General features: G+C 34.7%; 122 protein-coding genes, 3 tRNA genes and 17 pseudogenes (2 of these 142 cut by a window edge). 46 read left to right on the plus strand and 96 right to left on the minus strand.

The features are described from left to right. Window positions 1-774, minus strand: partial view of a histidine--tRNA ligase gene (hisS, locus tag ACFELZ_RS02635; RefSeq protein ID WP_375316445.1) — the 5' portion only. It extends 453 nt beyond the left edge of the window; 774 of the gene's 1227 nt are visible here — the first part of the coding sequence; it begins with the start codon at window positions 772-774; its stop codon lies off the left edge, out of view. Continuing rightward, complete coding sequence (locus ACFELZ_RS02640; protein WP_375316637.1) at window positions 771-1343, minus strand: NifU family protein; 573 nt, start codon at window positions 1341-1343, stop codon at window positions 771-773. Before ACFELZ_RS02640 ends, hisS begins: the two co-directional genes overlap by 4 nt. A gap of 171 nt (window positions 1344-1514) precedes the next feature. On the opposite strand from ACFELZ_RS02640, the gene ACFELZ_RS02645 reads away from it, so the two are divergent. The 3 genes from ACFELZ_RS02645 (at window position 1515) to ACFELZ_RS02655 (ending at window position 3836) form a co-directional block, all read left to right on the plus strand. After that, the gene (locus ACFELZ_RS02645; protein WP_320109619.1) at window positions 1515-1763 is read left to right on the plus strand and encodes a DnaJ domain-containing protein; all 249 of its coding nucleotides are present in this window, start codon (window positions 1515-1517) and stop codon (window positions 1761-1763) included. A gap of 88 nt (window positions 1764-1851) precedes the next feature. Beyond that, entirely contained in the window at window positions 1852-3075 is a 1224-nt protein-coding gene (locus ACFELZ_RS02650; RefSeq protein WP_375316446.1) for a cytochrome b, read from the plus strand. After that, on the plus strand, window positions 3075-3836 hold the full coding sequence (locus ACFELZ_RS02655; protein WP_375316447.1) for a cytochrome c1: 762 nt from the start codon (window positions 3075-3077) through the stop codon (window positions 3834-3836). Before ACFELZ_RS02650 ends, ACFELZ_RS02655 begins: the two co-directional genes overlap by 1 nt. Window positions 3837-4174: 338 nt before the next feature. On the opposite strand, the gene ACFELZ_RS02660 is transcribed toward ACFELZ_RS02655, so the two are convergent. Genes ACFELZ_RS02660 through ACFELZ_RS02670 form a run of 3 tightly spaced genes read right to left on the minus strand, consistent with a single transcriptional unit; the run spans window position 4175 to window position 4941 of the window. Next, window positions 4175-4633: a transposase gene (locus ACFELZ_RS02660; RefSeq protein WP_375316627.1), complete on the minus strand. Its 459-nt coding sequence runs from the start codon at window positions 4631-4633 to the stop codon at window positions 4175-4177. Next, complete coding sequence (locus tag ACFELZ_RS02665) at window positions 4576-4740, minus strand: hypothetical protein (protein ID WP_375315781.1); 165 nt, start codon at window positions 4738-4740, stop codon at window positions 4576-4578. Before ACFELZ_RS02665 ends, ACFELZ_RS02660 begins: the two co-directional genes overlap by 58 nt. 3 nt (window positions 4741-4743) lie before the next feature. Next, on the minus strand, window positions 4744-4941 hold the full coding sequence (locus ACFELZ_RS02670) for a transposase (RefSeq protein ID WP_375315805.1): 198 nt from the start codon (window positions 4939-4941) through the stop codon (window positions 4744-4746). Between the two features lie 58 nt (window positions 4942-4999). Here ACFELZ_RS02670 and ACFELZ_RS02675 point away from each other — a divergent pair. After that, window positions 5000-5443, plus strand: a pseudogene (locus ACFELZ_RS02675) (IS982 family transposase); the annotation flags it as partial. Between the two features lie 216 nt (window positions 5444-5659). Continuing rightward, the gene (locus ACFELZ_RS02680) at window positions 5660-5836 is read left to right on the plus strand and encodes a hypothetical protein (RefSeq protein WP_375316353.1); all 177 of its coding nucleotides are present in this window, start codon (window positions 5660-5662) and stop codon (window positions 5834-5836) included. Between the two features lie 328 nt (window positions 5837-6164). Here the strand turns inward: ACFELZ_RS02680 and ACFELZ_RS02685 are convergent, their stop codons facing one another. The 12 genes from ACFELZ_RS02685 to ACFELZ_RS02740 all read right to left on the minus strand — a co-directional run bounded on the left by ACFELZ_RS02685 (window position 6165) and on the right by ACFELZ_RS02740 (window position 17768). Further along, the gene (locus tag ACFELZ_RS02685) at window positions 6165-6734 is read right to left on the minus strand and encodes an IS630 family transposase (protein WP_375316638.1); all 570 of its coding nucleotides are present in this window, start codon (window positions 6732-6734) and stop codon (window positions 6165-6167) included. Then, complete coding sequence (locus ACFELZ_RS02690; protein WP_375315839.1) at window positions 6694-7056, minus strand: helix-turn-helix domain-containing protein; 363 nt, start codon at window positions 7054-7056, stop codon at window positions 6694-6696. Before ACFELZ_RS02690 ends, ACFELZ_RS02685 begins: the two co-directional genes overlap by 41 nt. Before the next feature lie 61 nt (window positions 7057-7117). Beyond that, entirely contained in the window at window positions 7118-7981 is an 864-nt protein-coding gene (gene ubiA / locus ACFELZ_RS02695; protein ID WP_375316448.1) for a 4-hydroxybenzoate octaprenyltransferase, read from the minus strand. Between the two features lie 3 nt (window positions 7982-7984). Further along, complete coding sequence (locus ACFELZ_RS02700) at window positions 7985-8401, minus strand: ribosome-binding factor A (protein WP_164225054.1); 417 nt, start codon at window positions 8399-8401, stop codon at window positions 7985-7987. A 9-nt stretch (window positions 8402-8410) separates the two neighbouring features. Next, on the minus strand, window positions 8411-10735 hold the full coding sequence (infB, locus tag ACFELZ_RS02705) for a translation initiation factor IF-2 (protein ID WP_375316449.1): 2325 nt from the start codon (window positions 10733-10735) through the stop codon (window positions 8411-8413). Between the two features lie 9 nt (window positions 10736-10744). Next, the gene (gene nusA / locus ACFELZ_RS02710; protein ID WP_375316450.1) at window positions 10745-12307 is read right to left on the minus strand and encodes a transcription termination factor NusA; all 1563 of its coding nucleotides are present in this window, start codon (window positions 12305-12307) and stop codon (window positions 10745-10747) included. Window positions 12308-12394: 87 nt separating this feature from the next. After that, a complete protein-coding gene (locus tag ACFELZ_RS02715; protein ID WP_375316451.1) occupies window positions 12395-15469 on the minus strand; it encodes an efflux RND transporter permease subunit in 3075 nt (1024 codons plus the stop codon). A gap of 145 nt (window positions 15470-15614) precedes the next feature. After that, window positions 15615-16073: a transposase gene (locus tag ACFELZ_RS02720; RefSeq protein ID WP_375316639.1), complete on the minus strand. Its 459-nt coding sequence runs from the start codon at window positions 16071-16073 to the stop codon at window positions 15615-15617. Beyond that, window positions 16016-16180: a hypothetical protein gene (locus ACFELZ_RS02725; RefSeq protein ID WP_375315781.1), complete on the minus strand. Its 165-nt coding sequence runs from the start codon at window positions 16178-16180 to the stop codon at window positions 16016-16018. The genes ACFELZ_RS02720 and ACFELZ_RS02725 overlap by 58 nt, the downstream gene beginning before the upstream one ends. A 3-nt stretch (window positions 16181-16183) precedes the next feature. Continuing rightward, entirely contained in the window at window positions 16184-16381 is a 198-nt protein-coding gene (locus ACFELZ_RS02730) for a transposase (RefSeq protein ID WP_375315805.1), read from the minus strand. A gap of 317 nt (window positions 16382-16698) precedes the next feature. Continuing rightward, the gene (locus ACFELZ_RS02735; RefSeq protein ID WP_006013840.1) at window positions 16699-16866 is read right to left on the minus strand and encodes a twin-arginine translocase TatA/TatE family subunit; all 168 of its coding nucleotides are present in this window, start codon (window positions 16864-16866) and stop codon (window positions 16699-16701) included. A gap of 173 nt (window positions 16867-17039) precedes the next feature. Then, complete coding sequence (locus ACFELZ_RS02740) at window positions 17040-17768, minus strand: ABC transporter ATP-binding protein (RefSeq protein ID WP_375316452.1); 729 nt, start codon at window positions 17766-17768, stop codon at window positions 17040-17042. Window positions 17769-17916: 148 nt separating this feature from the next. Here ACFELZ_RS02740 and ACFELZ_RS02745 point away from each other — a divergent pair. The 3 genes and pseudogenes from ACFELZ_RS02745 to ACFELZ_RS02755 form a co-directional block, all read left to right on the plus strand. Beyond that, window positions 17917-17993: transfer RNA gene (locus ACFELZ_RS02745), tRNA-Arg, on the plus strand. Between the two features lie 247 nt (window positions 17994-18240). Beyond that, window positions 18241-19101, plus strand: coding sequence for an IS982 family transposase (locus ACFELZ_RS02750; protein WP_375315786.1), 861 nt, complete (start codon window positions 18241-18243; stop codon window positions 19099-19101). Window positions 19102-19272: 171 nt separating this feature from the next. Then, a pseudogene (locus tag ACFELZ_RS02755) lies at window positions 19273-19476 on the plus strand (IS66 family transposase); the annotation flags it as partial. A gap of 24 nt (window positions 19477-19500) precedes the next feature. Here the strand turns inward: ACFELZ_RS02755 and virB9 are convergent. The 3 genes from virB9 to ACFELZ_RS02770 all read right to left on the minus strand — a co-directional run bounded on the left by virB9 (window position 19501) and on the right by ACFELZ_RS02770 (window position 21246). Further along, window positions 19501-20286 carry a P-type conjugative transfer protein VirB9 gene (virB9, locus tag ACFELZ_RS02760; protein ID WP_375316453.1) on the minus strand — a complete coding sequence of 262 codons (786 nt, stop codon included), beginning with the start codon at window positions 20284-20286 and terminating at the stop codon, window positions 19501-19503. 187 nt (window positions 20287-20473) lie between these two features. After that, window positions 20474-20929, minus strand: coding sequence for an outer membrane lipid asymmetry maintenance protein MlaD (gene mlaD / locus ACFELZ_RS02765; protein ID WP_375316454.1), 456 nt, complete (start codon window positions 20927-20929; stop codon window positions 20474-20476). 2 nt (window positions 20930-20931) lie between these two features. Then, window positions 20932-21246: an NADH-ubiquinone oxidoreductase subunit NDUFA12 family protein gene (locus ACFELZ_RS02770; RefSeq protein WP_375316455.1), complete on the minus strand. Its 315-nt coding sequence runs from the start codon at window positions 21244-21246 to the stop codon at window positions 20932-20934. Window positions 21247-21310: 64 nt separating this feature from the next. Between ACFELZ_RS02770 and ACFELZ_RS02775 the strand changes: the two genes are divergently transcribed. From ACFELZ_RS02775 to purF, 3 genes are read left to right on the plus strand one after another with little or no spacing between them, the layout of a single operon-like run. Then, window positions 21311-22777, plus strand: a complete 1467-nt coding sequence (locus tag ACFELZ_RS02775; protein WP_375316456.1) for a proton-conducting transporter membrane subunit — start codon at window positions 21311-21313, stop codon at window positions 22775-22777. A gap of 45 nt (window positions 22778-22822) precedes the next feature. Next, the gene (gene rodA / locus ACFELZ_RS02780; protein WP_341821286.1) at window positions 22823-23926 is read left to right on the plus strand and encodes a rod shape-determining protein RodA; all 1104 of its coding nucleotides are present in this window, start codon (window positions 22823-22825) and stop codon (window positions 23924-23926) included. Window positions 23927-23951: 25 nt separating this feature from the next. After that, window positions 23952-25337 carry an amidophosphoribosyltransferase gene (gene purF / locus ACFELZ_RS02785; protein ID WP_375316457.1) on the plus strand — a complete coding sequence of 462 codons (1386 nt, stop codon included), beginning with the start codon at window positions 23952-23954 and terminating at the stop codon, window positions 25335-25337. Window positions 25338-25356: 19 nt separating this feature from the next. Here the strand turns inward: purF and ACFELZ_RS02790 are convergent, their stop codons facing one another. The 8 genes from ACFELZ_RS02790 to smpB all read right to left on the minus strand — a co-directional run bounded on the left by ACFELZ_RS02790 (window position 25357) and on the right by smpB (window position 30746). Next, window positions 25357-25866, minus strand: coding sequence for a DNA-3-methyladenine glycosylase (locus ACFELZ_RS02790; protein WP_375316458.1), 510 nt, complete (start codon window positions 25864-25866; stop codon window positions 25357-25359). Between the two features lie 56 nt (window positions 25867-25922). Continuing rightward, window positions 25923-26411 (minus strand): hypothetical protein, encoded by a 489-nt coding sequence (locus tag ACFELZ_RS02795; RefSeq protein WP_375316459.1) that lies wholly within the window; start codon window positions 26409-26411, stop codon window positions 25923-25925. Next, entirely contained in the window at window positions 26401-26946 is a 546-nt protein-coding gene (locus tag ACFELZ_RS02800) for a hypothetical protein (protein ID WP_375316460.1), read from the minus strand. Before ACFELZ_RS02800 ends, ACFELZ_RS02795 begins: the two co-directional genes overlap by 11 nt. A gap of 90 nt (window positions 26947-27036) precedes the next feature. Then, entirely contained in the window at window positions 27037-28011 is a 975-nt protein-coding gene (ruvB, locus tag ACFELZ_RS02805) for a Holliday junction branch migration DNA helicase RuvB (protein ID WP_250296119.1), read from the minus strand. Continuing rightward, window positions 28008-28580, minus strand: a complete 573-nt coding sequence (gene ruvA / locus ACFELZ_RS02810; protein ID WP_375316640.1) for a Holliday junction branch migration protein RuvA — start codon at window positions 28578-28580, stop codon at window positions 28008-28010. Before ruvA ends, ruvB begins: the two co-directional genes overlap by 4 nt. Before the next feature lie 229 nt (window positions 28581-28809). After that, the gene (locus ACFELZ_RS02815) at window positions 28810-29091 is read right to left on the minus strand and encodes a hypothetical protein (protein ID WP_375316461.1); all 282 of its coding nucleotides are present in this window, start codon (window positions 29089-29091) and stop codon (window positions 28810-28812) included. Between the two features lie 407 nt (window positions 29092-29498). Then, entirely contained in the window at window positions 29499-30290 is a 792-nt protein-coding gene (lgt, locus tag ACFELZ_RS02820; RefSeq protein ID WP_264735383.1) for a prolipoprotein diacylglyceryl transferase, read from the minus strand. A gap of 6 nt (window positions 30291-30296) precedes the next feature. Then, complete coding sequence (gene smpB, locus ACFELZ_RS02825) at window positions 30297-30746, minus strand: SsrA-binding protein SmpB (RefSeq protein WP_253309571.1); 450 nt, start codon at window positions 30744-30746, stop codon at window positions 30297-30299. 98 nt (window positions 30747-30844) lie between these two features. Between smpB and ACFELZ_RS02830 the strand changes: the two genes are divergently transcribed. After that, window positions 30845-31366 (plus strand): Na+/H+ antiporter subunit E, encoded by a 522-nt coding sequence (locus ACFELZ_RS02830; RefSeq protein WP_253302098.1) that lies wholly within the window; start codon window positions 30845-30847, stop codon window positions 31364-31366. Here ACFELZ_RS02830 and ACFELZ_RS02835 read toward each other — a convergent pair. From ACFELZ_RS02835 to ACFELZ_RS02855, 5 genes are all read right to left on the minus strand, one after another. After that, window positions 31359-31775: a hypothetical protein gene (locus ACFELZ_RS02835; protein WP_253302099.1), complete on the minus strand. Its 417-nt coding sequence runs from the start codon at window positions 31773-31775 to the stop codon at window positions 31359-31361. The genes ACFELZ_RS02830 and ACFELZ_RS02835 overlap by 8 nt on opposite strands. Before the next feature lie 196 nt (window positions 31776-31971). Beyond that, window positions 31972-32430, minus strand: coding sequence for a transposase (locus ACFELZ_RS02840; protein WP_375316641.1), 459 nt, complete (start codon window positions 32428-32430; stop codon window positions 31972-31974). Then, the gene (locus ACFELZ_RS02845) at window positions 32373-32537 is read right to left on the minus strand and encodes a hypothetical protein (protein WP_375315781.1); all 165 of its coding nucleotides are present in this window, start codon (window positions 32535-32537) and stop codon (window positions 32373-32375) included. The genes ACFELZ_RS02840 and ACFELZ_RS02845 overlap by 58 nt, the downstream gene beginning before the upstream one ends. Window positions 32538-32540: 3 nt before the next feature. Then, window positions 32541-32738 carry a transposase gene (locus ACFELZ_RS02850; protein ID WP_375315780.1) on the minus strand — a complete coding sequence of 66 codons (198 nt, stop codon included), beginning with the start codon at window positions 32736-32738 and terminating at the stop codon, window positions 32541-32543. 118 nt (window positions 32739-32856) lie between these two features. Further along, entirely contained in the window at window positions 32857-33717 is an 861-nt protein-coding gene (locus tag ACFELZ_RS02855) for an IS982 family transposase (RefSeq protein ID WP_375315786.1), read from the minus strand. An 81-nt stretch (window positions 33718-33798) separates the two neighbouring features. Between ACFELZ_RS02855 and ACFELZ_RS02860 the strand changes: the two are divergent. Further along, a pseudogene (locus ACFELZ_RS02860) lies at window positions 33799-33978 on the plus strand (transposase); the annotation flags it as partial. A gap of 229 nt (window positions 33979-34207) precedes the next feature. Next, the gene (gene purN, locus ACFELZ_RS02865) at window positions 34208-34774 is read left to right on the plus strand and encodes a phosphoribosylglycinamide formyltransferase (RefSeq protein ID WP_064125413.1); all 567 of its coding nucleotides are present in this window, start codon (window positions 34208-34210) and stop codon (window positions 34772-34774) included. Here purN and ACFELZ_RS02870 read toward each other — a convergent pair. The 4 genes from ACFELZ_RS02870 to ribF are packed head-to-tail and all read right to left on the minus strand — an operon-like array spanning window position 34768 to window position 38849. Continuing rightward, complete coding sequence (locus ACFELZ_RS02870) at window positions 34768-36087, minus strand: M16 family metallopeptidase (protein WP_375316462.1); 1320 nt, start codon at window positions 36085-36087, stop codon at window positions 34768-34770. The genes purN and ACFELZ_RS02870 overlap by 7 nt on opposite strands. Next, window positions 36074-37414, minus strand: a complete 1341-nt coding sequence (locus tag ACFELZ_RS02875) for a M16 family metallopeptidase (RefSeq protein ID WP_375316463.1) — start codon at window positions 37412-37414, stop codon at window positions 36074-36076. Before ACFELZ_RS02875 ends, ACFELZ_RS02870 begins: the two co-directional genes overlap by 14 nt. A gap of 29 nt (window positions 37415-37443) precedes the next feature. Further along, entirely contained in the window at window positions 37444-37920 is a 477-nt protein-coding gene (gene lspA / locus ACFELZ_RS02880) for a signal peptidase II (RefSeq protein WP_096617753.1), read from the minus strand. After that, on the minus strand, window positions 37917-38849 hold the full coding sequence (gene ribF / locus ACFELZ_RS02885) for a riboflavin biosynthesis protein RibF (protein ID WP_375316464.1): 933 nt from the start codon (window positions 38847-38849) through the stop codon (window positions 37917-37919). The genes lspA and ribF overlap by 4 nt, the downstream gene beginning before the upstream one ends. 68 nt (window positions 38850-38917) lie before the next feature. Here ribF and grxC point away from each other — a divergent pair, with 68 nt between their 5' ends. From grxC to ACFELZ_RS02900, 3 genes and pseudogenes are all read left to right on the plus strand, one after another. Next, window positions 38918-39268: a glutaredoxin 3 gene (gene grxC, locus ACFELZ_RS02890; protein WP_375316465.1), complete on the plus strand. Its 351-nt coding sequence runs from the start codon at window positions 38918-38920 to the stop codon at window positions 39266-39268. A 118-nt stretch (window positions 39269-39386) separates the two neighbouring features. Then, a complete protein-coding gene (locus ACFELZ_RS02895) occupies window positions 39387-40259 on the plus strand; it encodes a hypothetical protein (RefSeq protein ID WP_375316642.1) in 873 nt (290 codons plus the stop codon). Window positions 40260-40986: 727 nt separating this feature from the next. Continuing rightward, a pseudogene (locus tag ACFELZ_RS02900) lies at window positions 40987-41785 on the plus strand (IS982 family transposase). An 89-nt stretch (window positions 41786-41874) separates the two neighbouring features. On the opposite strand, the gene ACFELZ_RS02905 reads toward ACFELZ_RS02900, so the two are convergent. The 3 genes from ACFELZ_RS02905 to rsfS all read right to left on the minus strand — a co-directional run bounded on the left by ACFELZ_RS02905 (window position 41875) and on the right by rsfS (window position 44241). Continuing rightward, on the minus strand, window positions 41875-42351 hold the full coding sequence (locus tag ACFELZ_RS02905) for an SWIM zinc finger domain-containing protein (RefSeq protein ID WP_375316466.1): 477 nt from the start codon (window positions 42349-42351) through the stop codon (window positions 41875-41877). Window positions 42352-42419: 68 nt separating this feature from the next. Next, window positions 42420-43670 (minus strand): tyrosine--tRNA ligase, encoded by a 1251-nt coding sequence (gene tyrS / locus ACFELZ_RS02910; protein ID WP_375316467.1) that lies wholly within the window; start codon window positions 43668-43670, stop codon window positions 42420-42422. A 244-nt stretch (window positions 43671-43914) separates the two neighbouring features. Continuing rightward, window positions 43915-44241 (minus strand): ribosome silencing factor, encoded by a 327-nt coding sequence (gene rsfS / locus ACFELZ_RS02920; protein WP_375316643.1) that lies wholly within the window; start codon window positions 44239-44241, stop codon window positions 43915-43917. 112 nt (window positions 44242-44353) lie between these two features. Between rsfS and ACFELZ_RS02925 the strand changes: the two genes are divergently transcribed. From ACFELZ_RS02925 to ACFELZ_RS02935, 3 genes are read left to right on the plus strand one after another with little or no spacing between them, the layout of a single operon-like run. After that, entirely contained in the window at window positions 44354-45040 is a 687-nt protein-coding gene (locus ACFELZ_RS02925; RefSeq protein ID WP_375316468.1) for a hypothetical protein, read from the plus strand. A 34-nt stretch (window positions 45041-45074) separates the two neighbouring features. Further along, entirely contained in the window at window positions 45075-45521 is a 447-nt protein-coding gene (locus tag ACFELZ_RS02930; protein ID WP_375316469.1) for an RNA pyrophosphohydrolase, read from the plus strand. Continuing rightward, complete coding sequence (locus ACFELZ_RS02935; RefSeq protein ID WP_375316470.1) at window positions 45518-46327, plus strand: TatD family hydrolase; 810 nt, start codon at window positions 45518-45520, stop codon at window positions 46325-46327. Before ACFELZ_RS02930 ends, ACFELZ_RS02935 begins: the two co-directional genes overlap by 4 nt. On the opposite strand, the gene mdh is transcribed toward ACFELZ_RS02935, so the two are convergent. Genes mdh through ACFELZ_RS02965 form a run of 6 tightly spaced genes read right to left on the minus strand, consistent with a single transcriptional unit; the run spans window position 46302 to window position 50079 of the window. Further along, window positions 46302-47264, minus strand: coding sequence for a malate dehydrogenase (gene mdh, locus ACFELZ_RS02940; protein WP_375316471.1), 963 nt, complete (start codon window positions 47262-47264; stop codon window positions 46302-46304). The two genes, ACFELZ_RS02935 and mdh, sit on opposite strands and share 26 nt — an antisense overlap. Window positions 47265-47267: 3 nt before the next feature. Further along, window positions 47268-47840, minus strand: a complete 573-nt coding sequence (locus ACFELZ_RS02945; protein ID WP_253307178.1) for an NADH-quinone oxidoreductase subunit C — start codon at window positions 47838-47840, stop codon at window positions 47268-47270. Further along, window positions 47833-48348, minus strand: coding sequence for a NuoB/complex I 20 kDa subunit family protein (locus ACFELZ_RS02950; protein ID WP_375316472.1), 516 nt, complete (start codon window positions 48346-48348; stop codon window positions 47833-47835). The genes ACFELZ_RS02945 and ACFELZ_RS02950 overlap by 8 nt, the downstream gene beginning before the upstream one ends. Window positions 48349-48351: 3 nt before the next feature. Further along, window positions 48352-48705, minus strand: coding sequence for an NADH-quinone oxidoreductase subunit A (locus ACFELZ_RS02955; RefSeq protein ID WP_006279576.1), 354 nt, complete (start codon window positions 48703-48705; stop codon window positions 48352-48354). Between the two features lie 21 nt (window positions 48706-48726). Continuing rightward, window positions 48727-49092 (minus strand): HIT domain-containing protein, encoded by a 366-nt coding sequence (locus tag ACFELZ_RS02960; protein ID WP_375316473.1) that lies wholly within the window; start codon window positions 49090-49092, stop codon window positions 48727-48729. A 3-nt stretch (window positions 49093-49095) separates the two neighbouring features. Next, entirely contained in the window at window positions 49096-50079 is a 984-nt protein-coding gene (locus tag ACFELZ_RS02965; protein ID WP_375316474.1) for a hypothetical protein, read from the minus strand. Between the two features lie 143 nt (window positions 50080-50222). Here ACFELZ_RS02965 and ACFELZ_RS02970 point away from each other — a divergent pair, with 143 nt between their 5' ends. Together ACFELZ_RS02970 and ACFELZ_RS02975 are read left to right on the plus strand one after the other, a co-directional pair. After that, window positions 50223-51599, plus strand: coding sequence for a UDP-N-acetylmuramoyl-tripeptide--D-alanyl-D-alanine ligase (locus ACFELZ_RS02970; protein ID WP_375316475.1), 1377 nt, complete (start codon window positions 50223-50225; stop codon window positions 51597-51599). 50 nt (window positions 51600-51649) lie between these two features. Beyond that, window positions 51650-52600: a complex I NDUFA9 subunit family protein gene (locus ACFELZ_RS02975; RefSeq protein ID WP_375316476.1), complete on the plus strand. Its 951-nt coding sequence runs from the start codon at window positions 51650-51652 to the stop codon at window positions 52598-52600. Window positions 52601-52608: 8 nt separating this feature from the next. Here ACFELZ_RS02975 and ACFELZ_RS02980 read toward each other — a convergent pair. From ACFELZ_RS02980 to ACFELZ_RS02990, 3 genes and pseudogenes are all read right to left on the minus strand, one after another. After that, window positions 52609-52682, minus strand: a tRNA-Arg gene (locus tag ACFELZ_RS02980). An 844-nt stretch (window positions 52683-53526) separates the two neighbouring features. After that, on the minus strand, window positions 53527-54387 hold the full coding sequence (locus ACFELZ_RS02985) for an IS982 family transposase (RefSeq protein ID WP_375315786.1): 861 nt from the start codon (window positions 54385-54387) through the stop codon (window positions 53527-53529). A 53-nt stretch (window positions 54388-54440) separates the two neighbouring features. Then, window positions 54441-54938: pseudogene (locus ACFELZ_RS02990) on the minus strand (transposase DNA-binding-containing protein); the annotation flags it as partial. A 74-nt stretch (window positions 54939-55012) separates the two neighbouring features. On the opposite strand from ACFELZ_RS02990, the gene ACFELZ_RS02995 reads away from it, so the two are divergent. Together ACFELZ_RS02995 and ACFELZ_RS03000 are read left to right on the plus strand one after the other, a co-directional pair. Beyond that, window positions 55013-55378 carry a transposase gene (locus ACFELZ_RS02995; protein WP_375315821.1) on the plus strand — a complete coding sequence of 122 codons (366 nt, stop codon included), beginning with the start codon at window positions 55013-55015 and terminating at the stop codon, window positions 55376-55378. Between the two features lie 17 nt (window positions 55379-55395). Then, on the plus strand, window positions 55396-55779 hold the full coding sequence (locus ACFELZ_RS03000; RefSeq protein ID WP_375316619.1) for a transposase: 384 nt from the start codon (window positions 55396-55398) through the stop codon (window positions 55777-55779). 415 nt (window positions 55780-56194) lie between these two features. Here the strand turns inward: ACFELZ_RS03000 and ACFELZ_RS03005 are convergent, their stop codons facing one another. The 4 genes from ACFELZ_RS03005 to ACFELZ_RS03020 are packed head-to-tail and all read right to left on the minus strand — an operon-like array spanning window position 56195 to window position 57666. Continuing rightward, window positions 56195-56848, minus strand: coding sequence for a hypothetical protein (locus tag ACFELZ_RS03005; protein ID WP_375316477.1), 654 nt, complete (start codon window positions 56846-56848; stop codon window positions 56195-56197). Between the two features lie 51 nt (window positions 56849-56899). After that, a complete protein-coding gene (locus ACFELZ_RS03010; protein WP_375316623.1) occupies window positions 56900-57358 on the minus strand; it encodes a transposase in 459 nt (152 codons plus the stop codon). Continuing rightward, entirely contained in the window at window positions 57301-57465 is a 165-nt protein-coding gene (locus tag ACFELZ_RS03015) for a hypothetical protein (RefSeq protein WP_375315781.1), read from the minus strand. Before ACFELZ_RS03015 ends, ACFELZ_RS03010 begins: the two co-directional genes overlap by 58 nt. A 3-nt stretch (window positions 57466-57468) precedes the next feature. Further along, the gene (locus ACFELZ_RS03020; RefSeq protein WP_375315797.1) at window positions 57469-57666 is read right to left on the minus strand and encodes a transposase; all 198 of its coding nucleotides are present in this window, start codon (window positions 57664-57666) and stop codon (window positions 57469-57471) included. A gap of 58 nt (window positions 57667-57724) precedes the next feature. Between ACFELZ_RS03020 and ACFELZ_RS03025 the strand changes: the two are divergent. Next, window positions 57725-57883, plus strand: a pseudogene (locus ACFELZ_RS03025) (IS982 family transposase); the annotation flags it as partial. Between the two features lie 132 nt (window positions 57884-58015). Here the strand turns inward: ACFELZ_RS03025 and ACFELZ_RS03030 are convergent. The 12 genes and pseudogenes from ACFELZ_RS03030 to pheS all read right to left on the minus strand — a co-directional run. Further along, window positions 58016-58330 (minus strand): annotated as a pseudogene (locus ACFELZ_RS03030) (hypothetical protein); the annotation flags it as partial. Further along, window positions 58299-58622 (minus strand): hypothetical protein, encoded by a 324-nt coding sequence (locus tag ACFELZ_RS03035; RefSeq protein WP_375316644.1) that lies wholly within the window; start codon window positions 58620-58622, stop codon window positions 58299-58301. The pseudogene ACFELZ_RS03030 and the gene ACFELZ_RS03035, both read right to left, overlap by 32 nt. A gap of 61 nt (window positions 58623-58683) precedes the next feature. After that, window positions 58684-58866 carry a hypothetical protein gene (locus ACFELZ_RS03040; protein ID WP_375316478.1) on the minus strand — a complete coding sequence of 61 codons (183 nt, stop codon included), beginning with the start codon at window positions 58864-58866 and terminating at the stop codon, window positions 58684-58686. Then, the gene (locus ACFELZ_RS03045; RefSeq protein ID WP_375316645.1) at window positions 58857-59432 is read right to left on the minus strand and encodes an IS630 family transposase; all 576 of its coding nucleotides are present in this window, start codon (window positions 59430-59432) and stop codon (window positions 58857-58859) included. The genes ACFELZ_RS03040 and ACFELZ_RS03045 overlap by 10 nt, the downstream gene beginning before the upstream one ends. Beyond that, window positions 59392-59754: a helix-turn-helix domain-containing protein gene (locus ACFELZ_RS03050; protein ID WP_375315839.1), complete on the minus strand. Its 363-nt coding sequence runs from the start codon at window positions 59752-59754 to the stop codon at window positions 59392-59394. The genes ACFELZ_RS03045 and ACFELZ_RS03050 overlap by 41 nt, the downstream gene beginning before the upstream one ends. Window positions 59755-60061: 307 nt before the next feature. Then, entirely contained in the window at window positions 60062-61234 is a 1173-nt protein-coding gene (gene metK / locus ACFELZ_RS03055) for a methionine adenosyltransferase (RefSeq protein WP_375316479.1), read from the minus strand. 64 nt (window positions 61235-61298) lie between these two features. Continuing rightward, window positions 61299-61375: transfer RNA gene (locus ACFELZ_RS03060), tRNA-Ile, on the minus strand. Window positions 61376-61384: 9 nt separating this feature from the next. Continuing rightward, on the minus strand, window positions 61385-61654 hold the full coding sequence (rpmA, locus tag ACFELZ_RS03065) for a 50S ribosomal protein L27 (protein ID WP_096617064.1): 270 nt from the start codon (window positions 61652-61654) through the stop codon (window positions 61385-61387). A gap of 10 nt (window positions 61655-61664) precedes the next feature. Next, window positions 61665-61967: a 50S ribosomal protein L21 gene (gene rplU, locus ACFELZ_RS03070; protein ID WP_375316480.1), complete on the minus strand. Its 303-nt coding sequence runs from the start codon at window positions 61965-61967 to the stop codon at window positions 61665-61667. A 330-nt stretch (window positions 61968-62297) separates the two neighbouring features. Next, window positions 62298-62765: a P44/Msp2 family outer membrane protein gene (locus ACFELZ_RS03075; RefSeq protein ID WP_375316481.1), complete on the minus strand. Its 468-nt coding sequence runs from the start codon at window positions 62763-62765 to the stop codon at window positions 62298-62300. A gap of 71 nt (window positions 62766-62836) precedes the next feature. Continuing rightward, window positions 62837-64129 (minus strand): bifunctional UDP-N-acetylglucosamine diphosphorylase/glucosamine-1-phosphate N-acetyltransferase GlmU, encoded by a 1293-nt coding sequence (gene glmU / locus ACFELZ_RS03080; protein WP_375316482.1) that lies wholly within the window; start codon window positions 64127-64129, stop codon window positions 62837-62839. Beyond that, window positions 64130-65173: a phenylalanine--tRNA ligase subunit alpha gene (gene pheS, locus ACFELZ_RS03085; protein WP_375316483.1), complete on the minus strand. Its 1044-nt coding sequence runs from the start codon at window positions 65171-65173 to the stop codon at window positions 64130-64132. A 144-nt stretch (window positions 65174-65317) separates the two neighbouring features. Here pheS and ACFELZ_RS03090 point away from each other — a divergent pair, with 144 nt between their 5' ends. Together ACFELZ_RS03090 and ACFELZ_RS03095 are read left to right on the plus strand one after the other, a co-directional pair. Beyond that, window positions 65318-65710, plus strand: coding sequence for a hypothetical protein (locus ACFELZ_RS03090; RefSeq protein WP_375316484.1), 393 nt, complete (start codon window positions 65318-65320; stop codon window positions 65708-65710). A 346-nt stretch (window positions 65711-66056) separates the two neighbouring features. Further along, window positions 66057-66476 (plus strand): annotated as a pseudogene (locus tag ACFELZ_RS03095) (transposase); the annotation flags it as partial. An 18-nt stretch (window positions 66477-66494) separates the two neighbouring features. On the opposite strand, the gene ACFELZ_RS03100 reads toward ACFELZ_RS03095, so the two are convergent. The 4 genes from ACFELZ_RS03100 to ACFELZ_RS03115 all read right to left on the minus strand — a co-directional run bounded on the left by ACFELZ_RS03100 (window position 66495) and on the right by ACFELZ_RS03115 (window position 67580). Then, window positions 66495-66953, minus strand: coding sequence for a transposase (locus tag ACFELZ_RS03100; protein ID WP_375316639.1), 459 nt, complete (start codon window positions 66951-66953; stop codon window positions 66495-66497). Next, on the minus strand, window positions 66896-67060 hold the full coding sequence (locus ACFELZ_RS03105) for a hypothetical protein (protein WP_375315781.1): 165 nt from the start codon (window positions 67058-67060) through the stop codon (window positions 66896-66898). The genes ACFELZ_RS03100 and ACFELZ_RS03105 overlap by 58 nt, the downstream gene beginning before the upstream one ends. A 3-nt stretch (window positions 67061-67063) precedes the next feature. After that, the gene (locus ACFELZ_RS03110) at window positions 67064-67261 is read right to left on the minus strand and encodes a transposase (RefSeq protein WP_375315805.1); all 198 of its coding nucleotides are present in this window, start codon (window positions 67259-67261) and stop codon (window positions 67064-67066) included. Window positions 67262-67328: 67 nt separating this feature from the next. Next, on the minus strand, window positions 67329-67580 hold the full coding sequence (locus ACFELZ_RS03115; protein WP_375316485.1) for a helix-turn-helix domain-containing protein: 252 nt from the start codon (window positions 67578-67580) through the stop codon (window positions 67329-67331). 360 nt (window positions 67581-67940) lie between these two features. Between ACFELZ_RS03115 and ACFELZ_RS03120 the strand changes: the two genes are divergently transcribed. From ACFELZ_RS03120 to mutL, 5 genes are all read left to right on the plus strand, one after another. Then, a complete protein-coding gene (locus tag ACFELZ_RS03120; RefSeq protein WP_375315805.1) occupies window positions 67941-68138 on the plus strand; it encodes a transposase in 198 nt (65 codons plus the stop codon). Window positions 68139-68141: 3 nt separating this feature from the next. Beyond that, window positions 68142-68306 carry a hypothetical protein gene (locus tag ACFELZ_RS03125; RefSeq protein WP_375315781.1) on the plus strand — a complete coding sequence of 55 codons (165 nt, stop codon included), beginning with the start codon at window positions 68142-68144 and terminating at the stop codon, window positions 68304-68306. Window positions 68307-68323: 17 nt separating this feature from the next. Beyond that, a complete protein-coding gene (locus tag ACFELZ_RS03130) occupies window positions 68324-68707 on the plus strand; it encodes a transposase (RefSeq protein WP_375316619.1) in 384 nt (127 codons plus the stop codon). A 154-nt stretch (window positions 68708-68861) separates the two neighbouring features. Beyond that, window positions 68862-69353: a 5-(carboxyamino)imidazole ribonucleotide mutase gene (gene purE / locus ACFELZ_RS03135; RefSeq protein WP_375316486.1), complete on the plus strand. Its 492-nt coding sequence runs from the start codon at window positions 68862-68864 to the stop codon at window positions 69351-69353. Between the two features lie 7 nt (window positions 69354-69360). Next, the gene (gene mutL / locus ACFELZ_RS03140; protein ID WP_375316487.1) at window positions 69361-71220 is read left to right on the plus strand and encodes a DNA mismatch repair endonuclease MutL; all 1860 of its coding nucleotides are present in this window, start codon (window positions 69361-69363) and stop codon (window positions 71218-71220) included. Between the two features lie 406 nt (window positions 71221-71626). Here the strand turns inward: mutL and ACFELZ_RS03145 are convergent. From ACFELZ_RS03145 to ACFELZ_RS03165, 5 genes and pseudogenes are all read right to left on the minus strand, one after another. Next, window positions 71627-72253, minus strand: a pseudogene (locus ACFELZ_RS03145) (IS4 family transposase); the annotation flags it as partial. 168 nt (window positions 72254-72421) lie between these two features. Further along, on the minus strand, window positions 72422-73282 hold the full coding sequence (locus ACFELZ_RS03150) for an IS982 family transposase (protein ID WP_375315786.1): 861 nt from the start codon (window positions 73280-73282) through the stop codon (window positions 72422-72424). An 86-nt stretch (window positions 73283-73368) separates the two neighbouring features. Then, a pseudogene (locus tag ACFELZ_RS03155) lies at window positions 73369-74070 on the minus strand (helix-turn-helix domain-containing protein); the annotation flags it as partial. 90 nt (window positions 74071-74160) lie between these two features. Beyond that, window positions 74161-74687, minus strand: a pseudogene (locus ACFELZ_RS03160) (phage portal protein); the annotation flags it as partial. A gap of 15 nt (window positions 74688-74702) precedes the next feature. Further along, window positions 74703-74954 carry a type II toxin-antitoxin system RelE family toxin gene (locus ACFELZ_RS03165; protein WP_375316646.1) on the minus strand — a complete coding sequence of 84 codons (252 nt, stop codon included), beginning with the start codon at window positions 74952-74954 and terminating at the stop codon, window positions 74703-74705. An 8-nt stretch (window positions 74955-74962) separates the two neighbouring features. On the opposite strand from ACFELZ_RS03165, the pseudogene ACFELZ_RS03170 reads away from it, so the two are divergent. Together ACFELZ_RS03170 and ACFELZ_RS03175 are read left to right on the plus strand one after the other, a co-directional pair. After that, a pseudogene (locus tag ACFELZ_RS03170) lies at window positions 74963-75154 on the plus strand (recombinase family protein); the annotation flags it as partial. A gap of 29 nt (window positions 75155-75183) precedes the next feature. Beyond that, entirely contained in the window at window positions 75184-76566 is a 1383-nt protein-coding gene (locus ACFELZ_RS03175; protein ID WP_375315988.1) for a hypothetical protein, read from the plus strand. On the opposite strand, the gene ACFELZ_RS03180 is transcribed toward ACFELZ_RS03175, so the two are convergent. Next, entirely contained in the window at window positions 76552-78747 is a 2196-nt protein-coding gene (locus ACFELZ_RS03180) for a hypothetical protein (RefSeq protein ID WP_375315987.1), read from the minus strand. The two genes, ACFELZ_RS03175 and ACFELZ_RS03180, sit on opposite strands and share 15 nt — an antisense overlap. Before the next feature lie 352 nt (window positions 78748-79099). After that, entirely contained in the window at window positions 79100-79555 is a 456-nt protein-coding gene (locus tag ACFELZ_RS03185) for an Hsp20/alpha crystallin family protein (protein ID WP_375315962.1), read from the minus strand. Between the two features lie 218 nt (window positions 79556-79773). Between ACFELZ_RS03185 and ACFELZ_RS03190 the strand changes: the two genes are divergently transcribed. The 5 genes from ACFELZ_RS03190 to ACFELZ_RS03210 all read left to right on the plus strand — a co-directional run bounded on the left by ACFELZ_RS03190 (window position 79774) and on the right by ACFELZ_RS03210 (window position 95977). Then, complete coding sequence (locus tag ACFELZ_RS03190) at window positions 79774-79857, plus strand: hypothetical protein (protein WP_353286141.1); 84 nt, start codon at window positions 79774-79776, stop codon at window positions 79855-79857. Window positions 79858-80062: 205 nt separating this feature from the next. Further along, on the plus strand, window positions 80063-82411 hold the full coding sequence (locus tag ACFELZ_RS03195) for a hypothetical protein (RefSeq protein ID WP_375316488.1): 2349 nt from the start codon (window positions 80063-80065) through the stop codon (window positions 82409-82411). Beyond that, a complete protein-coding gene (locus ACFELZ_RS03200) occupies window positions 82411-84816 on the plus strand; it encodes a hypothetical protein (protein ID WP_375316489.1) in 2406 nt (801 codons plus the stop codon). The genes ACFELZ_RS03195 and ACFELZ_RS03200 overlap by 1 nt, the downstream gene beginning before the upstream one ends. Before the next feature lie 832 nt (window positions 84817-85648). Next, entirely contained in the window at window positions 85649-93052 is a 7404-nt protein-coding gene (locus tag ACFELZ_RS03205) for an ankyrin repeat domain-containing protein (RefSeq protein WP_375316490.1), read from the plus strand. A 60-nt stretch (window positions 93053-93112) separates the two neighbouring features. Beyond that, window positions 93113-95977 carry an ankyrin repeat domain-containing protein gene (locus tag ACFELZ_RS03210; RefSeq protein ID WP_375316491.1) on the plus strand — a complete coding sequence of 955 codons (2865 nt, stop codon included), beginning with the start codon at window positions 93113-93115 and terminating at the stop codon, window positions 95975-95977. A 65-nt stretch (window positions 95978-96042) separates the two neighbouring features. Here ACFELZ_RS03210 and ACFELZ_RS03215 read toward each other — a convergent pair. Continuing rightward, window positions 96043-96587: pseudogene (locus tag ACFELZ_RS03215) on the minus strand (pyrimidine dimer DNA glycosylase/endonuclease V). Window positions 96588-96603: 16 nt separating this feature from the next. Continuing rightward, entirely contained in the window at window positions 96604-97512 is a 909-nt protein-coding gene (locus ACFELZ_RS03220; RefSeq protein ID WP_375316492.1) for an Rpn family recombination-promoting nuclease/putative transposase, read from the minus strand. 303 nt (window positions 97513-97815) lie between these two features. Between ACFELZ_RS03220 and ACFELZ_RS03225 the strand changes: the two genes are divergently transcribed. Both ACFELZ_RS03225 and ACFELZ_RS03230 read left to right on the plus strand, forming a co-directional pair. Then, window positions 97816-98148, plus strand: coding sequence for a helix-turn-helix domain-containing protein (locus ACFELZ_RS03225; RefSeq protein WP_375315982.1), 333 nt, complete (start codon window positions 97816-97818; stop codon window positions 98146-98148). Between the two features lie 259 nt (window positions 98149-98407). Next, on the plus strand, window positions 98408-98737 hold the full coding sequence (locus tag ACFELZ_RS03230; RefSeq protein WP_375316647.1) for a transposase: 330 nt from the start codon (window positions 98408-98410) through the stop codon (window positions 98735-98737). On the opposite strand, the gene ACFELZ_RS03235 is transcribed toward ACFELZ_RS03230, so the two are convergent. From ACFELZ_RS03235 to ACFELZ_RS03250, 4 genes are all read right to left on the minus strand, one after another. After that, window positions 98728-99099, minus strand: a complete 372-nt coding sequence (locus tag ACFELZ_RS03235; RefSeq protein WP_375316493.1) for a hypothetical protein — start codon at window positions 99097-99099, stop codon at window positions 98728-98730. The genes ACFELZ_RS03230 and ACFELZ_RS03235 overlap by 10 nt on opposite strands. A gap of 682 nt (window positions 99100-99781) precedes the next feature. Next, complete coding sequence (locus tag ACFELZ_RS03240; RefSeq protein WP_375315959.1) at window positions 99782-102190, minus strand: hypothetical protein; 2409 nt, start codon at window positions 102188-102190, stop codon at window positions 99782-99784. Next, window positions 102190-104538, minus strand: coding sequence for a hypothetical protein (locus ACFELZ_RS03245; RefSeq protein ID WP_375316488.1), 2349 nt, complete (start codon window positions 104536-104538; stop codon window positions 102190-102192). The genes ACFELZ_RS03240 and ACFELZ_RS03245 overlap by 1 nt, the downstream gene beginning before the upstream one ends. A 205-nt stretch (window positions 104539-104743) precedes the next feature. Beyond that, a complete protein-coding gene (locus tag ACFELZ_RS03250) occupies window positions 104744-104827 on the minus strand; it encodes a hypothetical protein (RefSeq protein WP_353286141.1) in 84 nt (27 codons plus the stop codon). 218 nt (window positions 104828-105045) lie between these two features. Here ACFELZ_RS03250 and ACFELZ_RS03255 point away from each other — a divergent pair, with 218 nt between their 5' ends. After that, entirely contained in the window at window positions 105046-105288 is a 243-nt protein-coding gene (locus ACFELZ_RS03255) for a hypothetical protein (RefSeq protein ID WP_375316494.1), read from the plus strand. On the opposite strand, the gene ACFELZ_RS03260 is transcribed toward ACFELZ_RS03255, so the two are convergent. From ACFELZ_RS03260 to ACFELZ_RS03270, 3 genes are read right to left on the minus strand one after another with little or no spacing between them, the layout of a single operon-like run. Further along, the gene (locus ACFELZ_RS03260) at window positions 105274-105732 is read right to left on the minus strand and encodes a transposase (RefSeq protein WP_375316623.1); all 459 of its coding nucleotides are present in this window, start codon (window positions 105730-105732) and stop codon (window positions 105274-105276) included. The two genes, ACFELZ_RS03255 and ACFELZ_RS03260, sit on opposite strands and share 15 nt — an antisense overlap. Next, window positions 105675-105839, minus strand: a complete 165-nt coding sequence (locus ACFELZ_RS03265; RefSeq protein WP_375315781.1) for a hypothetical protein — start codon at window positions 105837-105839, stop codon at window positions 105675-105677. Before ACFELZ_RS03265 ends, ACFELZ_RS03260 begins: the two co-directional genes overlap by 58 nt. 3 nt (window positions 105840-105842) lie before the next feature. Beyond that, complete coding sequence (locus ACFELZ_RS03270) at window positions 105843-106040, minus strand: transposase (RefSeq protein ID WP_375315805.1); 198 nt, start codon at window positions 106038-106040, stop codon at window positions 105843-105845. A gap of 46 nt (window positions 106041-106086) precedes the next feature. On the opposite strand from ACFELZ_RS03270, the gene ACFELZ_RS03275 reads away from it, so the two are divergent. Beyond that, entirely contained in the window at window positions 106087-106347 is a 261-nt protein-coding gene (locus ACFELZ_RS03275; protein WP_375316495.1) for an Hsp20/alpha crystallin family protein, read from the plus strand. Window positions 106348-106583: 236 nt separating this feature from the next. After that, window positions 106584-107870, plus strand: a complete 1287-nt coding sequence (locus tag ACFELZ_RS03280) for a Na+/H+ antiporter NhaC family protein (RefSeq protein WP_341814255.1) — start codon at window positions 106584-106586, stop codon at window positions 107868-107870. Between the two features lie 321 nt (window positions 107871-108191). Here the strand turns inward: ACFELZ_RS03280 and ACFELZ_RS03285 are convergent. Next, window positions 108192-108366: pseudogene (locus ACFELZ_RS03285) on the minus strand (IS256 family transposase); the annotation flags it as partial. Between the two features lie 71 nt (window positions 108367-108437). Between ACFELZ_RS03285 and ACFELZ_RS03290 the strand changes: the two are divergent. Then, window positions 108438-109676: pseudogene (locus tag ACFELZ_RS03290) on the plus strand (IS256 family transposase). 186 nt (window positions 109677-109862) lie between these two features. Here the strand turns inward: ACFELZ_RS03290 and ACFELZ_RS03295 are convergent. Beyond that, window positions 109863-110174, minus strand: a pseudogene (locus ACFELZ_RS03295) (IS982 family transposase); the annotation flags it as partial. A gap of 87 nt (window positions 110175-110261) precedes the next feature. Here ACFELZ_RS03295 and ACFELZ_RS03300 point away from each other — a divergent pair. Further along, a pseudogene (locus tag ACFELZ_RS03300) lies at window positions 110262-110384 on the plus strand (IS982 family transposase); the annotation flags it as partial. A gap of 33 nt (window positions 110385-110417) precedes the next feature. Here ACFELZ_RS03300 and ACFELZ_RS03305 read toward each other — a convergent pair. The 9 genes from ACFELZ_RS03305 to ACFELZ_RS03345 all read right to left on the minus strand — a co-directional run. Further along, window positions 110418-110651 carry a hypothetical protein gene (locus tag ACFELZ_RS03305; RefSeq protein ID WP_265025918.1) on the minus strand — a complete coding sequence of 78 codons (234 nt, stop codon included), beginning with the start codon at window positions 110649-110651 and terminating at the stop codon, window positions 110418-110420. Next, a complete protein-coding gene (locus ACFELZ_RS03310) occupies window positions 110614-110739 on the minus strand; it encodes a transposase DNA-binding-containing protein (RefSeq protein WP_375316496.1) in 126 nt (41 codons plus the stop codon). The genes ACFELZ_RS03305 and ACFELZ_RS03310 overlap by 38 nt, the downstream gene beginning before the upstream one ends. A gap of 114 nt (window positions 110740-110853) precedes the next feature. Then, window positions 110854-110970 (minus strand): transposase, encoded by a 117-nt coding sequence (locus ACFELZ_RS03315; protein WP_375316648.1) that lies wholly within the window; start codon window positions 110968-110970, stop codon window positions 110854-110856. Window positions 110971-111154: 184 nt separating this feature from the next. After that, window positions 111155-111391: an IS630 transposase-related protein gene (locus ACFELZ_RS03320; RefSeq protein ID WP_375316649.1), complete on the minus strand. Its 237-nt coding sequence runs from the start codon at window positions 111389-111391 to the stop codon at window positions 111155-111157. A 98-nt stretch (window positions 111392-111489) separates the two neighbouring features. Beyond that, window positions 111490-112059 carry an IS630 family transposase gene (locus ACFELZ_RS03325; protein WP_375316618.1) on the minus strand — a complete coding sequence of 190 codons (570 nt, stop codon included), beginning with the start codon at window positions 112057-112059 and terminating at the stop codon, window positions 111490-111492. Further along, window positions 112019-112381 (minus strand): helix-turn-helix domain-containing protein, encoded by a 363-nt coding sequence (locus ACFELZ_RS03330; RefSeq protein ID WP_375315839.1) that lies wholly within the window; start codon window positions 112379-112381, stop codon window positions 112019-112021. The genes ACFELZ_RS03325 and ACFELZ_RS03330 overlap by 41 nt, the downstream gene beginning before the upstream one ends. A 61-nt stretch (window positions 112382-112442) precedes the next feature. Beyond that, on the minus strand, window positions 112443-112550 hold the full coding sequence (locus ACFELZ_RS03335) for an IS630 transposase-related protein (protein WP_375316497.1): 108 nt from the start codon (window positions 112548-112550) through the stop codon (window positions 112443-112445). 198 nt (window positions 112551-112748) lie between these two features. Continuing rightward, a complete protein-coding gene (leuS, locus tag ACFELZ_RS03340; protein ID WP_375316498.1) occupies window positions 112749-115241 on the minus strand; it encodes a leucine--tRNA ligase in 2493 nt (830 codons plus the stop codon). 12 nt (window positions 115242-115253) lie between these two features. Then, window positions 115254-115343, minus strand: the end of a protein-coding gene (locus ACFELZ_RS03345; protein ID WP_375316499.1) for a murein hydrolase activator EnvC family protein. 516 nt of this gene lie beyond the right edge of the window; the window shows 90 of its 606 coding nt (coding positions 517-606); its start codon lies beyond the right edge, outside the window; the stop codon is at window positions 115254-115256.

Here is a 115343-nt window from a genome sequence, read left to right on the forward strand (position 1 = left end):
GTCTAGACCTCGAACTAATTTGCTATTTACAGTGTAAGGTATGCAAAGAGCTTGCAGTCCATTTAACACCTGGTCAAAGAAATATGAAGATTCTTTTGTATAGTGATCACTGATTTTAGGCGCATCAGAAATTATTAATCTATCTTTCTCATCCTTAGAATCCAGTATTCTGAGTGGATTTTTGATCAACCTATTTTTGCTATCTTCTGATAGATCGTTTTGATACTTTGTAAAGTATAAGATCAAAGCTTCTCTATACTTAGTTATTGTTTCACTATCACCTAAAGAGTTGATTTCCAGCTTTACATTTTTATTGATGCTAAATTCAGTTAGTAAGTGCTGAGCGAGTGATATCAATTCAACATCGGCTTTTGAATCTTCTACACCAAAAACCTCAAAATTTATCTGATGAAATTGCCTCTGTCTTCCCTTTTGCGGTCTTTCGTAACGAAATGCAGGCCCTGTTGAAAATAATTTTATCGGCGTTTGCAGTTTTTTTTCAATTAATAGCCTAACAACCGCTGCAGTGAACTCAGGACGTAAAGTTATGCTCTTTCCTCCTTTATCATTAAAGGTGTACATCTCTTTAGTGATGATGTCTGAGCTATCACCTAAAGTCTTTGTGAAAACTTCCGTATATTCAAATATCGGAGTTTGAGCAGGCAAAAAGCCATATAGACTTGAGGTTCTGCTTGTTGTCTGCTCTATGTGTTTAAACTTGTACCATTCATCAAACAGGAGATCTTTTGTTCCTCTAACCGTTTGATTAGTCATAGTGTGGTCTCTATACCTGCAACCTCTGGTATGTGGTAGCTCAGCATATTCTGCACTCCTTGCTTTAAAGTAATTGCAGCACTTGGGCATCCAGAGCAAGCTCCTTGTAACTCAACATAAACTATCCCGTCTTTATAGCCACGAAATTTGATATCGCCACCATCTTGAGCAACTGCAGGTTTGATATAACTTTCCATCAATTCTTTTATTCTATTTACAATTTCTATATCATTTTTATCAAAAAATTCTTCATCCAGTATATTATTATCATTTACTCCTTCTTTATCTAGTGCTTTTCCACCTGAAGTAAAGTGATCCATGATTGTAGTTAAAATTTCTACTTTTAATGTATCCCAATTAATTCCACCCAATTTTGTTACTGAAATAAAATCATGACCAAAAAACACTCTTACCACATGTTCTATTTGAAAAAGATTTGCTGCTAACTTGGAGTTTTTTATTTCATCTGCATTTGAAAAATCAGCCGTTTCTCCTTCGTTTAGAATTGCAAATCCAGGGAGAAATTTCAGTGTGTTTGGATTTGGTGTTTCTTCAATCTGGATGAACATGTTATTTACCATGACAATTATAATTGTTACTATTTAATCATAAAATGATAAAAAAATATACATGTCATTCATCTTTTTTCTTTTTTTAGTATTCATAGTAGTTACATTTGTTTTGCCTAGCGTTGTTGTATTTTTTCTTTTCCTGACAAAAAAAATAACATAAGTTTCATGATGAACTCTATATTAAGTAAGTTTTTGAACGAATTTAATAGCAGTAGAAGTTATACTGAAAATTACACTGGTGATAACATGTCCAAAGATGAAGCATTAAAGATACTGGGGCTGAATCCTGAGGCAAGTCAAAATGAAATTAATAAAGCATATCAAAATTTAATGAAATTAGTTCACCCAGATAAGGGAGGCTCAGAGTATTTTGCACAAAAATTAAATGCGGCACGTGATAGGTTGCTGAAGAGGTAGTAATTAATATCGCTTTAAACTTTTTATTTGTGTGTAAAGGATAAGTTGCTACAATAAAACGAGTTAAAGGTAGAGAAAGCTTTAAGTTATGCAGAAAAAAAAAACAACGATAGAAGAGGAAAAAGGCATATTAGGGTGGATAGAATATAGATTGCCTATATTTTCTTTTTTGAAACACACTGCTTCTTACCAAGTGCCAAAAAACTTAAATTATGCTTGGAACTTTGGCTCTTTGGCTGGTATAGCGCTAATTTTACAAATAATAACAGGTATATTTCTTGCTATGCACTACACTCCGCATGTTGATTATGCGTTTAATAGTGTAGAGCGCATAATGCGAGATGTGAATTACGGGTGGTTAATACGCTACACTCACGCTGTTGGAGCATCGCTCTTCTTTATGGTAGTCTATGTTCATATAATGCGTGGGTTATATTACGGATCTTACAAGAGGCCACGAGAGATGGTGTGGTTTGTTGGTATATTTATATTTTTTGCAATGATGGCAACTGCCTTTATGGGATATGTATTGCCTTGGGGACAAATGAGTTTCTGGGGTGCAACAGTTATAACCAATTTATTTTCTGCTATACCTTTAGTTGGCAATAAAATAGTTACATGGTTATGGGGTGGTTTTTCAGTGGATAACCCAACACTTAACCGTTTTTTCGCTCTGCATTATCTTCTGCCTTTTGTTATTATTGCTTTAGCTATGCTTCATGTGATAGCTCTGCATAGGTTTGGCTCTGGTAACCCAAGTGGAGTGGAGGTAAAATCAGATAAGGATACCATTCCTCTCTATCCTTATTATATAGTCAAGGATTGCATAACTTTTGGTCTGTTTTTTGTAGTTTTGTTTGCATTTGTTTTCTATGCTCCTAATTATCTTGGGCATCCAGACAATTATGTAGAAGCTGATTCTATGGTCACTCCGATACATATAGTGCCAGAGTGGTACTTTTTACCTTTTTATGCAATGCTACGTTCAATTCCAGATAAACTTACTGGTGTGCTTACCATGTTTGCGTCTATTTTAGTTTGGTTTTTGTTACCTTGGCTTGATAAATCAAAAGTTAAAAGTGGTGCTTATCGCCCAGTGTTCAAAAAATTTTTTTGGGTTTTCGCAATAAATTTTGCACTTCTTGCCTGGCTTGGAGGACAAGAGTTGAAAGAGCCTTACATCACTATGAGTAGGCTATCCACTCTTTATTATTTTGCATATTTTGTAATAATTTTACCGCTTCTTAGTAAGTATGAAAAGCCAAAAGAACCACCAAAAATCTTAAGTGATTCTGTGCCGGAGATGAAGTAATGCTGATGAGAAGTATGTTAGCTATGCTTTGCATATTGTTTTTTGCTAATTTTGTGTATGCAGAAGAATTCAAACCATTACCAAATAAAAAAATGGACTGGAAATTTGATGGAATTACCGGATCTTTCGATAGAGAGTCAATTCAACGAGGCTATAAAGTGTATAAAGAAGTCTGTGCTGCTTGTCATTCAATGAATAGGATAGCATTTCGTAATTTGCAAGATGTTGGTTTTTCTGAAGAAGATATAAAACAGATTGCAGCTTCTTATCAAGTTAAAGATGGTCCGAATGATTTGGGTGAAATGTTCGATAGACCTGGAGTACCTTCGGATTATTTTATTGCACCTTTTGATACAAAAGAAGCAGCTGCAGCAAGCAATAATGGTGCAGTTCCACCAGACTTATCGTTAATTATTAAAGCAAGGCATGATGGTGCAAATTATGTCTATTCACTGTTAACAGGCTATCAAAACGGCGAGCACGATGAAAATGATTTATACTTCAACCCTTACTTTTCAACAGGCAGGTTAGCTATGGCGCCACCACTTTCTGAAGGAATGGTGGAATATGATGGTGCAAGACAAGCCACAGTTGAAAATATGGCGTATGATGTGATAAATTTTTTACAATGGGCAGCAGAGCCAGAATTAGAGCGCCGGCATAAACTTGGATTAAAAGTAGTGGCGTATTTTATAATTTTAACAGTGTTTTTTGTATTAACTAACAATAGAATTTGGAGCAAGCTCTATAAAAAGAAGTGATAGTCAATTTTGCCTCAAATACAATGGTTGTCATCCAAGTAGCTAACACTGGTTCCTTTATGACGGCAGTGCCCAGAGGTGTCGTGCAAGTAGCTGACAACATAGAAACGAAAAACTTACTTGACAAACTCCACCAGCCCCCTTACCATAAAACTGAAGCTATTTATTTATCTTCGCAATTTCTGCAGTGGATTAATGACAAAAAAACTTAATGTATTTGGCGTAAATCATGCTTAATTTTTTGCACTATGTGCACCTCATGTCTTTATAAAACTTTAGGTTTCTACCTATAAAAGCTGAAACGCGCTTATAAAACGTTTAAGAGCCTGTCTTCAAACTCAAGAATGAGCTAATTTGTGAAGCATAATAGTGATCATATTAAAGAAGATGTTATTTTTTGAAGTGAGAGGAGAATGCTCATAATCCTTACTCATACGTCTAAAATTGGAGAGCCAAGCAAAGGTTCTCTCAACAATCCAACGTTTGGGAATAACCTGAAATCCTGTATCAACTATTTTCTTGGTAATCGTCAATAAACATCCAGTTTCCAATAAGCAGAGGTTTTGCAATTTACCTGTGTATCCTTGATCAGCAAAAAACTTATGTAATGTTGGAGCTTTGCATTTGGCTTGAACAAAAAGATTTAGTGCACCATCAAGATCCTGAATGCTTGCACTTTGTACTTCAGCAGCAATTACAAGACCTACAGTATCTACAACGATGTGGCGCTTTCTACCCTTTACTTTCTTGCCAGCATCATATCCTCTGGATCCCCTTTTTGAGTAGTTTTTACTGATTGGCTATCTATTATTCCCACTGATGGAGTTTCATTCTTACCAATTATCTCTCTTACTTTTTTAACTAGAAAATCATGAATCTCTTGCCATATTCCACTTTTTTTCAATCGCTAATTACAACTATACACTGTTTTCCATGGTGGAAAATCTTTAGGCAGTTGTCTCCATTGACATCCTGTTCTCATCATATAGCGGATTGCGTTAATAATTGTTCTAATACTATGTTTTCTTGGTCTACCGGTCTTTTTAGGTTCAAAATATAGCTCTATTATCTTCCATTCTTTGTCACTTATATCGCTTGGGTACATTTAAAATATATCTTATAACACACTTCTTAACTCCTTTCTACTTAGTTTGAAGACAGGCTCTTACGGCTGGTTTTTTGGTTTCAAATTACATATGGTAATCAATGAAAATGTTGAAATTCATGCACTTACGCTAACAAAAGGCAATGTTGATGATAGGATACCTGTGCCAAATCTGACGGAAAAATTAATCGGCCTTTTGTTTGGTGACAAAGGTTATATTGCAAAAGAGCTTTTTCAGAAGCTGTTTGACCGAGGTTTGAAACTTGTTACCAAGGTGAAAAAAGGTATGAAAAATACATTGATTTCGTTAAATGAGAAGATTTTACTGAGAAAAAGGTCTATCATTGAGACTGTTTTTGGTTACCTAAAAAATAGACTAGAAATTGAACACACTCGCCATAGATCCCCTGTTAATTTTTTGGTTCATATCTTTTCTACTCTCATTTCCTATTCCATCAAATCCACAAAGCCTTCTATTTCCTATACTTTCTTCCTTCCTTAATCCAGAATTCGCGTTCTTAGCATAGATCCCGCTAACACGTAGCGGGATGACGATTGTCAAGGTGTCATCCGAGTAGCTTGACTACTTGGATCCAGAAAACTTAACTTTAAATAAGTGGCTGCATAATAAAGACTAGATTCCAGCGTCACGCGCTGGAATGACGCCATTTTCGGTCTCTTAAATTGCTTTAGCTACAAACATTAATAAATTTACCAAGTGGAAAAAAAGGCAAAAGAAGCACCGTGGTTATTATCCGCTTTAAAATATTGGCGTTTTTTATGTTTTAAACGCTTGACAAGCGAGATTAAGCTGCTTTTAATTGCAACTAACCTACGCTGCAAATGTTTAAGAAATTTACCAAGCAGAAAAAAAGACAAAGAATCCCCGAGTTAGCTAGTCTTTTACTACCTTTGTCGAGTATTGGCATTTTTTGATGTCTTGTAACGCTTTGTAAGCGCGTTCAGCTTATTTAGATAAAAATCTAGATGTAGATGAAGTTTTGTAAAGACATACAGTATCTATATACTGCAAAAAATTGAACATAAAACGCCGATACATTAAGTAATCCTTACCTTTTAATCTGCAGATTGGCGAAAGCAAATACAATAGCTTCACTGTCATAATAAGGGGGCTGGCGGAGTTTGTCAAGCAAGTTTTTTCGTTTCTGCGAGCTACCTGAGTTTATTGACTTCATTAGAGCCAAAACTCTTGAGACCTATAGTTAACCGAAGTAAGATTTCCCCGAGAGCTGAAAGACAAAATCAATAGCCGAATTAATATTGGGCCAAAAGCTTGGCAGCACTTTTCTTATGGCATGCTTAATGGCAAACCAGAACTTCTCAATCGGATTTAAATCCGGTGAGTATGGCGGCGAGAACAAAATTTTACACCCAACATTTTCTATCAAATTTTTCGTTCTTGCAGATTTATGAAAGCTTGCATTATCGAGAACAATAGTCTGTCCAGGTTTTAATATAGGAACAAGTATATTTTCTACATAAGCATCAAAAATCTCGCTGTTGCAGTAGCCCTCAATTACCCAGGAAGCTTTAACTTTTCCCTCATTTAGTGCTCCTATTATGCTTACCTTCTTTCTTTTAAACCCTGGTTTATCGGCAAATAACCTCTTGCCTTTTTGAGACCACCCATATTCATAAAATCTGTTGTCTTCTACTCCAGAGTCATCTATGAATATCAAGTTTTCTTTTTCTATTCCTTCTATTTTTTTTATGAACTCCTTGCGTTTCTCTTCATTCCTTTCCTGATAAAGAAAAGTTTTTTTTATATGTATAGTTTACTTTTTTAAGATAATTGTAGACTGTGTCTTTGCACATGTTGCCAAATTTTTCAATTATTTTTTCAACCGTAATATCTCGGTTTTCATCCAGAAATTTGACAAAGCCATCTAAGTATTTAATTTTATGACTATGTCCCTTTTGGTAGCCTGAAGACGGTTTTATACTTCCTGTTTCTTCTCTTCTTTTCCTCCACCAGTATATAGTTTTTCTATCAATTTTGAACATCTTGCTTACTTCTTCCATAGTCATTTTTTTCTCGTCAACCACTTTTAAAACTCGTTCCCTCAGGTCCTCACTATATGGCTTTGCCATCATTCTACCTTAATTAAAGCAGTATTATACCTTTTTACACTCCTTTGAGGAAACCTTATTTCGGTTAGCTATAGGTGATAATTCTATCTAAAAGGATGCCAAAAAAGAGAAGCAACCCTACGTAGGAATTATTTTTAAATATGGACATGCATTGACTGGGATCGTCAGGATTGAAATTTTTGTATTGGCGGTGAAATATCAACCCTACAGCAAGTAGAGCAATATAAAAGATGTTATTTAATGATGATAAGATACCAGCATATAGCCACGTCATAAGAGATATTAAATAAAATCTTTTCAACCAAGATTTTGTTGTATCACCAAAATATAATGCGGTAGATTTCATTCCGAGTTTTTCATCATCTTTTTTATCTTGATGAGCGTATATGGTGTCATAGCTAAGTGTCCAAAAGAAGCATCCTATATAAAACAGCAAGGATTCTATACTGATCTGGTTTATTATTGCTGCTGAGCCCATGAGCGATCCCATATTGAAGGTAAACCCTAAGAACAATTGTGGCCACCAAACATACCGCTTTAATAAAGGGTAAGTAGCTATCGCACACATTGAGATTATTCCAAGTATGAGTGTGGTTTTATTAGTTAACAATAAAATTACCAAGGCGATAGATAGTAGCAGTGAGAGTAAAACCAAAGCCTGCTTTATGTTCAATGCACCACTTGCAAGTGGCCTATATTTTGTTCGTTCAACGTGCGCATCTATTTCCCTATCGAAAATGTCATTGATTATGCACCCTGCAGGTCTCATTAAAAATGCACCTATAGTAAATAAAACAAGGAGAAAAAGAGCCTGATACGATAGAGAAGTTGAGGCTAAAAGAATACCGCTCAAACTGGGAAATAGCACAAGCCACAAACCTGTTAAACTGTGCAGTCTCATTAATGAAAAGTAACGGTTGAAATACATTAATTAAGTGTGATTATGTAATATTTTGCTTACATTAACAAAATTATCGAACGCTAAATCAGGCTTGAAAACTAACTCAGGTATAAATCGTAAATCAACATAACACAATATAGATTTACGTATTGACCATGCAGATTGGTTCATTTCATTAACAACAGTGTTAATATCACAATTATCCTCAGAAGGATCTCCAGTGCGTGATGCTGAAATCCATGTACTTTTTTCTGAATCTGAGTAGTCAGCTACTTGGATATTCAATGAAGATAACACAATATATACATCTGCTTTTTTCAAATCTTTACTTAATTTTACGTCAGATACCGCTACATTTTTATTGAACACCTTACCTTCCATTAGGACTCTTGATATTGCTCTATGCAATACCGATGCTATTTTTAGGTTTCTAATTTCCTTTTTCATATCCATCTACTATAACACCCTTTCTTCTTGCACTAATTGATGAGCTTCCAAAATATCTCCAACTTTAATATCGATATTACCCTCTAGTGATACTCCGCATTCAAAGTTTACACCTACTTCTTTAACATCATCTTTAAACCTACGTAGTGCTTTTAACTTTCCTTCATGCACCAATTTGCCACCACGCACTACCTTAATTAAAGAATCTTTTCTTATGACTCCATCACTTACGTAACATCCAATGATATTACCAGCTTTAGATACGTTAAATATTTGCCTCACAGATGCAGAACCAACACGAACCTCTCGTGTAACAGGCTTTAACATTTTAGTTAAATACATTCTCATGTCGTCAATGAGCTCGTATATTATGTTATAAGTATGTATTTCTACACCTTTTTGTTTTGCCAAGTCCCTTATTTTTGAGTCCACTTTTACATTAAAAGCTAAAATTACTGCACTTGATGCTTCTGCAAGCAGCACATCTGAATCTGTTATCCCTCCTACTGCTTTGTGTAGGATATTTAATTTCACTTGGTCTTTACCGAGTTTATCAATTGAACTTGATATTGCTTCAATAGAACCAGTTACATCGCACTTTAAAACTACAGATAGTTCTTCTGTTTCACTGTTATTACGACTGAATATATCTAAATTATTGTCGTCTGAATCTTCTTTCTTTTTCTTGATCAACTCTAGCCTGTATTCAACAATTTTACGCGCCTGCTTTTCAGAATTTACAACAACAAATTTATCTCCAGCATTTGGCACACCATTTAGACCAGTAATTTCAATTGGAGCGGAGGGTAGTGCTGCTTTTTCTCTTTGACCAAGGTGATTAACCATACTACGTACTTTGCTGTATGTTGTACCAACTACCAATATATCACCAACCTTTAACGTTCCTTCCTCAACTATCAATGTAGCTGATATTCCTTTCGCTTTATCTATTTTGGATTCTATTACCCATCCAAGTGCTCGACAATCTTCTATTGCTTCTAGCTTCATTAATTCAGCGATTAACAAAATCGCCTCTTCTAGTTTATCTAAATTAGTTTTCTTTTTTGCTGATACTGGCACAATCATAATATCACCACCAAGCTCTTCAGAGATGAGATCATATTGAGGCAAACTATTAATTATTTTTTCTACATCACCAGGTTCAGATTTATCAATTTTATTAATAGCAACTATAATAGAAACATTTGCTGCTTTTGCATGATTTATTGCTTCAACTGTTTGTTTCATGATTCCATCGTCAGCTGCAACTACTATTACGACTATATTAGTAATATTGGCACCACGTGCACGCATCGCAGTGAACGCTTCATGTCCTGGTGTATCAATAAAAGTAATTTTTTGCTTATCTTTTGTCGTTATTTGATAAGCACCTATGTGTTGAGTTATGCCACCTGACTCTCTTTCTGCAACATTAGATTCACGAAATGCATCGAGCAATGAGGTTTTACCATGATCGACGTGTCCCATAAAAGTGACGATTGGTGGTTTAGGTTTTTTAGGCAGGCTTTCTCTGCCTTCTATAAAAAATAAATCCTTTTCTCTGTTGGTATCGCTCACTCGTTTAGCCGTATGATTAAATTTTTCCACTATTTCAGATGCTATATCTGGATCCACCAGATCATCTACTCTATAACTCTCACCGACTTCTTCTTTGAACATTTTTAGCACACTCTTGCTATCTTCTGCCATACGAACAGATAACTCCCTGATAGTTATTTTGTCTGGTATAATAACTTCTCTTGATATATTTTTACCCTTAGTAAACTTTGACTTTCTACTTCTTATACCAAATCTTTGCTTAAATACAGGGGGTTGTTCAGTTTTTTCATCTATTGCCTGTGCAATTACCAGTTTAGAATGCTTAGAATATATATCTTTGTTGACTTTAGAAGACTTTTTATCGTTGCCCTCATAGTCAATATTATCTTCTCTTAGTTCAACTAAGTGAGTATTACTTAAAACTTTCTTATTTATTTCTTTAGATAAAGTGTCCGCTTCATTTTTCTCGTCAATCTCTTTATTGCTGTCTTCTTTTGCTGTTTTCTCTTTTTCTTCTCTCTGATTTCTTTCTTTCAGCAAAGCAGCATTCTGCACAGCATTAATGCGGAAAATTTGTTCTTTCTCTGTTAAAGAACCTAATTTACTCTCGTCAAATAAATTATGTTCTTCTGCATCATGAGATTTTTTTCTTCTTTTTTTTACTATTGTAGCTCCAGTACTTGGGCTAGCTGAAGAGTTTAAATTGAGGTCTAATTTAAGCTTGCTTAAGCCTTGGAGCGTTAATTTTTTATTACTGATATCTTCATTATTCATATTATTTTATTATATTAACCCAAGCTTTTTACGTGCTTCTATGATTATTGAGTCTACTGTATCTTTTAGATTTTCTTTACTATCAGCTGAAGAAGAGAGTATGCTGCAAAACTCATAACTTGATAAATCTGCTATGTCCTCTAAAGTCTTAATATCATGTTTACTAAGAGCAATTTTATTGTCTATTGATAAAGTTAAATTGATTACATCATCTTCCATACCTAGACTTTTTAGCTCTTCTATTTTTCTATCATTTTCTGCTTTCAGGTGCTTGTTTGCTCTGTTATGAAGTTCGTTTGCAATATCCTCATTAAAGCCCTCTATTGAAGCAAGCTCTTTGATTGAAGCGTTGGATATATCTTCTACGCTTGAAAAACCTTCTGTTACCAATAGCTGACCCATAATCTCTTCTAAGTTTAAAGCTTCAGCAAATAAAGCTGAACATTGACTAAGTTCCTTACTTCGCCTTTCTGATTCTTGCTGAGTGCTTAATATCTCAATTCTCCATCCAACAAGCTCTGAAGCTAATCTTACATTCTGGCCCTTTTTTCCTATAGCTAAACTCAATTGATCTTCAGCAACTATTAACTCTATGCAATTTTCATTTTCATCAATAATAACCTTCGATACTTCTGCAGGAGTAATGGCTTTAATAACAAATTGACCCAAATCTGAGGAGTAATTTATAACGTCAATTTTTTCACCATTTAATTCGTGTATAATAGTTTTTATTCTATCTCCCTTAACTCCAACACAAGCACCTACTGGATCAATGTTCTTGTCAGGAGAGAAAACAGCAACCTTAGACCTTGAGCCGGCGTCTCTAGCTATACCTTTAATTGTTACTAACCCGTCAGCAATTTCTGGTATTTCTTGATTTAATAATGCCTCTAAAAAGCCTTCATGAGTCCTAGAAAGAATAATTTGACGTCCATCATCAGAGCGCTTAACGGTCTGTATGTAAGTTTTAACCTTATCGCCTTCACGAAATGATTCACCACCGGTCAAATTTCGCAATGGAAGATATGTCCTAGTGCCATTTATGTCTATAATAAGATCTGAATATTCTACTTGTTTAACAATACCATACCTTATTTCTCCCACCTTATCTTTAAATTCCTCATATTGCTTTTTTGACTCTTCATCTTTAATTATTTGAGCAATCTTTTGCTGGGCAATCCTTGCTGAAGCAAGATCAGTGTTAAGAGAGAGCAATTCACTAACAGTATCTCCAACTTTTGCATCTCCTTTTATTAATTTAGCTTGTGTCAGCGTAATTGATTCATACTCAGTATTCTTTTCTCCATCTGATTCGTCATCAATAACTTTTAGTTTTCTGTATGAAGTAACTTTGCCTGTATTTCTATCTATATTAACTACAATTTTACTTTTGCTACCATATTTTTGATAAGCCACTGCTTCTATAGCACTTTCTAGTGCCTTTATTACAACATTAAAATCTAAACCTTTTTGAAGTGAAAGTTCTCCTGCTGTTTTTATTACATCAAGGCTTCCAACTATGTTATTCTTGTTACTTTTCTGCTTAACACTGCTTTTACGATTAGCAATCATAATAAATAAATCCAATGTAATTAGTTATAATTATAGCTTCAACGGGCAAAGAACGCTATCTTAAATTTAAATGATTGCTAATTTAAGTCAAGTTTTTTCATCTCTTTGTATGACAAGCAACGCCGGAGTAAAGAATAAAGTTAAGACCGTTGCAGCCAATATTCCACTTGCTATGGTTGTTGAAATGTCAACCCACCACTGGCTTGATGGAGCATCATATGTGATTTGTAGCGTAAAAAAATTGATATTTAACCTGGTAATCATCGGTATTAAACCAAGAACTGTGGTTGCAACGGTAAGCAATATTGGCCTAACGCGAGAAATTGCAGCGTTTATTACACATCGCTTGATGTCATTTTTGTGTACCTTAATTTGGTGATGAAAGGCATCAAGCAATAGTATGTTATTATTCACTATAATTCCTGCCAAAGCAATTATCCCCACTCCACACATAACAACTACGAAAACTTGTTGGATAAGAAAGAAAACAAAAAACACACATGTGGTGGATAAAAACACTGCTGTCATTACGATAAATGTATGGTATACATTATTAAACTGTGTCACTAATACCAATATCATTAGTGTAATCGCTAATATAAAAGCCTTTAACAAAAATGCTCCTGATTTTTGTTGATCTTCTTTGTCGCCTTTAAAATCAATTTTTACTCCCTTGTCCCAATCCTGGGCAATAGAATTCTGAATGAACTTTACTCTTTCATTAACAAGATAGCCAGTATCCACATCAGCGGAAATTGTCACTGTACGTAATCCATCAATCCTATTTAGTTTGTTTACCTTTTTTTCGGGAGCATATTTTACTATGTTGCTCATAGGATACGGGCCATTAACTGTATTGATAAAAAGATTATCTATAGTCTTCATGTTGCGTTCCCTTCTGGGGAAACGGAGTACAATATCGATTTCTTCATCCGTGTTATTTGGTCTATATTTTCCAATCAACACTCCATTTGTAACCATCTTTATAAAATCGCCAATGGTTGCAACACTTACTCCAGAACTTGTAGCTTTACTCTTATCAACACTCATATTCCACTCTATTTCAGGTGCTGATCTGCTATCTTGAATATTTATAAACCCGGATGAAGGTTGGTCAATAATTTTTAGAATTTTCTCTGCTGCTAAATTCAGATTGGATGCACTTCCGCTGAGGTTAATTTGTATTGGCTTGTCAGCCGACGGTCCTAACTTTTCCTCTTGAACATTAATTATTATTCCTTTCATGTCTTGCACACTGCTTCTTATATCGTTTAATATGTGCTTAGCTTTGCGCCTGAAGCGCCAATCCATAAGTTCTAGTTGAATTCTGGCGATAACGTTGTCTGAAAATGCTCCTGATCTAGCATAAGAAACATGAATTTCTTTTTCAACGCTCAAAATGCGTTCTTCCACTTCTTTGAGTATCAGATCTCGTTCTTTAGCTGATAAGCTTTCTTTTGCTTTAACACTGATTAAAATATTATCTGAATCCACTTTCGGAAAAAACTTCACTCCAGGACCAAAGGTAAAGTACAGCACACTAAATGAAAACAGGACGAATACAGTAGCACATATGAATTTTTTAGGATGATCTAAAACCTTCTCTAGCATGCGTATGTAAGCTCTTATTATAGGCCCAGCATTTTTTATCTCACCACTTTCTATAGCACTCATTTTTTTTATTTCTTTTTTTGAAGTTATTGAAGGCTTACCAAATATTGCACCAAGTGTTGGTATAAAAACCAAAGCCATAATGAGCGATCCAGTCAAAGTTAGAATTATTGTAATTGGTATGTACTGCATGAATTTACCAACAGTATCAGGCCAGAATAATAGAGGAAAAAACACTGCTAATTTAGTTAACGTCGATGATAGAACCGGATAAAACATATCACGAACTGAAGTGTGAAAGGCTTCTACTTTGTCCATTCCGCAGATCATCTTTCTATCGGCATATTCGCTGATCACAATTGCATCATCAACCAGCATGCCAACAGCCATGATTAAACTGAAGAGCACAACGATATTTAAGGTTATGCCCATAAAGTAAAGAGTTATTATCCCAATGAGAAAGGAACCGGGTATCGAGAGTGCCACAAGAATAGCAATCCTTGTTCCCATAGAAAGCATCATTATGATCAATATTAACAACACAGCGAATATTATGCCGTTTTCCAAGTCATCAAGCACATCGCGGACGTTTTTTGACTGGTCATTTAAGTACACCACTTTTAAATTTTCAGGTAATTGATCTTTTGCCTTATCCATTAAGTATTTTACTTGATTTACTGTGTCTATTATGCTTTTTCCGTTACGTTTTGAAATTTCTAGCACGACACTAGGTAATCCATTAATGCGAGCAAACCCTTGGTGATCCTCAAACCTAGAGTATACTTTTGCTATATCTTTGATTCTCAAAACTGCATCGCCTTGAGATCTAATAGGAATATTCATAATATCTTCTATATCTTTTAATAACCCTGATATTTTAATCGAATATTTACCGGTATCGTTTTCCAGTGACCCAGCTCCCACTAGTCTATTATTGCTTGATATAGCTTGGAATATTTCGTTTGATTGAATGTTATATTTTGTTAGAACTGTGGGCTCAATTATAACTTCCACTGTTTCTTTACGCATACCTGCCACTTCAACTTTGAGAACATTTGGCAGAGATTCTATTTCTTTCTTTAGCTTGCGTGCTATTTCAGTTAAGGCTCTTTCTGGCAAATTACCAATTAAGCCGACATTGAGTATCGGAAATAAGCTCAAGTTTATTTCATTGATTATCGGAGATTCTGCTTCAACAGGTAACTTCGATTTTATGTTTGAAAGCTTTGAACGGACATTATCGAGCACTTCTTTATTATCATACTCTGTTCCAAATTCGAGTATCATGTGAGTACCATCATTAGTTGCAAAGGCTCTCAATTCTCTTGCACCTTCGATGGATCTTAGTTCATTTTCTATAGGAAGCACTAATAGCTTTTCACTATCTTGAGCAGAAATCCCAGGAAGTCCAACAAACACGCTGATTATAGGAATCTGTATATCAGGGTTACTTTCCCTTGGCATTTTTACATAAACGTATGAACCGAAGATAAAAATTACTATAAGTAATAATACCACCGCCCTGTTTCGCTCTATGAGTAAGCTCTGCATGTTGAATGTTAACTAAATATGTGCGTTTGTACAATATTATAGTCGAGATACGTTGCATATTAATTAATCCTTGTGTAGCTTTAAAACTTTACGTAAATAATTAAAATTTTCGCAAAGTTGCAAGTATAAGAGCCTGTCTTCAAACTCAAGAATGAGCTAATTTGTGAAGCATAATAGTGATCATATTAAAGAAGATGTTGTTTTTTGAAGTGAGAAGAGAATGCTCATAATCCTTACTCATACGTCTAAAATTGGAGAGCCAAGCAAAGGTTCTCTCAACAATCCAACGTTTGGGAATAACCTGAAATCCTGTATCAACTATTTTCTTGGTAATCGTCAATAAACATCCAGTTTCCAATAAGCAGAGGTTTTGCAATTTACCTGTGTATCCTTGATCAGCAAAAAACTTATGTAATGTTGGAGCTTTGCATTTGGCTTGAACAAAAAGATTTAGTGCACCATCAAGATCCTGAATGCTTGCACTTTGTACTTCAGCAGCAATTACAAGACCTACAGTATCTACAACGATGTGGCGCTTTCTACCCTTTACTTTCTTGCCAGCATCATATCCTCTGGATCCCCTTTTTGAGTAGTTTTTACTGATTGGCTATCTATTATTCCCACTGATGGAGTTTCATTCTTACCAATTATCTCTCTTACTTTTTTAACTAGAAAATCATGAATCTCTTGCCATATTCCACTTTTTTTCAATCGCTAATTACAACTATACACTGTTTTCCATGGTGGAAAATCTTTAGGCAGTTGTCTCCATTGACATCCTGTTCTCATCATATAGCGGATTGCGTTAATAATTGTTCTAATACTATGTTTTCTTGGTCTGCCGGTCTTTTTAGGTTCAAAATATAGCTCTATTATCTTCCATTCTTTGTCACTTATATCGCTTGGGTACATTTAAAATATATCTTATAACACACTTCTTAACTCCTTTCTACTTAGTTTGAAGACAGGCTCTTACATTATCAGTATAGTATGTATAAAAATTTATTAATAACAATGATTGTATTTTTAAATTTTCACTACAAGACTTGTTTGTATGCTATATAAAGTGACCGCGAAAATTTCTATAGAGCATTTTAACAATATTAGAAAAATTATGAATTCAGAGGAAGGTGAAGCAGACGCAACAGCTTAAGCGGAAAGATTGAAAAATAATTGATGCTTTAAGTGAGTGACACGCACCTTAGTGCGTGTCACGAAGTATGAGGACGCTAACGATCTGGTTCATTAGACGATAATTTTTCTGAGTCCTTAAGCTCCTGTTTAAGGTTTTTGATGCCTTTTCCTAAATCACCCATAACTTGCGGTAATCTGCCTGCACCAAACAGAACTAAAATTATTATTAAGACTAGAAACAATTGCCATGGTCCTAAACTCATTTTCACCTCCATTTAAAATATTGACCTTTAAATATTAAAACTTGACTGAAGTCAAGTAACACATAGATTATATCACCTTTATTTAATTATAAATCAAGGTTTTTTAATTATTTTATAACAATTCCAAATTAGATTGTTTTCTTGCAGCGAATAAGTGGAAACTTTTCACTTAACTATAGAGTAGAGGAGAGCTCACTAAAAAACTTTGCTAGCGTATCATCTTTAGGCCTATGGTATATATCGCTAGAAACTCCTGATTGAATAATTTTACCATTTTTCATTACGTAGATAAAATCTGCAACTTTCAATGCTTCTTGCGGGTCATGAGTTACCATTAGCACAGGGGTATTTTTACTTCTAAAAAGGGACAATATATGTTGTCTTATTCGGCACTTGAGCAGTATATCCAAATTAGAAAATGGTTCATCTAACAACACAACATCAGGGTTTTGTGCCATCACTCTTGCTATTGCAACTAATTGTTGCTGTCCTCCAGATAAGACGTTAGGGTACATATTTTCATATTTTTCTATATTGAGTAACTTCAAGATTTCCAATGCAATTAGGTGCTTTTCTCTCTTGGAAGAGCTGCGGATAGCAAAGGTTATATTTTCTACTACTGTTTTGTGAGGAAATAATGCAGAATGCTGAAAAATCAATCCGATATTTCTATGCTCTATAGCGACTGATGCCTTATTGCTTGCAACTAACCTATCATTTATAAAAATAGTTCCAGATTTTGGATTTTCTATCCCTGCAATTAATTTCAAAATTGTTGACTTGCCACAGCCAGAATGCCCCAATAAACATGCAACACTTCCTTTTTTTACTTTAATGTTTATATTGCTTAAAGCAAAGTCGTCTTGATTGTTATAGAAATAACCAATGTTGTTAACTAGCATTAATCTTACTTAAACCATGTTATTAAATATAATAGCATTATACTCAAGAAGTACAGAAATGTTTCTTGTCGTCATAAATTGGTTATGCAAGAAATCTAGAAAAGAGAAGGATTTTTTGCTATAACTTTACATAAATGGTAGAAAACACGGGACTATAGCTCAGCAGGATAGAGCGTTGGACTCCTAATCCGAAGGTCGTGCGTTCGAATCGCACTAGTCCCACCACATTGCTTCACAAATTTCATGGAGATTTTTTTTCACAAATACACACACCTATTCCAGTGTCAAGCACTGGAATGACAAGTTCTTGGCAACCCCTACGTCATACCGCGATTCATTCGCGGTATCTCTTAGCCGCTAACACGTAGCGGGATACTTGACTTTACAACGTGAATTCTGGATTAAAGGAGAATAGAAAAGGCAAGAAAACAGGGTAAACTCAGCAGTGATAAAAAAATAGATGAGGTTACCCATGGAAGATATAACAAAACTGTTTTGTTTGGTCGATGATTTTTGCAGAGATATAGAGAAAAATTTTGCAGATAAACTACTGCCAAATGGTAAAAACCCCACAAGAACAACGGAAATTGAGCACTCCGAAATCATGACAATAATCCTGCTATATCAACAATCTCCGTGTAAAACTTTCTATCTACATTACCTAACGTTGCTCTACAAATCAGAGTTTCCAAAGTTACCTTCATATACCAGGTTTGTTGCTCTAAAGCCTAGGGTTTTGTGGCATTTAGCAATGTTGTTGCATTGGCTTTGTGGACAGTCAGAAAACACTGGAATTTCATATATAGACACAACTCCCATTGCAGTTTGTCATGCAAAAAGAATATCCAAAAACAAAGTTTTTGCTGGAATTGCAAAATTAAGCAAGAGCACTTACGGCTGGTTTTTTGGTTTCAAATTACATATGGTAATCAATGAAAATGTTGAAATTCATGCACTTACGCTAACAAAAGGCAATGTTGATGATAGGATACCTGTGCCAAATCTGACGGAAAAATTAATCGGTCTTTTGTTTGGTGACAAAGGTTATATTGCAAAAGAGCTTTTTCAGAAGCTGTTTGACCGAGGTTTGAAACTTGTTACCAAGGTGAAAAAAGGTATGAAAAATACATTGATTTCGTTAAATGAGAAGATTTTACTGAGAAAAAGGTCTATCATTGAGACTGTTTTTGGTTACCTAAAAAATAGACTAGAAATTGAACACACTCGCCATAGATCCCCTGTTAATTTTTTGGTTCATATCTTTTCTACTCTCATTTCCTATTCCATCAAATCCACAAAACCTTCTATTTCCTATACTTTCTTCCTTCCTTAATCCAGAATTCGCGTTTATAGTTCTTTTCATCATATATTCCATTTTTAGACCATAGATCTATTTATAATAGAAAGTTGAATTAGTAAGATAGCAGCTTTTTCTCCTTTTAGATTTATGGGTAATAGTAAGGTTCTGCGAGAGGCTGGCGGGGAAGGTCCGCTGGTCTACTCTCCTTTAGATGACCCAGAAAATATTCCGCTGACAAATAACCGTGCTGAGCAACAGATACGACACTACGTTGTTTATCGCAAAAATTCATATTTTACACAATCAAAGCAGGGAAACACATTCCTTGAGCGGATAATTTCATTATACTTAACATGGAAACAAAATGGGCTAAACCCTTTCCAAAATCTCCTATCTATTGTTTCTTAAACCACTCTGCTGAACGGATACTAATCACTTACCTTTTTTGAAAGGTATGTTTTCATTAAATAGGCAAACTGTACTTGATCCATTCCTTAAGGTAAACACTGAACTCACCCTTTCGATTATCAGGTAGTCGTCAATTGTACGGAAGTTTACTAAAGACTCATACCCTGCAGAATCAACCATAAAAACTGCCGGGAAATCAGAGTTTATTTTATTGAATTGCAGGTATGTAAATTTTCCGTCATCAAAAACCTTAATTGGTATTATTGACTGACTGCCTTTAACGTGCGAGATGGAATAATTAAAATTTAAGCCCTTCTTTACAACTTCAATATCGTTTATATCAGGAATAATGGTATGACTAGCTTGTTCGAAGATATCACCGTTATTTGTTGTGTAAATCTCATCACTGCTAAATAGTGGATAAAGAAACCTTACTTCATATGCTAATCTTGGATCATCCAGTCCAGTTGCTTCTTCAGCATGAAGCTCAAAGTAATAAACTCTTTTATTGGTAATTATAGTTGCATTAGTATCGGCAATATCATCTATAGGCTTAATAAACAATCTGTTACCTTGAGGAAGGAGTTGCCAACCAGTTGAATCACCCATTGAAAGGTTTTGTATTACCTCCCCTGGTTCAAACAATATGCTGGATTGATAACCATAAAAACCCGTATACTTATGTATAGCTTGTGGGTTATAATTTATTACCTTTATGTGATTATCTCCAGCTATTGAACGTGGCTCCTGTTTTGCAAGTGCATCACTACCACAAAAAAACAACAGTACGGCAAACAGTAAACCAATCATAATATCAAAATAAATTAATCTTCATTTTATCATTGATAGACATGCACTGCAACTGTTAAGCTGTGCTATAAACCCCAATTACAGGTTAGCAAGGGGTAGAAAAGGCAAGAAATAAGGCAAACTCCTTAAATACTTTAGAACTAAAGGAGGCTTCACCTGAACGGATATACTTGGAATCCTGCCATTTTCACTTCGTAAACATACCAAGAATTCTGTCCATTATTCCACCCATATTTGCTTCAGCTTGAGTATACTCTATTTTACCACCGTGCAAGATCAGTTTAATATCTGATCCAGGTGATATATTAACAAATTTACTGCCAACAACTCCACTGCTAGTGATCAGAGCTGAACTATCAATTGGCAATTTTATGTCTCTGCTTATACACATATCGATTCGTGCTACATAGGTAGCTTTGTCAAGTGATACACCAGTTATGCTTCCAACATCTACACCAGAGATCTTGACACTATCACTAACTCCTATACCGTTAGCGTTAGTAAAAAGACCATATATTTTATAGCAATCCTTGTAGTTTTTCTTTATGTAAGATAGCTTATCAATAGCAAAGAAAACCAGAAAAATAGTGAAAATTAATACAAATAATCCAGCGGTTATTTCAAGTATATTTGACCTTCGCATCTTTAGTTATCAGGACTCCAGCTTTTATAGTAATTTTTGATTTTTTGGTTTGGATAGTATGCATCTTTTGTACCCGTTAAATTAGGAGTATGTTTTACTTTTCTTTTTTTATTATTAACTGGTACTACATTATCAGTATAGTGAAGCCATATATGCCATTCCGGAGGCACTGTTGTAGGCTCAGAAACACTGCTATACATAATCCACCTTTTCCCTTTACTTGATTCATAGTAAGAATTTCCATTTTCATCTCTTCCTACAAATTTATCTTCTCTTCGTAATAGGCGTTTTATTGCGTTACAAATTTTAGATAACATAAGAGTATTAAAACAAAAAGTATTATATATACTAATACTTTAACGATATATTAACAACAATTTAATGCAATTACCAATTTTACAAGTTATTATACCAATAATTGCATCAATGTTTTGCTTTCTTACCAAGAAACACAAGGTATCTTGGTTTATTTCTTTTATTGCAACAACAATCACTCTTATCATTTCATCAATACTACTCATAAAAACATATAGAGGCGAGATTATAACTTATCACCTTGGAAATTGGGCTCCTCCGCATGGAATAGAGTTAAGAATCGACGTGTTAAACTCCTTGATTCTAACTTTGATGAATTTTATAGCGCTGATTAGCGTGCTTTATAGCTTTTATATTAACGAAAAAGAAATTAGCAAAAACAAAATCACTGGTTTTTACTCTCTATTTCTACTGTGCTTAAGCGGACTGCTCGGGATTCTAGTAACAAACGACATATTCAATCTTTATGTTTTTTTGGAAATTTCATCTCTTTCTTCTTATGTATTAGTTTCAATGGGAAGGGATAAAAAAGCCTTGGTTGCAGCATTTGAATATCTAATTAGTGGCACTATAGGGGCAACGTTTTACTTGTTTGGTGTTGGGCTTTTGTACTCCATGACAGGAACGCTCAATATGTCTGACATGGCTGAAAGAATAGTTCCATTATACGATAACAACATCATAAAACTTGGCACATTGTTCATTTTTGTTGGTCTCTCAATTAAAATGGCACTGTTTCCATTAAGCAGGTGGCTGATTAATGCATATAGTGAGGCGCCAAGTTTCATTAGCATATTCTTTTCAGGCACAGTGACAAAAGTGATGATATATGTTTTCATTAGGATCTTCTATACTGTTTTCCATCAGAATTTCTTCTTATTTAAACCATCACTAAGCAACGTGATAATTATCCTCGCACTTTGCGCTGTTATATTTGGGTCAATATCTGCAATAACTGCAAAAGATATAAGAAGACTGCTTGCTAATTCTAGTGTCAGCCAAATTGGTTATATAATTTTAGCACTGAGTTTTAACTCAAAAACAGGTGTATTTGCAGCAATTTTTCACATAGTAAACCACAGCATAATAAAAACATCTTTATTCATGGCTGCAGGATGTATTTCTTACAAATTTGATACAACAAAAATAGAGAATTTATCGGGACTCAAGAAATCAATGCCTTATACAGCACTTGCGTTTACTCTACTTAGTTTAGCATTAGTCGGTGTGCCGCTAACAAATGGCTTTGTAAGCAAATGGTATATAATGAAAGCAGTTATAGAATCTCGCGCGTGGATTTCCCTGATAGCTTTTGCTGCCGGTTCTTTTCTTGCACTAATATACATGTGGAAGATGGTAGAGAAAATGTATTTTGAAAATAGTGCAGCATCAAGCGCTGGAATGACACCGGACAAAATTAATGATGTGCCATTTCCTATGCTTTTCTGTCTATTGTTTATAGCAGCTTTAACAATAGTAACTGGAATATATAGCACTCCAATTCGGTTAGTAGTTGAGAAGTTGGTTTTTTGATTTTTATCTTTGTTTCATATTTTACTATACTTTAAGGTTATAAGTGTGGATAGGCTGAAGAAGATTCATTGGTTATTAGTCATTAACGTGATAGTGCTGTTTTGCGTTGGCATTGCTGTTCAATACTCTTCTGCTGGAGGAAAGTGGGTACCATTTGCAATTCACCAAATAGTCATATTTTCCTTCTTTTTCCTACTCGCTATAGCTATGTCATTCATAGAGCTAGATTTTTATTTGAAGCACGCCTACTTTTTTTATATAGCAGCAGCGATTTCGCTATTAGCAGTAAATTTTTTTGGCTCGCACATAATGGGTGCGACGAGGTGGATAAGAATTGGGTCAATTAGTTTGCAACCATCAGAATTTGCAAAAGTAGGCTTAATACTTGCGCTTGCTCGTTATTTTGATAAGCAAAGTGTGTATAAAATGATGGAATTTAAAAGATTGCTTAAGGCGGTAATAATTATTTTCTTGCCTGTATTCTTGGTGTTAAAGCAACCTAATTTAGGCACAGCTGTGATAATGTTGTTTATAGGAGCATCAATTATATTCACAGCAGTAATAAAAAGAGCTCATTTAGTAATTTGTGGGACGCTTGGCATTTTTGCAGTACCGGCTATTTGGCCTTTTTTACGTCCTTATCACAAGCAAAGGATATTGTCGTTTTTGGATTCATCAGTGGATCCACTTGGAATAGGTTATAATGCGCAGCAATCTCAGATAGCTATTGGTTCAGGAGGTTTGCTTGGTAAGGGCTTTGTTAACGGAAGTCAAACTCAACTTGGATTTTTGCCGGAGAAACGTACGGATTTTGCTTTTGCAGTGCTGAGTGAGGAGTGGGGCTTTTTAGGTAGCATGGCTTTAATTTTGCTTTATACCTCATTACTTGGCATAATTTTCTCTATCGCTTATAGGTCGAAAAATTATTTTTCTAAGTTAGTATCTATCGGGATTTTTGCTTTTTTTGGCGCTCATTTTTTTATAAACATTGGAATGTCAATAGGCCTCTTGCCTGTGATAGGCGATCCACTGCCATTTCTTTCCTATGGAGGAAGTACAACTGCTGCAAGCTTGATATGCATAGGATTATTGCTGGCAATAAAAGCAGATGAACAACAAAATGCTTGTATTTTACCTATGCTAAAGTAAAATTAAACTTTACTTAATAGTTTTTATGCTAGATGAAATGCGTGAGGAGTGTGGGGTATTTGGCATAAGTTGCAACCAAAGTGCTGCTTTTAACTCTATACTTGCTCTCCACGCTTTGCAGCATAGAGGTCAAGAGTCTTTTGGCGTAGTAACCAGTAACAACGATAAGCTGCACTCTTATCACTTTCAAGGTCAAGTGAGCAGCGTATTTGATGATATAGATGAAATAAAGAAATCCTTACCTGGAGATTGTGCAATAGGTCATGTTCGATACTCAACAAGTGGTAGTAAATTTGGAGTGCAGCCCATGTTTGGCAAAAGTGGCAAATTTGGGGATTTTGCCATAGCACATAATGGTAATTTAATTAATATTTCTCCGATACGCGAACAATTAATTAAACAAGAGTGCGTTTTTCAGTCAGATATTGATACAGAAGTAGTAGTGCATCTGACAGCAAGCGGTGAAAAAGATAGCTTTTTAGGGAGTTTTATATATGCATTAAAGCAAATACAAGGTACTTATTCTTTTGTGGCAATCAATCAAGAAGTAGTTATTGGAGTACGTGATCCATCTGGAATCAGGCCTCTTGTTTTAGGAAAGTTAAACGGTTCTTACGTTCTTGCATCTGAAACTTGTGCTCTTGATATAATAAATGCAGAGTTTGTTAGAGAAATAGAACCAGGCGAATTAGTTACCATCAGTTCGGATAGCAAGCTAGCCTCAATGTTTCCTTTCCCACAGCAAAAATCAAGTTTTTGTATTTTTGAATACGTTTACTTTTCGAGACCAGACAGCATAATGGAGAATAGGTCCATATATGATATAAGAAAAGAAATAGGAAGAATACTTGCAGAAGAGAGCCCACCAAAAAACAATGTAAATATGGTTGTACCAATACCTGATTCTGGAATACCTGCAGCTATTGGATATGCAAAGCATTCAGGATTACCTATGGAACTGGGGATAATTCGTAATCATTACATAGGAAGAACTTTTATACAACCAACCGCTGAAGTACGTAAAGTTAGAATAAAATTAAAATTCAATGCTAATAAGCACACTTTGAAAGGTAAAAACATAATTTTAATAGATGATAGTATAGTGCGTGGTAGTACGTTAACAAATATAATAGTTATGCTAAAGGATGCAGGAGTAAAAGAGATTCACCTCAAAATTTCAAGCCCACCAATTAAGCATTCTTGTTTTTATGGAATAGATACGCCAGAGTGCAAAGATTTAATTGCTGCAAATAAATCTGTAGAGGAAATTAAGGAAGTTATAGGAGTAGATAGCCTAGCCTTCTTGAGTATTGATGGACTATATCAGGCTGTTAAAGGAGAGGTGCGTAACAATGCTACACCACAATATTGCGATGCTTGTTTCACTGGTGATTATCCGATTGGCAAATAGTCTACGCAAGATCTTAAGTTTAGAAAATCTTAAACCGCCAAAATTTCTCTTGGCCTTTACTAATTCCGATTCTCGGAGTGCAAATATAATCTGGTTTGAGGTGAGATTCATAAACACAAAATTTGTGGCTTATAGTAAGGTCTTGCTTATTATGTTCTTTTGTAATGTTTAATCTTTTGCACAATATTCCTGGTCCGCCTAAGTTTGCTTCAAGCGGTTCAATGAGCTTTAATCCCCGTATTAACACTACTGCTGGGAACCCTTCTGCTTCTGTTACAATATTTAAACAGTAATACATTCCATATATAAAATACACGTATGAAAACCCCGGCATACCAAACATTACTGAGGTTTGGTTAGTATAGCCTCTTGCCGCGTGACAAGCTGGGTCATTCATTCCTATATAGGCTTCAACTTCGGTTATTATTCCACTAAAGTTAGAAAATTTGAGGACTTTTCCCAATAACTCTCCAGCTACAGTTAAGGTCGGCCGCTCGTAGAAATTTCTTGGTAGTATTATGTTGCTCATTATAAGAGTATAAGTTACTTGCAAATGCAAGCAACTTATACTGAATTTTCACTACTTTACCTATTTTGAGCAGCAGAAGCTTGATGCTTTTGTGGTGCGCCGCTCAAGTCTTCTACATTTGTTGAAGGCTGCTCCAAAAATTTTACTTCTTCAGAGCTTTGTTGTAATTGTGTTTGTGGCAATTGTGATGCTAATGCTTCATGTAAAGACTTTGGTTCACGTCTCTTGCCTACTTTTACTTCTTTGTTTGCACGTAACTGTTCTTCAGTAACACCGTTGCTTTCAAGTAGCTTTACACCATTCTTATCGTCAATATTAATTTTAATTTTACATTCTTTTCCATCAACATACCACTTTAAAGTCATTTCATATAATCCACTAATTATTTCATAAACTCTTTCCCCTTTATCATTAATATAGCAACATGCCCCTCTCTTTTTTTCCTGATTAGAATGACAAAATGTAATTGTTTTTACATTGTACTTTTTACACATATTACCACTCAGAAGTTTAGCTATATCTACTCCTTCTTTACTAACATTCAACACAACTCTCACGGAAGGGTAAACAACATTCCCTTTTGCCTTCTTTTATCATTATGGACCCTATGGTATTATTTTTCATACCTTCAGATATCTCTGATTTAATTTGGTCAACAATTTTGCCTACAATCTCTTTGGCGTGATACTGAGATTCTCCTTTCTTTGGAGAAAAAGGTTTTTGGTTTGTGGTATTGGTAGAAGGGTTGTTCTGTAATGCAAAGAACTTATTCCATTCTTCATCGCTTTCTAACTCGACATATTTACGCTTATTCTTGTCTGGTGTTGATTTAGGTATATCCTGAGTGCTCAAATCGCTAGGAAGTCCTTTTGTTTTATCAGAATTACCGCTCTCCTTTGCTTTATTACTTAGAAGGGTAAGATGCTCTTCTGGCTTTTTCTTATCCGGTTTTAAAGTTGTATCATCAGAAGGAAGTTCCTCCACCATAGGCACATGAGGACTTTTAACTTTATCCTTATTGCGAAAAACTGGAATGCTTTCCCAGAGCTTTTTCCAGAGTTCTGTAATCTTGCCTAACATATACCCTCCATTATCGTTAACACATAACGCTAGCGTACGAGCATTATATCAATTGGTCAACATATAATTACAGCAACAAAATTTTTTATATTAAAGGCTCAAATATTCCTTTGCTTGATCGGTTAGAACGCGCCCTCTTGGTGTGCGCTTTACAAAACTAATTTTGATTAAATAAGGTTCTACTGTTTCTTCAATGTTGCCAACATCTTCGGATAGCGCAATAGATATGGTGTCAATTCCAACAGGTCCTGAGGTGTTGAATAAAAATCTTAGATAATGCATATCAAGTTTATTGAGTCCCATTTTGTCTACACCCAATTTTAGCAATACAGAATCAGCGACTTCATAAGTGATTTTTTTATCATCTTTCACTTCAACAAAATCCCTTATTCTTCTGAGTAACCTCAAAGCAATTCTTGGAGTGCCACGTGCACGGCAGGCAATTTCCCGTGCTGCATTTTCTTCAATTTCAGTAGAAAGAACTCTTGCGCCTCTTTTTATAATATTAACCAGTTCTTCAAAAGAATAAAACTCAAGATGCAAAGGAATGCCAAAACGATCCCTCAGTGGCGCAGAAAGTAATCCAAGCCGTGTTGTTGCTCCAATTAGCGTAAATGGTGGTAGATCTATCCTTAAAGTGCGAGTAGATGGACCTTCACCTACTAATATGTCCAGGCAAAAATCTTCCATAGCAGTATATAAAACTTCTTCAATGCTGCGATTTAATCTATGGATTTCGTCGATAAATAGAACATCTTTTGCATTTAAAGTGGTAAGCACTGCGGCCAAGTCCCCAGCTTTGCTAAGTAAAGGACCAGAAGTTGCGCGAAAGCTGACCCTTAACTCTTTAGAGACAATTTGCGCTAAAGTTGTTTTGCCAAGTCCTGGAGGACCATACAATAAGACGTGATCTAAAGCTTCAGTTCTCGTCTGTGCAGCATTTATAAACACTTTTAAATTTTGTATTAAGTCTTTTTGCCCGACAAAATCATCAAGTTGTTCAGGTCTGATGTTGATATTGCGCACATCTTCAGTATATTCTTTATCGCACGATATTGATTTCATAATGTTTTAAGCGCCATGCGAATAATATCCTTGGTGTCCAGATTTGACGATTCGTCTTGTATTTTTTTTATCGTATCATAAGCTTTCATTTTTTCATACCCAAGATTGATCAATGCTGAAAGGGCATCTTCATTGATTGGATGAAAATTATTGTTATTTATTTCTAATTTACTCACTTTGCCACTTAATTCAGTGATGATTCGATTTATGAGTTTCAGGCTAAGTCCACTCATCTTGAGTGCTACTTTATCTTCATTCATAATTGCCAAAAACAGCTGTTCTGGAGTTAATTTACTCAAAATTGACATTGCAGTTTTATAGCTAACACCACTTACTTTAACAAGCAACCTCAAGCACTGCTGTTCTTCTTTGCTTATAAAACCATATAGCTGAGCGACATTTTCTCTGTTATTTGCATAGGTTTCGATAAGTAATTTAACTCTACTTCCGATGGAACATGCATTTAAAGTTTTGGCTGAGAGATACACCATATAGCCAACATCATTCACATTCAGGATTATGTGATCACTGCGCACTTCATCAACTATTCCGCTTAGATTTCCTATCATTTTTAGCACTGTATAGGGTTCAGTTTAAATACTCCTGGATCTTAGGTCAAGCAAACGAACATTATAACGGAGAGCCAAGTAGCTCATAGAAACGAAAAACTTCCTTGACATATTTTGCCAACATTTGCCGCTTCAAGTCTGTCTGCTATGACTTTTATATACTGATAATCATTATACTCACACCCCGGTACCACCGTTTGAAAGCACAGTTCAATGAATTTTAGAAAGTTTATTTTGTCCATGATATAATGTTGAAACCAGCGCGTGACGCTGGGATGACAAAAAAAGGAGCACTGGAATGACATCTTCCTGCCCAGTTCATGTTGCTATAAATATTAAGAAATTTACCAAATAAAAAAAAGGCAAAAGAAGCCCCGTGGTTATTATCCGCTTTAAAATATTGGCGTTTTTTATGTTTTAAACGCTTGACAAGCGAGATTAAGCTGCTTTTAATTGCAACTAACCTACGCTGCAAATGTTTAAGAAATTTACCAAGCAGAAAAAAAGACAAAGAATCCCCGAGTTAGCTAGTCCTTTACTATCTTTGTCGAGTATTGGCATTTTTTGATGTCCTGTAACGCTTTGTAAGCGCGTTCAGCTTATTTAGACAAAAATCTAGATGTAGATGAAGTTTTGTAAAGACATACAGTATCTATATACTGCAAAAATTGAACATAAGACGCCGATACATTAAGTAATCCTTACCTTTTAATCTGCAGATTGGCGAAAGCAAATACAATAGTTTCACTGTCATGATAAGGGGGCTGGCGGAGTTTGTCAAGCAAGTTTTATGGCCTAGCGTCACACGCTGGAATGACACCGGATCTCACATTCATTCTACTGCAACGCAGAAAATTCGTACAATTGTGCATGATGTAGGGTTTCTGGCTACATTTTTCTATTAAACTCACCTTTCCTCTATGTAACAGATTTCGTATTAAATTTTAAATTTAATGCGCCTAGATATACAAGCATTCCTAGCAAAACCATAGGTATAGAAAGCAACTGCCCCATAGTTAAATCAAGCCACAAATAGCCAATTTGATAGTCTGGTTCGCGAAAAAACTCAACGAAAAAACGTGCTATTCCATACCACATAACTGCAATACCAGTTAACGCACCGTGATACAGTCTTATTCTAGTCAAGAAAAACAGTGAATTTGCAACTGCAAAAAGTAGCAGTCCTTCAAAAAGTGCCTCATAAAGCTGGCTTGGATGACGCAGCAAATTATCACCACTTTCTGGAAATACCATACCCCATGGCATAGTTGTAACTCTGCCAAATAACTCTCCGTTTATAAAATTGCCTATGCGACCTAAAAATAAACCTATGGGAACTCCGCAAGAAACTAGGTCCAGTGCATAAAATATAGGAATGTTATGTCTTTTACACGAAATTATTACTGCAAGCAAAACTCCTATAGCACCACCATGAAATGACATTCCTCCTTCCCAGGTCTTCAATATCTCGATAGGGTTGCTTATATAAAGAACTGGATCATATATCAATACGTAGCCAAGTCTACCTCCAAGGATAATGCCTACAATAGTGGCTGTTAATAACGAATCGTAAAAATTCTTAGTAAATATTTTTTGGTCGTCTAGCTTGTGTAAATACCAATATGCAGACACTATACCCAAAACGTAAGCTAAGGAATACCAATATATAGAAACAGGACCGATGCTGAAAATTACTGGATTTAAAGACATATTTTGCTATAAATTATTCTTAGACAATCTACTTTTTTCACGATCCCACTCTCTCTGTTTTATGGTTGCTCTCTTATCGTAGAGTTTTTTTCCTTTTACAATGGCAATTTTAGTTTTTGCAAATCCTTTATCATTAAAATAGATCGAAAGCGGCACAACAGTTATCCCAGCGGTTTTGATTTGACCAATTAGTTTGTTTATCTCTTTTTTATGTAAAAGCAGTTTACGTTCCCTTTTTGGTTTATGATTTTTTCGGTTTGCAGCTTTATATTCTGCAATATGCATATTGTGCAGCCATATTTCGCTATTCTTTTCGATAACGTAGGCGTCGGAAATATTTACTTTTCTTTCTCTTAGCGATTTAACTTCACTGCTTAATAAGACCATACCCGCTTCAAATTCTTCTAAGATGAAATATTCAAACCTTGCTTTCCTATTTTCTGCAATAACTTCCATATCTAAAAATATCTTTAAGCTTCAATATATTACAGAGTTTTTGACTTAATTCATAATATATCTTTCCTTAAAAAATCATTTAAGTTATACTGCAAACCATGAACCTTAGGCAAAAAATCAAGTTTTTTTCTCTATCATTTGTAATTTTATTTTCTCTATGGACTGTATTGTCTGGTTATTTTGAGCCATTTTTTATTTTTTGTGGAGTGTTTTCCTCTATATTCACATTATTTATCTTTAGAAGGTTGATAAACGCTGAAAGAGCTCTTAGCCAGATTTTAAATGGTACGAGTAGACTGTCGTTTTATAAGTTAGTAAGTTATATACCATGGTTAATGTACCAAATCATTTTATCAAGTGTTTATGTAACAAAAAAGGTGCTACGACTCAAATCTAAGCTTGAGCCAATCATTATCCTAAGAAAATGCAAAGGGCATAATGATGAAAGCATTGCGTTATTTGCCAATTCGGTTACAATCACTCCTGGAACTTTAACTATCAATGTTGAAAGTAAGCAGAAAACATATTTCTCTACCATGTATCTGATAGATAAAGATCTTGAAAGCGGCATTTCTGAAATAGAAAATAAAATCTTAAAAATACTACGTTCAGTTAAGTAATTGCTTTAAATAAGTTAACAGCATCCTTATATTCCCTTACAAGACTTTCAAGCATCTCTTTTGGAAGGCTATTGTTAACAATAGAACATAAATAATTATATAAATCTTCTAACCTTAGTATGTTATTTCTCTTCTTGCTGTTGAATTTATACGGAAAAATACCTTCCATAACTTCAATAGTAGTAGCCTTGTTTAAAAATACATTTTCACTTGTCACGCTTATTCTTGCTAAAACAGTGTTAATTTCAGGTTCGTCATTTGTATAAAAATCTGATAGCTGAGTTATTCTAATAACGTATAAAGTTACTATTTTTGATAAGCAATTATCAGCATATTCACAATTTTTTATTACCTCCCACTGAGTAACCTGGGATTTACCTATTTTTGCATTGTTCGGTAATTTACTCATTCAACTTTCTCCATTTAATCCAGTAGATAGATTATACTAATACTTTGTTAAATAAATGATAACACAATCATAAAAATATATATTCATAATGGCATGTTATGTAAAATAGTACGATATCCAAACATTAAAGTTGATTTAGGCTGGTTTATATTGGGCACCTCTTATTTCTGCATTACCTAAGAGCCTGTCTTCAAACTCAAGAATGAGCTAATTTGTGAAGCATAATAGTGATCATATTAAAGAAGATGTTGTTTTTTGAAGTGAGAGGAGAATGCTCATAATCCTTACTCATACGTCTAAAATTGGAGAGCCAAGCAAAGGTTCTCTCAACAATCCAACGTTTGGGAATAACCTGAAATCCTGTATCAACTATTTTCTTGGTAATCGTCAATAAACATCCAGTTTCCAATAAGCAGCGGTTTTGCAATTTACCTGTGTATCCTTGATCAGCAAAAAACTTATGTAATGTTGGAGCTTTGCATTTGGCTTGAACAAAAAGATTTGGTGCACCATCACGATCCTGAATGCTTGCACTTTGTACTTCAGCAGCAATTACAAGACCTACAGTATCTACAACGATGTGGCGCTTTCTACCCTTTACTTTCTTGCCAGCATCATATCCTCTGGATCCCCTTTTTGAGTAGTTTTTACTGATTGGCTATCTATTATTCCCACTGATGGAGTTTCATTCTTACCAATTATCTCTCTTACTTTTTTAACTAGAAAATCATGAATCTCTTGCCATATTCCACTTTTTTTCAATCGCTAATTACAACTATACACTGTTTTCCATGGTGGAAAATCTTTAGGCAGTTGTCTCCATTGACATCCTGTTCTCATCATATAGCGGATTGCGTTAATAATTGTTCTAATACTATGTTTTCTTGGTCTACCGGTCTTTTTAGGTTCAAAATATAGCTCTATTATCTTCCATTCTTTGTTACTTATATCGCTTGGGTACATTTAAAATATATCTTATAACACACTTCTTAACTCCTTTCTACTTAGTTTGAAGACAGGCTCTAAGCAAGCTAAGCTGTAAAATGACAGTTGGACATCAGCTCATAACGCGAATTCTGGATTAAGGAAGGAAGAAAGTATAGGAAATAGAAGGCTTTGTGGATTTGATGGAATAGGAAATGAGAGTAGAAAAGATATGAACCAAAAAATTAACAGGGGATCTATGGCGAGTGTGTTCAATTTCTAGTCTATTTTTTAGGTAACCAAAAACAGTCTCAATGATAGACCTTTTTCTCAGTAAAATCTTCTCATTTAACGAAATCAATGTATTTTTCATACCTTTTTTCACCTTGGTAACAAGTTTCAAACCTCGGTCAAACAGCTTCTGAAAAAGCTCTTTTGCAATATAACCTTTGTCACCAAACAAAAGACCGATTAATTTTTCCGTCAGATTTGGCACAGGTATCCTATCATCAACATTGCCTTTTGTTAGCGTAAGTGCATGAATTTCAACATTTTCATTGATTACCATATGTAATTTGAAACCAAAAAACCAGCCGTAAGTGCTCTTGCTTAATTTTGCAATTCCAGCAAAAACTTTGTTTTTGGATATTCTTTTTGCATGACAAACTGCAATGGGAGTTGTGTCTATATATGAAATTCCAGTGTTTTCTGACTGTCCACAAAGCCAATGCAACAACATTGCTAAATGCCACAAAACCCTAGGCTTTAGAGCAACAAACCTGGTATATGAAGGTAACTTTGGAAACTCTGATTTGTAGAGCAACGTTAGGTAATGTAGATAGAAAGTTTTACACGGAGATTGTTGATATAGCAGGATTATTGTCATGATTTCGGAGTGCTCAATTTCCGTTGTTCTTGTGGGGTTTTTACCATTTGGCAGTAGTTTATCTGCAAAATTTTTCTCTATATCTCTGCAAAAATCATCGACCAAACAAAACAGTTTTGTTATATCTTCCATGGGTAACCTCATCTATTTTTTTATCACTGCTGAGTTTACCCTGTTTTCTTGCCTTTTCTATTCTCCTTTAATCCAGAATTCACGTTGAGAAAAAGGTCTATCATTGAGACTGTTTTTGGTTACCTAAAAAATAGACTAGAAATTGAACACACTCGCCATAGATCCCCTGTTAATTTTTTGGTTCATATCTTTTCTACTCTCATTTTCTATTCCATCAAATCCAAAAAGCCTTCTATTTCCTATACTTTCTTCCTTCCTTAATCCAGAATTCGCGTTCATAACAGGAGCACTCTGAAATATAGCTAACCAAAGAAAGGTTTCCCCCACGTCATACCGCCGCGGTATCTCAGCATAGATTCCGCTAACGAGTAGCGGAATGACGAATTTGTTGTTTTTCAAATCGTTGGTAAACCTAAGTCACTTTAGCTATAGATTTACTTTTTGAGTTATTTTGTTAACATTAATTATTACACCAAATCAATTGCACAAAATGAAAAAGGTGAAACTTGGGATACTAATTTCAGGCAGGGGATCAAATATGCAGGCCTTGATAGAGGCATGTCAAAATCGTAATTTTCCTGCAGAAGTTGTGTGCGCTATCACAAATAATAGCGAAGCTGCTGGCCTAAAAATAGCAGAACAAGCAGGAGTGCCAGCGTTTATTGTTAGAGATAAACCACTTGATGCTGATAAAATTCACGAAATATTTGTTCAACATAAGGTTGATTTAATTTGCCTTGCAGGGTTTATGAGAATCCTGCAAGCTAATTTTCTCAGTAAATGGAATAACAAGGTGATAAATATTCATCCCTCTCTACTTCCGTCCTTTAAGGGCCTAAATGCTCAAGAGCAAGCTCTAAAAGCAGGAGTAAAAATCGCAGGCTGTACTGTACATTACGTCACTCCTGAAATTGATGCTGGAGCCATAATTGCTCAAGTTGCTGTGCCAGTGTTACCAGCTGATGATATTCAAAGCCTCTCAGAACGCATTCTAGCTGAGGAGCATAAGTGTTATGTAGAAGCAGTAAGATCAATAGCAGAAAGTATTAATTATTGACCTTGAGTGTTTTTTCCAACTTCAACAAAAAATAAATTTTCGGGTTCCAGTAAAGAACTTGCCAGTTCGTTTACTTTCTCTGATTTAACGTCATTAATGATATTCGCATAATTATTTATATGGTTAACATCACAATCATTTATTTGCATATCATCAAGCAGCATTGCTGTATTTGTGTTATTGGACAGGAAAAGGACAAAATCATTTACCATGCCAATTTTTGCATCCTTGAACAACTGCTCATCAATTCCTTTCTTTTTTATTCTGCTCAATGTATCTTTTACCGCTGATATAGCTTTGCCAGCAGTAGAACTATCAGTACTAAGACTTCCAATTATAAAGTTCCCATGTTTATTGGGAATAATACTTGCATAAACACCATAAGTAATACCCAAGTTTTGCCTCAGTTCTTTCATTAATATTGAATTCAATCCCATGCCACCAAGTGCATTAATCAAGACACTAGCGTTATAATAATTAGGATCTTCATAAGCTATACCTTTTTGAGCAAAAAGTATCACACTCTGTGGTATATCCATAAAAATATTCTTACTTTCTGCAGAACCAAAATCATTTTTCACAGGTATTTTTCTAACTTTTGATCTTTTTGACGGCAATTTAGATAAATATTTATCTAACAACGTAATAATTTCTTCTTTTTTTGCACAACCAGCAACACTGATAACTATGTTATCTTTAGCAAAATTACGCTTTATGTATGTTAAAACATCGTCCCTAGTAATGCTCATTATAGTGTCAAGAGTACCGTACACACTTTTTGAGTAAGGGTGTTTTTTAAACAATAACGTATTCAATTCTTCTCCAGCAATAAAAAAAGGATTTTTTTCAAGATTATTAAAATCAACTTTGGCTTTCTCGAAAACTCTATTCAACCCTTCAGAGTCAACTTTAGGACGTATTATAGCGTCACTAAGTAGTGAAACACCTTCTTCTAAATTCTCAGACAGAGTGTCCAACAAAACTCCAAACGTTTCTAAACCAGCACTAAAACGTAGACTAATTCCTTTATCTTCTAGCCTTTTTGCAAAATCTTTGGCATCATTTTTTCCTGCCCCTTCTTGAATTATAAGAGAAGTAAACCAGGTAAGTCCCTGTTTTTCTGCATTCTCATACACATGACCTGCATCCTTGAACGATATATTCAGTGAAACTTTTGGTAAATCACAGTTTTCAACAAATAGAAACTTAAATCCTTTACGAGTAGTGACCTCTTCTATATTTAGGTTACCACTTGCTTGTAAATTAAAGCCTAGACAGAAAAAAAATAGAAGTACAAATTTACTTATTCTCATTATCATCTCCTTTTGGCAACAAACGACCAATTAACTTATTAGCAGAAAAAATAGCACGGATTTTATTATTTACATCCTCTAAATTGACATCATTAATCTTGCTATATGAAATATCTATTTCATCAAGTGGAATACCAAGCGCTAACTGTGAGCCGTAAAAGAATGCTATATTCTCTAAGCTAGATAAGTTATCAAACTGTGCTGCTTTATATCTATATTTTGAGCTTTGCAACTCCTCATCCGTTATTCCTTTAGACATGAAGTTATTAATAGCATTGTCTAACTCTCTTTCAACAATATCTAAATCAACTCCGCTTTTTGGAATTATTTTAATATCAATGTAGCCATCACTAAAAGTTAAACTATTGTAATAAGCAGATACTGATACTGCCACATCTTTATCTAAAACCAAATCTTTATACAGTTTGCTGGATTTGCCGCCACCTAAAATGTCAACCGCTAAATGAGCAGCAGAGGCTTCATTTATGTGCTCAAATAAGGGAACACGATAACGAAAATATAAAATTGGTTCTTTTACTTCAGTGCTCTCTAAAATCACCAATAAACCTGCATTATGAACTGGATCCTGATTTGGATAATGCCTAATTATAGGCTTAGCTTTAATTTCGCCATATTTTTCTTCTGCTAATTTCACTACTTCATCATATTCCACATCACCCACAATCAGTAATATTGCATTGCCGGGGTGATAATAGTTATCATGAAACCTCGTTATGTCATCTTGATTGTAAGTTTTAATATCGCTCTCCCAGCCGATAACAGATCTACCATAGCCAGTACGGTAAAATGCACTATCCATTTCTTCCCATAACAAGTTGTTAGGATAATTATCAAATCTCATTTTTCTTTCTTCCAGTACAATGTTTTTTTCTCTTTCTATTTTATCTTGGGTAACATTAAAATTGCCCATTCTGTCTGCTTCAACTTCCATTGCCAGTGGTAAGTCATTTTTAAGGACTAATTCGTAGTAACAGGTATATTCCTTAGTAGTAAACGCATTAAACTTGGCCCCAATGCTACTCATAGTGGCTTCTATATCTGTGAACTTCCCTGTAGTTTCAAACATTAAATGTTCAAAGTAGTGAGCCAATCCTGCTTTGCCAATTGGATCATCCATTCCCCCAACTTTGTATATTACTGCATGTAAAACGGCTGGAATCCGATGATTAGGAACAACATAGACATCTAGTTCGTTACTGAGTTTAGCATGTTTTATGTCGTGCTCTATGCTTAAAGCCTTCAAAGAAATTGGGTAAGTAAAAAAGAGTGCAGGTAGTATAAAAAAACTAAAAAACTTATGAAGCATTATTTCGACCTAATATAAAAATAATTATTTTATTCCTCATTTTGTTTAGAAATAAACATATCGTATATATACCACTTATATAACAATGTAAACATTCCACAAACTATAGATAAATCCGCTAAATTAAAAGCTGGCCAATACCAATCATCAATATGAAAATATATGAAATCATATACAGCTCCCCAATAAATCCTATCAACTACGTTTCCGATTGCTCCACCAATCATCAGAGAAAACCCAAGGTAAGTTGACTGATCATCAGACTTGTATATCAAGTATGCAAGTATACCAATTATTAGTATTGAAAATGCTGAAAAAAAGAAACCGCCATGCGGTAAAGCGCTACACATTCCAAAACTAATGCCTGAATTCCAAACTTCAACTAGCTTTATAAAGCTAGCGATCTCAATTGATTCTCCCTCATCAATCAATGAGTTTATGTACAATTTGCTCGTTTGGTCAATCAATACTATAATTAATATAACAATTAAGCATAACTTTTTCATAAATTTGCCTTTAACCTATAAACTTTAAGTATATCATAATTTATCTGTTTTGTTAACTCCTCAATACTATGGAATTTTTTTTCTGACCTTATGAATTTTAAAAGTTGTACATTGACTTTATGATTATATACGTCTTCATCAAAATCGAATATGTGCATTTCTATTATAGGCTTTTTCAGATCCTTAAATGTAGGTCTCATGCCAATATTGACTACTCCATATAACCAATTTGGGTTATTATAAGAAAACATCACTTTAGCGTAATATGTACCAAATTTTGGTTTTATCATGCAATCTTCTATAGGAATATTTATGGTTGGAAATCCTATTTCTCTACCTCTACACGCACCCTTTGTCACAACACCAGAAACTTGATAAGGTCTACCAAGTAATTTATTAGCAATGTCTATTTCACCTTTCTGTACATACTCTCTGATTGAAGAAGAAGAGCAAATTTTGCCGTCAATTATTAATGGCTCTAATTTAGTCAAAGAGTATCCATATGTTTCAGAATATTTCTCTAGAGTTAATATATCACCCAATCGTTTATGACCAAAAGTGCAATTTTCTCCGACAATTATGTGTTTAGCACCATATTTATCTATTAAAATCTCACTGATAAAGTCATCGCAGCTAACCTCAGAAAAACCTCTACTAAAATTAATAATATACAAGTAATCTATACCATAGCTGCTGATTAGTTCCTTTTTTTGTTCTTGGTCTATTAACCTAAAATTGTTTCTACCAAATAAAACAGTTGATGGGTGAGGCTCAAAAGTTAAAACTGCAGAGGGTAATCCTCTTTCTTGTGCTACCTTCTTTAGAGTGGAAATTGTAAATTCATGTCCTAAATGAATGCCATCGAAATTTCCGAAGGTTAGTGCTATATTATTTTCTATCCCTTGCTCACAATTATAAATAATTTTCATACAATTTGATGTTTTTACATGTTTCTTATATATAATAACTATATTTTAGCAAGCTACGGAGATAAATTGTGAAAAATACTAAAGGAAAAGTTATAATATATGTAAAGCATCACTGCCCATTCTGCAAAAAAGCAAAAGAGTTACTGGATAAAAAAGGTGTGAAATATGAAGAAATCGATGTGCTCAAAAACTCAGATCTATTTAACGACATAAAATCAAAGTATAACGTTAGAACAGTTCCACAGATCTTTATTAACGATAAGCACATTGGGGGGTGTGACAAATTGATGGATCTTGAAAAAGAAGGAAAATTGGATGATATGCTAAATAATAATGACAGTCACATTGATGTCACAACTTACACAAGTAGCAATGACAAATATGAAGAAGGCGTTGTACTACATGATGATTTTATATAATTTTCATCTTGCTTTCATTGTCATGTAACGCACAAGTGAAAAGCTAGTATGCTCACCTTAAACAATTCTTAATGAATTAAAAATACAATTCATTTAGTGAGTTTTTTTAGTGGGAAAAATGACAAAAAATATTTCAATTATTAGCAGAAACTTAATTAGTATCGAATTAGTTAACAAACAAGATTTAGAGAATTTCATCAAGATTTTCACAGTGCTTGATAAACATATAGCAGCTAAAACACTTTTTATGGAAGAAGTGAGAATAGAGTATAAACAGCGCGACGGCATAGAAGTTGTTGAATTGCTAAAAGATACAGGCTTTACATATCATGAGGTTGAAAATGTATTGAACCACCTGAGTAAACATGGAGTGAAGGTGCCCAGCAGTGTTATAGCACACACCCTTTTTGCTGCATACAATCACGCACTTGAATCTAAGAATGTAGCATTTTCTTTTTCTGAAGGCTCTCCACAATTTAACATCAGAGTGAGTAAGAACACCTTCATAATAACTCCTATGAGTGAAGAGAATTTGGAATTGAATTCACAAAGTAGCAAGACATTAATAGAGTCGTTACAGAGCGAAAAAAATGTTTATGATTGTATAGTAGAAGAAAATACCATTAAAGTTATAGTGCATTCTAAAATACATCAAGCTATAAATTTGATTATAAAATCACTGATGAAGTCTTGCCTTTTAGCAAAAGAGGAAGAAGGAAAATTCAAAGAGAAATTGAGACAACTTGCTTTTAAGGATCAAGCTTTTGTTGAATATTCCAGTATCAAAACCATCAGTAGGTATCCACATAATCATCCTCTGAGAAAGCATGAAAGTATTACTAAGGATATAGAAAATATTTTATGTGATTTCATAGCAAATGAGAACAGCGAATTTGCTATAGAGCGGTTAAATAGGCTGAGCTCAGCAGTTTCTCCGGATACTCCAAGAATCATCACTAAAACTATAGATAAACTTGTTAAATTTCATTAAGGTATACGAGAGCCAATAGACTTCTTGTATTACCTTCTGTCATCCAAGTAGCCAAGCTACTTGGTTCTTTTTTTGGGTTCAGCACTATGTACATAGCTGTACAAACATTGTAGACGTTATTCAAGTAGTCCGCAGAAGCGAAAAAACTTCCTTGACAAACTCCTCCAGCCCCCTTATTATGACAGTAAGGGTATTTATGACTCAAAACTTGTTTTTGACCTGCAGGCTCAATGACAAAATTCAGTAAAAAACTTAGGGTATTTTTTGGCGGATTACATAAAATTATAGCGGCTGCATGTCTTTTTTATTTTTTCTACATTCAGCTAAATCGCGCTTATTTTAAGCGTTAGCACATTATTACAGCGCCACTTACAGTAATATAGAGTCAAAGCACCACGGGGCTTCTTTTGCCTTTTTTTTCGTTTGGTAAATTTCTTAATGTTTGTAGCTAAAGCAATTTAAGAGACCGAAAATGGTGTCATTCCAGCGCGTGACGCTGGAATCTAGTCTTTATTATGCAGCCACTTATTTAAAGTTAAGTTTTCTGGATCCAAGTAGTCAAGCTACTCGGATGACACCTTGACAATCGTCATCCCGCTACTTGTTAGCGCCGCGGCGGTATGACGGTCTGCGGCAGTATGAACGTGAATTCTGGATTAAAGGAGAATAGAAAAGGCAAGAAAACAGGGTAAACTCAGCAGTGATAAAAAAATAGATGAGGTTACCCATGGAAGATATAACAAAACTGTTTTGTTTGGTCGATGATTTTTGCAGAGATATAGAGAAAAATTTTGCAGATAAACTACTGCCAAATGGTAAAAACCCCACAAGAACAACGGAAATTGAGCACTCCGAAATCATGACAATAATCCTGCTATATCAACAATCTCCGTGTAAAACTTTCTATCTACATTACCTAACGTTGCTCTACAAATCAGAGTTTCCAAAGTTACCTTCATATACCAGGTTTGTTGCTCTAAAGCCTAGGGTTTTGTGGCATTTAGCAATGTTGTTGCATTGGCTTTGTGGACAGTCAGAAAACACTGGAATTTCATATATAGACACAACTCCCATTGCAGTTTGTCATGCAAAAAGAATATCCAAAAACAAAGTTTTTGCTGGAATTGCAAAATTAAGCAAGAGCACTTACGGCTGGTTTTTTGGTTTCAAATTACATATGGTAATCAATGAAAATGTTGAAATTCATGCACTTACGCTAACAAAAGGCAATGTTGATGATAGGATACCTGTGCCAAATCTGACGGAAAAATTAATCGGTCTTTTGTTTGGTGACAAAGGTTATATTGCAAAAGAGCTTTTTCAGAAGCTGTTTGACCGAGGTTTGAAACTTGTTACCAACGTGAAAAAAGGAGACTGTTTTTGGTTACCTAAAAAATAGACTAGAAATTGAACACACTCGCCATAGATCCCCTGTTAATTTTTTGGTTCATATCTTTTCTACTCTCATTTCCTATTCCATCAAATCCACAAAGCCTTCTATTTCCTATACTTTCTTCCTTCCTTAATCCAGAATTCGCGTGTTAGCGCCGCGGCGGTATGATATCTTCCTTGGATCAGCTATAGATTACCTGATCTCACCATCTTTCCAGTTGTTTTATACATAATTCTCGGATTTTGAAAGTTCACTTTGAATAAATTGCTCATATTCTTTATCCTCTAGTTCTTCAAAAATCTCTGGATGTTGGTCACCTAGACGAACAATTATTGAAATGAGCTCTTTGTTTGTTTTTTTAAGTAAAAACCTTTCAAGGAGAGTTTGTTCATCAACATATCCCGGGCACATAGATGATCGATACTCCTTTCTGTCAAGATCAATCAAAGCAAAACCCGTTGCAGCCATATGCTTGCACGGACCATAATACACAAATGCAGGACAGGAACACTTTCCACTAAGGAATGGACCATCGTATTCTAGTTTTACCCGATATACACTTGATCCAACTACCTCTGATTTAGCGTGAGATTTGTTGATAGATACGTTTCGTACTTTTCCTTTGTTGAAATAATCTCTTCCGCTAGAGAGGTAAGATTCTTTAAGAAGATTTTTGATATCTTTATAATATAATCTCATTTTTGCCTCCTTATTTCATATATAAAGCCCTCAATTTTCTAATATATCCTTTCTTCCATAAAAATTTATTAATCCACCACAACTTTAATATGGCGCTTCTTTCCTGCAGATAATTTTATAAATGACTGACCTTTAAAGCTCTCAGAATTTATTATGTAGTTAACATTGTTTATAATATTATCATTAACTTTGCACCCATTGCCCTGTATTAAACGCTTTGCAGCGCCTTTTGAAGGTTCAAAACCGGTGTCATGCAGTAGGTTTACTAAGGATATGCCGCTTGCAACTTGTGCTTTTTTTATGATGTAATCAGGAAGTAGTGAGCTATCTTCATTCTCAAAAGCAGAGACTGCAGCAGATAGTGCAAGTTCCGCTTCTTTGTCACCATGACATATTTTTGTCACCTCTGTTGCTAAAACTTTTTTTGCTTCATTTATTTCCTGATCTTTTAAGGATTCTAACTTTTTGATCTCATCAATTGACACATCAGTGAGCAATCTAAAAAAACGTCCAACATCTTGATCATCAACGTTGCGAAAATATTGCCAGTAGTCGTAAGGCTTTAGCATATTATCATCAAGCCACACTGCTCCACTTTCAGTTTTGCCCATTTTTACCCCTTGAGCATTCAATAAAAGAGGGGCAGTAAGGCCAAACAGCTCAGGTAAATTCAACTTTTTTCCAAGCTCAATTCCGTTTACTATATTTCCCCACTGGTCTGACCCTCCAATCTGCAGACGACAGCCATGCTTTTTATTCAACTCAACAAAATCATAAGCCTGCAATAGCATGTAATTAAATTCCAGAAAGCTTAAGGTTTGCTCTCTATCCAGCCTAGTTTTCACACTATCAAAACTTAGCATACGATTTACAGAAAAATAAGCTCCTATATCACGCAAAAAATCTATGTATTTTATGTTATCCAACCAATCTGCGTTATTTACTATCATTGCACCAGTCTTGTTGTCATTAAAAGACACCATTTTCTCTAATATTCTCCTTATGCTGGATGTATTTTGATTGATGTTCTCTACGGGCAAGATGCTTCTTGCTTTATCTTTGAAGGATGGGTCACCAATTTTTGTTGTGCCACCTCCAAGTAAGACTATCGGCTTATAACCAAATTTCTGCAGGTGACGGAGCATCATAATCTGAATTAGGTGACCAGCATGAAGACTTGGTGCTGTGCAATCAAACCCAATGTATGCGACTATATAATTGCTCTGCAATAATAACTGATCTAGTCCTTCAATGTTTGTACATTGGTATAGATACCCTCTTTCTTGGATAAAATTTAAAAACTCGGACTTGTGTTTCATTTTATAAACCCCAGCCTATCCTGTCATTAATGCGAAGTAACCCTAATAGGGAAAGATGTCATCCCAGTGCCCAGACACTGGGATCCAGAAAACTTAATTATAAACAAGCACACTATACAACGTTTTCGATGAAATTGCATGAAAAACTGGATTCCAGTGTCAAGCACTGGAATGACACCACCTGTGCAGGAGTTGCCTTCAAAATTACAACGTTTGTGCAGTTGTGCACCAGCTATCCAGGCAATCAGTTCCATAACTCTTCTATTTTATAATACTCCCTTACTTCTGACCTGAATATGTGAACCATTATGCCTTGAAAATTCAAAATCACCCAATTGCCTTCATCCATACCTTCTACATCTATTTTATCATGTCGCTCGAGACTTTTTATTACGTGTTCAGCTAACGCTTTCACATGGCGACTTGAATCACCAGATGCAATAATCATATATTTTGCAATAATGGTTCTATTCTGCACATCGAGAGTAACTATATTGTGACCTTTATTTTGATCTATTATACTTACAATCATGCTTTTTATTGATTCTGTATCACTGGATACATTAGTCATCATCTTAAATTATTTAATTTACTTATAATTATACACTCAAAATCTCTAAATATGAACTATTTTCAACGCGACTGTTCGTTAAAAAGGTATTACCTGCATCTATTTTATCATCATGTTTTTAGCATGTACAATGTATATACTTTTATATATAATTGAAAATAGCTTTCTACTAGTATTCATTATGGGCAAGACTCTCATCTACTTAATCTGCTTTCCAGGTAGTGGTAAGTTTACTACTGCAAAGGAACTGTGTAAAATCATTGATGCAGTAATAGTAAGCAATAATCTACTCAATAATATTATATTTGATATTGTTAAATTGCAGGATGCTGAAGTTCCAGATGAACTATGGGAAAAAATTTTTGCAGTTAGGGAAAATGTATTAGCAATACTAGAAAAACACTACATAAAATCAAAACATTATATATTTACAAATGAATTGATAGAGGGTGACCCCTATGATCAGAGAATATACAACTCTGTGGTAAATTTAAGTAAAAAAATGGATATGGAAATTCTTCCTGTAGTGTTACATTGTAATGACGAAGAACTAGCAAGGAGTATTCACTCAAAGGAGAGATGCCGGAAAAATAAAATTACTGATTTGGATTTTGTTATGAAAAGAATTGAATGGAAAAGGCTATTTATACCGGAAGGTACACTTGAAATTGATAACTCAAACTTAAGTGCAAAGGAAGTTGCAAAGAAAATTGTTGAAGAGATGAAGGAAGAAAAAAATGGAAAATTAATTAAAACTTCTGTAACAAATCATTTAAAAACAGAGCGTACTCGTGGTTGAGCAGGAAGATAAGTATCGTCCTTGTGTTGGCATAATGCTATTTAACAGACAAGGACATGCCTTTATTGGAAAACGCTTTGATAGCGACTCTTACTGGCAGATGCCACAAGGAGGTGTTGATGATGGTGAGGAACTGGAACAAGCAGCGTTACGTGAGTTGCTAGAGGAAGTTGGTACTAATAAAGTAAAGGTTATAACTAAAAGCAAGGATTGGATATACTACAACTTGCCTGAAGAAGTTATACCAAAGTGCTGGAATGGGAAATATTCTGGTCAAAAGCAAAGGTGGTTCTTAATGAAATTTTATGGAGAGGATAAGGATATTGATATTAATTATACTGATCATCCAGAGTTCAAAGAGTGGCGTTGGCAAAGTATAGATGATTTAGTAGCCAATGCTATATCATTTAAAAAAGAAGTTTATAAGACAGTGATAGAAGAGTTTTTTCCTATAATAAAAGCCTCAACAATAAGCTCATGATAGTAGATTCTCATTGCCACTTGATTTATTTTTCCGATGATGAAATACCAAAAGTAATTTCAAGGGCAGAGCAAAATGGTGTAAAAATTTTGCATAACATATGCGTAAGCATTGATAATATCCCTAAATTACTAAAAATTTCTTCATCCTACGATCAAGTCTACTTCTCTGTTGGTATACATCCACTTGATGCTGCTATAGAAAACGGTGAGTGTATACATGCTGATGAATTAATTGAATTTACTAAGAATCAAAAGGTAATTAGTGTCGGTGAAACCGGGTTAGATTTTTATAAATCTGACAACAAAGACAATCAGAAAAAAAGTTTTGCATCACACATAGAAGCAGCAAGAATAACTGGGTTGCCCTTAGTTATTCACACTAGAAATGCTGATGATGAGATGATTGATATATTAAAATCAGAAATGAAAACTGGCACTTTTGGTGGAGTAATGCACTGCTTTGCTTCCTCTAAAGAGCTTGCTTATCAATCTATAGATTTAGGGTTATATATTTCATTTTCTGGAATCATTACTTTTAAAAATGCGAGCTTACTCAGAGGAATTGCACAAGGTGTACCACGCGAACGTGTTTTGGTTGAAACTGATGCACCGTATCTATCACCTGAGCCTTACAGAGGAAAAAAGAACGAACCAGCAATGGTAAAATATGTTGTGGATTGTTTGGCAGAGTTATGGAATGAGTCACCCGACAAAGTAGCAGAAATAACCACAAGCAACTTTTTTAGGCTGTTTACGAAACTTGAGCTACAAGGAAATTCTATAAAACCATTGATTTGCTTATGAGCCTAAATAGTTCTTTCACTGCATTCACAGATTTATCGAACATTTCTCGTTCACTATTATCCATCTTAACTTCTAGGACCTTTTCAACTCCATTTTTTCCAATAATTACAGGAACACCAATAAACAAATCTTTTACACCATATTCACCATTAAGGTAAGCAGCACATGGTAATATAAGCCTTTTATCTTTTAAATATGACTCTAACATGCATATAGCTGAAGATGCAGGAGCGTAGTATGCAGATCCAGACTTAAGCAGATCAACTATTTCTTTACCGCCATTGCGAGTGCGTTCAACTATTTCATCAATTTTTTTCTGCGTAATGAGACCCATATCGATAACTTGGGTAAGTGGAATGCCAGCGATAGAAGTGCAATTAATGAGTGGCACCATAGTGTCACCATGTCCTCCAAGCACAAAAGCAGATATATCTTCAACTGAAATATTTAATTCACTTGCAAGAAAATAACGGAAACGGGAAGAATCAAGCACTCCTGCCATTCCAACAACCATGTTAGCTGGAAGGTTTGAAAATTTATGCACCACTGAAACCATGGCATCCAAAGGGTTGGTAACCACTATTACAAACGCATTTGGAGAATACTTCTTAATATTTTCACCAATCTCCTTCATTACTTTAGCATTGGTTTGCAGGAGGTCATCCCTGCTCATTCCAGGTTTTCTAGCAATGCCTGCTGTTATGATGATTGCATCAGAATTTTCTATATCTTTGTATTGATTAGTTCCAGTTAAACCAGAATTAAATCCATCAATAGGGGATGATTCTGCTATGTCGAGTGCTTTACCTTGCGGTATTCCATCACTAATATCAAGTAAAACAACATTGCCGAGTTCCCTGAGTGCAATCATATGGGCAAGAGTTCCACCGATATTTCCTGCACCGATTAAAGATATTTTTTTTCTTTGTACTGTCATTTTCTACTCCTTTGTATTTACTTTTATGGTTTTACCTTCCCAAGGCGATAGGCTATCAAGCATACGAAAATCTTGCGATAAATCTATAGGATTATATACAACCTTTTTTGCCTCTATATCGTATCTTACTTCCTCATAACCAGTGAGAGGGAAATCTTTTAACATTGGATGACCTTTGAATCCATAGTCTGTTAGAATCCTACGCAAATCAGGGTGATCAGAGAATTCTATTCCATACATATCAAACACTTCACGCTCAAACCACGAAGCTGTGCTAAATACCTTTGCTATGCTTGGAGGCATATCGCCCTCACATAATTGAAGTTTTATGTGTACTCTAATATTATGCACAATGCTGAGTAAATTGTACACTAACTCAAAGCGCTTTTCTCGATCTGGATAGTCAACCCCAAAAATATCAACTAATAGTTCAAACCTACACTTTTCATCATCACGTAGAAAGGATAGGTGCTTTTCAATTTCATCTAAAGTTGAATATATTACAATAATGCCATCATCTTTTTGAATGCACTCACACTTGGTCTTTTTTTGTATATGCCTTGCAGTTTTATCCATGCTTTATATTCTGAGTTCGTTTTATTTTGTTTTGTAGGCATAGCATTCCATATAGCAACGCCTCAGCGGTTGGTGGGCATCCAGGGACATACACGTCAACTGGCACAATTCTATCACAGCCTCGGACTACTGAATAAGAGTAATGGTAATAACCACCACCATTTGCACAACTTCCCATAGAAATAACATACTTCGGGTCTGCCATTTGATCATAAACCTTGCGCAATGCTGCTGCCATTTTATTAGTTAGTGTGCCAGCAACAACCATCACATCTGATTGACGTGGGCTTGCACGAAACATTATGCCATATCTATCAAGATCATAACGGCTGGATGCAGTATGCATCATCTCAACTGCGCAACATGCAAGACCAAATGTCATTGGCCACAATGAACCAGACCTTGCCCAATTCATTACATAATCTATTAAATCACCAAATTTAGTAACAAGAAACCCTTCTTTTTTATAACGACCCCAGTCATCATTAGATAGAATTTGATTTGTCATAAACTACTCCCACTCTAATGCACCTTTACACCATTCATAGATAAAACCTATAGTGAGTATTGCAAGAAATACCATCATAGACCAAAATCCACCATAGCTTATCTTAGATAAAGAAACAGCCCAAGGAAAAAGAAAAGCAATTTCTAAGTCAAATATTATAAATAATATTGAAACTAGGTAAAATTTAATGTCAAAATTTTTTCTTGCACTGGATAGTGGATTGAAGCCACACTCATATGTGGAAAGTTTTTCACCATCTGGCTTACTCACTGCAAGAAACATAGGCAATATACCTAAAGCAAAAGATACTACAATTGATACGCAGATAAAGATTACTATGGTTAGATATTCGCTCATTTAACAAAACATATAACACTATTAGTTTACATGCTTTCCTAACTTTTTACCACCTAAAATATGCACGTGAAAGTGTGGTACAACCTGCTCTCCATTTTCACCGTAGTTAGTGACTAATCTATATCCTGTTTTTTCTAAATTATATTTATGTGCTATTTCTCTGACAATTTTGAAAAAACTTACTATCTCCTCTTCAGAAGCTTTTAGAATAAAATCATCGTATGAAATATATTGATTTTTTGGTATAACTAAAATGTGAACTGGTGCGTCAGGGTACTTATCACGAAAAGCTAGTAGATTTTCATTTTCATGTACCTTCTCACAAGGTAACTCACCCCTTAATATTTGAGCAAAGATGTTATTGCTATCATAAACTTCATTGCTCATATTTTAAGAGCGACCTTTCCCTCTTCCTTTATTTCTTTCTACATCAGGCGTAGATAGTGGCTTTATTACTTCACCAGAGGCATTTTCAAAATTTAAAAAAGTACTTCCCAATCCTTCTGCTTGCTTTTTGATATCTCGTTCTGATAACTGCATATTTTTTATAGGAGAAATAGCTTCTTTACTTTTACCAAAAGGAAACTCGCTAGGATTAGTAATGTTAAAAGATTTTACTAATTCATCTGTACTTGTAACAGTTTCTGAAGACTGCCCTGGTGACTTTCCAGTTTGTGCTGACCTTAGAGTTTTTGATGGTTTGTTCTGGTTATCATATTCTCGATACAATTTTTCTGCAATACCATTCAGCAATTTTAAGTCTGTATGAATTTTAAATTCTCCACCAGTAATTCCTGCCAGCTTCTTAAGGTCTTCGTCAACTTTATTAGCAATTCCTTTAAGAACAAGCTCTCTTATTTCTTTCTCGCTCTTGCCTTTATTATCAGGATTAGTTTTAATAGTGTTAGCTATTTCCTCAACGTTAATTTCAATTACAATTTTGTTTTCTTCTCTAAAAATAGTTACATTCGGTAAACCTACTTTTATTTTACCTAATTGTTCATCGTTCAAATAAGGTATATCTCCCGTCAGAGCCCTTGACGCTAAAAAAGCTACCTTTCCTTTCCCTTTCTTTTGCTCTGTTATTTGTACACCAAGATTCTCACTAGCTTGTGTGGTTTCTATAGGTGGGTCATATTCCCTTTCTTCTTTAGGTACATCTATACCAACAGCTTCCTTTAACGAAACTGTAGCATCATGTTTCATTTCACCCATTGAAGCAAACGGCTTCTTTATAGGGTAAATAAGTGTTTTAGGCACAAGAGTAAGCACACGACGTGTAGCTTCTACACCTGTTTTAACTGCTCCGCCTATCTTAGCCCAAATAGATCCTGCCATACATGCCTCCAAGGTACTTTCTATAACTAAATACATTTTAATTATAGACGAAAAAATTTAAACTTCTATATCCATTATAAGATAGAATTATAGGGATTGCAACCATTATTTATACATTGTCTAAAACATGTGGTATTTGCTACTTTATTCAATTCACTTTAAAGAGTACTCTCTAAATTATGTTTAAATGGAACACAAATAATATCATTGATGCAACTGGCGGAAGAGACGTAAATGGTTGTAATTGGACACATAGCTCAAATATTTCAACGGACACAAGAAGCATAAAAAAAGGTGATTTATTTATTGCACTCAAGGGAAAGAATTTTGATGGCCATAATTTTTTGCATGAAGCGTTTTTAAAAGGGGCTGCCGCTGCAATAGTAAGTGAGGGTAAATATAAAAATTTCCCTCTCATTATTGTACAAGATACCCTGAAAGCTTTGCACGATATGGCATCATACTATATTAGAAATATTCTTGTTGATGCTAAAGTTATTGCAATTACAGGCAGTGTCGGGAAAACCACTACAAAGGATATGCTGCACACTGTTTTATCGCAATATGGAGTGTTCCATGCAAACGAAGGTAACTTAAATAATAATATAGGATTGCCTTTGACAATTCTAAAAGCTCCAAAAAACTGCCAGTACTTAATCCTTGAAATGGGAATGAATAAAGCTGGTGAAATAAAAGAATTATCAAAGATTAGTAATCCAAATATTGCAGTTATTACCAACATCGAACCTGCACATACTGAAAATTTTTCATCACTATTTGACGTTGCACAAGCGAAGTTAGAAATTCTATATGGTATGAAAAGTAATGGTACTTTGGTCTTAAACAGAGATAATAAATATTATGATTATCTCTCATCACATGCCAATAGAAATGTAATAAGCTTCGGTAAAGATAAAAATGCTGAAGTTTGTTTGTTGGACCTAATAAGAAATGATGACGGGCTAAATTTAAAAATCAGGCTGAGTGATAATCAAACTATAAACTGTAATTTACGTGTGCAAGGTGAGCATTTTGCTTATTCGCTACTTGTTGTTGCAGCAGTTGTGCAGAGCCTTGGACTTGATTTATCAAAATTACCACTTGCACTTAAGAATTTTAGTGTAACGAAAGGTAGAGGCAATATTCATAAGGTCAAATACAATAAAAAATATATACATTTAATTGATGACTCCTATAACGCCAGCCCTGCTTCGATGAAAACTGCAATAAAAACTTTGAGTACATATTCTAATCAGAGAAAAGTAGCTTTGCTTGGTGATATGTTGGAACTTGGTGATAAAAGCATAGAATTTCATACAGATTTGGTTAAGATTATCACAGAAAATAATATAGATAAAATTTATACAGTTGGTAAATTTATGTTAGAATTGCATGAGCTTTTGCCAGATAATATAAGAGGCGCGCATTTTAATGATTCTAATCAATTGAAAAGTGATTTAGCTAACATTATTCAGAATAATGACGCAATTCTAGTTAAAAGCTCACGAAGAATGAAAATGGATCTTATTGTACGGGAATTCATAATAGAATATTAAGCAAAATCATTGTATTAATTTACAGTAACAAATTATTAGGAACTTTAATCGTGACAAAACGTGTAATCATTTTTGGTGGAACGGGGTTTATAGGGAAACACATCGTAAGACGCTTGGCAGCAGAAGGATATTTAATAAAGATATTCACTCGTAATCAGGAAAAAGCTGCTTGTTTAAAATTGTGTGGCAATTTGGGACAAATATCAATATTTAAAGGCGATTTTTTTGATGAAAAATCAGTTCTAGAGGGTATGGAAGAATGTGATGTAGCCATAAACTTAGTGGGAATATTATATGAAGCAAAAAAGCACGATTTTTACGCTGTTCACGTTAAAATAGCTGAAAGGATAGCAAAAGCTGCAAAAATGAAAAATGTACCTATGATGATACATTTTTCCGCTATGGGAATAGAAAATAGTAAGTTGTCAAAATATGCCAAAAGTAAATTGGAAGGTGAAAAAGCTGTAACTTCAGCATTTCAAGAAGCAATAATAATTAGGCCAAGCCTTGTATTTGGTAAAGAAGATAACTTCTTTAATAAATTTGCAAGATTAGCAACTGTTCTTCCTTTTTTGCCGCTAATTGGCAATGGAACGACTAAATTTCAGCCAATATGTGTAACAGACTTAGCTGAAGTGGTATATCGTATTATCAGTTTTAATAAGCAAGACAAGAAAATTTATAACATGGGTGGACCAAAGGTTTACTCTTTCAAAAGCTTATTGAAGTTTATTCTGAATGTTACTAACAGAAAGTGTTTGTTGATCAATGTATCTTTTCCAATGGCAAAGTTAATAGCTTTCTTTTTAGAAAATAAAATTATTTCTATGCTGCTAAAACCAATAACCAGAGATACGAACCCTGTGCTTACTCAAGATCAGGTGAAAGTTATGATGAATAGCTCAATCGAAAAGTCAGCTGACCTTGAAACAATGAAGGTTCGACCATTAGCAATTGAAAATGTGGTGCCAGAATACTTGAAGATTTATAGAAAGTATTGATAGAAGAGTGTGCCCGGTAGGATTCGAACCTACGACCCACAGCTTAGAAGGCTGTTGCTCTATCCAGCTGAGCTACGGGCACACAATATATATAAAATGCTTCTTAGTACAAGTGAAGTCAAGTATTTCGTGTGAATATGATGTTTGTGGTAATATCTTACAACACCTTGTCATTGCAGTTGTGTGTCACGCGCTGCCGAAATTGGATGCGAGAAGTCCATTTATTTTAGAAAATATTATATAGAAAGTTGCTTGACAAACTCCGCCAGCTCCCTTATTGTAGTATTAAGGGTATTTATGACTCAAAACTTGTTTTTGACCTGCAGGCTCAATGACAAAATTCAGTAAAAAACTTAGGGTGTTTTTTGGCGGATTACATAAAATTATAGCGGCTGCATGTCTTTTTTATTTTTTCTACATTCAGCCAAATCGCGCTTAAACTAAGCGTCAGCACATTATTACAGCGCCACTTACAGTAATATAGAGTCAAAACTCGCACCACGGGGCTTCTTTTGCCTTTTTTTCCGTTTGGTAAATTTCTTAATGTTTACAGCTAAAGCAATTTAAGAGACCGAAAATGGTGTCATTCCAGCGCGTGACGCTGGAATCTAGTCTTTATTATGCAGCCACTTATTTAAAGTTAAGTTTTCTGGATCCAAGTAGTCAAGCTACTCGGATGACACCTTGACAATCGTCATCCCGCTACGTGTTAGCGCCGCGGTGGTATGACGTAGGACTGCTGTCATTCCAGTCTGGAATCTAGTTCTTATTGTACATTTACTTGGTGTAGAGTTAAGTTTCCTGGATCCCAGTGTTGGCTACTTGGATGACATCATAGGGGCGCTGGAATGACACCCTGACAATCGTCATCCCGCTGCTTGTTAGCGCTTACTATTACCAATAAATCTAAAAACGCGAATTCTGGATTAAGGAAGGAAGAAAGTATAGGAAATAGAAGGCTTTGTGGATTTGATGGAGTAGGAAATGAGAGTAGAAAAGATATGAACCAAAAAATTAACAGGGGATCTATGGCGAGTGTGTTCAATTTCTAGTCTATTTTTTAGGTAACCAAAAACAGTCTCAATGATAGACCTTTTTCTCAGTAAAATCTTCTCATTTAGCGAAATCAATGTATTTTTCATACCTTTTTTCACCTTGGTAACAAGTTTCAAACCTCGGTCAAACAGCTTCTGAAAAAGCTCTTTTGCAATATAACCTTTGTCACCAAACAAAAGACCGATTAATTTTTCCGTCAGATTTGGCACAGGTATCCTATCATCAACATTGCCTTTTGTTAGCGTAAGTGCATGAATTTCAACATTTTCATTGATTACCATATGTAATTTGAAACCAAAAAACCAGCCGTAAGTGCTCTTGCTTAATTTTGCAATTCCAGCAAAAACTTTGTTTTTGGATATTCTTTTTGCATGACAAACTGCAATGGGAGTTGTGTCTATATATGAAATTCCAGTGTTTTCTGACTGTCCACAAAGCCAATGCAACAACATTGCTAAATGCCACAAAACCCTAGGCTTTAGAGCAACAAACCTGGTATATGAAGGTAACTTTGGAAACTCTGATTTGTAGAGCAACGTTAGGTAATGTAGATAGAAAGTTTTACACGGAGATTGTTGATATAGCAGGATTATTGTCATGATTTCGGAGTGCTCAATTTCCGTTGTTCTTGTGGGGTTTTTACCATTTGGCAGTAGTTTATCTGCAAAATTTTTCTCTATATCTCTGCAAAAATCATCGACCAAACAAAACAGTTTTGTTATATCTTCCATGGGTAACCTCATCTATTTTTTTATCACTGCTGAGTTTACCCTGTTTTCTTGCCTTTTCTATTCTCCTTTAATCCAGAATTCACGTTAGTACTAATTTTTTGATCCAATAATCCTACAGGTAGTCCTTCTGTTGTAACTGCAAACGTTGTATGCATCACTAATCCATGGGTTTTAAAATTAGTTGTTTTAGATGTTAATCTTGCTGCTATAATCCCTAATCCTTCGGTCTTTTTATGATTTTTATATGAAATATAACTCGTGTCCTGGATAGCTAAGATAGTTGAGTATTCTTTAGCTCTTTCAACATTTTTAATTATATGACTGTCTAATATCTTTCTTTCAGAAATGGCATCTTTTTGGAAAAATCTATAAGCTGCTTTACTTTGATGCCAATCTTCACAAGCTTGATTTATTGAACACTCAGGCGATTCAGCAAAACTATTAACTATTTTTAGAAGCCTTTTACTTAATCTTATATCACCAAAATTAACAATTCCAAATTCACTTTCTGCCCATTCGCCAGTTGAGGTATTTATAGTTCTTTTCATCATATATTCCATTTTTAGAGCCTGTCTTCAAACTAAGTAGAAAGGAGTTAAGAAGTGTGTTATAAGATATATTTTAAATGTACCCAAGCGATATAAGTGACAAAGAATGGAAGATAATAGAGCTATATTTTGAACCTAAAAAGACCGGTAGACCAAGAAAACATAGTATTAGAACAATTATTAACGCAATCCGCTATATGATGAGAACAGGATGTCAATGGAGACAACTGCCTAAAGATTTTCCACCATGGAAAACAGTGTATAGTTGTAATTCGCGATTGAAAAAAAGTGGAATATGGCAAGAGATTCATGATTTTCTAGTTAAAAAAGTAAGAGAGATAATTGGTAAGAATGAAACTCCATCAGTGGGAATAATAGATAGCCAATCAGTAAAAACTACTCAAAAAGGGGATCCAGAGGATATGATGCTGGCAAGAAAGTAAAGGGTAGAAAGCGCCACATCGTTGTAGATACTGTAGGTCTTGTAATTGCTGCTGAAGTACAAAGTGCAAGCATTCAGGATCGTGATGGTGCACTAAATCTTTTTGTTCAAGCCAAATGCAAAGCTCCAACATTACATAAGTTTTTTGCTGATCAAGGATACACAGGTAAATTGCAAAACCTCTGCTTATTGGAAACTGGATGTTTATTGACGATTACCAAGAAAATAGTTGATACAGGATTTCAGGTTATTCCCAAACGTTGGATTGTTGAGAGAACCTTTGCTTGGCTCTCCAATTTTAGACGTATGAGTAAGGATTATGAGCATTCTCCTCTCACTTCAAAAAACAACATCTTCTTTAATATGATCACTATTATGCTTCACAAATTAGCTCATTCTTGAGTTTGAAGACAGGCTCTTAGACCATAGATCTATTTATAATAGAAAGTTGAATTAGTAAGATAGCAGCTTTTTCTCCTTTTAGATTTATGGGTAATAGTAAGCTTTATGCCGGACGCCACCTACCCAGTAAACAAGTTTCCGATAGGTTTATCCCAAGTTAGAAATTACCCCCTGGTTTTGACGTCACCTTTGATGTTTCGACACTTCATCAGTGGTTCACTTGCGTTCGTCTCTCTATTTAACACATGACACATAATTGTGCCTTTTCCGTAACTCTCACTACCTTGACTCTTTATCAAAGCAGCTTACGGTTGTTTAAAGCCTGCTCTTGTAAACCGGCTTTGAGGGGCCCACCCTCATCTATTATGTAGCTTTTGCACTTAGTTTGCTCTTTGTCTGAGCATCCTTTATGCTTCTACGGCACACAATTTCCAACTAATTCATGGTCTAATGAATTCTTCATATTTGTTAATAGCTCATTTTGGAACACATGGCCCAGCTCATGACCTAAAACAAAGTCCATACCGGCAAATTTGTATACTACTATCGCTTTACCATCAGTTGCACCATAAGCATTATCTGCGTCAATGCCAGCTAATTCATTATATTTCTGGTAATCATTCTTGTTGTTAAAAACATTAACTCCTAAATTTAAAGTTGTTTCAGGTTTGTTTACATCAAACAATTTTTTAAAATTTTCATAAGCAACATGAATGTCCTTTTGAATTTGGAATTTCTCTTGTGATGACATGTCGTCATACCTTATGCTATATTTTATACCTTCATCTTGGAATGAAAATACTTTTGGTAATACTTCCTCTATAGTTTCTGGTGCTTTGTCAAAGATCTTTGACTCTGAAGGCTTATATATCTTATTAAAGAATTTTGGTATACATTGTTCTCTAATGCTATATATATAATCTCCATCCATATCACGAACTTCATAATTGTATACAGGATTTGAGTTATTTTTGATTAATTGAAACTTTTGTCCATTAGTGTCAATACCTATTTTACCATTATAATCTTCAGAATAGTTTTTGTATTGTTGATTGTTATTTTTACTCATTTTCGTACCTCACTATTTAAATAAATTTACTCTTAGATCCTGTCTTCAAACTCAAGAATGAGCTAATTTGTGAAGCATAATAGTGATCATATTAAAAAAGATGTTATTTTTTGAAGTGAGAGGAGAATGCTCATAATCCTTACTCATACGTCTAAAATTGGAGAGCCAAGCAAAGGTTCTCTCAACAATCCAACGTTTGGGAATAACCTGAAATCCTGTATCAACTATTTTCTTGGTAATCGTCAATAAACATCCAGTTTCCAATAAGCAGAGGTTTTGCAATTTACCTGTGTATCCTTGATCAGCAAAAAACTTATGTAATGTTGGAGCTTTGCATTTGGCTTGAACAAAAAGATTTAGTGCACCATCACGATCCTGAATGCTTGCACTTTGTACTTCAGCAGCAATTACAAGACCTACAGTATCTACAACGATGTGGCGCTTTCTACCCTTTACTTTCTTGCCAGCATCATATCCTCTGGATCCCCTTTTTGAGTAGTTTTTACTGATTGGCTATCTATTATTCCCACTGATGGAGTTTCATTCTTACCAATTATCTCTCTTACTTTTTTAACTAGAAAATCATGAATCTCTTGCCATATTCCACTTTTTTTCAATCGCTAATTACAACTATACACTGTTTTCCATGGTGGAAAATCTTTAGGCAGTTGTCTCCATTGACATCCTGTTCTCATCACATAGCGGATTGCGTTAATAATTGTTCTAATACTATGTTTTCTTGGTCTGCCGGTCTTTTTAGGTTCAAAATATAGCTCTATTATCTTCCATTCTTTGTCACTTATATCGCTTGGATACATTTAAAATATATCTTATAACACACTTCTTAACTCCTTTCTACTTAGTTTGAAGACAGGCTCTGAGACTGTTTTTGGTTACCTAAAAAATAGACTAGAAATTGAACACACTCGCCATAGATCCCCTGTTAATTTTTTGGTTCATATCTTTTCTACTCTCATTTCCTATTCCATCAAATCCACAAAGCCTTCTATTTCCTATACTTTCTTCCTTCCTTAATCCAGAATTCGCGTCATAAGTGTTGCTATATGAGGTAGACAAAAGAAAATTAGTAAAATTTAAGCACTCAAGAGATTTCTCTCCACGACTTATAGCATATATAGCAAAGTAGTGGTTATGCAAAATTCTCTCAATAGCAATTGCCCCTCGAGCCACCCTAATAAGTGAAACAACATTGTTACAGCCTTCTACCCTGGATGCAGTAATTAAGACGGTACGAATATAATCACTCAAGAGTAATGTACCTTGTTGAATATAGAATCTGAAACTTTCTATACTTAGAGTGTTATTCTCCAATTCAACATTAAAAGGATGCTTAATTATATCCTTTAAAAGATTTGATCCATAACAACTCTTAATTATACCACTGAACACTACAATACTGCCAACGTAAACAACTTGTGCTAATGCGTTTTTATTGAGGTATATTAGAGCAATATGCCTCATCCAAAAACATTATCTCTAGCTCCAGTCCTTTCCTACAAAGCTCATATATCTTTTCCTTTTCACAGTCACTAGCTCTTTTGTATAGCCTACTTGTAATATCACTAACCTCCTCAACCACCGCGTCCATTCCTTTGCTATTACAGATATCAATCCACTTTTTGTATTTGTTATTTTTAATCCCCTTAGTTGTTACCTCATTTGCCATATGGCATATAACAATTTGGTATACATTAAAGGAAGAATAAGACAACACTAAGGTCTCAGTAACAGAATTGTGATACGCAGTACTCATGAAAAGGTCAACACAGGCAGAAAAGCTCTTGACTTTTATGATTATCAGATAGATCACAATCCTAGAAATATTTTTTATATTGTTCTCGAAAATCAAATGCTCCTTTTGCTATATCAATTAACCTACTTATTGTTTCAACATCATTAACTTTAGCTGCAACAACTAAATGAGCACGAGCACAATCTACAGAACCTAGAAAATCCTGCTGAAGGTAAAATTTAAATCTTTTATAATCTATAGCCAACCGAAGTAAGATTTCCCCGAGAGCTGAAAGACAAAATCAATAGCCGAATTAATATTGGGCCAAAAGCTTGGCAGCACTTTTCTTATGGCATGCTTAATGGCAAACCAGAACTTCTCAATCGGATTTAAATCCGGTGAGTATGGCGGCAAGAACAAAATTTTACACCCAACATTTTCTATCAAATTTTTCGTTCTTGCAGATTTATGAAAGCTTGCATTATCGAGAACAATAGTCTGTCCAGGTTTTAATATAGGAACAAGTATATTTTCTACATAAGCATCAAAAATCTCGCTGTTGCAGTAGCCCTCAATTACCCAGGAAGCTTTAACTTTTCCCTCATTTAGTGCTCCTATTATGCTTACCCTCTTTCTTTTAAACCCTGGTTTATCGGCAAATAACCTCTTGCCTTTTTGAGACCACCCATATTCATAAAATCTGTTGTCTTCTACTCCAGAGTCATCTATGAATATCAAGTTTTCTTTTTCTATTCCTTCTATTTTTTTTATGAACTCCTTGCGTTTCTCTTCATTCCTTTCCTGATAAAGAAAAGTTTTTTTTATATGTATAGTTTACTTTTTTAAGATAATTGTAGACTGTGTCTTTGCACATGTTGCCAAATTTTTCAATTATTTTTTCAACCGTAATATCTCGGTTTTCATCCAGAAATTTGACAAAGCCATCTAAGTATTTAATTTTATGACTATGTCCCTTTTGGTAGCCTGAAGACGGTTTTATACTTCCTGTTTCTTCTCTTCTTTTCCTCCACCAGTATATAGTTTTTCTATCAATTTTGAACATCTTGCTTACTTCTTCCATAGTCATTTTTTTCTCGTCAACCACTTTTAAAACTCGTTCCCTCAGGTCCTCACTATATGGCTTTGCCATCATTCTACCTTAATTAAAGCAGTATTATACCTTTTTACACTCCTTTGAGGAAACCTTATTTCGGTTAGCTATAAAGTACCATTCATCAATTCAACATAAAAAGGATGTTCTTTCATCCTATCAATAAGATCGGAAAGCTCTTTTACAATTACGTTGTACAGTTCTCCTTCTATTTCGTTATACACTTTATGAGCCTCACAATAAAAACTGAATATAATAATTATCACTAATACAGTATAATGATTATGAAAAAGCAATTATACTTCAACAATAAGCTAGTATATAAATATGAGGCTGTAAATCAAAAATTTTAGCAATCTAAAGAAATTTTACTATTACCTTCTATATTGAATTCTCTACAAAGATCAGCAGACAAGTTCATGCTTTCCCAAGAAAATCCACCGTCATTTTCTGACTCTTTACCAAAATGTCCATAACAGGCTGTACGTTTATATATAGGGCGATTAAGCGATAAATGCTTGATTATGCCTTTTGTTGATAAATCTATACTATTCTCGATAAACTCTTTAATTACTCTTTCCTCCACCGCATTCGTACCAAATGTATCAATATAGAATGAAGTAGGTTTTGATACACCAATTGCATAAGAAAGCTGCACAAGACAACGTTCAGCTAAACCTGCAAAGACAATATTTTTAGCAAGGTATCTTGCCATATAAGCTGCAGATCTATCAACTTTGGTTGCATCTTTTCCGGAAAATGCCCCTCCACCGTGTGGAATATAACCTCCATAGGTATCAACCATAATTTTTCGTCCGGTTAATCCACAATCACTAACCGGTCCACCAATAACAAATCTACCAGTTGGATTGACTAAGAGATTTTCCTCAGGACATATCCACCCTTTAGGTAAAGATGAAACTATGTAAGGATAAATTATTTCTTTTACTTTTGATTGATCCAAATCCTCAGGGTGCTGTATTGAGACAATAATACTTTCAGCAAGTACCGGGAGGTTATTCTCATATGCCAAAGTGATTTGTGATTTTGCATCCGGACCAAGCTTTGCTTCTTTAACTGCGCTCATGATATTTTTCAGAATCGAGTGTGCATAAAAAATGGGTGCTGGCATAAGGTTTTCTGTCTCTGTTGTTGCATAGCCATACATTATGCCCTGATCCCCAGCACCTTGATCCAACCCTATTGCAATGTCATTTGATTGCTCATGCAGCAGTATATTTACCTTCACTTTTCTCCAGTGGAAACCATCATGCTCATAACCAATATCTTTTATTGTATTCCGTACAATACTTTCAATCCTGCTATTTTTGATGTTAGGTCCGAATACTTCCCCAGCTATAATAACGTTATCTTTGGTGACTAAAGTCTCTATTGCAGCTCGCGCAAAAGGATCAGTGAAAAGGTATTCATCAAGTATTGCATCTGAAATTTGATCTGCTACTTTATCTGGATGACCAGCCGCCACTGACTCACTGGTTACTAAATTTTTATATAAACTCATGCTTTAGGTTTCTGCTTATACAATACCAAAACCGCTATAAAAAACACAGTTAGTAATTACTAAATGGTGGGCCTGGGAAGAGTTGAACCTCCGACCTCACGCTTATCAGGCGTGCGCTCTAACCACCTGAGCTACAGACCCCTGATTTATTCAAGCTGAAGCTTTCATATTATCTGTAGGCAAGATATCAATAAAAGTCTTTTTATTTGCTGACCTTCTAAAGCTGACCCAGCCTTCTACTTTGGCAAAAATCGTATGATCTTTACCTATACCAACATTCTTCCCAGGATGGAATTTTGTGCCTCTTTGGCGCACAATTATGTTACCAGGAATAACCTTCCCATTCTTCTTTATTCCTAACCTACGACCTGCTGAATCTCTACCATTACAGGAACTACCACCTGATTTTTTAGTTGCCATATCTTACCTCTTACTTTTGAAGATTAATTTCATTGATACGAAGAACAGTTATATACTGCCTATGACCAGTCTTTCTACGGTAATTTTTTCTTCTTTTCTTCTTAAAGATTATAATTTTTTCTCCTCTACACTGCTCCAATACTTCAGCTTTAACAGTAGCATTAGATGAATAAGATAAGCCATTATTTGAAGTGCAAATCACCTTATTGATTTCTACCTCTTTTTTTTCTTCAACTTCTAACTTCTCTACTTTTATTATACTGCCTTCTTTTACTAAATATTGTTTTCCACCAGTCTCAATTACTGCAAACATGATAAATATAAATTATTGTTATTAACTTTAATCGTAAACGATGTCATATATGCTGTCAATATAAATAAAAAACATGACTTAATGCTCCTTCTGAGCTACTTAAATACTTCTATCTTTTTTCACCTTGTTATCTGCTTTTTCTCAGACAATAATTAATTCTCAAAAAATCTTGTTTTGAACAGAAGCAAAACTTGATCATTTTTAATCTCCCTCACTTTGCTTTTGCGGCAGGTCTCTAATTAAAACTCCATAATATGGCTTATTAATTATCTAGCAAAAATTCAGCTTCAATTTGAAAAAAGTACAACCTGTTGCTATTCAGCTGGGGTTTTATAAGTTATAATTTATTCCAAGCTCAAATCCATGATTATAATCTTCAAATGCTTTCAATAGACTATAACCAGCAAAAGCACTTGTCCTTGAAGAAAGCGGAAAATCAAGACCAGAGCTTATTTTATATGAGAAACCAAACTTTGACTGTCCAATAAAATCGATAGCAGCACTTATACCAACATTGACATACGGAGTGATATCCGTGTTTGTAAACTCGTAATGATAACGTAAATTTGCTAAAATTCCTCCTTGCAGTCTATATTTAAAAATATTTGCAACTGAAATCATAGGCTCAACTGAAATTTTTACGCTGTTTGTGTAGTGATAACCGATACTATGACTAAAATTGCCAGAACTGTATGACGAAGAAGTATAGATCCTATCTCTAACCCAATCAACTCCAAAACATGGTACTGACAAAGAAATAGCAGGCAATATAGTTACTAAGGTAAGTAATTTTTTCATTTTTACCTTCCAAATATTGATATATGCATGTATACAAATATAAGCATTAAAAATAATATAATTACAGCGAATTACTTTATTCTCTTAATCACCTGCTTTTCTCTTGCTATTGCAAGGCTTTTTTCTGGTACATCTTCCACTATAACACTACCTGCCGCAATTACAGAGTCATCATGAACATTAAGCGGTGCAATGAGTGAGCTATTGGCACCAATAAAGCAATTGCTTCCTATGTTCGTTTTATGTTTCTTTTTCCCATCATAATTACAAACAATAGTACCTGCTCCTATATTACTCCTCTGCCCTACTTTAGCATTTCCTATATAACTTAAGTGTTTTATTCTAGTGTTTTGACCAACTTCACTTGTTTTCACTTCCACAAAATTTCCTATTTTTGCCTTATTACCAATTGTTGTGTTTCCGCGTATTCTGGTAAATGGACCGACCTCAGCATTACTTTTAATTAAGCAGTTTTTTAAATGCGAAAATGGCAGTATTTTCGCACCAGACTCTATTTTCACTCCAGTACCGAAAAAAACATATGGGTAAATAACTGAATCTCTGGCAATTTGCGTATCAAGAGAAAAGAAAACAGTCTCTGGAGCAACAAGCGTTACTCCAGAGTTGATAAAAAATTTTCTTTTGTTTTCTTGAAAGTAAAATTCAGCTTTTATAAGGTCATTTCTGTTATTTATTCCCGTTGCCTCTTCTCCACCGGTAATAACGTAACCGACATTTAAATTACTCTTCACTGCAATGGAAACTATATCGGTCAAATAATATTCATGAGTTGAGCTATTGCACTCTATTTTCTCCACCAATTCACGTAAATTCTTTGCACATGCAACCATTATTCCAGCATTTGCAAGAAACTCTTCATGATTATTTTTATCACTCTTTGCTTCTACGATTTCTCTTAAGGAACCATTCTCAATAATTAACCTACCGTATTCTTTATTGCTTGTCCTAAAACCTAGGCAAACTAGAGCCTTGCCTTCTAAGCAACTAACCATTTTAGTTATTGTGCTGCTTTTTATGAGTGGGGTATCTCCATACTGCACAATAATTATGCTCGAATCTGGCAATTCTTTCAGGTTTCTCATCGCAGTTTTGACTGCATCTCCCGTGCCAAGTGTTAATTCTTGTGTAATTAACTGTATATCCTTAAAGCACTTTAGTCTTTCAATTAAAGGCAGATCAACTACAACAGCAATATTTTCAGGATTTAACTGTTTTGCATTGTAAATGACATGCTGGAGCATGGAAAAACTGCCTATTTTGTGTAGGACCTTAGGCAAATCTGAATTCATCCGCCTGCCATGCCCTGCAGCAAGTATAACGAACGTATGAGTTTTACTTATCACTTATCTTAAAGATGAAAGATGAAAACCGTAATGATCAAGCCAGCTGATTCTGTTGTCATAAAAGCTCCTTAAGTCGCTAATTTGATATTTTAGCATTGCAAGCCTTTCTATACCAATGCCAAACGCAAAACCGCTGTATTTAGTGTGATCTATTCCAACATTTTGGAATACATTTGGATGCGTCATACCGCATCCCAGTACTTCTATCCATTTACTACCTTTATAACTTATGTCCACTTCTGCAGAAGGCTCGGTAAAAGGGAAAAAACTATTACGAAAACGTATCTTCAGCCCTTTATCTCCAAAAAACTTATTAAGGAAGTGATGAATAGTAAATTTTAACTGGCCCATATTGACATTCTCATTGACATATAACCCCTCTATTTGATGGAACATAGGGGTGTGAGTTGCATCAAAGTCGTTTCTGTATACTCTACCAGGAGATACGATTTTAATCGGAAAAGTTTTCGCTTTTTCCATAGTTCTGATCTCCACAGATGAGGTATGAGTGCGCAGCACCATTCTTTTGTCGTTTATTTTATTCTTTAAGTAGAAGGTATCTTGCTCCTCCCGCGCAGGGTGGTGACTTGGAGTATTCAGTGCATCAAATACATGAAATTCATCTTCAATGTCAGGTCCATCAACTGCTTTAAAACCCATATGTGCAAAAATAAGCTTTACTTCATTTAGAACCTTACTGAGTGGATGGACCTTGCCCATTTTTTCTGGTCTAACGGGCAACGTGATATCAACCGCCTCGTTCTGCAATTTAAAGTTAACTTCTTCGGCTTTTAGTATATTTTCCTTATTCATTATAAGCTGATCTAGCTTATTACGTAAAACGTTGATAACCTCGCCTAAATTGCGCTTTTTTCCTGCGTCTTCTATCTCTTTTAAGTTGTCAAAATAAGCTTTAATTACACCCTTTTTTCCCAAATATGATAGCCTGACTTTTTCTAAATCTTGTAAAGAAGAAGCATTCTCAATTTCAGAGACCGCTTTATCTTCAAGTGAAGGTATTTCATTCAGTAGCTCTTTATTCATCTTAGAAACGCTGGCTTAAACTTTAATTATAGTAAAATCTTGAATAGCATCAACAATCTAAAAACTGTCCCATTTTAATTATTAATTTATTGACCAATTAGTTTTTTTATCTACCTTTGCGTTGATGAATTTGCTGTATCAACTATGCACAACAGTGATACTGAAACTGATAATAAGTACAAAATAGAGGATTTACCTAAGTTCTTTAAGGAAAGATCCAAAAACATAAGTAAAGCATTTTCTAGCAAAATAATTAAGATCAGTACCATTCGCTCGAGAAGTATTGAAAGTAATATACAAGAATTTTCATTTGAGCTAACAGCAACAGGTAAAGACACCTTTAATACAAGACCATTTCAAATAAAATCTTTAATTGATTTTTTTAAAATCTGCCTTTCTCGGGAAAAAAATTTTACAGTCAACATAAAAGTACCAAAAGAAAGCAGTGAATTATATAATAACTACTGTAAAACTAATAGTGATAAAACTGTAGAAGAATTCGTAAATAATGCTCCGCCTCAAATCCTTCTGCAATGAATAACAATCATACTACAAACAAATGTTAAAGACATTAACTTAGATAATTTGCACCAAATAGGGTCATTTTAAATGAAAAGCTAAAACATGCAGAAAAAACTGAAAATGAGGAACAGAGTCAAGTTACACTACAAGTAAAAGAAGCAGAAAATAAAGACAGACAAGAACAGAGTGAAACTAAGCAAAAAAACGCACAAAATAGACAAATTGTACCATTTACAGGCTCGTTTGGCTTTAACGTAGCAAGCAAAGTAAATTGTAACGTGAATTCTGGATTAAAGGAGAATAGAAAAGGCAAGAAAACAGGGTAAACTCAGCAGTGATAAAAAAATAGATGAGGTTACCCATGGAAGATATAACAAAACTGTTTTGTTTGGTCGATGATTTTTGCAGAGATATAGAGAAAAATTTTGCAGATAAACTACTGCCAAATGGTAAAAACCCCACAAGAACAACGGAAATTGAGCACTCCGAAATCATGACAATAATCCTGCTATATCAACAATCTCCGTGTAAAACTTTCTATCTACATTACCTAACGTTGCTCTACAAATCAGAGTTTCCAAAGTTACCTTCATATACCAGGTTTGTTGCTCTAAAGCCTAGGGTTTTGTGGCATTTAGCAATGTTGTTGCATTGGCTTTGTGGACAGTCAGAAAACACTGGAATTTCATATATAGACACAACTCCCATTGCAGTTTGTCATGCAAAAAGAATATCCAAAAACAAAGTTTTTGCTGGAATTGCAAAATTAAGCAAGAGCACTTAGAGCCTGTCTTCAAACTCAAGAATGAGCTAATTTGTGAAGCATAATAGTGATCATATTAAAGAAGATGTTGTTTTTTGAAGTGAGAAGAGAATGCTCATAATCCTTACTCATACGTCTAAAATTGGAGAGCCAAGCAAAGGTTCTCTCAACAATCCAACGTTTGGGAATAACCTGAAATCCTGTATCAACTATTTTCTTGGTAATCGTCAATAAACATCCAGTTTCCAATAAGCAGAGGTTTTGCAATTTACCTGTGTATCCTTGATCAGCAAAAAACTTATGTAATGTTGGAGCTTTGCATTTGGCTTGAACAAAAAGATTTAGTGCACCATCAAGATCCTGAATGCTTGCACTTTGTACTTCAGCAGCAATTACAAGACCTACAGTATCTACAACGATGTGGCGCTTTCTACCCTTTACTTTCTTGCCAGCATCATATCCTCTGGATCCCCTTTTTGAGTAGTTTTTACTGATTGGCTATCTATTATTCCCACTGATGGAGTTTCATTCTTACCAATTATCTCTCTTACTTTTTTAACTAGAAAATCATGAATCTCTTGCCATATTCCACTTTTTTTCAATCGCTAATTACAACTATACACTGTTTTCCATGGTGGAAAATCTTTAGGCAGTTGTCTCCATTGACATCCTGTTCTCATCATATAGCGGATTGCGTTAATAATTGTTCTAATACTATGTTTTCTTGGTCTGCCGGTCTTTTTAGGTTCAAAATATAGCTCTATTATCTTCCATTCTTTGTCACTTATATCGCTTGGGTACATTTAAAATATACCTTATAACACACTTCTTAACTCCTTTCTACTTAGTTTGAAGACAGGCTCTCAGATTTTATTCTTGGCTTTCTGTCATCGTGATTGTTATTTCATGATCAAGTTTTTTTAGAAATCCTAACAATCGCTCTAAAGAAAAACCATCTATTTTACCATTTTTAATTTGTGATACCTTTGGCTGATCAATACCAAGTTTCTCAGCTGCAAAAGCCTGAGTCCAAGCATTTTTTTCTATAATTTTATTTATTATATAAAGCAACTTTGTTTTTATTGCTGCACTGTCTAAGTTATTTAACGATATTATTTCCATAATTCTTACACTCACATATCAATTAACTTTATTAAACATTATAACATAATATTTAATATACCAAGATATTAATATCATATAACTTGTCAATAATTATATGATATCAAATTTAAAACTTTAAGTTGATTGTATATTAATATTTCAATCAAATTTCTAGTAATTTTAAATTACCACTTTACCATCAGCCTATCTGAAAAAATCATTTACAGAAAGAACAAGCTAAAATTACAAAGCTTGAAATACAAAAATAATTATTTTATAAATTTATCTTACATAAGAAGTTTATATCTCTATATCTTAGAGCCTGTCTTCAAACTAAGTAGAAAGGAGTTAAGAAGTGTGTTATAAGATATATTTTAAATGTACCCAAGCGATATAAGTGACAAAGAATGGAAGATAATAGAGCTATATTTTGAACCTAAAAAGACCGGTAGACCAAGAAAACATAGTATTAGAACAATTATTAACGCAATCCGCTATATGATGAGAACAGGATGTCAATGGAGACAACTGCCTAAAGATTTTCCACCATGGAAAACAGTGTATAGTTGTAATTAGCGATTGAAAAAAAGTGGAATATGGCAAGAGATTCATGATTTTCTAGTTAAAAAAGTAAGAGAGATAATTGGTAAGAATGAAACTCCATCAGTGGGAATAATAGATAGCCAATCAGTAAAAACTACTCAAAAAGGGGATCCAGAGGATATGATGCTGGCAAGAAAGTAAAGGGTAGAAAGCGCCACATCGTTGTAGATACTGTAGGTCTTGTAATTGCTGCTGAAGTACAAAGTGCAAGCATTCAGGATCGTGATGGTGCACTAAATCTTTTTGTTCAAGCCAAATGCAAAGCTCCAACATTACATAAGTTTTTTGCTGATCAAGGATACACAGGTAAATTGCAAAACCTCTGCTTATTGGAAACTGGATGTTTATTGACGATTACCAAGAAAATAGTTGATACAGGATTTCAGGTTATTCCCAAACGTTGGATTGTTGAGAGAACCTTTGCTTGGCTCTCCAATTTTAGACGTATGAGTAAGGATTATGAGCATTCTCCTCTCACTTCAAAAAATAACATCTTTTTTAATATGATCACTATTATGCTTCACAAATTAGCTCATTCTTGAGTTTGAAGACAGGCTCTTAACATAGATATTTATTTAAATTTTTAAAATTTCTATTTTAACGAGAATTCTATATATTATATTTATAATATAACTTAAATATTTGTTGCTTTTTAGCTGGAACACTATTTAGTTAGTAAGTAAAATTGTGTTGAATATGACAAAAATAAAAAAAGATGTTGCTGTTATTATGGGAAGTGAGTCAGATTACACCACTATGGTCCATACCGTCGATATGCTAAAAGCATTAGAAGTTTCACATGACATATTCATAATATCTGCACATAGAACACCAGAAAGGCTCTTCAATTTTGCTAAATCTGCACAAGAAGAAGGTTTTAAGGTTATTATAGCTGGTGCAGGAGGTGCAGCTCATTTACCTGGTATGGTTGCGTCATTAACTTGTTTACCAGTTATCGGCGTTCCTGTGCATAGTAAACAATTAAATGGGCTGGACAGTCTACTCTCTATAGTTCAAATGCCAAAGAGTGTTCCAGTTGCAACCATGTCTATAGGAGAAAATGGAGCATATAATGCTGCCATTACCGCCGTATCTATATTGTCAATTTCCAACAGTGAAATTGCAGGTAGGTTAAAAAAGTGGAGAGAGAGACAGACCAAAGAAGTAAAAGAAAAACCAGTTTCATAATAAATCTATGGCAATAATCCTTCTAGACACAAAAACCATAAACCGTATAGCAGCGGGGGAGGTGGTAGAAAGGCCAGCAAGTGTAGTAAAGGAATTAGTGGAAAATGCAATAGATGCTGGAAGTTTAGAAATAGAGATCAAAATAGAAAGTGGTGGGCGTAACCTTATTATTGTGACAGATGATGGTAACGGAGTAGAAAAAAACGATTTAGAACTTGCGTTTATGCGCCATGCTACTTCAAAATTGAGCGATAGTGAGTTGATAGAAATCAAGCATCTTGGCTTTAGAGGAGAAGCTCTGCCTTCAATAGCAGCAGTAAGTAGGATAAAATTATCGTCTAAAGCAAGCGGAGCAAGTGAAGCATGGTCTATAAGTTATGAGGGTGGAGAAAAGATGGGGGAGCTAACTCCTTACTCTTTATCACAAGGAACACATATTGAAGTACGAGATTTGTTTTTCGCTACCCCAAATAGACTAAAATTTCTAAAAACCGAAAGAGCAGAAACTCAAAGCATTGTTGATATTGTAAACAACCTAGCAATGATTAACTATCATATAGGGTTTACTCTCACTTCAGGTAATAAAAAGCTCTTAAAATACGCTAAGCAGACTTCGTTATTTCATAGATTGTGTGAAGTAGAAGAAGAATTTCAGGGCAATTCTTTGGAGGTCAATGAAGAAGAAGACGGCATCAAACTTACTGGACACATCTGTAAGCCAACCGTCAATCGTGGTAAGTCAACTCAGATCTATACATTTGTTAATGGAAGGCCAATTGAAGATAATTTGCTTATTGGTGCGGTTAGGTATGCATATCATGATTTTATTCCAAGCGATAGGTATCCTTTTGCAGCGTTACATTTAGAGATACCTTATGATCAAGTAGATGTAAATGTGCATCCAAATAAGTCAGAAGTAAGGTTTCAGAATAAGAAGCTCATATATGAGATAGTGACAAGAGGATTAATCAAAGCGTTGTCAAGAAGGATAGGCACCTTTGATGTCATTTCAGCTAGTAACCAGAAAACTACTAATACAATAGAGGGTTTTTTGAAAGGTTCATTATCAGATTCTTTTGATAAATCTGATGTTCAAAATGAATTTTATGAAAGAAGGCCAAGTCCTTTTGAAAATCAACTAATAAAAGAATTTGCTTCTCCAAATGAAAAAGCAAAAGGCTTATCAGAACAGTCAAAACCGTTTGATTATACCGGCATACAGAAATCCCCATCACAAGCGGAAATTATGGTTCTAGAAAAAAAGGTGTTAGAGCAAGTTGATTTGATAGAGAGCCACCCGCTCGGGTTTGCACGCTGTCAGGTCTATAATACTTACATTATTGCCGAGGTAAGAGACAAATTGATTATAGTTGATCAGCATGCAGCCCACGAGAGATTAGCATATGAATGCCTAAAACAAAAATCAAGTATAAAAAGACAAAAACTACTTCTTCCTGAAACGGTTGAAATCAAAAATCAAGCTGGAATGGAGATGATTGAAATCTATAAAGATAAGTTATTTGAAATGGGTTTTGATATTGAAATCAAATCAGAGAATAAAGTGATAGTAAAAGAAATCCCTGCAATTTTGGGAGCAATAGATGTGAAAGAGATGCTAATTAATATAGTGGGTAGATTAACGGAAATAGAAGATACATTGCCAGTAGAAGACAAAGTGAACAAGATATTGGCTACTATCGCTTGTCATGGATCAATTAGAGCAGGCAGGAAAATGAGGTTAGAGGAGATGAATGAGCTGCTGAGACAAATGGAAAAAACCCCATACTCCGGACAATGCAACCACGGAAGGCCAACTTATATAGAAATGAAATTGAGTGATATTGAAAAACTTTTTGAGCGTAGGTAATGAGGTTGCTATAAATATGTAAGTGCTCTTTCCTCGTCATCCAAGTAGCTCATAGAAACGGATTAAACGAAAAACGACTTGACAAACTCCGCCAGCGCCCTTATCATGATAGTGAAGGTGTTCAGTTATCTTCATCTGTGCAGATTAAACAGCAAGAAAACAACGTAGTTGGCGTCTTATTTTTAATTTTTTGCACTATGTGCATCCTATGTATTCACAACATTTCTAGGTTTTTGCCTATATAAGCTGAAACGCGCTTATAAGTCGTTTAAGATAGTATAGTACGCCAATTTGCAGGATTAGGGAGTGAACACTAATTACCACGGGAGTTCTTTGCCTTTTTTTCTGCTTAGTAGGAGAGTAGACCAACGGACCTTCCCCGCCAGCCGCTCGCAGAACCTTACTATTACCCACAAGTATAGAATGAATGAGCAAGTCTCCATCCTTCTGCTAAATCAAAGAGACGTTTCCATCCCTTCCACAAAGCTATAGGGCCTGGTTCTAAGTCATTTTTGCGAGCTAAAAACCCTCCTAACTTGGCCACCCACCTCACAATTTCTCTTATAGGTGGTGGAGTCTCAGGATAGTTTTTTGTCTTAAGCATTTTGGTATATAAAACCTTCCATTCGTCATCAGTCAGTATGACAGTGCAAGAAAGATTCGGATTTGTTCTAGCTACCAATGTGATAAAAAATATTCTCCATGCAATTATACTCATAATTGTAAGAAAGCGGATCAATCTATCTGCTGTTTGGAGCCTACATTCTTCAACTTTAAGACCGGATTTCAAAATTTTATGAAAAACCTCTATTCTCCATCTTAAGCAATACCATTGTATTTTTTCTACTGCTTCTTCAAAATTATTAATATTTATATTTGTTAACAAAATCCAGTTCATGGGCTCTTCGCCAAATGGGGGATATTTTTCTATAACATAGACAGCATTTAAATTTAAATTAGGAAGTTTTTGCGTTTTACGTCTAGCGTTGTTTTTTGATGCATTCATCACAAAGTTACTAAACTTTACTTCTAAGAGCCTGTCTTCAAACTAAGTAGAAAGGAGTTAAGAAGTGTGTTATAAGATATATTTTAAATGTACCCAAGCGATATAAGTGACAAAGAATGGAAGATAATAGAGCTATATTTTGAACCTAAAAAGACCGGCAGACCAAGAAAACATAGTATTAACGCGAATTCTGGATTAAGGAAGGAAGAAAGTATAGGAAATAGAAGGTTTTGTGGATTTGATGGAATAGGAAATGAGAGTAGAAAAGATATGAACCAAAAAATTAACAGGGGATCTATGGCGAGTGTGTTCAATTTCTAGTCTATTTTTTAGGTAACCAAAAACAGTCTCAATGATAGACCTTTTTCTCAGTAAAATCTTCTCATTTAACGAAATCAATGTATTTTTCATACCTTTTTTCACCTTGGTAACAAGTTTCAAACCTCGGTCAAACAGCTTCTGAAAAAGCTCTTTTGCAATATAACCTTTGTCACCAAACAAAAGACCGATTAATTTTTCCGTCAGATTTGGCACAGGTATCCTATCATCAACATTGCCTTTTGTTAGCGTAAGTGCATGAATTTCAACATTTTCATTGATTACCATATGTAATTTGAAACCAAAAAACCAGCCGTAAGTGCTCTTGCTTAATTTTGCAATTCCAGCAAAAACTTTGTTTTTGGATATTCTTTTTGCATGACAAACTGCAATGGGAGTTGTGTCTATATATGAAATTCCAGTGTTTTCTGACTGTCCACAAAGCCAATGCAACAACATTGCTAAATGCCACAAAACCCTAGGCTTTAGAGCAACAAACCTGGTATATGAAGGTAACTTTGGAAACTCTGATTTGTAGAGCAACGTTAGGTAATGTAGATAGAAAGTTTTACACGGAGATTGTTGATATAGCAGGATTATTGTCATGATTTCGGAGTGCTCAATTTCCGTTGTTCTTGTGGGGTTTTTACCATTTGGCAGTAGTTTATCTGCAAAATTTTTCTCTATATCTCTGCAAAAATCATCGACCAAACAAAACAGTTTTGTTATATCTTCCATGGGTAACCTCATCTATTTTTTTATCACTGCTGAGTTTACCCTGTTTTCTTGCCTTTTCTATTCTCCTTTAATCCAGAATTCACGTTATCAGTTAGAATGCGTAATAATGGAATTCTCTGCTCATCAAAAAATGGGATAACTCTATCGTTAAGAAGATCTGCAGCTGTAATAGCTGTTCTGTCCGTGTAAAGTTTAACCATTGCAACTCTGGAATAAGTATCAACAAAAGTTTGCTGATAAATGTGCCCTATGCCTTTGATATTGCCCACATAATAGGTATCTTGAGAACCCAAATAACCTGGATGTTGCGTCTCAATTTCACCATGAGCTTCCCTTTGTTCTTTCACTTTTTCTAAAGCTGCAAGTTGTTCTTCAGTTAAAATGATTCCGTCTTGAGCTACTTTTGCCTCCAGTGCTTTAAGTCTCTTTTTCAAAGTTTCAAGGTCATTTCTTAGCCATACAGATCTTACTCCTCCTTGGGAAATTATTATACCTCTTTTTCTCAGCTCATTTGCAGCTCTTTCTTGTCCATATGCAGGAAATTCTGTAGCTATGCCAATTATTGCTCTTTCTATATCTTCCGAAACTCTGTTTGCTAATAGCGGTTTTTTCTTACTTATTTCATGTAATGCTTCTTCTCCCCCATTTTCATATAACTCCTTGAATCGATAAAATGTATCTCTTGAGTATCCCATCACTTTGCACGCTTGAGACACATTTCCTAATTGTTTTGCTAGCTCTAGTAATCCTAGTTTTGGTTTTAGTATTTTTGTTTGTATTGTACTCATTTCTAACACTCCTTATTTTTATTATTCTTAACTTACTTTTTTAAAGTGTCAGATCAAGTCCTATTTAATACAACTTATTCCAGAATTCGCGTTTCTAATTACATTACCGTTGGCAAGGGTTTTATTGCTCTTATTGTCTAAATGCTCTGATTCAAGTACTTGTAATTGCAACGGCACACATAGACCATCTTCGGGTTTTCTATTACGCAAACGTACAAAACATTCCCCTCCTTCTATCATGCTCCTGCATACCAGAGCTTTTGTAATCCGTAAAAATCACTTACTCCATTACTATCTGCTTCATCTGTCCATTCCAGCCATAATTCTTGCACTTTCTTCCGAAATTTTCCATCCCTTGCTTTTGATTGCGGTTTTATTCCTGTTCCAACACAATTACTCACTATCGTATCGATAATGTTTGCTGCATATGGGTTTTTTCTTACCATGTCTCGTAATCGACTTCGTAAAGTTTCAAGACTATGGGAAAGTAAGCTATTTATACTTCCTGTCTCTGGTTGAAAGTGAAAAAATCTTCTTCCAGATCCACCCGCATCCCAGGCTGAACCTTTTGCTTTTGGTCGTTTGTGGAATAATTGCTTGAATGATTTTAGTAACATTTTATTAATAACTATTCAGCAGGTTATTGCACAAATTTGAGTGATTTTACTTTGATTTACACTCCAGTAAGTTGCTGATTTTGCTTTTGCTATCTCTTTGTAAATTGTATCTCTATGTCCTATTTCGGTGATAATTACTGTGTATTCTAGTTTAGCTATTTTGTAAATAACCCTGTAATTACCTACCCTTAGTCTCTTACTCCCTATTAACCTACCACTTAATGGTTTACCAAGATTAATCGGATCAATTGTAAGCCGCTCTTCTATAGCTCGGAAATGTGAAAGAGCTGAGCGTTAAAATTAATATAGGTACAAGACGTATACAACAAATTTTAAGGTTAAATTATTTAGCTCCAAAGATAAAAGAAGACATAGTAAATGGGAGACAACCGAGAGGTTTAAGATTAGCTGATTTAAGGGAAATACCAATGTTATGGAGTGAGCAATTGGAGAAATTTTATGGGTAGTGCTTGATTGAGAAATTAATAAGTTATTAATGAAAAAAGTATATAGAAGTAAATATTATAGAGGAAGAAATATAATGCTACAGTTCAAAAATACCGAAAACAGGAAAAATATAACCTATGAGTTAGCATGTAATGAGGGTAAATTAACAAGTAAAGACAAAAAAATTCTTAATTTGGCAAAGAAAATAGAGAAAGATGCAAGTGTTGTCAAAGAACTCAAAAAACTTGATAAAATAGAGGAGATTTTAATGGTAGAAATAGTTCGCAAATGTAAAGGTAGAAAAGAAAGACTTACGCTATTACAGCAAGCTTTACTTTATAGTCACAATGCAACTTTGGAATATGTTATTAAAAGAGCTGAGGAATACAAACTTTTTGAAAAGATTTCTGGTAAGAGAATTGTTTCAGAGCATTTAGGTGATCATGGAGAGCCAATAAACAGAACTTACAGTACTGTTGTATGTGAAAATGGTGCAGTACACAGAAAAACTTTAACACCAAGAGGAAAAACTCCTAACAATGGAACTATTATAGCTGAAGATAAGAATAATGAAAAAGTACCGGATCTAATTACAATAAACCAAGGTACTGCTGCTGTAGGTATATTAACTGAAACTGAACCATGTGAAAGTAGCGAAGGAAGTAAAAATTTCTCAAAAGAAACTGCTATAGAAGAATCAAGGGCTTGTGATATGCAAGAAGATATTGGGGAAGTTGTTGATGATTATAGAAATAATTTTGATTTCAAAGAGCAAAAAGTTACAGAAACTGGCACTCAATCATATGAGGATATTAATAAAAATAACAAAGATTTTCACCTAACATTTGAAAACAAGGAGAGAGCTGAAACCGAGGTTCCTCTTCGTAAAGAAAAAATGGTGTCAACACAAAGACTAATACCATTAGATCCAGTATTATTAGACGACGAATATATAGGTAATGTTAATCTAACAATGATAGAACATGCTGAAGAAAAAGCGATGTCAACAAGAAGACTGATAAAAGTAGATAGGTCATTATTAGACAATGAAGATAACAAAGACTTTCAACTGACATTTGAAAACACCAAAAAAGCCCAAAACTCCTCAATAGAAAATGCTGTGCAAGGACGCAATATTTCTGGTAGCTTTCCTTTTAGAAAATGTTTTAATAGTGATGCTGGAGGCAAAGAAGAAAATCCATCAACAAAAGCAATACAGCAAAAACGAGCAATCCTGGCTGGCAGTGCTGGAGTAGTATTATTGGTGGGTAGTGTTGCATCCTATATTATGAAAATGCATGTAATAGCCGTAATTGGCGGGATTGTTGGATTAGCGTGTATAGGTTTTGCACTGTATAAGCCAAATACCAAATTTGAGAAAGTGAAAGGTGTGGAACAGGCCTCAGTTTTCTTTGGATCAAATATAACATGATATAGTATTTTGAGTATTTCCATGGCATTGTTGAACATTGCTTGTCTCAAGTGAATTTGTAGGCCTATTGCAGCAGTATATAATTGCGAAAGCAACGAGACAACAAACCAGTCCAACTGTTATTCCTAATGTTAACTTTTCCAAGTAGAATGCAATAGCTAACCCAGAAATGACTCCAGCTATTGCGAATGCAGAAGAAACTATAATAGGCAACTTACTGCTTTGCGCATTTTGTAGAACCGGATTACTTTTGTCTATTTCACTAGGCTTTTTGCTGTTATCCTGAACATTATTCACCTGTTTAGAGTCTTCTTGACCAGTAGAAGCTTGTATGTGCTGATTGCTCTGAGTCACGTTCTCTTGTCCTGAAGTTTTAGGTTGCCCATTTTGCAGACTGCTATTATTTTTGAATATAGAATCTTCCTCACTATTTGTTGTACTTACCATAGAATGTTCATTATTAGTAACATTTTTATTTGTAAGCTCATTGCTGAAGCTAAGGTAATAGGTAGATGATAGTAACAAATCCTCTGGTTCCATGCTAGTGTTTAATGCTGTAACACTTGTTAAATCAAGCTCTTTTTCGTTGTTATTACTTTTGTGTACGAAAATACTGCTAGTTACCGGTCTTGCTTCAGTATTAAAAGTTTGATTTTGCTCTTTATTTTTCTTTTGACCAGAAGCTTTATCTCGTGTGTCGCTAGTGTTCTCTACCTCAGTGTTTTGCCTTCCGCTAAGCGCTTTACCCTCCTCATAACTATTACTAATAGACTGCTCTGCTAGAAAGCCCATACCGTTTAGTATATCATTCCCTTCCTTTCCTGTAAAGACATCTTCTTTTATCTGTTGACTCTTAAATTCTGGGCTTTGTAATCGTACATCACTTGCTTCATTGATTGTTTGGCCTGGAGATGCAGCGTCATTTGTTACAGCCAACGAAGCACCTTCAACATTTATGATAGGTGATCCTTTATTGTAGTTATTGTTCATTCTTTCTATTAGGTCAGACCGAATCTTACACAAAATGTCCTCAAGGCTTTTAGCTTTTTTATAATCTTCTTGAGAGATATAACCATAACAGTACTGACTGGTAGAATATATAAACCCTATAATAGGAGTAGCAGGATAAGTACCCCACGCCTTATCTTGTTCTTTAGTAAAGTTACCTACCATTTCTAATATTTTTTCTACTACTTTCAAACCTTTTTGAGGCGATACAGAAATAACATTATCCTGAATAACATCTACACAATTACTCAAAGCATCAACATTTTTAGCATTTATTGCTCCTTTTACCGATTCTACTACACTCTTTAGGTCGAGAGTTGGATTTTCAGGAATAATAACAAGTGATGATTCTTCATCATTATTTAAATCTTCTTGATCTGCAATGAACGACTGAGGACCTTCACCAATATTTGCAATGAGGGACTCAACAACTGCATTATCAGCATCTTTGAAATGTTTATTAATATCGTCAAGTAGGCTGTTGTCGTTTGCTTTGTAGTTGCTTAATTGTTCAGGAATAGTAAGTATTACTTTGCCATTTTCATAGTCTACTCGATCACTTTGAAATTTAAGTGTGAATTTCAGTGAGCTATTTGACCTACATATTTCTTTCTCTGGATTATTCAACTCTGCTACACATGTAATCTTACGGTACTCAATGTTTACAGAATCTGCATTACTATCACAAATATGTATTGTTTTTTCAGAAACTATTGGTATCAAATTATAATTGGCAAATATCGAATGCATCTGTTCATACATTGCAAACTCATATCCTGCTTGATTACAATGAGTAATTAATTCTTCCAGTATATGACCGTTTGGCACTTCTGCTCCGGCATGTTCAAACATTTTTATAAAAACATGTTTTGCAACCTGACGTTTATCATTTTGATTGAGTTCATCGTATAATTGTGTAACAAAACGACTATCTATAGGTTTATCGTTAATCATAAAACTCATTCTAGGTAGGTCTTTATAAGCTTGTTTACCAGAATTTGCATCTTTATTACTTTCGTTTGCTTTTACCTTACTGAGTAGACGTTGCGTAAGTTTAAACTCTAATTTGGTTATTGTGTTAGGACTGTAGTGAACTTCATTCTGATCTTTCTCAGGAAAAGAGTGAATATCTACTTGCTGATTTGCAACACCAATAATTTTACCTCTTGTCATGTTTATCCTTAATATAGATAAGCTTAGTCCAGTTTAGCACTAAATAGTAATTTAATCAAGTAAATTATTTAATTTTTCTCAAGAATGTAAAACATAACTATAGGTGTCTCGATATACACCTTGATTTGAATTTATACAGATACTTCTAAACTTACAATGTTATACCAATTTTCAATGATAATGAGACAAATAAAAAAGAGCGCTTTCTATCTATAAACGAAGGTTTAAGCTAATTTATCGAACGTTCTACTTGTCTTCCCAATAATGAATTTCAGTATTACATAATGATGTCATCAATGTCTGTATATAGTGATTAAAACAGCAAGCCTCCAAGCTGGAAGCCTGCTATTGGTTACTTTACATCAATTTTCTTAACATGTTTTTCCGACTTAGGTACACTTATATGTAATACTCCGTCTGAGAAATTAGCAGATATTTTATCTTGGTCTACATTAGCTGGAAGTTGAAAAGACCTATAGAAAGAACCATGATACCTCTCACGATGGTAATATTGCTTATCTTCTGACTCTTTTTCGCATTTCTTTTCACCTTTCACTATGAGATTATCGCCAGATGTACTAATATCTACATTTTCTTTAGGGATACCTGGCAATTCTAAAGATAGGCGATAGTTTTGCTCTGTTTCATACAAGTCACAAGCTGGCAATACACTGCCATCTCTTCTGAGAAGTCCAGGGTTAGTTCCCATAAAGAAGCTATTGAACATGTCGTCAACAGCTTTTTGCAGACCTCTTAAGCTAAAATTATCGCGATTATTGTTTTTATTTGAATGAACTAGATTACTCATGTTATACCTCCTTATCATTACTCATGCATTATGTAATCATTCTATTCACTAGTTTCAATACTGTGTGATGTAGTTAAAATAAACGTGGACAATATTTTCTAAAACTAAATTGATGTCACGCTTTTTAGTAATACTTGGTTTTCTGATTACAGGGATAGGTCTTGTTTATCCTCTAATACAAAAACTTGGCATAGCAGGCGATATCTATATTGAAAAAGGTGTTTTATTTTCCGATCACTACTTCAATTTTGATAAGCTTTATAATAAGCCTCGTTATACTACTAATGAATAAGTTTCGTTAGTGGAATTGAATTTCTGCCAAAGTAACCTTCGCCTTAATATTTCAAGATAGGCAACAATAGAGAAGTTTAAGTTATGCAGGTGTGGTTTAGAAGTTTTTAGTGAGTATCAAATTTTACTCAAAGTGTTAGAATTTTATGTAAAAAAAGATATTGACTTGTGACTTAATGATAACTAAGGTATACTGATTAATGATGAGAGGGTAGTATGCCAAGTTTTTTTGATAATCCGGTAAAGAAACAGATAGAGCTAGCAATTGATGAAGATGATCATAAGTTAGTCCAGATTCTCTTAGGGCCGGAATTCTGTCAGCTCTGGCAATATTGGTTAGCACATGCAATGATTTCGTATAACATGTTAGCGATAGAACGAGATACACAGTGTAATTTACCTTTAAAAATTATCGAAAGGCAAAGAGAGGTTTTAGAAGGGTCGTTGGAATTACTTAGAAGTAGAAAGCGAGCGTTAGACGAAGGTGGGCAAGTTGTTCCGTTACGAGAGGAAGAAAGACGCTTAACTGATATGCAAGATTTGATTTCTAAGCTATTTAGAGATGCACGTCAAATAGCTGAGGATCATAAAAGAATTATAGAGCAAGAAAATGTACCAGGTACAAATTTTCTATACTGTACTCAGAATGAGGCTATCATGAGCGAAAGCAATAGCACTGGTGCAGTTGGAGGCAATGAAGTAGGTATTCCAGAGTACACAGCTCATTCATTACGTAATGTAAGCGCAGTCACTCAGTTACATTTTGTAGAAGGGTGTAATGTTATCATTGATGAAATGGAAAAGATGATTGTAAGCAAAGTATGGGAACAAACTAATTTCTCTACTAGGGTTGGGTACTATTTAAATGAAATAAGTAATTATATAGGTGGCGAAAATGGTCAGGTTTTAGATGAAGCTGTAAATTACATACCAAACAACAGGTACTCTGATCTAATTAGAGGATGTTTAGCAGTGTTTAGGCCATTAGTTAATGGAATGCAAGTGGTAGACAACTACATGAATAATAATTTACAAAATATAAGTTGTGTAGACAGTAAAATAAAGGAAGTCAGTGAAATAAACAGTAAGCTCAGTAGTATTGCAGCAGAAAAGAGTGGATTGAAAAAGAGGCTATTGGAAGCAAGGCAAGAAGTAAAGGAAAAAGCAGTTGATAGAATGACAGACGGGAAGTTATTTGATAAAGAATTTGTACATACGATGTATGAAAAATTGTTAGATTACTATCTAATGAAAGCGAGGGGAGATGAAAAGAATGTGTTATACAGTGATATAGAAAACAATGGTGTAGATGAGGTAAAAAGGAAAATTCTCAACCAAACTAAGGAGGTGAGTGTTGACACTACTCATGATCTATTAAAATATGCATTGGATAAAAAGCGGGAAGCTAGTGTAAAAGTAGTCAGTGTGTTGCTGCTCAATCTTGCTCATGTTGGGGATCTTTGTAAGAGTCATATAGAAATATGTCAAAATGAAGAAGTAAGGAATTTAAGCAAAAAGTCAAATAACACAATAATGATAGATGTGCACGATAGTTTATTTGATTTTGATGATAAGTTAGTAAATTTAGTATCGGTATTTCCAACAAAAGAGGGTCATTTTGAGAAAAGAAGCAGTGAAGATAAGATTATGCTGGAACAAATAGGTGGAGAGAAATACAAGGATATAGTTAAGGAGCTAAAAAGATTAAAGGATGAATTAGAAGAGAAGAGGAAGATATGGGAAAATAAAGAGAATCGAAATGAATGGTGGATTTTTAAACCATTTTTTATGGTTTACGATTTGATTTATCAAGGTCTGAGCGAAGGACAATATACAGTGATAGATAGCCAAGCTGTAGAGTTACATAGAAGGGCATTGTATGCAGATCGGTTTGCTGATGAAGGAATTATGTATGATCATGTAAAAAAAACGAGAGAAGGAGATGTAACAAGTGATAAAGAGGTAAAGAAGTATATAGAACGTTTATATGGGATTACAAATCAAGGCTGGGGGAAAGCAAAAGGACAGTATACATTTGGTAGCTTTTTAGAGGATACGGGTAGAATGGCAGGTGAATTAAGGAGGCGTAAATTGCAAGAGGCAATTGAAAAGTCTAGACGGGAAGAACGTGCAAAGCAAGAGGCAGAACAAAAGTCAGAGCAATTAGGGCAAATATTAGAACAAGAGGCTCAGGCAAGACAAAGTGCAGAACAAAAGGCAGAACAGCTTAAGCAAGCATTGGAGCAAAAAGATTTAGAGAACAAAGTAATAAAGAGTTGTGTGAAAAAGTTAGCAAGATTTGGTGAAGAGCTAAGGAATGCAATAGATGAAGAAAGTGAGGACAAAATTGTAAAAGCAGCGATAGGTTGTAGGATAAGGTCTCCAGAAGAGGTAATTGATGCAATAATAGAGGAAATAAAGATTAATAGAGAGCAAATAATAAGAGAAGGGAAAGTAAGTGTTGGAGTAATTGAAGCAGGTATAAGAAGTTTCTCAAATCAGGGTACTTCACTAAGTGATGTAAACGTAAGTCATGGTGTAAATGCAGGAATGGGGAGAAATTGATGAAGTATGCATCTAATTTACCTGAGTGGCAAAAAGATGTTGTTAAGTTTTTATCAAACCATAGAAAGTATCGAATATTTGGGTGGGAGTTTGGTCCTACTTTGTTAGATTATCTGTACAGAGTAAGAGAAAATAAGCAGCCAGATTATGCAAAAAATGGATTGATTATAACTTACAGTATTACTCCCGTTGTTGCAGTAATTTCATTTGCATCGACACGTAGAGCAATGTTTACTGCAGCGGCAACTCTTGGGGTAATATTATTTGGGGTGCTAATTACAGTTGCTATTGATTATCAGAAGACGAAAAGAAAAGATACTGGCGGAGTAGCAAGTCAAGAATGTTGCCTTAGATTACTGGAAGGACTTGATGAAGTACCAAAGTATTGGTGGTGGCCGTGGGGTAAGAAGGTAAAAGATATTGAAGTAACTGAGGAGAAAGTAGAAAGGGCTTTAAGCTATAGTGATAATTCATTTATTGCACGAGTGATGTATTCGCTGTTTACGAATGTAAAACTACACCAACTTTATATTGCAAAGTATGGTTATATTTATAATTATCAAGAATTAATGGAGGGAAAAATGCCTAACATTTCTATTCCAAAACCTGTTAAGGATGGATTTAAAAAAGCTAAAAATAAATCTCAAGAAGCCTACAGTGCGATTAGTGATGGCCTGAGTAAAGCTGCAAGTGGTGTAGGTTCAATTATTTTTTCTACAGTCAAAAATGAAGAAATTGCAGATAAGCTGGAAGCAAGGTCAAGTAACTTAATAAGGAGAATCTTCAGCGTAGGGGATGAAACTACTGTTACGGTTAAAAGAGGACTTGAGTCATTTAAAATGGAGTGGTTGCTGCTATATTTAGACAGGAGTTTAGGAGCTGTAAGAGATGGAACAAAAACTATGGAAGATCATAATAAATACTTTAATGAGCAAGTTAGAGAGATATTGAAGCTATCGAAAGTTTACCATCCAGACAAGCAAGAACAAGAAGTTAATAAAAATAGTGAACAGATTTTAATTAACAATGTGACTCAGGCACTAAGGAATATACACGATTATATTACGAAGGATAAAAGCATGGTTGAAAACCGTGTTGTGTATAGGTTGTTTGAGGATGCACCAATAAAAAATGTAATAGATCGTGATGCTTTAAAAGTAGGGAACAAAGTGGCAAAAAGTGAATTAAGTAGCATAGCTTTTTGGGAAGGTGAAATATTAATGAGGGGAAGAAATGAGTATTTAAGTAGTGTAAGAAGTTGTTTGGAAGTATTGAGCAAACTGCCAAAAGATGGAAATGTAATAAATGATGTGAGAAAGGGATTTGATGAAAGTTATAAAAGATACAGAAATTTATATCAAGAAAAGTGGATAAAGAATCTAGAGGAGCTAAGTAGAAATTGTGTAAGAGAGAAGGAATTAGAGGTAGTGAAAAACGATGTAGATATGTTGTTGAAAGAGAGTAAAGAACAGTATGAAATATTAGCAGGAAATCAAAGATTATTGGAAGGAAAGGCGGATAGAGTGTTTATAGAGCCAATATTAGAGTATTGTAATTTAATGAATATCTATTTTAAGTTTTTCAACGTTACAGGTGGAAAGGGTATAAACGAATGCTCTATGGAGAAGAATGGAATTAGTGAGGAAGGGAAGCAGAATATAGAAAAGCTTTCATATCAAGAGTTGTTAAAGTCTGCATCAGATAGTTGCAATGAGTTAGCAGGCAAGTTAAAGAGAGATAAGAGGGTAGAGTTATCAAATCAGGGAAGAGAGAGCAGAACAAAAGAACTAGGAAAAGTTTTATTTAAGTTGGAGCGTGGAGCAAAGTTGTTGGAAGAGAAATTTAAGGAAAGGAAGACGTTAATGGAAAGAGAAGAAGAAAGAATAGCAGCAGAGAGGAAAGAGAGGGAACAAAAATTAAGAGAGTTGCAGGAAAGGATTGAGCAGGATGTGCAGGCAAGGCAAGAGGCAGAACAAAGGGCAGAACAAGTGGCTCAAAGGGCAGAACAAGAGGCTCAAAGGGCAGAACAAGTGGCTCAAAGAGTAAAACAGCTAGAGCAGGCATTAGAAGAAAAAAGCTTAGAGAGGATAGCAATTAAGGTTTGTGCTAGTAAATTAGCAGGTCTTGATGAAGAACTACAAAGTGCAGTAAATGAGGAAAGTGAAGACAAAATTGTAGAAGCAGCTGTAGGTTGTACAAGTGGATCTCCAGAACAGGTAATTAATGCAATAATAGAGGAAATAAAGATTAATAGAGAGCAAATAATAAAAGAAGGAAAAGTAAGTGTTGGAGTAATTGAGGCAGGTATAAGAAGTTTATTGAATCAGGGTACTTCGCTTAGTGATGTAAACGTAAGCCATGGTGCAAGTGCAGGGACAAGGAGAGATAGTGGAGCTGGTATATAAATTTACTTAGGTAATTTTTTCAAATGTGTGAGATAGAGCTGCTAGGCAGGAGGTAATAAAGAGGTGTTTTTTGTTGGTAGAACATTTTAAAAAAGTATCTAATTTAGCACCACAAAAATTTTAATTATTTACTCCTTCCAAAATCGCAAAAAAGTACCTACCTTCGTGAGAACAATTTAAATAAAAGCGGCGTTGTGAAAATAAAAGTGTGAAATTTTTGCAACAAAATTAGGTAAATTAGTTCATATTTAAATATGGTGAAAGTAGGCTAATATAGCTAGTTTTGTGGTATAGTAGAATTATTATAAAGATAAAGTTCGCACAGAACAAGCGGTAGACCAACTGATTCCAAGAAAACTTGTTCTCACAACAGCTGGTTTTAATTGTTGGAAATTGCTATTTCGTTTGACTGCTTAACACTATGCGTTAATAAATTAATAAAAATTTGTTTAGAACAGAAAGAAAATTTAAGTCAAATTTATAGCAAAAACGGAATTTAGAATCTTTTTCATCAATTAATCACGTGAAGTTTACTAATCCTGACTTTAGCTTTAAACAATACAAACTTGAGTATTTTAACTAAAATTTGTATTGCAGGGAATATAAAACAAATTTATATTTCTAAACATATTATAAGCGAATAGAACATTGCTGGTAAATCTATTCTTGTCTTGGTCTGCCTTCTCTCTATCACTCCATAATTACCTAAAACCTGAGCTTTATCATGCTTTTAGCTTATTTATACATAAACCAAGGGGATGTTTCTTTATTGTTGCTGTATTAGATAAATTTTGCTATTCTGCTGCTAGCATAAATGTATCTTAGGGTGGGCATGCACGTACACAAAGAACAAACTGAATCTTACCAACAAAAACTTTTATTACTGGCTTCTAAAGCCAAACAATACTTTATAAGAGAATACAAAAAGTATGATGAGGCAAGTGCAAGAGGAGTTTATCATCAAGTTCTAACTGAACTCACAAATGCAATATCGGAGGGTAATGTTGATAGCTTAAAAAAATTAAGCAATTTAATTGAATACATAGGTGATGTAAAAAGTCAAGTAATTTTGAGAGATTATTATAATAATGCTAGCAATCCTATTAGAAGTACTAATTTAGTTATCTTAGCTTGTAAATTTAACAAAGTTGAAATTCTAAAGTTCATACTTAGTAATAGTAGGATTTTAGACAATTTATCTATTAATGTTGGAAAGGACGCTATAACACCGAATGATAAGGATGAAACATGTCATGATGCGTTTTATTATGCCATACGCTCTGGTAACGTTAAACTCCTTGATACACTAATTAATAAGTGGCCAGATGATTACTTTGCTGCTCGTTCAGAGGAATTAGATGAAGTTCTTTCAAGAGATTATGAGGAATTAAAGTTAAAGAATGTACCGCTATCAGATGAGATAGAAATTTTTGTTGAAAATAAATTAATAAATCTCCGTTTCTTCTCTAATAGTTCTGGACAAGTCCAAAGTACTAAAGTTAATCTTAATAACATCAGAGAACGAGTCGACTTAGTACTTAAAAATATTAGATTATTGAAGTCAGAGTACTTAAATGAAAAGAAAGTAGATGAAAAATTTTTATTCATAGCAAAATTTATTGCCCAAAATATTCATGTACTCAAGCGACAATTGAAATCAACATATGATAGATTACCTTGGGAAGAAATAGAGTTTTGTTTAGTCAGTTTTGTTTCTTGCCACGTAAAACGACAAGAGATTAATCTATTTTATCGCTCTACATTAAACAAAAGCAGACTATTAAACCATCTAGAAAATTTTGCAAAGAAACTTGAAGATGAAAAAGATATTATAGATGATGTCAGTATTGGTAAACTTTCTGATCTTCCGAAACTAAAACGTGAAAAAGTTGTTGCAGAGATTGTTAATAATTGTCCTCAACTTGAAGAGCTGTATGAAGATCATCAACAAATTAGAGATATTCATTCTTTAAAAAAAATCAATGATTATATAAAGTTGGTATTATCAGCTGATCCTAAAGAAAGGGAAGGCCAATTAATTATTACAAGAGTTTTACAAGTTATTGGTGAGTATTTAAAAAACACTTTAGAGTCCCCCAAGTTATCTAATACTACAAGTGAGCTTTTGCTACTATCGTTACCAAAAAACACAAGAAAAATAATTGTAGATTTACGTAATTCATTATCACATGCTTATTCACTTTCCAAGAGAACAGAGATTGAGGAAAACAAAGATATTAATTTTTTTGTTGGTGTTCAAAATGACACTAAAAAAGTTGGTGTTGTGGTTACCGATATTCTTTATAACGACAAAATCAAAATGATTAGAATACTTTTGAAAAAAATTGTTAGTAGTAACAATTTAGATGAAATAAAAGAGGTTGCTGAGGTTCTTAATACTGTCGAACTGGGTAAGATGACCTCGGGAAATTTTAAACTGATGGAACACGAGAAGCTTGAGAAACTCATTAAAGAGTTAAGCGATAGTATAACTGATAAGACGAATTATGAAAAGGAGCTGTTTAATAAAATTAATCACATAATCAATAGTGCAGGTGCCCCATCAGAAAATATTAGAACTGATTACATTACAGGACTTGCATTATTAAAGAGCTTAAGTACTGATTTGAGTGAAAACAAGATTGACCACAACGTTATTAGAGGGGTGAAATTCCGTGCTAATCAGACATTAGAGAATATTACTCTAAAAATAGAACATTGTACTCTTAAAGAAATTGCTGAGTTGTCAATGAAAATTTCTCATAGTGTTGGATCGAGAATACAATTTGACAACTTTGATGGAATCAACAGATTAGTTTGCGAAATTTTTTATATCACTGAATTTGCAACAGGCGACATCAAATACATTGAAGAATTAAGAGGCAAGTTAAATAAAAAAGGTTCTTTTATTCCTTTATACGAACAAAGGAAGGCTTATAACTTAACAGCAGAAAAATATAATAACCAGCTTGCACTAAAGCTATCTGAATTAAAAGATATTTTAAGCAATAAATTATTAATTGGCAAATCAAATGAAACAATTTCTTTCTATAAGAAAGATAAGAAATTGCAAGCAGTAGTAGAAATGCTTGTTTTGGATATAATGTCAATTTTAGGTAGCTCAAACAATTACCTGGAAAATAATCTACTTTTCTTAGATGATAATACTCCTTTGTTAAATGGAAAATGTTTACGGAATCATTTAGCTCACGATAATGCATTAGTTGATATATTATTAACTGATCCTTCAATAATAGTTATCTTAAATGCTAAAAAACTTACTGAAGAAAATATAATGAGAAGTAAGAAAAAAATTGGAAAGTTAGTAAATGATGATCCTTTAAAGTTGAAAGAAAAATACGATCAAGGCTTAGTTAATATTACTCATCAGGAGAGAATGTTTATTTCTTTGGAAGAAGGAAATTTAGAAAGCTTAAAAGATTGCCTAAAAAAAGGAGCAGATATAAATGCTAGAAGTATTAACTTATGGACCACATTACATTTTGCTGCCAAGGGACCTAGTCTTGAAGTTATAAAATTTATCCTTGATCACAATGTAAGTCTTAATAAGGATACTAATGGCCAAAGCCCACTGCACGTTGCTGCTGCGTATGGAAGGAAAAACATTGTGGAGTTTTTGGTAAAAGAAGCAGGTTTATATGTTGATGATATAGACAATGTTGGCAAAACACCTCTACATGTTGCAACTCAAAATGGTTATAAGGATACTGTTGAGGTTCTATTAGAAAATAGGGCTAATACTGTCACTCAAGATGTAGCAGGTCTTTCACCTTTGCACTATGCAATAAGAAATAATCATATTGAAGTTGCTAAGATTCTATTGGCAAAAGATGCAAATGTTGATATTAACGAGGCTATGGGTGGTTTTACTCCATTGCATGGGGCTGCAGAAAGTGGCCACCTTGAATTAGTAAATTTCTTACTTCAAAATAAGGCAGATATTAACGCGAGAAATGATAGAGATTGGACACCATTACATGCAGCAGCACTCAACGGCCACCTTGAAGTAGTGAAAGCCTTAATTCTAAAGGGAGCTGATGTTAATGCTAGAGTTATCAATGGTTGTACACCATTACATTATGCAGTAGAAAACGGTCATGAGAAGATAGCTAGCGTTCTATTGAAGCATGGAGCTAATGTTAATGCAGCTGACAAAACCTATAATAATACACCTTTACACTATGCAGCAAAAGATGGACATGAGGGGATAGTTAAGATTTTGCTAAAAAATAAAGCTAACGCTAGTGTTGAAACTGTTGAAGGCATTACTCCACTACATTTTGCAGCACAGAGTGGCTACTTGGAAATAGTGAGTACTCTACTCAAACATGGTGTTAACATTCACGCTAAAGATAAAAATAAGGCTACACCATTACACTACGCAGTAGAAAGTGGTCATAAGGAAGTTGCTGAACTTTTGATCAAAGATGGAGCAGAAGTTAATGCTAAAGCCAATAATGATTTAACACCGCTACATGCAGCTGCTCTGAAAGGTTATCAAGATATTGCTGATCTTCTGATAAAAAATAAAGCTGGGATTAATGCTCAAGATATTAAAGGTAGTACACCGCTACATACAGCAGCCATGAACGGTAGCATAGATGTCATTGATCTTCTGATAAAAAATAAAGCTGGAGTTAATGCCAGAACCAATGACGGTATTACACCATTGCATACAGCTGCTCTAAACGGCAGTCTAGATGCTATTGGTTTTTTAATAAAAAATAAAGCTGAAGTCAACGCTAGAGCTAATTATGGTCTGACACCTTTACACTCAGCTGTTGTAGAAGGCCACAAAGATGTTGTTACCCTTCTAATAAAAAACAAAGCTCAAGTCGATGCAAGAGGTACTGCAGATAGTACGCCTTTACATATAGCTGTGGAAGCAGGTCACAAAGAAATCATTGAGATTTTAGTAGCAAATGGAGCTAATATTAACATTAAGAGTAACAACCTAACACCATTGCTTTCTGCAATTAAATGTAATTACAAGGAAATTGCTCAAGTTCTAATAGCAAATGGAGCTAATGTTAATGGAGAGGGCGGTGAATCTTTGTTGCTAGCAGTGCTTGCTGGCTATAGAGATATTGTAGAAATTTTGCTAAAAAACAAAGCTCGCGTTAACATAAAAGGCCCTGAAAACGCTACACCATTACATTTGGCTGCTAAAAGAGGTCATAAGGAGATAGTGAATGCCCTGGTAAAAAGAGGAGCTGATGTTGATGCTATCACTATTGATAATGTAACACCATTATATCTTGCAGCACAAGAAGGTTATGAGGAAGTTGTTGAGATTTTGATGGCAAATAGAGCTGATATTAACGTTATAAGTGTTGAAGGTACTCCGCTGCATATGGCTGCAGGACGCGGTCATGATAGTGTCGTTAAAGTCCTATTAAATAATGGAGCAAAAATTAACGTTAAGGATAATAAAAATAGAACACCTTTGGAGTTATCGGTTGCACATGGTCATTTACAAGTCGTTAAAATGCTACTTCAGTACAAGAAAGTGGATATGAACATTAAAGGCAACGATAATTGGACAGTATTACATATTGCTTCACAGGAAAGTAACTTAGAGATGGTGAAGTATCTAATAGCTGAAGGATCAGATATTAATGCTAAAAATGCCTCTGGCTCAAAGCCCATACACATTGCAGCTAGAGAAGGTCATAGAGATACTGTAGAGTTTTTCCTTAGTAAAGGATTAAGTGTTAATGATCCTGGTGCAGCTAATCAAACATTACTACACTATGCCGCAATGAAAGGTCAGCTGGAAGTTGTAAAGTACTTGATATCAGAAGGAGCTGATGTTAATGCGCAAGATGCTAATGGCTTAAGTCCTGTTCATATTGCTGCTAATTTTGGCTATAAAGACGTTATTGAAGTTTTATTAAAAAATGGCGCCATTTATAACGGTATTGACAAGTTTAGTAGAAAGCCATTGGAAATGGCTAAAGGTAAAAACGTTATTAATTTGTTAGCATCGACTGAGAAACTGTTTAAAGCTGTAAAACATAATAATTCTGTAGAAGTTGAGAGTTGCATTGAGGTGGGAGCATCCGTTAACGCCAAAAATGCTGATAGCGGAACACCATTACATTATGCTGTATGGAAAGGTTATGATGCAATTGTTAATGTTCTCTTGCAAAACAAAGCTGACCCTAATGCAGTTATTAACAATGGGATTACTCCTCTGCATTATGCCGCTAAGTTCTCTCACCTAAAAAGTGTAAAGGCCTTATTATCTAATGGTGCAGTGTATAATGTTGTTTCTGACAGTGGTAAAACACCATTAGATCTTACTGTGGATAAAAGTATAGCTAGGTTGTTTGAGTTAGTGAGTGAATCGTTTAAAAAAATTAAAAATGGTAATTCTAAAGTTATTAATGACCTTTATAGAATAAAGGATGTTGATACAATAAAAGCAATCATGGGTGCTCGTAATACAGAAGGTGAAACGCTGGTAGTTGCTGCAGTGAATAGTAACTTTTCCGAGCTCGAACAGTTGAAACAGATATCACAAGGTGATGTATCCTCTCAGATTAATATAGCTTTAGGGTTCTTGAATCGGGGTAACTATCAAAAGGCCCTAAGTATTTTCAAAAGAGTATTTGAAAAGAGAAAAGAAATACTAGGGCCAGGTAATCCCGGCACTTTAGATATTCAGGTGCACATAGCTAGAGTCTTATACGCACAAGGATCTTATCAGGAGGCTTTAAATACATTTGAAGACATTTTCCAGAAACAGAGAGAGATGCTGGGTTTAAATAATAAGGACACTTTAAGTACAAGGAGTATAATTGCTTTAGTTTTGCATAGACAAGGAAAAGATGAGGAAGCTTTTAATATCTACCAAGAAGTCTATCAGAAGCAGAAAGAAATACTAGGGCCAAATCACTCGGATACTTTAGATACTCAGTTTCACATGGCACTAGTATTAGACAGACAAGGAAAATATGAAGAAGCTTTAAATATCAATAGGGCGGTTTTTGAAAAAAGGAGAGGAATATCAGGTGCAAATGCCCCAGATACCGTGCGTGCTCAGAACAATATAGCAATGGTACTGGCTAACCAAGGTAAGTACGAAGAGGCGTTGAAGATCTATAAAGAGGTTTTCGAGAAAAAGAAAGTGGTTTTTGGTGCTAATCATTCTGATACACTGAGAACGTTACATAACATTGCTGGAGTACTCTGCAATCAAAAGAAATATTATGAAGCATTGCAAGCTCATCAAGAAGTTTTAAACATTCAGAGAAACGTTTTAGGGCCGCACCATCCTGATACCTTAAATACTCAATACAACATGGCAAATGTGCTTTTTGCTCAAGGTAAATGGATTGGTGCATTGAAAGCCTACAAAGAAGGTTTTGAACAAAGAAAAGCTATTTTAGGATCAAGTCACCCTAGTGTTTTGGATATTTTAAAAAAGATAGAAATGATTAATTTAATGTTTAAGATTGAGGGCAGTAAAGGATCGGAAATTCTTCAGAATTTACAGAAAGAAATTAACATTGCTGCTAGTAAAGGTGATATACAAACTGTTCAGCATCTATTAAAAGATGGAGCTGATGCCAACGATAAAGATATTGATGGAAGAACGCCACTACATTACGCTGTAAGTAATAGACGGATAGGTGTTGTAAACATATTAATAAAAGCTGGAGCTGACGTTACTCAGGTCACTAATAAAGGTAATACACCATTACACACTGCTACTTCTAAAGGTTACAAAGAAATTATCGAAGTTTTGTTGCAGCACGTGAGTCGTGACAAATTAAATAACTTTGTTAATGCTAAAACCGCTGCTGGCGGTACTACATCACTCCACGTTGCAGCTAAGAATGGTGATTTAGAGATTGTAAAATCTTTACTGAAGCATGGTGCAATTTATGATGTGAAAAACAAGGAAAGTAAAACACCGCTTGATTTTTGCAAAGATCAAAACGTTACTGACTTGCTAAAGTTAGTGGAGGAAATGTTTAAAGATGTAAAAAATGGTAATGTTAAAATTATCAGCAAGCTAAAGGCAGTGAACCCTGATGAGTTCGTAGCTGTGACAAATGCTCGTAATAATCAAGATAATACATTACTGCAAGTTGCGATAATCAATAATCATAAGAATATTGCTTCTAAGTTACTGGAAATTTTGAAAGCCCCGAGTCAGGGGTTAGAAGATATAAGTATAGAGGGAAGAAAGAGAAACATTACATAATAAAAACCTTTGGGTGATTAAAGTTAAAGAAAATGTTCTAATTTTTGGGTAGGTAAATTTATGCTAGGCAGTTTAGATATAAACTACAGTTTAATTTCTGCGGTTCGTAATGGGAATTTAGAAAGAGTAAGGGAGTTAGTCCATTCTTTTGGTCTATCTTATTCACAAGCATGGTCAGGAGGATATGTTTTACTTCGTGAAGCTATTGAGAATGGACATACAGAGATTGCTAAACTACTTTTAATAAATGGTTCCAAAGTTAACAGTAAAAGCAAGAATCCCTCTAATACTCTACTTCACTTAGCTGCTATGAAGGGGAACAGAGAAATTGTTGAAATGCTTCTAGATAGAGGTGCTAATATTGATGCTAGAAATGGATGTGGTTTCACTGCGCTGCATGATGCAGTTCAAAAAGGAAAAATGGAAATTACTCAACTACTTTTGAATCGGGGAGCTAATGCTGGTGCTGTAGACAATGACGGTATCACTCCACTTCATATTGCTTCTATGAAACGATGCTTAAATGTTGTTGAGAAACTTTTAAACTATGGAGCTTACGTTAATTCTACAAGTTACGTAACAGCCGGGAGAAATTTTCATGAAGGTTATACCCCACTCCATTACGCTGTTGAAAGCGGTAGTGAAGAAATCGTCAAGTTACTTCTCAAGAATAATGCTTATGTTAATACTGTATCAATACACGGAATAACCCCACTACATATTGCTGCTGAGAAAGGATATGTGCAGATTGCTGAAGATCTTCTAAATCATGGGGCTTATACTAATTCTGTATGTACTTCAACATGGAGGGAAGGGTATACGCCACTACATTTTGCTTCTGAACGAGGTAGTGAAGAAGATGTTAGATTATTTTTGAGTAGAGGTGCTGATGTTAATGCTAACGCGAAGGACAATTTAACGCCACTTCATGTTGCTACTAAAGCAGGATATGAAACAGTTGTAAAACTACTCCTGGAACATGGGGCTAAGGTTGATGCTCAGAATAAGGATGGTAAAACCATACTACACCTTGCTGTTGAAAAAGGATGTTTAATGATTGTCGAGGATGTTTTAAAGTATTCTCCTGATATTAACAATAAGAGCAACAGAAGTTCTCTTAACACTGCAGTACATGGTTATGGAGAAAAGTATAAAAAGATCATTGAGACTCTTCTGCAATATGGTCTTATTGTTAACCCTGAAGATGTAAATAATCCTGAGTTGTTTCATAATGCTGTTGAAAAAGGATATTTGAAAATTGTTGAAGACCTGTTGAAGTATGGTACTGATGTTAATATATTACACAGTTCGACGTCTAAAAAAGGTTATACACCTCTGCATAATGCAGTCAAAAACAAGCAAGAGGAAATAGCAAAACTATTGATAAACTATGGAGCTAATGTTAATGCTAAAGATGAAAGTGAAAAAACTCCAATATTTTATGCTATTGAAAACGTTGATGTAAAAGTCACCAAACTGCTTTTAACTAATGGAGCTAATATAAAAGATAGTCCTGAGTTACTAAGTATTGCTGTTAAAAAGGAATGCAAAGAAATTATTGAAATCCTTTTACAACATGATGCTGATATTAACGCTAGTGATAAGTATGGAAGAACAGCATTACATTTTACTGCTCTAAGTGAAGATGGAGGTTTTTTTGGATTGTTTCTTGATAAAGAGCCTAATATTCATGTTAAGGGAGAAATTGCTGCATTACTGCTAAGTAAGGGGGCTAATGTTAATGCTAAAACTAAAAATGGAGTAACAACACTTCACGTTGCTACTCAAAAAGGATATACAAAAGTCGTTGAAGCTCTTTTGGAATACAATGCAGATGTTAACTCTGTAGTAAAAAGTGACATAACACCGCTTCATCTTTCTGCTCAGAAAGGAAATGAGCTAATTAGCAAAATGCTTTTAAACAAAGGAGCTGATGTCAATGCTAGGCAAAGAGATCGAATAACTGCACTTCATATTGCTACTCAAAAAGGTCATGAAAAAGTTGTGGAAATCTTGCTAAAATATGGTGCAGAATATGATTCGAGAGCTAAAGGAGATATAACACCTCTTCATATTGCTGCTCAAAAAGGTCATTCGAAAATTGTTGAGATTCTCTTGAAATTTAGTGCTGAAGTTGACTTTAGAGATGAGTATGGTAGAACAGCACTTCATATTGCCTCTAAAGAAGGACATATACAAGTTGTTAATGCTCTTCTAGAATATGGTTCTGACGTCAACATTATAAGTAAAAACAGTCATACGCCACTTGAATATGCTATGCTTGGTGTTCGCTCGTTTCATAATAAACTTTATAACCAATTTAATAACTATGATTCTGATAGTGATTATTATGATCCTGGTCGTGGCATTTGTCCTTGTGAAGAAGTTGCTGGGATCCTTAAACAGTACATAGTTAAAGTAAAAACTGCAGGCTTATACGTAAGTGAAAGAAATTTAATGTTGACTAGTAGTGGCAATGAAATTAGCAATTTTCAGAGCGAATGCGAGGCAGAAATAAAAATTATGAGGGGCGAGAAGATTGATAATAGCAATACTTCTTTTCACGATATCCTAACAAAGAGTATAAGTCAATTAGCAATATATGCAAGGAATGAAAATATAGTACAGGCCTTGAAATCAGATGATTATAAAACGAAATTTCCAATATATGCTAGCATGATAAATAGTCGATTTAGGAGGGGCATAGAAAAAAAAGAGTTACTGGAACAAGGCAATAAGTTTTTCCATTCTCTCTTCGAAAGTCTTCCTGAATTACCACCTTATTGTACTGAAAAAATATTGAGTTACCTAAATGATAAAGATTTAAGAATTTTAATAAATGCTTGTAAGCCTTTGAATAGCCCTAATACCTATATTAGCGATGTGGAACATGCTTTAGTTGTAAAAGGTAGACAGATAGAATAGCCACTTCTATGCCAATTAGTACTCCTTTTGCTCTGTCTTTTCCCTGGCCGATTCGGATAGCTTTTTTACCCATGAGCTGTATTGTTGTAACATTGTATAGTGGAATTCGCTGTTATCCAACCTGGTGCTTTTCTGCCTTTTTCCCATTTAGCAAACTTCATCTTTTCATGTAGATAATACTCTCTATATCCTTGTATAGGACTACTACATTTATACCGATCAGGCAGTGCTTGTATAAAGGTTTGTAAATCAGTTGATTGAAAAATTAGAAGATCCTTACTACCACCACACCAATCTATTACTTCTTCTGATTTATGTTTTCTTTTGTATCGCCACGTATACTCTTTACATAATTCTTTTCCGTACTCTATCAACCAACAGAAGTTTCCTTTTGATTGCCTTGCCAATAAAGAACAAGGATATGGGTAAGTTTATACGGAACTTCTATATTCTGATCTGTAATACTGACAAAAGGATTTGGCATTTTTAATGCTGTTGAAAAAACATTACTCAATAATTGAGCAGTTTCTAATGGCATTTTCACTATATGCTTATCACATAACATTTGTGCTGAAATTAATGGGTTTTCATGTAATATAAAGATATTCATCTTTTGAAAGACAAAATCAACTTAAGTTTTTGATCTCATCAACTGTAAGACCAGTAGTTTGAGCTATAATATCAATAGAAACACCAGCTTTTAGCAAGTTTTTTGCAACTTCAATTTCTCTTTCTTTTCTGCCTTTTTCCTGGCCGATTTGGATGCCTTCTTGTCTACCTTCTAGTCTACCTTTTTGAGTAGCATCATCAAGTTTTTGAGCGAGGACAGCCTGTTCATCAAGAATACGTTTTATTTCCTGTTCATAGGCAATAAATTCTTTTTCTGACCAGTTGAATCTATTTAGCTCTTCATAGGCCTTTTTAATTATTAGATCACTACCTATTATTTTTTCCAGCTCTTCTTCACTAGTCTCATCTGCATATTTAAAGAAGTAGATCCATTTCTCGACTATACTTGAAAGCTGATCCTCTTTGGTTTTTGGAAATTTTGGCAACTCAATAAATATGAAGTAAAAATCTTTTAGATCGTGTTCATTAGTACCTTCATCGCGAATAGTATGCTTTGATTTATACTCAGATTTATTAGGAAACAGTACACAATCTGCTATAGCAATGAAGATAATTTCCTTAAGGTTATGGTATTGATCGCCTTTATCAGCTTGTCTTGAGTAGGCTTTAGCAGCATAGTATTGGGCACGTTTTTCAAAGCCTTTAGTTTTAGCGACCTGCATTTCGACGATCACTTGCACCCCATTTTCATCTCTGCAGAGAACATCAACAATACTTTGCTTTTTAGCGGCGATATCAGGGTCTTGAATAGTACTTAAAAACTCTATATCCTTTATTTCATTTTTACCAGTGAGGCCAAGAATATCATTGAGGAAGTGAATAAGGATACCTTTATTTTTTTCAGTACCAAAGATACGCCGAAATGCGACATCATTCTTCGGATCGAGAAACTTCGAAAGAGCCATAAGAAATAAAGTGAAAAAACATTAATAATTATACACAATTCTGAAGAAATATTCAACTTTTTTATATTGAAATCTTGTTTTTTTAAGCTTCGAGAAAAAATGACCTTCAGAGGTGGGCTTAGAATCGCATTCTCTGCTTTAGACGTCCTTTTGTATATCTTTTATCAACCCTTCTGTAAAGTACCTAAAAACCCCAGCTCATGAGTTTAGTGGTCATACCTATTTTAAGTGTGAAGTTCTCATTTTAGCTTGTCACGGCATAGGCATTTAATATACTAGTTTTTAACAGGCATCTGAGAGTATGTGAAAAAGAGTAACCCTGCAAGATACAAAATAGCACAAAAGGTAAGAAGCTGGAGGTTAAGAAGAAAATGTACCGTAAGAGATCTAGCAGACAAAACAGGTATAAAATATTATACGCTGCTAAAATATGAACAAGGGGTACAAGGTATTCCAACTGAAGACTTAAAAAGACTAGCGGATGCATTATCAATTAAGGCTGGAGGTCTATTTTCTAGACAAAAAGTACTAAGAGAAAACTGTTGTTTTGATAAAGCCAAGGAACAAGCAATATACAATCTCATGGCACAAACAAGAGAACGCAAGGCAATTTATGCATTGACCCAATCTATTTGAGCTGAAGAGGAAAGTGATGTCAAAGCAGGATTTGCTAATGATATAATCTACCGAGCAACAGGCTTATCAGCTGATGAATATGAAAATAAAGAAGAAAAAAGTTCTAAGCATCGAAGCAAAAGACAAGAGATGAAAAAGTGGAGAATAATACAAGGGTATACGCAAGAGGAATTAGCGAAGGAGCTTGGTATAGGAGGTCCACAGATACATTGTAGATACTGTAGGTCTTGTAATTGCTGCTGAAGTACAAAGTGCAAGCATTCAGGATCTTGATGGTGCACTAAATCTTTTTGTTCAAGCCAAATGCAAAGCTCCAACATTACATAAGTTTTTTGCTGATCAAGGATACACAGGTAAATTGCAAAACCTCTGCTTATTGGAAACTGGATGTTTATTGACGATTACCAAGAAAATAGTTGATACAGGATTTCAGGTTATTCCCAAACGTTGGATTGTTGAGAGAACCTTTGCTTGGCTCTCCAATTTTAGACGTATGAGTAAGGATTATGAGCATTCTCCTCTCACTTCAAAAAATAACATCTTCTTTAATATGATCACTATTATGCTTCACAAATTAGCTCATTCTTGAGTTTGAAGACAGGCTCTTAGAGATGGAAAATTTTTACGTATACTTTCCTCTGAGCAAAGCCAACAAACAACTTGATACCTGTCGTAGTCATCTAATAGATCTTCATCGTCTGTTCTCTTTATGCCAAGTAATTCATTTACAACAGAGGCTCTATTGAGAATAAAATCACCAGATTGCCTGTGCATCCAATATTTAGCATCTGAGAAATTATTTAGCTTTTCAGCAACATAAGAAAGATCTGCACTCATTAAGACTTTTTCCCCAAATGGCTCATACCATTCCTTAATCTGAAAGCGCTTTACAGCATGATCTGGGTCACTTTCTGAAACTGAATTTATAAACTTTTTTTCATTTTCATTCACGACTATCTTACCTCCACCAAGTTAATAGTAGCATCATTTTTTATGAAAGCATATATTAGCCAGAATTGCAAGATTTTTAATGAAGAAAGAGTAGGGTTAAGGAAGGCTATAAAAAATTAATTAAAAAGAATGTTTAAGGCTTACGATGCTAGGGGTAATATTGGCCTCAAGTTGTATTGTTTCTATAAATTTGCCTTAATTCTTCTTCGTTATTCTTAAATAAATTAATATTAATTTATTATTATATATTATTAATAATCTAAACAATTCAACCATTTCTAGTGCTAAAAACCAATAGCCGTGAGAAGAGTTTATTTTGGGATGAGTTGGTCTACCGCTGGATTCGTGTGAACTTTTATTTATAACAACTTTGCTATACCCTAAAACCACCTATATTATGCTACTTCCACCATATTTACATACGAACTAACTTGTTTGGCTTTGTTGCAATAACTTTGCACTTTTATTTTTATAAACCTATTTTTACACAACGCGTTCTCACAAATATACGTACTATTTTTATATTTTTGAAAAAAGTAAATAATTCAACTTTTCATGGCGCTAAATGAGATGTCTGTTTAAAAACATTCTGTCCATAAAAAACACTTTTCTACTATGACTGGCAGTTTGTTTCATACGTCCAAAAACTATTCAGGCAAATTTACATTACTGAACGGATATTTTAGGAAAAACCTGCTCCACTACCTTTACCCATTCCTACACTTATACCTTGACTGACGTCTATATCACTAAGCGAAGTACCCTGATTCAATAAACTTCTTATACCTGCCTCAATTACTCCAACACTTACTTTTCCTTCTTTTATTATTTGCTCTCTATTAATCTTTATTTCCTCTATTATTGCATTAATTACCTGTTCTGGAGATCCACTTGTACAACCTACAGCTGCTTCTACAATTTTGTCTTCACTTTCCTCATTTACTGCACTTTGTAGTTCTTCATCAAGACCTGCTAATTTACTAGCACAAACCTTAATTGCTATCCTCTCTAAGCTTTTTTCTTCTAATGCCTGCTCTAGCTGTTTTACTCTTTGAGCCACTTGTTCTGCCCTTTGAGCCTCTTGTTCTGCCCTTTGAGCCACTTGTTCTGCCCTTTGTTCTGCCTCTTGCCTTGCCTGCACATCCTGCTCAATCCTTTCCTGCAACTCTCTTAATTTTTGTTCCCTCTCTTTCCTCTCTGCTGCTATTCTTTCTTCTTCTCTTTCCATTAACGTCTTCCTTTCCTTAAATTTCTCTTCCAACAACTTTGCTCCACGCTCCAACTTAAATAAAACTTTTCCTAGTTCTTTTGTTCTGCTCTCTCTTCCCTGATTTGATAACTCTACCCTCTTATCTCTCTTTAACTTGCCTGCTAACTCATTGCAACTATCTGATGCAGACTTTAACAACTCTTGATATGAAAGCTTTTCTATATTCTGCTTCCCTTCCTCACTAATTCCATTCTTCTCCATAGAGCATTCGTTTATACCCTTTCCACCTGTAACGTTGAAAAACTTAAAATAGATATTCATTAAATTACAATACTCTAATATTGGCTCTATAAACACTCTATCCGCCTTTCCTTCCAATAATCTTTGATTTCCTGCTAATATTTCATACTGTTCTTTACTCTCTTTCAACAACATATCTACATCGTTTTTCACTACCTCTAATTCCTTCTCTCTTACACAATTTCTACTTAGCTCCTCTAGATTCTTTATCCACTTTTCTTGATATAAATTTCTGTATCTTTTATAACTTTCATCAAATCCCTTTCTCACATCATTTATTACATTTCCATCTTTTGGCAGTTTGCTCAATACTTCCAAACAACTTCTTACACTACTTAAATACTCATTTCTTCCCCTCATTAATATTTCACCTTCCCAAAAAGCTATGCTACTTAATTCACTTTTTGCCACTTTGTTCCCTACTTTTAAAGCATCACGATCTATTACATTTTTTATTGGTGCATCCTCAAACAACCTATACACAACACGGTTTTCAACCATGCTTTTATCCTTCGTAATATAATCGTGTATATTCCTTAGTGCCTGAGTCACATTGTTAATTAAAATCTGTTCACTATTTTTATTAACTTCTTGTTCTTGCTTGTCTGGATGGTAAACTTTCGATAGCTTCAATATCTCTCTAACTTGCTCATTAAAGTATTTATTATGATCTTCCATAGTTTTTGTTCCATCTCTTACAGCTCCTAAACTCCTGTCTAAATATAGCAGCAACCACTCCATTTTAAATGACTCAAGTCCTCTTTTAACCGTAACAGTAGTTTCATCCCCTACGCTGAAGATTCTCCTTATTAAGTTACTTGACCTTGCTTCCAGCTTATCTGCAATTTCTTCATTTTTGACTGTAGAAAAAATAATTGAACCTACACCACTTGCAGCTTTACTCAGGCCATCACTAATCGCACTGTAGGCTTCTTGAGATTTATTTTTAGCTTTTTTAAATCCATCCTTAACAGGTTTTGGAATAGAAATGTTAGGCATTTTTCCCTCCATTAATTCTTGATAATTATAAATATAACCATACTTTGCAATATAAAGTTGGTGTAGTTTTACATTCGTAAACAGCGAATACATCACTCGTGCAATAAATGAATTATCACTATAGCTTAAAGCCCTTTCTACTTTCTCCTCAGTTACTTCAATATCTTTTACCTTCTTACCCCACGGCCACCACCAATACTTTGGTACTTCATCAAGTCCTTCCAGTAATCTAAGGCAACATTCTTGACTTGCTACTCCGCCAGTATCTTTTCTTTTCGTCTTCTGATAATCAATAGCAACTGTAATTAGCACCCCAAATAATATTACCCCAAGAGTTGCCGCTGCAGTAAACATTGCTCTACGTGTCGATGCAAATGAAATTACTGCAACAACGGGAGTAATACTGTAAGTTATAATCAATCCATTTTTTGCATAATCTGGCTGCTTATTTTCTCTTACTCTGTACAGATAATCTAACAAAGTAGGACCAAACTCCCACCCAAATATTCGATACTTTCTATGGTTTGATAAAAACTTAACAACATCTTTTTGCCACTCAGGTAAATTAGATGCATACTTCATCAATTTCTCCCCATTCCTGCATTTACACCATGACTTACGTTTACATCACTTAGTGAAGTACCCTGATTTGAGAAACTTCTTATACCTGCTTCAATTACTCCAACACTTACTTTCCCTTCTCTTATTATTTGCTCTCTATTAATCTTTATTTCCTCTATTATTGCATCAATTACCTCTTCTGGAGACCTTATCCTACAACCTATCGCTGCTTTTACAATTTTGTCCTCACTTTCTTCATCTATTGCATTCCTTAGCTCTTCACCAAATCTTGCTAACTTTTTCACACAACTCTTTATTACTTTGTTCTCTAAATCTTTTTGCTCCAATGCTTGCTTAAGCTGTTCTGCCTTTTGTTCTGCACTTTGTCTTGCCTGAGCCTCTTGTTCTAATATTTGCCCTAATTGCTCTGACTTTTGTTCTGCCTCTTGCTTTGCACGTTCTTCCCGTCTAGACTTTTCAATTGCCTCTTGCAATTTACGCCTCCTTAATTCACCTGCCATTCTACCCGTATCCTCTAAAAAGCTACCAAATGTATACTGTCCTTTTGCTTTCCCCCAGCCTTGATTTGTAATCCCATATAAACGTTCTATATACTTCTTTACCTCTTTATCACTTGTTACATCTCCTTCTCTCGTTTTTTTTACATGATCATACATAATTCCTTCATCAGCAAACCGATCTGCATACAATGCCCTTCTATGTAACTCTACAGCTTGGCTATCTATCACTGTATATTGTCCTTCGCTCAGACCTTGATAAATCAAATCGTAAACCATAAAAAATGGTTTAAAAATCCACCATTCATTTCGATTCTCTTTATTTTCCCATATCTTCCTCTTCTCTTCTAATTCATCCTTTAATCTTTTTAGCTCCTTAACTATATCCTTGTATTTCTCTCCACCTATTTGTTCCAGCATAATCTTATCTTCACTGCTTCTTTTCTCAAAATGACCCTCTTTTGTTGGAAATACCGATACTAAATTTACTAACTTATCATCAAAATCAAATAAACTATCGTGCACATCTATCATTATTGTGTTATTTGACTTTTTGCTTAAATTCCTTACTTCTTCATTTTGACATATTTCTATATGACTCTTACAAAGATCCCCAACATGAGCAAGATTGAGCAGCAACACACTGACTACTTTTACACTAGCTTCCCGCTTTTTATCCAATGCATATTTTAATAGATCATGAGTAGTGTCAACACTCACCTCCTTAGTTTGGTTGAGAATTTTCCTTTTTACCTCATCTACACCATTGTTTTCTATATCACTGTATAACACATTCTTTTCATCTCCCCTCGCTTTCATTAGATAGTAATCTAACAATTTTTCATACATCGTATGTACAAATTCTTTATCAAATAACTTCCCGTCTGTCATTCTATCAACTGCTTTTTCCTTTACTTCTTGCCTTGCTTCCAATAGCCTCTTTTTCAATCCACTCTTTTCTGCTGCAATACTACTGAGCTTACTGTTTATTTCACTGACTTCCTTTATTTTACTGTCTACACAACTTATATTTTGTAAATTATTATTCATGTAGTTGTCTACCACTTGCATTCCATTAACTAATGGCCTAAACACTGCTAAACATCCTCTAATTAGATCAGAGTACCTGTTGTTTGGTATGTAATTTACAGCTTCATCTAAAACCTGACCATTTTCGCCACCTATATAATTACTTATTTCATTTAAATAGTACCCAACCCTAGTAGAGAAATTAGTTTGTTCCCATACTTTGCTTACAATCATCTTTTCCATTTCATCAATGATAACATTACACCCTTCTACAAAATGTAACTGAGTGACTGCGCTTACATTACGTAATGAATGAGCTGTGTACTCTGGAATACCTACTTCATTGCCTCCAACTGCACCAGTGCTATTGCTTTCGCTCATGATAGCCTCATTCTGAGTACAGTATAGAAAATTTGTACCTGGTACATTTTCTTGCTCTATAATTCTTTTATGATCCTCAGCTATTTGACGTGCATCTCTAAATAGCTTAGAAATCAAATCTTGCATATCAGTTAAGCGTCTTTCTTCCTCTCGTAACGGAACAACTTGCCCACCTTCGTCTAACGCTCGCTTTCTACTTCTAAGTAATTCCAACGACCCTTCTAAAACCTCTCTTTGCCTTTCGATAATTTTTAAAGGTAAATTACACTGTGTATCTCGTTCTATCGCTAACATGTTATACGAAATCATTGCATGTGCTAACCAATATTGCCAGAGCTGACAGAATTCCGGCCCTAAGAGAATCTGGACTAACTTATGATCATCTTCATCAATTGCTAGCTCTATCTGTTTCTTTACCGGATTATCAAAAAAACTTGGCATACTACCCTCTCATCATTAATCAGTATACCTTAGTTATCATTAAGTCACAAGTCAATATCTTTTTTTACATAAAATTCTAACACTTTGAGTAAAATTTGATACTCACTAAAAACTTCTAAACCACACCTGCATAACTTAAACTTCTCTATTGTTGCCTATCTTGAAATATTAAGGCGAAGGTTACTTTGGCAGAAATTCAATTCCACTAACGAAACTTATTCATTAGTAGTATAACGAGGCTTATTATAAAGCTTATCAAAATTGAAGTAGTGATCGGAAAATAAAACACCTTTTTCAATATAGATATCGCCTGCTATGCCAAGTTTTTGTATTAGAGGATAAACAAGACCTATCCCTGTAATCAGAAAACCAAGTATTACTAAAAAGCGTGACATCAATTTAGTTTTAGAAAATATTGTCCACGTTTATTTTAACTACATCACACAGTATTGAAACTAGTGAATAGAATGATTACATAATGCATGAGTAATGATAAGGAGGTATAACATGAGTAATCTAGTTCATTCAAATAAAAACAATAATCGCGATAATTTTAGCTTAAGAGGTCTGCAAAAAGCTGTTGACGACATGTTCAATAGCTTCTTTATGGGAACTAACCCTGGACTTCTCAGAAGAGATGGCAGTGTATTGCCAGCTTGTGACTTGTATGAAACAGAGCAAAACTATCGCCTATCTTTAGAATTGCCAGGTATCTCTAAGAGCCTGTCTTCAAACTCAAGAATGAGCTAATTTGTGAAGCATAATAGTGATCATATTAAAAAAGATGTTATTTTTTGAAGTGAGAGGAGAATGCTCATAATCCTTACTCATACGTCTAAAATTGGAGAGCCAAGCAAAGGTTCTCTCAACAATCCAACGTTTGGGAATAACCTGAAATCCTGTATCAACTATTTTCTTGGTAATCGTCAATAAACATCCAGTTTCCAATAAGCAGAGGTTTTGCAATTTACCTGTGTATCCTTGATCAGCAAAAAACTTATGTAATGTTGGAGCTTTGCATTTGGCTTGAACAAAAAGATTTAGTGCACCATCACGATCCTGAATGCTTGCACTTTGTACTTCAGCAGCAATTACAAGACCTACAGTATCTACAACGATGTGGCGCTTTCTACCCTTTACTTTCTTGCCAGCATCATATCCTCTGGATCCCCTTTTTGAGTAGTTTTTACTGATTGGCTATCTATTATTCCCACTGATGGAGTTTCATTCTTACCAATTATCTCTCTTACTTTTTTAACTAGAAAATCATGAATCTCTTGCCATATTCCACTTTTTTTCAATCGCTAATTACAACTATACACTGTTTTCCATGGTGGAAAATCTTTAGGCAGTTGTCTCCATTGACATCCTGTTCTCATCATATAGCGGATTGCGTTAATAATTGTTCTAATACTATGTTTTCTTGGTCTACCGGTCTTTTTAGGTTCAAAATATAGCTCTATTATCTTCCATTCTTTGTCACTTATATCGCTTGGGTACATTTAAAATATATCTTATAACACACTTCTTAACTCCTTTCTACTTAGTTTGAAGACAGGCTCTAAAGAAAATGTAGATATTAGTGTATCTGGTGATAATTTAATAGTGAAAGGTGAAAAGAAATGCGAAAAAGAGTCAGAAGATAAACAATATTACCATCGTGAGAGGTATCATGGTTCTTTCTATAGGTCTTTTCAACTTCCAGCTAATGTAGACCAAGATAAAATATCTGCTAATTTCTCAGACGGAGTATTACATATAAGTGTACCTAAGTCGGAAAAACATATTAAGAAAATTGATGTAAAGTAGTGTACATGAGGTGGCGAGCTTCCAGTTTTAGGCTCGCTGTCTTATCGCTCTTCTCAAAGTAATTTGATAGCTCCCTCTTGCTTGCACTATCACAGTGGATACGTATCTAACTCTGATTGAGTTACTATGAAAATAGATATACCTTTAACTTCGTACAGAGACTAGCGGAAGCAAAATACTGGTGATTGCTTTAAATAGCTTAGTCTGGTATATTTTTAAATTGTTTAACTATATAAGTGGCTGCATTTCTTCCTCTAATTATCTTTCTAGTCTTATACCTTGGAAGTGGTATTTATTTTTCTTTTATCGGACTTGATAATCCTTTTCATCAAATTTCACCGTTAGTTTGCTTATTATCAGCATTATTTTTCGCTGTTCTACTCAATAAAAACAAAATTCAGCACAATATTGATACTCTTATAAAAGGTATGGGTACTAAAACTACTCTTACCGTGTGTTTGATTTTTCTATTTGCTGGATCATTCTCCACTGTTACTGAATCACTTGGTAGTATAAATGTTATTACTAACTTAACTCTTTGCTTTCTTCCAGTACGATTATTACTTCCTGGAATGTTTGTGGTTTCTGCTTTTATTTCAAGTGCAATTGGCACATCAATCGGAGTTGTTGCACTTATAACACCAATAGCTGTGAATCTAGCACAAAATGGAGCTTTTGATTGTGCGGTAGGCGTTGGAGCCGTTATAGGTGGTTCTATGTTTGGCAGCAATCTTTCAATGATATCTGACACTACTATTGCGGCTACTTCTTCACAAGGAGCTTCAGTAAAGGATAAACTAAAACTGACCCTCAAGACAGGATCTGTTACAGGTGTTATCATACTTATTTATCTAGTAATAATTTCAAATAGTACAGAAGTTGTTTCTATCTCAAGTCTGAATTACTTATCCGTAATCAAAATTGTACCTTATATATCTTTAATAATTATGGGTTTATTTGAAATAAACACTCTGGTAACATTAGCTGTTAATATGGTTATTGCCGGGATATTAGGAACAGCTTTTTTTGATTATTCTCTTATTGAATATTCTCATGACATATGTAGGGGTTTTAATAAGATGAATGAAGTAATGATATTTATTCTCTTCAGTAGTGGATTAAGCCACTTAATGTACGAATACAGTCAGAAAAAGATAGATAAATTCACCGATGAAGTGAATCTTACGAAAAGTCAAGCTGAACTTATGATTGCAGGAATATCATCTATGTTTACTATTTTAGTTTCCAGCAATGTTGTTGCTATTTTATTAACTAGTAATATTGCAAAAAGACTTGCACAAAGATATAATATTGCACCACACCGTAGTGCGTACTTATTAGAGGTATTTACTTCGATCACAAAAAGTATCTTACCTTATGGTTCTCAAGTATTACTAGCAAGCAGCATTGCTTCTCTGTCACCCATTATCGTACTAACAAAAGTATATTATTGTTTTGTTTTTGCAGCAGTTGCGGTAGGTGAAATAGTTATTAACGGCAGACGTGATACGATCGTAACTTAACAAGCTCTTAGTTAATTATAACAAAATTATCCGCTAAAATTCCCCGCTTCGATTGGATAAAATATGAATTTTTGCGATAAATGACTTTTATTACATAATTAAGTGTAAATTTCTGTAGCACTGGTTTACCCAAACTTCTTTTCATCAACCTGCATACCATAGATTCTTTGTTTTGAAATATCGGTTTTCTAGCTTTTTGATCTCCTGTTGCTTTTATAAATTAAGACGCCAGTTCGTAGAACTTCTCCAACTGCTCACTCCATAACATTGGTATTTCCCTTAAATCAGGGAATGTTCAAAAAAGTGTGTCAAACCGCATTTTTAGTTCAACTCAATTTTCAATCTATCTGGAAAGAAAATATCAAGTTGAGACATAGTTAAAGCCCAATTAGGCAGAGCCATAGTCCATTTTGCTCTACCTTTTTATAGCACAATATACCTGTTTATACAAGGCATTTGTGCTGGTAAATGAGCCCTTGGTTTTAGTGAATTTTCGGGAATGTTCAAAAAAGTGTGTCAAACCGAAAAAAAAGTAATAAATTGATATAAAAAAATGGAGGTTTGACAATGAGTCAGAAAGTAGTAAACAGAACTAACGGATTGGTAGATTATAAAGAGTTGGAAACAAATATCCTGTCGTCTATACGAGAAGGAAGACCGTTGACAGGAAGGGAGGGAGCATTAACACCATTTATAAAAAAGCTGCTGGAGGCAAGTTTGGAAGGTGAAATAGAAAACCACTTATTAGCTGAAAGTGAAGAGAATAATCGAAGAAATGGGAGAAATGGAAAGACTTTACGGACAAGTGCCGGTTCATTTGAACTTTTGACGCCAAGGGATAGAGAAGGAAGTTTTGAGCCGCAAATAGTCAAAAAAAGGCAAACAAGCTTACATCCAGAGCTTGAAACGAAGATTTTGAGCACATTTGCCAGTGGTATGAGCTATAGAGATATAGCGTCACACGTTGAGGAAATTTATGATCACAAAATATCGGCGGCAGAGATATAAAGTATTACCGACAAATTACTGCCTATAATCAATGAATGGCGTAGTCGTCCACTGCAATCAGTATACCCGATAGTATTTATGGATGGGATGTTCTTTAAGGTCAAAGAGAATGGACATTGCGTAAGTAAATGTATGTACAATATATTGGGCATAGACCAAAATGGCAGAAAAGAAGTCCTGGGCTTTTATTTGGCTGAAAGTGAAGGAGCTAACTTTTGGTTGGGAGTGCTAAATGACCTCAAAGAAAGAGGAGTAGAAGATATTCTGATTGCATGTGTAGATGGGCTAAAAAGCTTTCCTGCAGCTATAAATAGTGCGTTTCCTAAAGCAGAAGTACAGCTATGTATAGTGCATCAGATAAGAAATTCACTAAAATATGTATCCAGCAAAGATGTGAAAGTTTTCATGAATGATTTGAAAAAAATATATCGTGCTACAAGTAAAGAAATTGCTGAAAATTACTTACTTGAGCTGGAAGAAAAATGGGGAGAAAAGTATCCTTTAGTTATAAAATCGTGGCAGAACAATTGGGAAAATTTATCTGGTTATTTCAAGTATTCTAGCCCAGTTAGAAGGCTAATTTACACCACAAATCCAATTGAGGGGCTGCACAGACAGATCAGAAAATTCACTAAAACCAAGGGCTCATTTACCAGCACAAATGCCTTGTATAAACAGGTATATTGTGCTATAAAGAAGGTAGAGCAAAAATGGACTATGGCTCTGCCTAATTGGGCTTTAACTATGTCTCAACTTGATATTTTCTTTCCAGATAGATTGAAAATTGAGTTGAACTAAAAATGCGGTTTGACACACTTTTTTGAACATTCCCTTTTAGATATTAAGTAATAAAGCTAGTAATTTATAGACTCTTCTAAAAGAACTATCTTATTTTAGATCAAAATTTCCCAAAAAATAAATGTAACAAACAAGATACCCACTTTAAATGGTGCTATATTGGGCCTTAACTTGACGCGTATGGTTTTCTGACTGTCCACAAAGCCAATGCAACAACATTGCTAAATGCCACAAAACCCTAGGCTTTAGAGCAACAAACCTGGTATATGAAGGTAACTTTGGAAACTCTGATTTGTAGAGCAACGTTAGGTAATGTAGATAGAAAGTTTTACACGGAGATTGTTGATATAGCAGGATTATTGTCATGATTTCGGAGTGCTCAATTTCCGTTGTTCTTGTGGGGTTTTTACCATTTGGCAGTAGTTTATCTGCAAAATTTTTCTCTATATCTCTGCAAAAATCATCGACCAAACAAAACAGTTTTGTTATATCTTCCATGGGTAACCTCATCTATTTTTTTATCACTGCTGAGTTTACCCTGTTTTCTTGCCTTTTCTATTCTCCTTTAATCCAGAATTCACGTTAGAAATTGAACACACTCGCCATAGATCCCCTGTTAATTTTTTGGTTCATATCTTTTCTACTCTCATTTCCTATTCCATCAAATCCAAAAAGCCTTCTATTTCCTATACTTTCTTCCTTCCTTAATCCAGAATTCGCGTTAAAGGTAATCCGTCTTTGCTAGGCACTATGCAACAGTAAACCCATTTTATGCTTTGTATAAGCTTTAGAAATACTGCCTAGTCTCTTGGTCTTTATATGAGAGTCAAAATCCAAATAACTTGTATCTTGAACTGAAAAGACCAACTGGTTTCCTTTTATTCTTTCCTTAGTTTCTTTATAATGGGAAGAATAAATTTCCTTATCTTCAAGCTTTTCATTGCTTATATGCACCCTTAGCTTCTTTCCACCCACTACAGCTTTGATTAATTGAACCAGATGCCTTACCCTCTATGCAATAACTTGTTTTTATAAGTCTTTTATTAAGCCTTATATCTTCCAAATTAATGTGTTTTTAACTCTCTTTCCAGCCATTTATCCCCTAAGCCATCTGTATATTGCACGCTTGTACTTGTTTCTATCATTTTGATCCTAAATTATTTAGCTTACTCACTTTTTACATTTGTGGGTAAAAGTGAGCAGGTGAATATGTTGGAAGATAAAGCAAATGACAGCCAAAAGACTCTATTAATGACTTTGTTTTGGGAGTTTTATGGAATGTAGCATTATCCATAACTATGGTTGTATTACGCTGCAATTGTGGTTCGCTCTAACCATACATTAAATACATCTTTATTACACCCTCCTGTGAAGGTCATTGGTGCAATAAACTTCTTTTCAATCCATCCACCTATTATACTCACTCTTTCCCGCTTTTTTCCTGGAACATCAGCATATATTTTTTCTCCTCTTGGAGCTCATGCATATCCTCGGTATAGTCTATGATCAACTCCTGCTTCATCTATATATAAAATGCTACAGTGGTCTATTTTTGAGACTTTATCGATAAATTGCTGCCTATCTTCTTGATTGCGCTCTTGATAGAATGTGACTTTTTTTAAGGTTATTTTTAGCTGTTTTAACCTATACCAAATTGCACTTATTCCAAAGCCAAGGTTTTGTTTCATTTCTGCTAGCTGGGTGTTTTTTAACATAGTCTGCAAGTATTTTTGGGTCTATTTTCCGAATAAAACCAGTACTTTTTACCGCTTTGAGACCTTGGCCAGTAGCTTTCTTTTTTAGCCATCTATAGCTAACCGAAGTAAGATTTCCCCGAGAGCTGAAAGACAAAATCAATAGCCGAATTAATATTGGGCCAAAAGCTTGGCAGCACTTTTCTTATGGCATGCTTAATGGCAAACCAGAACTTCTCAATCGGATTTAAATCCGGTGAGTATGGCGGCAAGAACAAAATTTTACACCCAACATTTTCTATCAAATTTTTCGTTCTTGCAGATTTATGAAAGCTTGCATTATCGAGAACAATAGTCTGTCCAGGTTTTAATATAGGAACAAGTATATTTTCTACATAAGCATCAAAAATCTCGCTGTTGCAGTAGCCCTCAATTACCCAGGAAGCTTTAACTTTTCCCTCATTTAGTGCTCCTATTATGCTTACCCTCTTTCTTTTAAACCCTGGTTTATCGGCAAATAACCTCTTGCCTTTTTGAGACCACCCATATTCATAAAATCTGTTGTCTTCTACTCCAGAGTCATCTATGAATATCAAGTTTTCTTTTTCTATTCCTTCTATTTTTTTTATGAACTCCTTGCGTTTCTCTTCATTCCTTTCCTGATAAAGAAAAGTTTTTTTTATATGTATAGTTTACTTTTTTAAGATAATTGTAGACTGTGTCTTTGCACATGTTGCCAAATTTTTCAATTATTTTTTCAACCGTAATATCTCGGTTTTCATCCAGAAATTTGACAAAGCCATCTAAGTATTTAATTTTATGACTATGTCCCTTTTGGTAGCCTGAAGACGGTTTTATACTTCCTGTTTCTTCTCTTCTTTTCCTCCACCAGTATATAGTTTTTCTATCAATTTTGAACATCTTGCTTACTTCTTCCATAGTCATTTTTTTCTCGTCAACCACTTTTAAAACTCGTTCCCTCAGGTCCTCACTATATGGCTTTGCCATCATTCTACCTTAATTAAAGCAGTATTATACCTTTTTACACTCCTTTGAGGAAACCTTATTTCGGTTAGCTATATATAGTTTCTATCTCAAAAACCTCTGCAACTTCAACCTTTGACTTTCCTTTTTCTACCAAAGATACTGCTTTTTCCCTTAAATCTACACTATATACCATCGCTTTCCCTACTTTAAAAAAATATATTATACCTTCATCATTCGCTTTTGAAAATACTATAAAACAGAAACAAAAGTGCTGTTTATTGCAGCTTTTGGGTAATTTAATGGTAAAAATTTTAGAGAGAAATTTTATACACTATCACTGATATTTTCCCTTAAGTTGACGCCATTGCCTGAACAGATACACTCGGATTTTTTATATAACTATATTTACTATCTTATTTGGTACAGCATATACAGTGCGAACTTTGCTTTGATCGATCTTACTGGACACAGAGTCTATCGCTATTTTCTTCAATTCTTCTTGAGGTAAGTTAATTGCTACCTTTATTGTTGTGCGTAATTTTCCATTGATTTGCACTGCTATAGTTACCGTATCGTCAACTAATAATGATTCATCAGCTTTTGGCCAAGGTTGACCTCCTATTTCTTGCCATAGGCTTTCAGCTAGATGTGGTATGAACGGTTCGATTACTCTGATTAGTATACATATACCTTCATCAATAAGAGGTTTTCCAGTTTTTACATCTATTTCAGCTATTAAATTCGTCATCTCACGAAATTTTGCCACTACACAGTTTAATCTGCAGTTTTCCAAGTCATCTGTAAGTCCGTGTAAGAGTTTATGTATCTTTTTTCTGTATTCCAAAAGTTTACCTGTAACATTTTCATTATCATAGTGAATATTCACAGGCCTTAGCTGCATTACCATACGCCACAATTTATTTACATAACGAGAACAACCTTCCACACCATCATCGGACCACTCCATATCTTTCTCTGGAGGAGTGTCAGACAATACGAACAAGCGAGCGGTGTCAGCACCGTACTTTTCTATGATAAAATTTGGATCAACTGTGTTCTTTTTCGATTTGCTCATCTTCTCAACTTTCCCAACTTGAACCTTAGCACCTTGTGTCATCAATTCCTTTGCTTCTTCAGGAAACAGCAATTTACCATTTTCGTCTTTGTAAGTTACATGGCAGACCATTCCTTGAGTGATTAGAGTAGAGAAAGGCTCTTTAATATCAAAATAGCCACATTTGGTTAAAGCACGGCAGAAAAACCTTGAATAAAGTAAATGCAGAATTGCATGTTCTATTCCACCTATATAGTAATCCACAGGCATGAAACGATTACACGCATCTTTATCGATAGACTTATTTTCATTACAAAATGCAGCAAAATACCAAGAAGATTCAAAAAAGGTGTCGAATGTATCGGTTTCACGCTCTGCTTGCTTTCCGCATTTTGGACAATCAACAAATTTCCAAGTTGGATGTTTATCAAGCGGATTGCCACCACTGGTAAATTCCACATCCGTTGGCAGAACTACAGGAAGGTCTTTTTCTGGCACTGGAACAGTTCCGCAATCCTTACAATATATAATAGGTATAGGGCATCCCCAATAACGCTGCCTTGAAATTCCCCAATCATGTAAACGGTAGTTTATCGTTTTTTTGCCTATCCCTTTTTCTTCGAGCTTTTTAATGGTTACTTCCTTTGCTTTGCTGACCGTTAATCCGTTTAAAAACTCTGAGTTAAACATCACTCCGTCGTCAGTATGCACCTCTTTCGTCATCGGACACTTGATCTCAGTGCCCTGGATTCCAGCTTCACACGTTGGAATGGCACCCAAGTCGGCTAAAGAAATAACCGGAATAATCGGCAAATTATATTTCTGTGCAAATTCAAAGTCACGCTGGTCATGTGCAGGGCATCCAAAAATTGCTCCCTCTCCGTATTCCACCAACACAAAATTTGCTATGTAAAGTGGCAATTCCTTTTCAAGAAATGGATGTTTGACGTTTAACCCGGTATAAATTCCAATTTTTTCGTCATTTTCCCCTTTTGTTTTTATATTATCAATGACGTCCTGTATTTCCTTGTTTTTTAAACCTTGCACAATAGGGTGCTCTGCTGCTACCGCAAGAAAAGAAGCTCCAAATAAAGTATGAGGAGAAGTTGTAAAAATCTTTAATTTCTTATTTAGACCAACTATTTCAAACTCTATGGTGACCCCTTTGGATTTTCCTATCCAGCGCTCTTGCATTGTTTTGACTTTTTCTGGCCAATTTTTCAAACTTTGCAGGCACTTGAGTAAGTCTTCAGCGAAATCAGTAATCTTTAAAAACCATTGGGACAACTTACGTTTTTCAACAACTGCACCTGATCGCCACCCTTTTCCATCAACCACCTGTTCATTTGCAAGCACTGTTTGGTCCACTGGATCCCAGTTAACCCATGACTCTTTTCGATAGGCAAGCCCATGCTTTAAAAAATCCAGGAAAAATTTTTGTTCGTGTTTGTAGTAATCAGTCTCACATGTGGAGAGTTCACGCTCCCAATTATAAGAAAGACCTATAGATTTCAACTGTGTACGCATATTATCTATATTCTCTTTTGTCCATGTTTCAGGGCTAATATTATTGTCCCTTGCTGCATTTTCAGCTGGTAATCCGAACGCATCCCAGCCAATTGGATGCAAAACCTCAAATCCACGAGCTCTCTTGTAACGCGCTATCACATCCCCTATTGCATAGTTACGTAAGTGCCCCATATGAATTTTACCGGATGGATATGGAAACATCTCCAATACGTAACACTTCTCTTGTTCACTATTCTTGCTTACAGAAAAATCCCATTTATCTTGATAAAATTTTTCAACACTTTTAAAATCATATTTCATATAAATCCAAATTCAATTACAGTTCACGTGCATCAAAGGATCAACCTCTTGGCCATTATGCCGTATTGTGAAACACATCTGTGGATCTTTATCTTGTGTGCT

Source organism: Wolbachia endosymbiont (group A) of Colletes cunicularius, assembly GCF_964264715.1.
Lineage (GTDB): Bacteria > Pseudomonadota > Alphaproteobacteria > Rickettsiales > Anaplasmataceae > Wolbachia.

Excerpts from the sequence above, each read along its gene's own strand:
- ACFELZ_RS03245 (WP_375316488.1), bottom strand. The coding sequence starts at position 104,538 with ATGCCAAGTTTTTTTGATAATCCGGTAAAGAAACAGATAGAGCTAGCA.
- purF (WP_375316457.1), top strand. The coding sequence starts at position 23,952 with ATGCTAGATGAAATGCGTGAGGAGTGTGGGGTATTTGGCATAAGTTGC.
- mutL (WP_375316487.1), top strand. The coding sequence starts at position 69,361 with ATGGCAATAATCCTTCTAGACACAAAAACCATAAACCGTATAGCAGCG.
- ACFELZ_RS02750 (WP_375315786.1), top strand. The coding sequence starts at position 18,241 with ATGGAAGATATAACAAAACTGTTTTGTTTGGTCGATGATTTTTGCAGA.
- ACFELZ_RS03240 (WP_375315959.1), bottom strand. The coding sequence starts at position 102,190 with ATGAAGTATGCATCTAATTTACCTGAGTGGCAAAAAGATGTTGTTAAG.
- ACFELZ_RS03120 (WP_375315805.1), top strand. The coding sequence starts at position 67,941 with ATGTACCCAAGCGATATAAGTGACAAAGAATGGAAGATAATAGAGCTA.
- ACFELZ_RS02655 (WP_375316447.1), top strand. The coding sequence starts at position 3,075 with ATGCTGATGAGAAGTATGTTAGCTATGCTTTGCATATTGTTTTTTGCT.
- ACFELZ_RS02895 (WP_375316642.1), top strand. The coding sequence starts at position 39,387 with ATGACAAAAAATATTTCAATTATTAGCAGAAACTTAATTAGTATCGAA.
- ACFELZ_RS02650 (WP_375316446.1), top strand. The coding sequence starts at position 1,852 with ATGCAGAAAAAAAAAACAACGATAGAAGAGGAAAAAGGCATATTAGGG.
- nusA (WP_375316450.1), bottom strand. The coding sequence starts at position 12,307 with ATGATTGCTAATCGTAAAAGCAGTGTTAAGCAGAAAAGTAACAAGAAT.
- ACFELZ_RS02690 (WP_375315839.1), bottom strand. The coding sequence starts at position 7,056 with ATGATGGCAAAGCCATATAGTGAGGACCTGAGGGAACGAGTTTTAAAA.
- infB (WP_375316449.1), bottom strand. The coding sequence starts at position 10,735 with ATGAATAATGAAGATATCAGTAATAAAAAATTAACGCTCCAAGGCTTA.
- ACFELZ_RS02835 (WP_253302099.1), bottom strand. The coding sequence starts at position 31,775 with ATGAGTAAATTACCGAACAATGCAAAAATAGGTAAATCCCAGGTTACT.
- ACFELZ_RS02830 (WP_253302098.1), top strand. The coding sequence starts at position 30,845 with ATGAACCTTAGGCAAAAAATCAAGTTTTTTTCTCTATCATTTGTAATT.
- ACFELZ_RS02995 (WP_375315821.1), top strand. The coding sequence starts at position 55,013 with ATGTACCCAAGCGATATAAGTGACAAAGAATGGAAGATAATAGAGCTA.
- ACFELZ_RS02945 (WP_253307178.1), bottom strand. The coding sequence starts at position 47,840 with ATGGATAAAACTGCAAGGCATATACAAAAAAAGACCAAGTGTGAGTGC.
- metK (WP_375316479.1), bottom strand. The coding sequence starts at position 61,234 with ATGAGTTTATATAAAAATTTAGTAACCAGTGAGTCAGTGGCGGCTGGT.
- ACFELZ_RS03195 (WP_375316488.1), top strand. The coding sequence starts at position 80,063 with ATGCCAAGTTTTTTTGATAATCCGGTAAAGAAACAGATAGAGCTAGCA.
- virB9 (WP_375316453.1), bottom strand. The coding sequence starts at position 20,286 with ATGATTGGTTTACTGTTTGCCGTACTGTTGTTTTTTTGTGGTAGTGAT.
- ACFELZ_RS02930 (WP_375316469.1), top strand. The coding sequence starts at position 45,075 with ATGCTATTTAACAGACAAGGACATGCCTTTATTGGAAAACGCTTTGAT.
- mdh (WP_375316471.1), bottom strand. The coding sequence starts at position 47,264 with ATGACAGTACAAAGAAAAAAAATATCTTTAATCGGTGCAGGAAATATC.
- rpmA (WP_096617064.1), bottom strand. The coding sequence starts at position 61,654 with ATGGCAACTAAAAAATCAGGTGGTAGTTCCTGTAATGGTAGAGATTCA.
- ACFELZ_RS02955 (WP_006279576.1), bottom strand. The coding sequence starts at position 48,705 with ATGAGCGAATATCTAACCATAGTAATCTTTATCTGCGTATCAATTGTA.
- ACFELZ_RS02925 (WP_375316468.1), top strand. The coding sequence starts at position 44,354 with ATGTTTTTAGCATGTACAATGTATATACTTTTATATATAATTGAAAAT.
- ACFELZ_RS02905 (WP_375316466.1), bottom strand. The coding sequence starts at position 42,351 with ATGAGATTATATTATAAAGATATCAAAAATCTTCTTAAAGAATCTTAC.
- ACFELZ_RS03315 (WP_375316648.1), bottom strand. The coding sequence starts at position 110,970 with ATGGATAATGCTACATTCCATAAAACTCCCAAAACAAAGTCATTAATA.
- ACFELZ_RS02775 (WP_375316456.1), top strand. The coding sequence starts at position 21,311 with ATGCAATTACCAATTTTACAAGTTATTATACCAATAATTGCATCAATG.
- ACFELZ_RS02935 (WP_375316470.1), top strand. The coding sequence starts at position 45,518 with ATGATAGTAGATTCTCATTGCCACTTGATTTATTTTTCCGATGATGAA.
- ACFELZ_RS02645 (WP_320109619.1), top strand. The coding sequence starts at position 1,515 with ATGAACTCTATATTAAGTAAGTTTTTGAACGAATTTAATAGCAGTAGA.
- ACFELZ_RS03115 (WP_375316485.1), bottom strand. The coding sequence starts at position 67,580 with ATGGAAATAATATCGTTAAATAACTTAGACAGTGCAGCAATAAAAACA.
- pheS (WP_375316483.1), bottom strand. The coding sequence starts at position 65,173 with ATGAATAAAGAGCTACTGAATGAAATACCTTCACTTGAAGATAAAGCG.
- rsfS (WP_375316643.1), bottom strand. The coding sequence starts at position 44,241 with ATGACTAATGTATCCAGTGATACAGAATCAATAAAAAGCATGATTGTA.
- ACFELZ_RS03035 (WP_375316644.1), bottom strand. The coding sequence starts at position 58,622 with ATGAGTACTGCGTATCACAATTCTGTTACTGAGACCTTAGTGTTGTCT.
- ACFELZ_RS02870 (WP_375316462.1), bottom strand. The coding sequence starts at position 36,087 with ATGAGAATAAGTAAATTTGTACTTCTATTTTTTTTCTGTCTAGGCTTT.
- ACFELZ_RS02740 (WP_375316452.1), bottom strand. The coding sequence starts at position 17,768 with ATGCTAGTTAACAACATTGGTTATTTCTATAACAATCAAGACGACTTT.
- ACFELZ_RS02640 (WP_375316637.1), bottom strand. The coding sequence starts at position 1,343 with ATGTTCATCCAGATTGAAGAAACACCAAATCCAAACACACTGAAATTT.
- ACFELZ_RS03210 (WP_375316491.1), top strand. The coding sequence starts at position 93,113 with ATGCTAGGCAGTTTAGATATAAACTACAGTTTAATTTCTGCGGTTCGT.
- ACFELZ_RS03270 (WP_375315805.1), bottom strand. The coding sequence starts at position 106,040 with ATGTACCCAAGCGATATAAGTGACAAAGAATGGAAGATAATAGAGCTA.
- ACFELZ_RS03330 (WP_375315839.1), bottom strand. The coding sequence starts at position 112,381 with ATGATGGCAAAGCCATATAGTGAGGACCTGAGGGAACGAGTTTTAAAA.
- ACFELZ_RS03050 (WP_375315839.1), bottom strand. The coding sequence starts at position 59,754 with ATGATGGCAAAGCCATATAGTGAGGACCTGAGGGAACGAGTTTTAAAA.
- ACFELZ_RS02735 (WP_006013840.1), bottom strand. The coding sequence starts at position 16,866 with ATGAGTTTAGGACCATGGCAATTGTTTCTAGTCTTAATAATAATTTTA.
- lspA (WP_096617753.1), bottom strand. The coding sequence starts at position 37,920 with ATGAAAAAGTTATGCTTAATTGTTATATTAATTATAGTATTGATTGAC.
- ACFELZ_RS03220 (WP_375316492.1), bottom strand. The coding sequence starts at position 97,512 with ATGGCTCTTTCGAAGTTTCTCGATCCGAAGAATGATGTCGCATTTCGG.
- ACFELZ_RS03335 (WP_375316497.1), bottom strand. The coding sequence starts at position 112,550 with ATGGTATATAGTGTAGATTTAAGGGAAAAAGCAGTATCTTTGGTAGAA.
- ACFELZ_RS02950 (WP_375316472.1), bottom strand. The coding sequence starts at position 48,348 with ATGACAAATCAAATTCTATCTAATGATGACTGGGGTCGTTATAAAAAA.
- ACFELZ_RS02855 (WP_375315786.1), bottom strand. The coding sequence starts at position 33,717 with ATGGAAGATATAACAAAACTGTTTTGTTTGGTCGATGATTTTTGCAGA.
- ACFELZ_RS03020 (WP_375315797.1), bottom strand. The coding sequence starts at position 57,666 with ATGTATCCAAGCGATATAAGTGACAAAGAATGGAAGATAATAGAGCTA.
- ACFELZ_RS03090 (WP_375316484.1), top strand. The coding sequence starts at position 65,318 with ATGCACAACAGTGATACTGAAACTGATAATAAGTACAAAATAGAGGAT.
- leuS (WP_375316498.1), bottom strand. The coding sequence starts at position 115,241 with ATGAAATATGATTTTAAAAGTGTTGAAAAATTTTATCAAGATAAATGG.
- ACFELZ_RS03185 (WP_375315962.1), bottom strand. The coding sequence starts at position 79,555 with ATGAGTAATCTAGTTCATTCAAATAAAAACAATAATCGCGATAATTTT.
- ACFELZ_RS02730 (WP_375315805.1), bottom strand. The coding sequence starts at position 16,381 with ATGTACCCAAGCGATATAAGTGACAAAGAATGGAAGATAATAGAGCTA.
- ubiA (WP_375316448.1), bottom strand. The coding sequence starts at position 7,981 with ATGTATTTCAACCGTTACTTTTCATTAATGAGACTGCACAGTTTAACA.
- rplU (WP_375316480.1), bottom strand. The coding sequence starts at position 61,967 with ATGTTTGCAGTAATTGAGACTGGTGGAAAACAATATTTAGTAAAAGAA.
- ACFELZ_RS03180 (WP_375315987.1), bottom strand. The coding sequence starts at position 78,747 with ATGACAAGAGGTAAAATTATTGGTGTTGCAAATCAGCAAGTAGATATT.
- ACFELZ_RS03175 (WP_375315988.1), top strand. The coding sequence starts at position 75,184 with ATGAAAAAAGTATATAGAAGTAAATATTATAGAGGAAGAAATATAATG.
- smpB (WP_253309571.1), bottom strand. The coding sequence starts at position 30,746 with ATGGAAGTTATTGCAGAAAATAGGAAAGCAAGGTTTGAATATTTCATC.
- purN (WP_064125413.1), top strand. The coding sequence starts at position 34,208 with ATGAAAAAGGTGAAACTTGGGATACTAATTTCAGGCAGGGGATCAAAT.
- ACFELZ_RS02770 (WP_375316455.1), bottom strand. The coding sequence starts at position 21,246 with ATGTTATCTAAAATTTGTAACGCAATAAAACGCCTATTACGAAGAGAA.
- ACFELZ_RS03150 (WP_375315786.1), bottom strand. The coding sequence starts at position 73,282 with ATGGAAGATATAACAAAACTGTTTTGTTTGGTCGATGATTTTTGCAGA.
- ruvA (WP_375316640.1), bottom strand. The coding sequence starts at position 28,580 with ATGATAGGAAATCTAAGCGGAATAGTTGATGAAGTGCGCAGTGATCAC.
- lgt (WP_264735383.1), bottom strand. The coding sequence starts at position 30,290 with ATGTCTTTAAATCCAGTAATTTTCAGCATCGGTCCTGTTTCTATATAT.
- ACFELZ_RS02670 (WP_375315805.1), bottom strand. The coding sequence starts at position 4,941 with ATGTACCCAAGCGATATAAGTGACAAAGAATGGAAGATAATAGAGCTA.
- ACFELZ_RS02965 (WP_375316474.1), bottom strand. The coding sequence starts at position 50,079 with ATGTATTTAGTTATAGAAAGTACCTTGGAGGCATGTATGGCAGGATCT.
- ACFELZ_RS02970 (WP_375316475.1), top strand. The coding sequence starts at position 50,223 with ATGTTTAAATGGAACACAAATAATATCATTGATGCAACTGGCGGAAGA.
- purE (WP_375316486.1), top strand. The coding sequence starts at position 68,862 with ATGACAAAAATAAAAAAAGATGTTGCTGTTATTATGGGAAGTGAGTCA.
- ACFELZ_RS02850 (WP_375315780.1), bottom strand. The coding sequence starts at position 32,738 with ATGTACCCAAGCGATATAAGTAACAAAGAATGGAAGATAATAGAGCTA.
- ACFELZ_RS03075 (WP_375316481.1), bottom strand. The coding sequence starts at position 62,765 with ATGAAAAAATTACTTACCTTAGTAACTATATTGCCTGCTATTTCTTTG.
- ACFELZ_RS02985 (WP_375315786.1), bottom strand. The coding sequence starts at position 54,387 with ATGGAAGATATAACAAAACTGTTTTGTTTGGTCGATGATTTTTGCAGA.
- ACFELZ_RS03320 (WP_375316649.1), bottom strand. The coding sequence starts at position 111,391 with ATGTTAAAAAACACCCAGCTAGCAGAAATGAAACAAAACCTTGGCTTT.
- ACFELZ_RS03005 (WP_375316477.1), bottom strand. The coding sequence starts at position 56,848 with ATGAGTAAAAATAACAATCAACAATACAAAAACTATTCTGAAGATTAT.
- ACFELZ_RS02715 (WP_375316451.1), bottom strand. The coding sequence starts at position 15,469 with ATGCAGAGCTTACTCATAGAGCGAAACAGGGCGGTGGTATTATTACTT.
- ACFELZ_RS02800 (WP_375316460.1), bottom strand. The coding sequence starts at position 26,946 with ATGTTAGGCAAGATTACAGAACTCTGGAAAAAGCTCTGGGAAAGCATT.
- ACFELZ_RS02700 (WP_164225054.1), bottom strand. The coding sequence starts at position 8,401 with ATGAAAAAGGAAATTAGAAACCTAAAAATAGCATCGGTATTGCATAGA.
- ACFELZ_RS03205 (WP_375316490.1), top strand. The coding sequence starts at position 85,649 with ATGCACGTACACAAAGAACAAACTGAATCTTACCAACAAAAACTTTTA.
- ruvB (WP_250296119.1), bottom strand. The coding sequence starts at position 28,011 with ATGAAATCAATATCGTGCGATAAAGAATATACTGAAGATGTGCGCAAT.
- ACFELZ_RS03255 (WP_375316494.1), top strand. The coding sequence starts at position 105,046 with ATGAGTAATCTAGTTCATTCAAATAAAAACAATAATCGCGATAATTTT.
- ACFELZ_RS02790 (WP_375316458.1), bottom strand. The coding sequence starts at position 25,866 with ATGAGCAACATAATACTACCAAGAAATTTCTACGAGCGGCCGACCTTA.
- ACFELZ_RS02875 (WP_375316463.1), bottom strand. The coding sequence starts at position 37,414 with ATGCTTCATAAGTTTTTTAGTTTTTTTATACTACCTGCACTCTTTTTT.
- ACFELZ_RS03200 (WP_375316489.1), top strand. The coding sequence starts at position 82,411 with ATGAAGTATGCATCTAATTTACCTGAGTGGCAAAAAGATGTTGTTAAG.
- ribF (WP_375316464.1), bottom strand. The coding sequence starts at position 38,849 with ATGAAAATTATTTATAATTGTGAGCAAGGGATAGAAAATAATATAGCA.
- ACFELZ_RS02960 (WP_375316473.1), bottom strand. The coding sequence starts at position 49,092 with ATGAGCAATGAAGTTTATGATAGCAATAACATCTTTGCTCAAATATTA.
- ACFELZ_RS03110 (WP_375315805.1), bottom strand. The coding sequence starts at position 67,261 with ATGTACCCAAGCGATATAAGTGACAAAGAATGGAAGATAATAGAGCTA.
- tyrS (WP_375316467.1), bottom strand. The coding sequence starts at position 43,670 with ATGAAACACAAGTCCGAGTTTTTAAATTTTATCCAAGAAAGAGGGTAT.
- mlaD (WP_375316454.1), bottom strand. The coding sequence starts at position 20,929 with ATGCGAAGGTCAAATATACTTGAAATAACCGCTGGATTATTTGTATTA.